107 protein-coding genes and 2 pseudogenes (1 of these 109 running past the window's edge) are annotated in these 104791 nt (G+C 51.9%); 53 read left to right on the forward strand and 56 right to left on the reverse strand.

Features of this window, described 5'->3' with window-relative positions; all coding sequences use genetic code 11:
* Window positions 1–19 carry the final stretch of an RNA polymerase sigma factor gene (locus VH187_RS15650; protein ID WP_329702363.1) on the forward strand. The gene continues 539 nt to the left of window position 1, outside the view, so only the last 19 of its 558 coding nucleotides appear in the window; its start codon lies off the left edge, out of view; the stop codon is at window positions 17–19.
* A gap of 71 nt (window positions 20–90) precedes the next feature.
* On the opposite strand, the gene VH187_RS15655 is transcribed toward VH187_RS15650, so the two are convergent.
* The gene (locus VH187_RS15655; RefSeq protein WP_329702364.1) at window positions 91–1461 is read right to left on the reverse strand and encodes a glycoside hydrolase family 10-like protein; all 1371 of its coding nucleotides are present in this window, start codon (window positions 1459–1461) and stop codon (window positions 91–93) included.
* Between the two features lie 45 nt (window positions 1462–1506).
* The gene (locus tag VH187_RS15660; RefSeq protein WP_329702365.1) at window positions 1507–1857 is read right to left on the reverse strand and encodes a ProQ/FinO family protein; all 351 of its coding nucleotides are present in this window, start codon (window positions 1855–1857) and stop codon (window positions 1507–1509) included.
* A gap of 650 nt (window positions 1858–2507) precedes the next feature.
* On the opposite strand from VH187_RS15660, the gene VH187_RS15665 reads away from it, so the two are divergent.
* Complete coding sequence (locus tag VH187_RS15665) at window positions 2508–2801, forward strand: hypothetical protein (protein WP_329702366.1); 294 nt, start codon at window positions 2508–2510, stop codon at window positions 2799–2801.
* 74 nt (window positions 2802–2875) lie between these two features.
* On the opposite strand, the gene VH187_RS15670 is transcribed toward VH187_RS15665, so the two are convergent.
* On the reverse strand, window positions 2876–3184 hold the full coding sequence (locus VH187_RS15670; RefSeq protein ID WP_329702367.1) for an ArsR/SmtB family transcription factor: 309 nt from the start codon (window positions 3182–3184) through the stop codon (window positions 2876–2878).
* A gap of 210 nt (window positions 3185–3394) precedes the next feature.
* On the opposite strand from VH187_RS15670, the gene fusA reads away from it, so the two are divergent.
* Together fusA and VH187_RS15680 are read left to right on the forward strand one after the other, a co-directional pair.
* Window positions 3395–5497, forward strand: coding sequence for an elongation factor G (gene fusA, locus VH187_RS15675; RefSeq protein ID WP_329702368.1), 2103 nt, complete (start codon window positions 3395–3397; stop codon window positions 5495–5497).
* A 112-nt stretch (window positions 5498–5609) separates the two neighbouring features.
* Complete coding sequence (locus VH187_RS15680; protein WP_329702369.1) at window positions 5610–5903, forward strand: VF530 family protein; 294 nt, start codon at window positions 5610–5612, stop codon at window positions 5901–5903.
* Between the two features lie 448 nt (window positions 5904–6351).
* On the opposite strand, the gene VH187_RS15685 is transcribed toward VH187_RS15680, so the two are convergent.
* Entirely contained in the window at window positions 6352–6834 is a 483-nt protein-coding gene (locus tag VH187_RS15685) for a YciE/YciF ferroxidase family protein (protein ID WP_329702370.1), read from the reverse strand.
* 393 nt (window positions 6835–7227) lie between these two features.
* A pseudogene (locus tag VH187_RS15690) lies at window positions 7228–7416 on the reverse strand (SDR family oxidoreductase); the annotation flags it as partial.
* On the opposite strand from VH187_RS15690, the gene VH187_RS15695 reads away from it, so the two are divergent.
* The 4 genes from VH187_RS15695 to VH187_RS15710 all read left to right on the forward strand — a co-directional run bounded on the left by VH187_RS15695 (window position 7402) and on the right by VH187_RS15710 (window position 10469).
* The gene (locus tag VH187_RS15695; protein ID WP_329702483.1) at window positions 7402–7758 is read left to right on the forward strand and encodes an HXXEE domain-containing protein; all 357 of its coding nucleotides are present in this window, start codon (window positions 7402–7404) and stop codon (window positions 7756–7758) included. The pseudogene VH187_RS15690 and the gene VH187_RS15695 sit on opposite strands and share 15 nt — an antisense overlap.
* A 135-nt stretch (window positions 7759–7893) precedes the next feature.
* A complete protein-coding gene (locus VH187_RS15700) occupies window positions 7894–8472 on the forward strand; it encodes a TetR/AcrR family transcriptional regulator (RefSeq protein WP_329702371.1) in 579 nt (192 codons plus the stop codon).
* A 122-nt stretch (window positions 8473–8594) separates the two neighbouring features.
* On the forward strand, window positions 8595–9395 hold the full coding sequence (locus VH187_RS15705; RefSeq protein WP_329702372.1) for a hypothetical protein: 801 nt from the start codon (window positions 8595–8597) through the stop codon (window positions 9393–9395).
* A 204-nt stretch (window positions 9396–9599) separates the two neighbouring features.
* Window positions 9600–10469: an NmrA family NAD(P)-binding protein gene (locus VH187_RS15710; protein ID WP_329702373.1), complete on the forward strand. Its 870-nt coding sequence runs from the start codon at window positions 9600–9602 to the stop codon at window positions 10467–10469.
* Window positions 10470–10594: 125 nt separating this feature from the next.
* On the opposite strand, the gene VH187_RS15715 is transcribed toward VH187_RS15710, so the two are convergent.
* From VH187_RS15715 to VH187_RS15735, 5 genes are read right to left on the reverse strand one after another with little or no spacing between them, the layout of a single operon-like run.
* Window positions 10595–12091, reverse strand: coding sequence for an efflux transporter outer membrane subunit (locus VH187_RS15715; RefSeq protein ID WP_329702374.1), 1497 nt, complete (start codon window positions 12089–12091; stop codon window positions 10595–10597).
* Window positions 12092–12104: 13 nt separating this feature from the next.
* Window positions 12105–13223: an ABC transporter permease gene (locus tag VH187_RS15720; protein ID WP_329702375.1), complete on the reverse strand. Its 1119-nt coding sequence runs from the start codon at window positions 13221–13223 to the stop codon at window positions 12105–12107.
* A 3-nt stretch (window positions 13224–13226) separates the two neighbouring features.
* A complete protein-coding gene (locus VH187_RS15725) occupies window positions 13227–14354 on the reverse strand; it encodes an ABC transporter permease (RefSeq protein WP_329702376.1) in 1128 nt (375 codons plus the stop codon).
* Window positions 14347–16128 (reverse strand): ATP-binding cassette domain-containing protein, encoded by a 1782-nt coding sequence (locus tag VH187_RS15730; RefSeq protein ID WP_329702377.1) that lies wholly within the window; start codon window positions 16126–16128, stop codon window positions 14347–14349. The genes VH187_RS15725 and VH187_RS15730 overlap by 8 nt, the downstream gene beginning before the upstream one ends.
* Window positions 16115–17137: an HlyD family secretion protein gene (locus VH187_RS15735; RefSeq protein WP_329702378.1), complete on the reverse strand. Its 1023-nt coding sequence runs from the start codon at window positions 17135–17137 to the stop codon at window positions 16115–16117. The genes VH187_RS15730 and VH187_RS15735 overlap by 14 nt, the downstream gene beginning before the upstream one ends.
* 114 nt (window positions 17138–17251) lie before the next feature.
* Here VH187_RS15735 and VH187_RS15740 point away from each other — a divergent pair, with 114 nt between their 5' ends.
* Window positions 17252–17893, forward strand: coding sequence for a TetR/AcrR family transcriptional regulator (locus VH187_RS15740; protein ID WP_329702379.1), 642 nt, complete (start codon window positions 17252–17254; stop codon window positions 17891–17893).
* A gap of 32 nt (window positions 17894–17925) precedes the next feature.
* Here VH187_RS15740 and VH187_RS15745 read toward each other — a convergent pair whose 3' ends face one another.
* The 4 genes from VH187_RS15745 to VH187_RS15760 form a co-directional block, all read right to left on the reverse strand.
* Complete coding sequence (locus VH187_RS15745) at window positions 17926–19437, reverse strand: MltF family protein (protein ID WP_329702380.1); 1512 nt, start codon at window positions 19435–19437, stop codon at window positions 17926–17928.
* A gap of 112 nt (window positions 19438–19549) precedes the next feature.
* Complete coding sequence (gene msrA, locus VH187_RS15750; protein ID WP_329702381.1) at window positions 19550–20233, reverse strand: peptide-methionine (S)-S-oxide reductase MsrA; 684 nt, start codon at window positions 20231–20233, stop codon at window positions 19550–19552.
* A gap of 15 nt (window positions 20234–20248) precedes the next feature.
* Window positions 20249–22003 (reverse strand): cytochrome c biogenesis protein DipZ, encoded by a 1755-nt coding sequence (locus VH187_RS15755; RefSeq protein ID WP_329702382.1) that lies wholly within the window; start codon window positions 22001–22003, stop codon window positions 20249–20251.
* Between the two features lie 134 nt (window positions 22004–22137).
* Entirely contained in the window at window positions 22138–22881 is a 744-nt protein-coding gene (locus tag VH187_RS15760; RefSeq protein WP_329702484.1) for an SDR family oxidoreductase, read from the reverse strand.
* A gap of 121 nt (window positions 22882–23002) precedes the next feature.
* On the opposite strand from VH187_RS15760, the gene VH187_RS15765 reads away from it, so the two are divergent.
* Window positions 23003–23350 carry a winged helix-turn-helix transcriptional regulator gene (locus VH187_RS15765; RefSeq protein WP_329702383.1) on the forward strand — a complete coding sequence of 116 codons (348 nt, stop codon included), beginning with the start codon at window positions 23003–23005 and terminating at the stop codon, window positions 23348–23350.
* 53 nt (window positions 23351–23403) lie between these two features.
* Here the strand turns inward: VH187_RS15765 and VH187_RS15770 are convergent, their stop codons facing one another.
* On the reverse strand, window positions 23404–24588 hold the full coding sequence (locus VH187_RS15770) for an aminotransferase-like domain-containing protein (protein ID WP_329702384.1): 1185 nt from the start codon (window positions 24586–24588) through the stop codon (window positions 23404–23406).
* A gap of 206 nt (window positions 24589–24794) precedes the next feature.
* Between VH187_RS15770 and VH187_RS15775 the strand changes: the two genes are divergently transcribed.
* From VH187_RS15775 to VH187_RS15785, 3 genes are all read left to right on the forward strand, one after another.
* Window positions 24795–25994: a TCR/Tet family MFS transporter gene (locus VH187_RS15775; protein ID WP_329702385.1), complete on the forward strand. Its 1200-nt coding sequence runs from the start codon at window positions 24795–24797 to the stop codon at window positions 25992–25994.
* A gap of 14 nt (window positions 25995–26008) precedes the next feature.
* Window positions 26009–26647 (forward strand): TetR/AcrR family transcriptional regulator, encoded by a 639-nt coding sequence (locus VH187_RS15780; RefSeq protein WP_329702386.1) that lies wholly within the window; start codon window positions 26009–26011, stop codon window positions 26645–26647.
* A gap of 719 nt (window positions 26648–27366) precedes the next feature.
* Window positions 27367–28641, forward strand: coding sequence for a Glu/Leu/Phe/Val family dehydrogenase (locus VH187_RS15785; protein ID WP_329702387.1), 1275 nt, complete (start codon window positions 27367–27369; stop codon window positions 28639–28641).
* Between the two features lie 53 nt (window positions 28642–28694).
* On the opposite strand, the gene VH187_RS15790 is transcribed toward VH187_RS15785, so the two are convergent.
* Entirely contained in the window at window positions 28695–29309 is a 615-nt protein-coding gene (locus VH187_RS15790) for a DapH/DapD/GlmU-related protein (RefSeq protein ID WP_329702388.1), read from the reverse strand.
* 134 nt (window positions 29310–29443) lie between these two features.
* On the opposite strand from VH187_RS15790, the gene tam reads away from it, so the two are divergent.
* Window positions 29444–30205 (forward strand): trans-aconitate 2-methyltransferase, encoded by a 762-nt coding sequence (tam, locus tag VH187_RS15795; RefSeq protein ID WP_329702389.1) that lies wholly within the window; start codon window positions 29444–29446, stop codon window positions 30203–30205.
* A 156-nt stretch (window positions 30206–30361) separates the two neighbouring features.
* On the opposite strand, the gene VH187_RS15800 is transcribed toward tam, so the two are convergent.
* Window positions 30362–30802: a GNAT family N-acetyltransferase gene (locus VH187_RS15800; RefSeq protein WP_329702390.1), complete on the reverse strand. Its 441-nt coding sequence runs from the start codon at window positions 30800–30802 to the stop codon at window positions 30362–30364.
* A gap of 12 nt (window positions 30803–30814) precedes the next feature.
* Window positions 30815–31729 carry a bestrophin family protein gene (locus VH187_RS15805; RefSeq protein ID WP_329702391.1) on the reverse strand — a complete coding sequence of 305 codons (915 nt, stop codon included), beginning with the start codon at window positions 31727–31729 and terminating at the stop codon, window positions 30815–30817.
* A 170-nt stretch (window positions 31730–31899) separates the two neighbouring features.
* Between VH187_RS15805 and VH187_RS15810 the strand changes: the two genes are divergently transcribed.
* Window positions 31900–33021, forward strand: a complete 1122-nt coding sequence (locus VH187_RS15810) for a Fic family protein (protein ID WP_329702392.1) — start codon at window positions 31900–31902, stop codon at window positions 33019–33021.
* A 182-nt stretch (window positions 33022–33203) separates the two neighbouring features.
* Here the strand turns inward: VH187_RS15810 and VH187_RS15815 are convergent, their stop codons facing one another.
* The 8 genes from VH187_RS15815 to sad all read right to left on the reverse strand — a co-directional run bounded on the left by VH187_RS15815 (window position 33204) and on the right by sad (window position 43250).
* Entirely contained in the window at window positions 33204–34655 is a 1452-nt protein-coding gene (locus VH187_RS15815) for a tagaturonate reductase (protein WP_329702393.1), read from the reverse strand.
* Between the two features lie 116 nt (window positions 34656–34771).
* Entirely contained in the window at window positions 34772–35299 is a 528-nt protein-coding gene (locus VH187_RS15820) for a GNAT family N-acetyltransferase (RefSeq protein WP_329702394.1), read from the reverse strand.
* A gap of 80 nt (window positions 35300–35379) precedes the next feature.
* Window positions 35380–36351: a sensor domain-containing diguanylate cyclase gene (locus tag VH187_RS15825; RefSeq protein WP_329702395.1), complete on the reverse strand. Its 972-nt coding sequence runs from the start codon at window positions 36349–36351 to the stop codon at window positions 35380–35382.
* 65 nt (window positions 36352–36416) lie between these two features.
* Complete coding sequence (locus VH187_RS15830) at window positions 36417–37427, reverse strand: sensor domain-containing diguanylate cyclase (protein ID WP_329702396.1); 1011 nt, start codon at window positions 37425–37427, stop codon at window positions 36417–36419.
* A 174-nt stretch (window positions 37428–37601) separates the two neighbouring features.
* Window positions 37602–39038, reverse strand: coding sequence for a GGDEF domain-containing protein (locus VH187_RS15835; RefSeq protein WP_329702397.1), 1437 nt, complete (start codon window positions 39036–39038; stop codon window positions 37602–37604).
* Window positions 39039–39191: 153 nt separating this feature from the next.
* Window positions 39192–40118 carry a glutaminase B gene (gene glsB, locus VH187_RS15840; protein WP_329702398.1) on the reverse strand — a complete coding sequence of 309 codons (927 nt, stop codon included), beginning with the start codon at window positions 40116–40118 and terminating at the stop codon, window positions 39192–39194.
* A 48-nt stretch (window positions 40119–40166) separates the two neighbouring features.
* On the reverse strand, window positions 40167–41756 hold the full coding sequence (locus tag VH187_RS15845) for a methyl-accepting chemotaxis protein (protein ID WP_329702399.1): 1590 nt from the start codon (window positions 41754–41756) through the stop codon (window positions 40167–40169).
* Between the two features lie 108 nt (window positions 41757–41864).
* On the reverse strand, window positions 41865–43250 hold the full coding sequence (gene sad / locus VH187_RS15850) for a succinate-semialdehyde dehydrogenase (RefSeq protein ID WP_329702400.1): 1386 nt from the start codon (window positions 43248–43250) through the stop codon (window positions 41865–41867).
* A gap of 106 nt (window positions 43251–43356) precedes the next feature.
* Here sad and ptrR point away from each other — a divergent pair, with 106 nt between their 5' ends.
* Window positions 43357–44235, forward strand: coding sequence for a putrescine utilization regulator PtrR (ptrR, locus tag VH187_RS15855; protein ID WP_329702401.1), 879 nt, complete (start codon window positions 43357–43359; stop codon window positions 44233–44235).
* Here ptrR and VH187_RS15860 read toward each other — a convergent pair.
* Both VH187_RS15860 and VH187_RS15865 read right to left on the reverse strand, forming a co-directional pair.
* Entirely contained in the window at window positions 44232–45020 is a 789-nt protein-coding gene (locus VH187_RS15860; RefSeq protein ID WP_329702402.1) for a PhzF family phenazine biosynthesis protein, read from the reverse strand. The two genes, ptrR and VH187_RS15860, sit on opposite strands and share 4 nt — an antisense overlap.
* Complete coding sequence (locus tag VH187_RS15865) at window positions 45020–45820, reverse strand: PhzF family phenazine biosynthesis protein (protein ID WP_329702403.1); 801 nt, start codon at window positions 45818–45820, stop codon at window positions 45020–45022. The genes VH187_RS15860 and VH187_RS15865 overlap by 1 nt, the downstream gene beginning before the upstream one ends.
* 316 nt (window positions 45821–46136) lie before the next feature.
* On the opposite strand from VH187_RS15865, the gene VH187_RS15870 reads away from it, so the two are divergent.
* Both VH187_RS15870 and VH187_RS15875 read left to right on the forward strand, forming a co-directional pair.
* The gene (locus VH187_RS15870) at window positions 46137–46565 is read left to right on the forward strand and encodes a type II toxin-antitoxin system HicB family antitoxin (RefSeq protein ID WP_329702404.1); all 429 of its coding nucleotides are present in this window, start codon (window positions 46137–46139) and stop codon (window positions 46563–46565) included.
* 102 nt (window positions 46566–46667) lie between these two features.
* The gene (locus tag VH187_RS15875; RefSeq protein WP_329702405.1) at window positions 46668–47864 is read left to right on the forward strand and encodes a sugar transporter; all 1197 of its coding nucleotides are present in this window, start codon (window positions 46668–46670) and stop codon (window positions 47862–47864) included.
* 24 nt (window positions 47865–47888) lie between these two features.
* Here the strand turns inward: VH187_RS15875 and VH187_RS15880 are convergent, their stop codons facing one another.
* Both VH187_RS15880 and VH187_RS15885 read right to left on the reverse strand, forming a co-directional pair.
* The gene (locus VH187_RS15880; protein WP_329702406.1) at window positions 47889–48269 is read right to left on the reverse strand and encodes a tautomerase family protein; all 381 of its coding nucleotides are present in this window, start codon (window positions 48267–48269) and stop codon (window positions 47889–47891) included.
* Entirely contained in the window at window positions 48260–48577 is a 318-nt protein-coding gene (locus VH187_RS15885; protein ID WP_329702407.1) for a carboxymuconolactone decarboxylase family protein, read from the reverse strand. The genes VH187_RS15880 and VH187_RS15885 overlap by 10 nt, the downstream gene beginning before the upstream one ends.
* A gap of 102 nt (window positions 48578–48679) precedes the next feature.
* Here VH187_RS15885 and VH187_RS15890 point away from each other — a divergent pair, with 102 nt between their 5' ends.
* Window positions 48680–49555: a LysR substrate-binding domain-containing protein gene (locus VH187_RS15890; RefSeq protein ID WP_329702408.1), complete on the forward strand. Its 876-nt coding sequence runs from the start codon at window positions 48680–48682 to the stop codon at window positions 49553–49555.
* Between the two features lie 42 nt (window positions 49556–49597).
* On the opposite strand, the gene VH187_RS15895 is transcribed toward VH187_RS15890, so the two are convergent.
* Window positions 49598–50266, reverse strand: a complete 669-nt coding sequence (locus VH187_RS15895; protein WP_329702409.1) for a MarC family NAAT transporter — start codon at window positions 50264–50266, stop codon at window positions 49598–49600.
* Window positions 50267–50525: 259 nt separating this feature from the next.
* On the opposite strand from VH187_RS15895, the gene marR reads away from it, so the two are divergent.
* From marR to marB, 3 genes are read left to right on the forward strand one after another with little or no spacing between them, the layout of a single operon-like run.
* Window positions 50526–50960 (forward strand): multiple antibiotic resistance transcriptional regulator MarR, encoded by a 435-nt coding sequence (gene marR / locus VH187_RS15900; protein ID WP_110508245.1) that lies wholly within the window; start codon window positions 50526–50528, stop codon window positions 50958–50960.
* A 21-nt stretch (window positions 50961–50981) separates the two neighbouring features.
* Window positions 50982–51365 (forward strand): MDR efflux pump AcrAB transcriptional activator MarA, encoded by a 384-nt coding sequence (marA, locus tag VH187_RS15905; protein ID WP_329702410.1) that lies wholly within the window; start codon window positions 50982–50984, stop codon window positions 51363–51365.
* A gap of 29 nt (window positions 51366–51394) precedes the next feature.
* Window positions 51395–51613: a multiple antibiotic resistance protein MarB gene (gene marB / locus VH187_RS15910; protein ID WP_329702411.1), complete on the forward strand. Its 219-nt coding sequence runs from the start codon at window positions 51395–51397 to the stop codon at window positions 51611–51613.
* 40 nt (window positions 51614–51653) lie between these two features.
* Here the strand turns inward: marB and eamA are convergent, their stop codons facing one another.
* The gene (eamA, locus tag VH187_RS15915; protein WP_329702412.1) at window positions 51654–52553 is read right to left on the reverse strand and encodes an O-acetylserine/cysteine exporter; all 900 of its coding nucleotides are present in this window, start codon (window positions 52551–52553) and stop codon (window positions 51654–51656) included.
* A 191-nt stretch (window positions 52554–52744) separates the two neighbouring features.
* Between eamA and ydeE the strand changes: the two genes are divergently transcribed.
* A complete protein-coding gene (gene ydeE / locus VH187_RS15920) occupies window positions 52745–53938 on the forward strand; it encodes an efflux MFS transporter YdeE (RefSeq protein ID WP_329702413.1) in 1194 nt (397 codons plus the stop codon).
* Between the two features lie 4 nt (window positions 53939–53942).
* Here ydeE and VH187_RS15925 read toward each other — a convergent pair whose 3' ends face one another.
* Window positions 53943–54779: a helix-turn-helix transcriptional regulator gene (locus tag VH187_RS15925; RefSeq protein ID WP_329702414.1), complete on the reverse strand. Its 837-nt coding sequence runs from the start codon at window positions 54777–54779 to the stop codon at window positions 53943–53945.
* 97 nt (window positions 54780–54876) lie between these two features.
* On the opposite strand from VH187_RS15925, the gene VH187_RS15930 reads away from it, so the two are divergent.
* Window positions 54877–55773, forward strand: a complete 897-nt coding sequence (locus VH187_RS15930; protein ID WP_329702415.1) for an SDR family oxidoreductase — start codon at window positions 54877–54879, stop codon at window positions 55771–55773.
* Between the two features lie 42 nt (window positions 55774–55815).
* Here VH187_RS15930 and urtE read toward each other — a convergent pair whose 3' ends face one another.
* The 7 genes from urtE to VH187_RS15965 form a co-directional block, all read right to left on the reverse strand.
* Entirely contained in the window at window positions 55816–56514 is a 699-nt protein-coding gene (urtE, locus tag VH187_RS15935; RefSeq protein ID WP_329702416.1) for an urea ABC transporter ATP-binding subunit UrtE, read from the reverse strand.
* A 9-nt stretch (window positions 56515–56523) separates the two neighbouring features.
* Window positions 56524–57321 carry an urea ABC transporter ATP-binding protein UrtD gene (gene urtD, locus VH187_RS15940; RefSeq protein WP_329702417.1) on the reverse strand — a complete coding sequence of 266 codons (798 nt, stop codon included), beginning with the start codon at window positions 57319–57321 and terminating at the stop codon, window positions 56524–56526.
* Window positions 57321–58394 carry an urea ABC transporter permease subunit UrtC gene (gene urtC, locus VH187_RS15945; RefSeq protein WP_329702418.1) on the reverse strand — a complete coding sequence of 358 codons (1074 nt, stop codon included), beginning with the start codon at window positions 58392–58394 and terminating at the stop codon, window positions 57321–57323. Before urtC ends, urtD begins: the two co-directional genes overlap by 1 nt.
* On the reverse strand, window positions 58394–59965 hold the full coding sequence (gene urtB / locus VH187_RS15950; RefSeq protein WP_329702485.1) for an urea ABC transporter permease subunit UrtB: 1572 nt from the start codon (window positions 59963–59965) through the stop codon (window positions 58394–58396). Before urtB ends, urtC begins: the two co-directional genes overlap by 1 nt.
* Before the next feature lie 33 nt (window positions 59966–59998).
* Entirely contained in the window at window positions 59999–61270 is a 1272-nt protein-coding gene (gene urtA / locus VH187_RS15955) for an urea ABC transporter substrate-binding protein (RefSeq protein ID WP_329702419.1), read from the reverse strand.
* 205 nt (window positions 61271–61475) lie between these two features.
* Entirely contained in the window at window positions 61476–62579 is a 1104-nt protein-coding gene (locus VH187_RS15960) for a cobalamin-independent methionine synthase II family protein (protein ID WP_329702420.1), read from the reverse strand.
* Window positions 62580–62724: 145 nt separating this feature from the next.
* Window positions 62725–63120: a rhodanese-like domain-containing protein gene (locus VH187_RS15965; protein ID WP_329702421.1), complete on the reverse strand. Its 396-nt coding sequence runs from the start codon at window positions 63118–63120 to the stop codon at window positions 62725–62727.
* Window positions 63121–63694: 574 nt separating this feature from the next.
* Here VH187_RS15965 and VH187_RS15970 point away from each other — a divergent pair.
* From VH187_RS15970 to mgtS, 3 genes are all read left to right on the forward strand, one after another.
* Window positions 63695–64261, forward strand: coding sequence for a DUF3828 domain-containing protein (locus VH187_RS15970; protein WP_329702422.1), 567 nt, complete (start codon window positions 63695–63697; stop codon window positions 64259–64261).
* A 150-nt stretch (window positions 64262–64411) separates the two neighbouring features.
* Window positions 64412–65404 (forward strand): transcriptional regulator FtrA, encoded by a 993-nt coding sequence (gene ftrA / locus VH187_RS15975; RefSeq protein ID WP_329702423.1) that lies wholly within the window; start codon window positions 64412–64414, stop codon window positions 65402–65404.
* A 112-nt stretch (window positions 65405–65516) separates the two neighbouring features.
* Window positions 65517–65612, forward strand: coding sequence for a protein MgtS (gene mgtS, locus VH187_RS15980; protein WP_329702424.1), 96 nt, complete (start codon window positions 65517–65519; stop codon window positions 65610–65612).
* A gap of 260 nt (window positions 65613–65872) precedes the next feature.
* Here the strand turns inward: mgtS and VH187_RS15985 are convergent, their stop codons facing one another.
* The gene (locus tag VH187_RS15985) at window positions 65873–66274 is read right to left on the reverse strand and encodes an Exc2 family lipoprotein (RefSeq protein WP_329702425.1); all 402 of its coding nucleotides are present in this window, start codon (window positions 66272–66274) and stop codon (window positions 65873–65875) included.
* A gap of 694 nt (window positions 66275–66968) precedes the next feature.
* Window positions 66969–69014 carry a peptidyl-dipeptidase Dcp gene (gene dcp, locus VH187_RS15990; protein ID WP_329702426.1) on the reverse strand — a complete coding sequence of 682 codons (2046 nt, stop codon included), beginning with the start codon at window positions 69012–69014 and terminating at the stop codon, window positions 66969–66971.
* Window positions 69015–69223: 209 nt separating this feature from the next.
* On the opposite strand from dcp, the gene ydfG reads away from it, so the two are divergent.
* The gene (gene ydfG, locus VH187_RS15995) at window positions 69224–69973 is read left to right on the forward strand and encodes a bifunctional NADP-dependent 3-hydroxy acid dehydrogenase/3-hydroxypropionate dehydrogenase YdfG (protein WP_329702427.1); all 750 of its coding nucleotides are present in this window, start codon (window positions 69224–69226) and stop codon (window positions 69971–69973) included.
* A gap of 93 nt (window positions 69974–70066) precedes the next feature.
* The gene (locus tag VH187_RS16000) at window positions 70067–70753 is read left to right on the forward strand and encodes a GntR family transcriptional regulator (protein ID WP_329702428.1); all 687 of its coding nucleotides are present in this window, start codon (window positions 70067–70069) and stop codon (window positions 70751–70753) included.
* 49 nt (window positions 70754–70802) lie between these two features.
* On the opposite strand, the gene VH187_RS16005 is transcribed toward VH187_RS16000, so the two are convergent.
* The 4 genes from VH187_RS16005 to VH187_RS16020 form a co-directional block, all read right to left on the reverse strand.
* Window positions 70803–72266: a mannitol dehydrogenase family protein gene (locus tag VH187_RS16005; RefSeq protein WP_329702429.1), complete on the reverse strand. Its 1464-nt coding sequence runs from the start codon at window positions 72264–72266 to the stop codon at window positions 70803–70805.
* A 134-nt stretch (window positions 72267–72400) separates the two neighbouring features.
* Window positions 72401–73936, reverse strand: a complete 1536-nt coding sequence (locus VH187_RS16010) for an MFS transporter (protein ID WP_329702430.1) — start codon at window positions 73934–73936, stop codon at window positions 72401–72403.
* A gap of 98 nt (window positions 73937–74034) precedes the next feature.
* Window positions 74035–75249, reverse strand: a complete 1215-nt coding sequence (gene rspA / locus VH187_RS16015) for a starvation-sensing protein RspA (RefSeq protein ID WP_329702431.1) — start codon at window positions 75247–75249, stop codon at window positions 74035–74037.
* 160 nt (window positions 75250–75409) lie between these two features.
* The gene (locus VH187_RS16020) at window positions 75410–76693 is read right to left on the reverse strand and encodes an MFS transporter (protein WP_329702432.1); all 1284 of its coding nucleotides are present in this window, start codon (window positions 76691–76693) and stop codon (window positions 75410–75412) included.
* A 271-nt stretch (window positions 76694–76964) separates the two neighbouring features.
* Between VH187_RS16020 and VH187_RS16025 the strand changes: the two genes are divergently transcribed.
* From VH187_RS16025 to speG, 3 genes are all read left to right on the forward strand, one after another.
* Window positions 76965–77168 (forward strand): hypothetical protein, encoded by a 204-nt coding sequence (locus VH187_RS16025; protein ID WP_329702433.1) that lies wholly within the window; start codon window positions 76965–76967, stop codon window positions 77166–77168.
* A gap of 106 nt (window positions 77169–77274) precedes the next feature.
* Window positions 77275–77616: a DUF1283 family protein gene (locus tag VH187_RS16030; RefSeq protein WP_329702434.1), complete on the forward strand. Its 342-nt coding sequence runs from the start codon at window positions 77275–77277 to the stop codon at window positions 77614–77616.
* 66 nt (window positions 77617–77682) lie between these two features.
* Window positions 77683–78237 (forward strand): spermidine N1-acetyltransferase, encoded by a 555-nt coding sequence (gene speG / locus VH187_RS16035; RefSeq protein ID WP_329702435.1) that lies wholly within the window; start codon window positions 77683–77685, stop codon window positions 78235–78237.
* On the opposite strand, the gene VH187_RS16040 is transcribed toward speG, so the two are convergent.
* The gene (locus VH187_RS16040) at window positions 78231–78941 is read right to left on the reverse strand and encodes a YnfC family lipoprotein (RefSeq protein WP_329702436.1); all 711 of its coding nucleotides are present in this window, start codon (window positions 78939–78941) and stop codon (window positions 78231–78233) included. The genes speG and VH187_RS16040 overlap by 7 nt on opposite strands.
* A gap of 103 nt (window positions 78942–79044) precedes the next feature.
* Here VH187_RS16040 and VH187_RS16045 point away from each other — a divergent pair, with 103 nt between their 5' ends.
* The 8 genes from VH187_RS16045 to clcB all read left to right on the forward strand — a co-directional run bounded on the left by VH187_RS16045 (window position 79045) and on the right by clcB (window position 87804).
* The gene (locus VH187_RS16045; protein WP_329702437.1) at window positions 79045–79302 is read left to right on the forward strand and encodes a DUF1161 domain-containing protein; all 258 of its coding nucleotides are present in this window, start codon (window positions 79045–79047) and stop codon (window positions 79300–79302) included.
* Between the two features lie 135 nt (window positions 79303–79437).
* Window positions 79438–81882: a selenate/tellurate reductase subunit YnfE gene (gene ynfE, locus VH187_RS16050; RefSeq protein ID WP_329702438.1), complete on the forward strand. Its 2445-nt coding sequence runs from the start codon at window positions 79438–79440 to the stop codon at window positions 81880–81882.
* 93 nt (window positions 81883–81975) lie between these two features.
* Entirely contained in the window at window positions 81976–82590 is a 615-nt protein-coding gene (gene dmsD, locus VH187_RS16055) for a Tat proofreading chaperone DmsD (protein WP_329702439.1), read from the forward strand.
* A gap of 291 nt (window positions 82591–82881) precedes the next feature.
* Complete coding sequence (gene osmY, locus VH187_RS16060) at window positions 82882–83595, forward strand: osmoprotectant ABC transporter permease OsmY (RefSeq protein ID WP_329702440.1); 714 nt, start codon at window positions 82882–82884, stop codon at window positions 83593–83595.
* 19 nt (window positions 83596–83614) lie between these two features.
* Window positions 83615–84517 carry a glycine betaine ABC transporter substrate-binding protein gene (locus VH187_RS16065; RefSeq protein WP_329702441.1) on the forward strand — a complete coding sequence of 301 codons (903 nt, stop codon included), beginning with the start codon at window positions 83615–83617 and terminating at the stop codon, window positions 84515–84517.
* Between the two features lie 9 nt (window positions 84518–84526).
* Window positions 84527–85174: an osmoprotectant ABC transporter permease OsmW gene (gene osmW, locus VH187_RS16070; RefSeq protein WP_329702486.1), complete on the forward strand. Its 648-nt coding sequence runs from the start codon at window positions 84527–84529 to the stop codon at window positions 85172–85174.
* Window positions 85174–86322, forward strand: coding sequence for an osmoprotectant ABC transporter ATP-binding protein OsmV (gene osmV, locus VH187_RS16075; RefSeq protein ID WP_329702442.1), 1149 nt, complete (start codon window positions 85174–85176; stop codon window positions 86320–86322). Before osmW ends, osmV begins: the two co-directional genes overlap by 1 nt.
* A 186-nt stretch (window positions 86323–86508) precedes the next feature.
* On the forward strand, window positions 86509–87804 hold the full coding sequence (gene clcB, locus VH187_RS16080) for a voltage-gated ClC-type chloride channel ClcB (RefSeq protein WP_329702443.1): 1296 nt from the start codon (window positions 86509–86511) through the stop codon (window positions 87802–87804).
* Here clcB and bioD read toward each other — a convergent pair.
* The 3 genes from bioD to VH187_RS16095 form a co-directional block, all read right to left on the reverse strand.
* A complete protein-coding gene (gene bioD, locus VH187_RS16085) occupies window positions 87769–88452 on the reverse strand; it encodes a dethiobiotin synthase (protein WP_329702444.1) in 684 nt (227 codons plus the stop codon). The genes clcB and bioD overlap by 36 nt on opposite strands.
* 126 nt (window positions 88453–88578) lie before the next feature.
* Window positions 88579–89799, reverse strand: coding sequence for a sugar metabolism global transcriptional regulator Mlc (mlc, locus tag VH187_RS16090; protein WP_329702445.1), 1221 nt, complete (start codon window positions 89797–89799; stop codon window positions 88579–88581).
* Window positions 89800–89892: 93 nt separating this feature from the next.
* Window positions 89893–90822 (reverse strand): LysR family transcriptional regulator, encoded by a 930-nt coding sequence (locus VH187_RS16095; protein WP_329702446.1) that lies wholly within the window; start codon window positions 90820–90822, stop codon window positions 89893–89895.
* 118 nt (window positions 90823–90940) lie between these two features.
* Between VH187_RS16095 and VH187_RS16100 the strand changes: the two genes are divergently transcribed.
* A complete protein-coding gene (locus VH187_RS16100) occupies window positions 90941–92191 on the forward strand; it encodes an MFS transporter (protein WP_329702447.1) in 1251 nt (416 codons plus the stop codon).
* A gap of 30 nt (window positions 92192–92221) precedes the next feature.
* Here VH187_RS16100 and VH187_RS16105 read toward each other — a convergent pair whose 3' ends face one another.
* Window positions 92222–92326 carry a KPN_01571 family protein gene (locus VH187_RS16105; RefSeq protein ID WP_329702448.1) on the reverse strand — a complete coding sequence of 35 codons (105 nt, stop codon included), beginning with the start codon at window positions 92324–92326 and terminating at the stop codon, window positions 92222–92224.
* A 115-nt stretch (window positions 92327–92441) separates the two neighbouring features.
* Between VH187_RS16105 and VH187_RS16110 the strand changes: the two genes are divergently transcribed.
* The 4 genes from VH187_RS16110 to VH187_RS16120 all read left to right on the forward strand — a co-directional run bounded on the left by VH187_RS16110 (window position 92442) and on the right by VH187_RS16120 (window position 95624).
* Window positions 92442–93926 carry a carboxypeptidase M32 gene (locus VH187_RS16110; protein ID WP_329702449.1) on the forward strand — a complete coding sequence of 495 codons (1485 nt, stop codon included), beginning with the start codon at window positions 92442–92444 and terminating at the stop codon, window positions 93924–93926.
* Window positions 93927–94101: 175 nt separating this feature from the next.
* On the forward strand, window positions 94102–94539 hold the full coding sequence (gene asr, locus VH187_RS16115; RefSeq protein WP_329702450.1) for an acid resistance repetitive basic protein Asr: 438 nt from the start codon (window positions 94102–94104) through the stop codon (window positions 94537–94539).
* Between the two features lie 74 nt (window positions 94540–94613).
* Window positions 94614–94697 (forward strand): small membrane protein YdgU, encoded by an 84-nt coding sequence (gene ydgU / locus VH187_RS23570; RefSeq protein WP_473964792.1) that lies wholly within the window; start codon window positions 94614–94616, stop codon window positions 94695–94697.
* Window positions 94698–94799: 102 nt separating this feature from the next.
* Window positions 94800–95624 carry a trypsin-like serine peptidase gene (locus tag VH187_RS16120; protein WP_329702451.1) on the forward strand — a complete coding sequence of 275 codons (825 nt, stop codon included), beginning with the start codon at window positions 94800–94802 and terminating at the stop codon, window positions 95622–95624.
* On the opposite strand, the gene VH187_RS16125 is transcribed toward VH187_RS16120, so the two are convergent.
* The 4 genes from VH187_RS16125 to VH187_RS23575 form a co-directional block, all read right to left on the reverse strand.
* Window positions 95625–97787 (reverse strand): bifunctional diguanylate cyclase/phosphodiesterase, encoded by a 2163-nt coding sequence (locus VH187_RS16125; protein ID WP_329702452.1) that lies wholly within the window; start codon window positions 97785–97787, stop codon window positions 95625–95627. It abuts the gene before it with no gap.
* A 104-nt stretch (window positions 97788–97891) separates the two neighbouring features.
* On the reverse strand, window positions 97892–98221 hold the full coding sequence (gene mdtI / locus VH187_RS16130) for a multidrug/spermidine efflux SMR transporter subunit MdtI (protein ID WP_329702453.1): 330 nt from the start codon (window positions 98219–98221) through the stop codon (window positions 97892–97894).
* Window positions 98208–98570, reverse strand: a complete 363-nt coding sequence (mdtJ, locus tag VH187_RS16135; RefSeq protein WP_329702454.1) for a multidrug/spermidine efflux SMR transporter subunit MdtJ — start codon at window positions 98568–98570, stop codon at window positions 98208–98210. Before mdtJ ends, mdtI begins: the two co-directional genes overlap by 14 nt.
* A 94-nt stretch (window positions 98571–98664) precedes the next feature.
* A complete protein-coding gene (locus VH187_RS23575; protein WP_473964791.1) occupies window positions 98665–98799 on the reverse strand; it encodes a protein YdgV in 135 nt (44 codons plus the stop codon).
* A 166-nt stretch (window positions 98800–98965) separates the two neighbouring features.
* On the opposite strand from VH187_RS23575, the gene VH187_RS16140 reads away from it, so the two are divergent.
* From VH187_RS16140 to VH187_RS16175, 8 genes are all read left to right on the forward strand, one after another.
* A complete protein-coding gene (locus tag VH187_RS16140; protein WP_329702455.1) occupies window positions 98966–100000 on the forward strand; it encodes an AI-2E family transporter in 1035 nt (344 codons plus the stop codon).
* Window positions 100001–100569: 569 nt separating this feature from the next.
* Window positions 100570–100902 carry a type II toxin-antitoxin system RelE/ParE family toxin gene (locus VH187_RS16145; RefSeq protein WP_329702456.1) on the forward strand — a complete coding sequence of 111 codons (333 nt, stop codon included), beginning with the start codon at window positions 100570–100572 and terminating at the stop codon, window positions 100900–100902.
* 26 nt (window positions 100903–100928) lie between these two features.
* On the forward strand, window positions 100929–101225 hold the full coding sequence (gene nadS / locus VH187_RS16150) for a NadS family protein (protein WP_329702457.1): 297 nt from the start codon (window positions 100929–100931) through the stop codon (window positions 101223–101225).
* A gap of 231 nt (window positions 101226–101456) precedes the next feature.
* A complete protein-coding gene (locus tag VH187_RS16155) occupies window positions 101457–101936 on the forward strand; it encodes a SymE family type I addiction module toxin (RefSeq protein WP_329702458.1) in 480 nt (159 codons plus the stop codon).
* A 104-nt stretch (window positions 101937–102040) separates the two neighbouring features.
* Window positions 102041–102310, forward strand: a complete 270-nt coding sequence (locus VH187_RS16160) for a hypothetical protein (RefSeq protein ID WP_329702459.1) — start codon at window positions 102041–102043, stop codon at window positions 102308–102310.
* Window positions 102311–102758: 448 nt separating this feature from the next.
* Window positions 102759–102950 (forward strand): hypothetical protein, encoded by a 192-nt coding sequence (locus tag VH187_RS16165; protein WP_329702460.1) that lies wholly within the window; start codon window positions 102759–102761, stop codon window positions 102948–102950.
* 94 nt (window positions 102951–103044) lie between these two features.
* Window positions 103045–103623 carry a DUF1353 domain-containing protein gene (locus VH187_RS16170; RefSeq protein ID WP_329702461.1) on the forward strand — a complete coding sequence of 193 codons (579 nt, stop codon included), beginning with the start codon at window positions 103045–103047 and terminating at the stop codon, window positions 103621–103623.
* 106 nt (window positions 103624–103729) lie between these two features.
* Window positions 103730–104599: an RlpA-like double-psi beta-barrel domain-containing protein gene (locus VH187_RS16175; RefSeq protein ID WP_329702462.1), complete on the forward strand. Its 870-nt coding sequence runs from the start codon at window positions 103730–103732 to the stop codon at window positions 104597–104599.
* Here VH187_RS16175 and VH187_RS16180 read toward each other — a convergent pair.
* A pseudogene (locus tag VH187_RS16180) lies at window positions 104579–104791 on the reverse strand (hypothetical protein); the annotation flags it as partial. The gene VH187_RS16175 and the pseudogene VH187_RS16180 sit on opposite strands and share 21 nt — an antisense overlap.

A 104791-nucleotide genomic window follows, 5' to 3' on the forward strand; every position in this document is an offset into this window, starting at 1 on the left:
CGATGATTTGACGGAGTGATGAGAAAATTACCCGGTGGCGCTGCGCTTACCGGGCCTGGAAAACGTTCAAAAAGAGGGCTGAGGCGTCAGTCAGCTTCCCCAACGACTTTGCAGGTAATCCACAGCCTGCCGCGTTTGGGGTTGATTCAGATTATTTTCACGAAACAGAATCGTGCCGCTGATTTGTGGCAGTGAGTCATTTAAGTCGAGCTGTTTTTTCAGCTCCGGCACGCCACCCTGAACGGTCCAGTCAGGCTCATTACGCGACGGTTCACCCACTTTATACAGTGCGATGCCGATATAAAGCCGGGTGTGAGTCGGTTTCACCACGTCTGCCCACCATTTTGCCAACACGTCATAGCGCGCTGCATCACGCGCAAAAGGCCAGTAAACCTGCGGCGCAATGTAATCCAGCCATCCTTTTTGCACCCATAACCGGGTATCAGCATAAGATTCGTCATATGCCGCCGCGCCGCGAGTGTCGGAGCCAGCCGGGTCGTGCGACCGATTACGCCATACGCCTGCCGGGCTTACGCCAAATTGTACATTGGGATTGAGCTGCTTGATGGTGCGCGAAACTTGTTCAATCAGTTGGTCGGTATTATGCCGACGCCAGTCCGCTTTCGACGCGAACCCCTGACCATAAGTGCGGAAGGTCTGGCTATCGTTAAGGGCAGAGCCCGGCGATTCGGTATAAAAGTAGTCATCAAACTGCACGCCATCAACCGGATAGCGAGACACCACTTCGGCCACGATACTGGTGATCCAGTCGCGTGCTTCCGGAATGCCTGGATCGAGAACGTAACGATCGCCAGCAGTGCGGATCCAGTCACGATGCGCAACAAACACGCTTGCAGGACGCAGCGATTGAGTGCGATTCAATGCAGCCAATGTACCGGGTTTAACGTTGGTCGACACACGATAAGGGTTAAACCACGCATGCACTTTCATGCCGCGTTTGTGCGCTTCATCGAGCATAAATTGCAGCGGATCGTAGCCCGGATCTTCACCAATATTCCCGGTCAGCATATCGGACCACGGTAAAATCTGTGACGGCCAAAGGGCTGTGCTATCAGGTTTTACCTGGAAGAATACGGTGTTGATGCCGAGGCGCTGGAGCTTATCGAGTTTATCGGTCAGCGCTTTCTTTTGCATGTTGGCGCGCGTTGTGGGGTCGCTAACGTTAACTGACGGGATCGGCGGCCAGTCAAGGCGGGATACTGTCGTCAGCCAGACACCGCGCACGGGGTCATGATCGGACAAGGATTTATCCGGCAGCGGGTGTTTGGCTATCGGAGGCAGCGGCGTAACCAGCGATTTTGGCGGTTTAGAACCGCAACTGGCGAGCACGAACGCGGTGGCAATCAGAAGCCCTGTGCGAGTGGCGCGTGCAACGAAGGAGAGGCGATGTGTGCTGATGATGGTATCCCTACATTTATCAGGCGTTAGATAAAAAGACATTTTCGTCTTATTCGAATGTCAGAGCAAGCCATCATGGCGCATCATTCAACGCACCTTTTTCTCTCTCTCCAGTTTATCGCTTGTTTGCGGATAGTGAGGATTATTATTTAACCAGTTCACTGCCATTTGACGCTGTTCTTCTGTGACGACGCCATCAGGCTCCCCGTGAATGCCGTAACGCTGCGACTGGTTCGCTAAAGCCAACTGGTAGGGAATGGTTCGCGTGTAACGCTTTAGCGCTTTACCAATCTCGACCCCCGGAAAATCAATCCCGCGCTGGGTCGCATCGGAAATTAAATCCTGCATGATGCCTGTTTTCATGGGCTTCGGCGGCTCCTGGGCAAAGAGTAAAGGCCAGCTTTCACGCAGCAGCAGGGCGCGTTGATTCTTATCCACAATAGTTTCCCATAGGTACATGACGGTTTTTATCAGTATAAAACAAAGATATGCATTCCGTGGTGCGACGCCTTTTACGGCGACTATTAAGCGATCCACCTCTTAGGTATCGGTCATTTCACCGGAAATATTAGCGGCAATTGAGGAATAGGGCGAAAGCGCTGCAGTGCGGACGGGGCGCGAGCACACGAGACGCAGAACAAGCGAGGAGGCTGGTGGTTGAAACAAACGCTGGATCCATCCTCAGTCAGGATGTAACAGGCACGAATGAAAATTAGCGTTGGGGATGAGTGCTTTCAAAATACACGGGAAATTTAAAAATAAATATTCTGATGTGATTAGAAAACGTAATGATTAAAAATCATCTAACCACGCCAGTGATGCCAGATAACATAATATAAAATAAATAAGGATATCGACATCGGCGAAATTCAATTGGCATGAGCAATTCAGTTTTTAGGAGCATTCTTTTGTGATGTATTAGTTACGTTTACTATTGAATTTGAGGCGATATCATTTCTCTTGCATTATTATTTTGTAACATCTATGGTTTTCACTAACTACTCTTTATCAACATAAAAAGCCTTATCCACGGAGATTTGAAGGCTGGAAAAATTGTTACATCGGTAAAATAAGGAAAGGAACAACTTATGACCACAGTAGTGATTGCGCTTTTCGCGCTTGTAATGGCAGTCTGGCAAGAAATCAACCGCTTCCCCGCAGCCGGAAAGCATATCCTTGAGCTTCGCCATCAGACACAAGACTTGCTTCATGAAAATGAAAAGATGACGAAAGAACTCGCTGTTGTGAAACAACAATTGACCGAGCTTGCGCATCAGGTAGAACGCATTAACGATCCGGAATATTTCGTGCTGAAGGATGCAGGAGATGATGCCGGACTTTCGCGCCTCGAACGAGCCCGCCGTCTTGGAAATGTGAATTAATCACGCCGGACGTTCACACCTCATTATGTTTGCAGGTTTTCCATGCAGGAAAATTGAATAATGGGGTGGGGTAGCTACGAACTCCGTTGTATTGCCAGTAATAAAGTATCCAGCAAGCCCGGGAAGCGAGCATCTAAATCTTCCCGGCGCAGCGAAATCATATTCTCTCTTCCCTGTGGACGTTGCCAAATAACCCCGCTGTCGCGCAATACGCGCCAGTGATGGGTCATGGTGGACTTCGCCACATCCTGACGTAATGCCCCGCAGCTCAATTCGCAACCGTCGGCCAGGGTTTTCACTATCTCCAGACGCAGCGCATTCCCCAATGCAAAAAGGACATTTTCAAGGCGAATGTGTTCACGTTCTGGGTGATTGGCGATCATACTGTTCCTGTGTCTTTGCGGGCGTGGGTGAGCGGTAATATACCGAATGCCTTTTCTGAAAGCCACGCGCTAAGCCGTCGTTTCGCCGATAGCTATGATAGATAATATAGTTCGAATATACTCGTACAGTTGTACTATCATCATTGCCGTTAACTGAACAGCGGCTAATTCCGGCCGCTGACTGAAAGTCTAAGGACTTAAGGACGCATCATGCCTCGACCCATCCCCCTCGAACGTTATCGCAACATCGGTATCTCCGCGCATATCGATGCCGGTAAAACAACCACCACCGAGCGCATCCTGTTTTATACCGGGTTGAGCCACAAAATGGGTGAAGTACACGATGGCGCGGCAACCACCGACTGGATGGCTCAGGAGCAGGAGCGCGGGATAACGATTACCTCTGCTGCGGTCAGCACGTTCTGGTCCGGAATGGACAGAAATGTAGAACCGCACCGGATAAACATCATCGACACCCCGGGCCACGTGGATTTCACCATTGAGGTGGAGCGTTCGATGCGAGTGCTCGATGGTGCGGTCATGGTCTATGACTCTGTCGGTGGCGTGCAGCCACAGTCGGAAACCGTATGGCGTCAGGCTAATAAATACCACGTTCCACGGCTGGCCTTCGTCAACAAAATGGACCGACCCGGTGCGGATTTCTTCCGCGTAGTACAGATGATGAAAGACCGCCTGAAAGCCAACCCGGTGCCAATCGTGATCCCGGTGGGTGCAGAAGATCATTTCTCCGGCGTGGTTGACCTCATCAAAATGCGCGCAATCCATTGGGACGACGAAACGCAGGGCATGACGTTTAGCTACGGCCCTGTGCCAGCGGATTTACTGGAAACCGCGCAACAGTGGCGCGAGAAGATGGTGTCTGCCGCTGCGGAAGCCAGTGAAGCGCTAATGGATAAATATCTGGAAACGGGCGATCTCGACGAGAGCGATATTATCGCCGGGCTGCGCATCCGAACCGTGGCCGGTGAAATTCAGCCGATGCTATGCGGCAGCGCCTTTAAGAATAAAGGTGTGCAGCGGATGCTTGATGCGGTCGTGGATTTTATGCCGTCTCCACTGGATGTTCCGGCCATTGACGGTGTGGATGAAAAGGGTCAACCGGCGGAACGTCACCCAAGTGATGATGAACCGTTCTCGGCGCTGGCCTTTAAATTGATGACCGATCCGTATGTCGGCCAGCTGACGTTTATCCGCGTGTATTCGGGCGTATTAAGGAAAGGTGATGCTGTTTATAACCCGGTAAAAGGGAAAAAAGAACGGATCGGGCGGATCGTGCTGATGCATGCTAACGACAGGCATGAAGTCGACGAGTTGCGCGCCGGAGACATAGCGGCCTGTGTCGGGCTGAAAGATGTCACGACGGGCGATACGCTCAGTGACCCGAATCATGTGATTACCCTGGAACGCATGGAGTTTCCAGAACCGGTCATTTCGCTCGCTATCGAGCCGAAAACCAAGGCCGATCAGGAAAAAATGGGTATCGCGCTCCAGCGCCTGGCATCGGAAGATCCGTCTTTCCGTTTGCATACCGATGAAGAATCGGGCCAGACCATTATTTCGGGTATGGGCGAACTGCATCTGGACATCATTGTTGACCGCATGAAACGCGAGTTTGGTGTGGAGGCCAATATTGGTCGTCCTCAGGTGACGTATCGGGAAACGATCCGTAAAGCCGTTAAGGAAATTGAAGGCAAATTTGTACGCCAGTCGGGCGGGAAAGGGCAGTACGGCCATGTCGTGCTATCGCTCGATCCACTTGAGCCGGGTAGCGGCTTTAAATTTGAAGACGCAACCAAAGGTGGTGTGGTGCCACGTGAGTTCATTCCGTCAGTGGAAAAGGGTTTGCGTGAAGCCATGAACAGCGGTGTGCTGGCGGGATATCCGGTGGTCGATGTGAAAGCAACGCTGACGTTCGGTTCTTACCATGACGTCGACTCGTCGGAAATGGCGTTCCGCATGGCGGCTATCCTTGGTTTCAAAGAGGGCGCTCGCAGGGCTGATCCGGTGATCCTTGAACCTGTAATGCATGTTGAAGTGGAAACGCCGGAAGATTACGCCGGAAACATCATGGGCGATTTGTCTTCTCGTCGTGGAATGGTGCAGGGCATGGAAGAGCGGTTTGGTAGCCAGATAATTCGTGCTGATGTGCCTTTGGCCGAGATGTTCGGTTACTCCACCACGCTGCGATCGATGTCGCAGGGCCGCGCGACATACAGCATGGAGTTTCATCATTATGCCGAAGCGCCGCGTAACGTTGCGGATGAGATTATCGCCAAACGCGCCAAAGCGTAAAATGTAGTCACTCAGCGGCAGCTTTCTCAAGGGAAGTTGCCGCTATTTTATTGCGCATGGCTTTTTGAATCAGTATGGTGTGCGCAATATCTACTGTATCGCAGGAAAAAACATGACTCATCAGCCCTCTAAAGATCCGTTACACGGCGTAACCCTCGAAGCGTTATTGAACACGCTGGTGGGCAAATATGGCTGGGCCGAGCTTGCGAAACGCATCAATATCAACTGTTTTAAAAGTGACCCGAGCATCAAATCGAGCCTCAAGTTCCTGCGCCGTACACCGTGGGCGCGTAAAGAAGTCGAAGATCTGTATATCGATACTTTGCATGAGCAAGATGACATTATCGATGAAGCAAGTGCTGAAAATCCGTGGGCAAACTGGCAGGGTAAGAAACCGTTGGAATAAGTATTGTCTTTGTGTTCCGTTGACGCTCAATGACCAATAGGCCCCGATTCGGGGCGTAACATCAACAATGAAAATTACTGGCATATCTTAAAGGGTTTGCCAGTAACAGACTAAAAGGGAAGGGTCTGACGTTAATGGGATAAGGGGCTACAGTAGGCTGAGTGCGTTTTGAAGTGATAAATGCCATTTAACATAATATACATTATGCGCACTGATGTTGTGGGAGCTCAATAATCATGTCTATGCGTGCATCATTTGCCCGGAATGGTATTGAACATCATCCGGTAACACTTTCCCCAATCGTAACTCATTGCCCCTTTGATACTCTTTTCAGCAGTCATAGGTATATGACGCCAAGTGCCGTACAGAAACTGGCGACTTGGCGCATCTGTTTTCCGCGAGATAATCGCGCGGCATCTTATCAGCAGCACTTTGCGTTAATCGGCTCTTACTCTCCCGATTGCTGCTCAGCGATGATAGTCAGCTTTTCATCGGTCGCTTTTTCTTCCTTCAGCGTTTCGCCCAGTAACCTGGCTGCTTCTTTGTAACCCAGCTTAAGAGCTAATGCCTGTAAGGTCCCGTACGTGGCTATTTCATAGTGCTCCACTTTTTGGGCTGCACCTATCAGCCCCGCATCCCGAACCGGCCCGGCTTCGATAGAATCAATGATTTCTTGCGCCTCTTCCGCCAGGCCTTCCAGAGCATGGCATTTCATCCTTTTGATCCGCACACCGTCGGTGACATCGACAATCTGATCAAGGCGCTCTATCTGGCCATGGGTTTCTTCGAGGTGTGCTTTGAATGCATTTATCAGTTTTTCGTCACTCGCGGCTCTCGCCATTTTTGGTAAGGCGCGAGTAATCTGCTTTTCGGCACTGTATATATCTGATAAATCGTGGATAAAAAGGTCTGCCAAGGTTTTAATTGTCATATCAAAATATCCTGTTTGTTCATGGAGGATTATTAACATGTAAATTCTGCTGAATGTTAATATTAGCCTACCCGGTCACTTTGGGGATGAGAAAGATTAGGGGATTAGCCAGTAATGGTCTTAATATCAGACTGGTCGCGGTAGCGTGATATTATGGCGCATCGGTATGCGATGTTGGTAAAGCCATCTCGGCCAATTCAGCGTTTAGCGTACATGGGAATGATTCAGGTAACGTAAATATTAAAATATTCGTAACAAATTATTTGATTGGACAATAATCAGAAGGTTGTACGTCATTTATATAAAATATATTTTGTCTTTCAACGGCAAGGTTATTTGTTTCACTTCCCTGCGAAGTTAATATCGTCCACGAAACCTCTTAATCTGCCGTGATCACAGTGTTCCTGTACCTCCATCCGAACACCAGACCTGACCTGAACAATAGCTGCTCTCATCAGCGGCCAGGGTGACATACAACGGGGCTATTTCCGCCGGTTGCCCCGGCCTTCCAAGCGGTGACGAGGCACCGAATTGTTCAAGTTTATCCTGCGGCTGACCGCCACAGGCTTGAAGGACCGTCCAGTCTCCTTCCCCAGTTTCATCTGGCTCGGTCTTGCACAGGTTGGATTAGGCTTATTCCAGGTGCTAGCCCACGGTGTTGCCGTACCTCTACGGATTAAGCGTCTTTACAATCCAGGTCTTGCTACAACCCTGTTTTTGTTCTTGCCCGTTGGTATTTATTACATCCAGTACATAATGAACAACAATCTTGCAAGCACCGAAGATTTCGTGCTTGGTTTCTTCGTGACTCTTGGCGCCGTGGCTGTCCTATTTTTGCTGCCAATTATTTTTCTCAGAAACAAACAGTCGAAATACCCTTTTTCAGAAGCCGAAATGAGCCGGTTCGGTGGAAGTAGGTTTTGAGTCTGATCAACCGCAGACTTTATCCTTCGCCAACCGTCATATCCCGTCAATAAATAAGACGATTCAGGATAATTATCATTTGGTTAGCAAACATACCAAAGTATGATTGAGTAATCACTCACTTAAGGTATGGTCATGGCTAAACCCATTGATGAAGCAAAGCATGCGGCGATCCTCTCCTCTGCCATTCACTGTATTAATTTGCATGGACTTCATGCCACCACTTCAGCCATTGCTAAAGGCGCAGGTGTTTCAGCCGGGACACTGTTTGTTTATTTTCCAGACAAGGTCACGTTGCTGAATAGCCTCTATCTGGCGCTCAAAAGTGAAATTATGACGTCGCTTGCGCATGCCTTTCCTGCTGAAGGCACCATCAAAGTGAAAGCCTTTCATGCATGGAAAACCTACGTCATATGGGCTCGCCAGCATCCTGAGCGCCGCCATGTGCTGCAACAACTGATGTTGTCATGCTTTATCACAGAGGAAGCTCATCAAAAGGCTCAGGCTATGCTGAAAGAAGTGCATGACGTGTTGGCTGAACTTGGTAATTCACGTAACGGAAATAATGTCGCTTTCATCACCTCAGTAATTACATCCCTTGCGGAAACCACGATTGATTTTGTCCTCAAGGCTCCTGCCGATGAGAACAAGATTATTGATATGGGTTTCAGAATGTTCTGGCAAGCCCTTGAAATATCGCCTGATCAGCAATGATCTTATATAGCCACACTATAAGTGCATGTATTTCAATAATTAGTTCCAGTCGTTACCTTGTTGTTATATCAACCCATAACTAGACTCATCTAAACATGCGTATATCTCTTTCGGGAAATTTAATGAAAAATAAAAAAGTACTGGCCGTTACTATTGCCACACTCTGTTCCACCACGCATCTCTTTGCCGCTGAAAATAGTGAAGAACTGGCTAAAAAACTGAACAACCCGATCTCTAATCTCATTAGCGTTCCGTTTCAGTATGACTATGACCAGGATGTCGGCTCCAATAAAGGGGCACGTAATCTCCTTAATATCCAGCCCGTCATGCCCATTGATTTTTCGGATGATGCCATTATTATCAGTCGTACCATTCTTCCCATCATCAGTGAGCGCAATACTTCTCCAGGCAGTGGAATTCAAACCGCCGTCGGTGATATCACGCAAAGTTTCTGGTACTCCCCTAAAAAACGCACCTCGAACGGTTATATCTGGGGTCTGGGCCCTGTTCTGACCATTCCGAGCGGAACCGATCTCTCCAGCAAAAGCTGGGGCGCGGGACCAACAGCCATTCTTCTGAAGCAGGAAGGTCCATGGACGTATGGAGCCCTGGTCAATCACGTATGGGATTATGCGGGCAGAAGCAATCGCTCTCACACCAGCCAGACACTGCTTCAGCCCTTCATCAGCCACACCTGGCCGACTGCGACTTCTGTGGCACTAAACACGGAATCAACCTATGACTGGCGAGATAATCAGTGGAGCGTGCCGGTTAACCTGATGGTGAATCAGGTGTTGAAAGTGGGTGATCAGATTATTCAGGTGGGTACTGGCGTGCGCTACTGGGCGGTAACTGACGATACCCGAGGCCCGGAAGGCTGGGGTCTTCGAATGAACCTGACGTTCCTCTTCCCGGAAAAATAACATACTGGGTTTAACTGTCTATTTACGGGCTGCTTCTGCAGCCCGTTTTGATGCTGATGGCCTGCCAATATTAGATGTCCGTTGATGTTGCTGAGCATAAAAGACCAGAATTACCTTACGGTCTTCAGGTAAATTTTTTGATTATAGAAAGACATTTAAGGTCACATTCGGGCATGTCCGTTAATTATCTTCAAGAGGCTATTTATGTATTTGATCATGGGAATAACCGGAAATGTTGGCGGTGCCGCTGCTCGTCATTTACTGCAGCAAGGTAAGCAAGTACGCGCATTGGTACGCGATAAAGGTAAAGCGGCAAGCTGGGCGCATGCCGGTGTTGAGTTAATTGAAGGTGCCTGGGAAGATGTTGAAGCAATGAGTATCGCTTTACAGGATGTGGAAGGCGTCTATCTGATGATGCCACCTGTCCTCGCGCCCTCCCGAGACTTTCGTGAAGCGAAAGCGGTCATTACGAGTATGGCCGAGGCATTACATGCCAAACTACCCGCAAAAGTTGTCGCCCTTTCGTCCATCGGTGCGGAACAGGAGTCTGGGCTTGGAGCCGCATATGCGGTTCGTCTTCTTGAGCAATCTCTGAATGATATGCCCTTCCCTGTAGCTTTTGTCCGCGCAGGCGCTTTTTTCGAGAATCTACTTTACGGTCTCCAGACCGGGAAAAATGGTGAACTACCCGTTTTTTATTCCCCTACCAGCCGTCAGATCCCCATGGTCGCGTCCGAAGATATGGGCACCGAAGTGGCAGAATTGCTCATGAGTGAATGGCAAGACAGAGTCTGTATTGAACTGGGTTCAATGCTAAGTCCTGATGATGCTGCACAACAGATTGGAGAAGTACTGGGCCATGAAGTTAAAGCAAAAGCGATACCTCGAGATTCATGGGCTGAAGCACTTACCCAGACGGGGATCCCCGCCGAGAGTCTTTGGGCCTATGAAGACATGCTTGATAGCATGAACTCTGGTGTGATTGGATTTGGAACCGGGCAAGTGCAGCGCAAGGCTGGTAAGACCCCGCTGAAACAGTTTTTCCTGGCTGCGCGCACTGAGAATAAGGATTAACTTCTTTTTGATTTACTAAAACAAATACGCCTCTGGCAAGGCGCATTTGTCATTCCCCTCTTAGGAGAATGGCAACCATGCGCCTTGCCAGTTTCTTCATAGAAACCTTCATTAATTATCATTATTTAACGCGGGTAATTCCCCACTGCACGGTTCACTGATGCCCAGGCCGTCATCACATCACGTTGGCCCATTGCCAGAGCTTGTCTTGCCTGAATGTTGCTGCGTTGCGCATCCAGCACATCAATGAAATTGCTTAGCCCGCCATCATAACGTGCCTGAATCAGGGCTAATGCCTGCCCTGCACTGTCTGCGCGGGTTTGCTGTTCGAGGAGCTTTTGCTGCGCCGCCGCATACCGGCTTAAGGCGTCATCGATTTCCTGCCAGGCTTTCAACACGGTTTTATGATAATCAACCGCTGCCTGCTGCTGATCGGTTTCCCGCAGCACAACCGTTGCTTTACGACGGCCGCGGTCAAACAGGGGAAGGTTCAAACTTGGCCCCACTGACCAGCTACGACTGCCCCACTCTGTGAAGTTATCCGCGCTGTAGGTATCCATCCCGAATCGTGCGCCCAGCGTGATGCTCGGATAAAGTTCTGCCTCTGCAACGCCGATTCGCGCCGTGGCTGAATGCAGCTTATATTCTGCCGCACGAATATCAGGCCGGTTAAGCGCCACTTCGGACGGGATCCCCATTTGCAGCGCCGGCAATTTTTCTGATTTCAGGCTGTCCGGGTGATATTGCAGCTGTTGTTGCAGCGCACCAGGGTGTTCGTCCAACAGCAGCAATAACTGGTTCATCGCCACGCCTTCCTGGGCCTGCAGGTCAATTAGGTTCGCGCGGGTCGCCGCCAGTTCGCTGCGTTGTCTTTCCTGAGTGGTCTCATCCAGTGCCCCGCCTTCGGTTCGCGCCTCAATCAGTGACAGACGTTCATTCAGCGCTTTCTCATCCTGTTTAGCGAGGACGATTTGTTGCTGAATGCCGCGCAGGTTGTAGTAGTTATTCACCACATCGCCGACGATACTCAACCGGGCCAGTTCCAGCATCGCTTGCTGCGACTGGACATCGACATTGGAGGCTTCCACTGCACGACGGACGTGTCCCCACAGGTCAATCTCCCATGAGAAATCAAGCCCGCCCTGATACCAGTTCGAGGGCGCCGCCATTAGATCAATCAGTTCATCCGGGTTCGGCAGCGCCTCTTTCAGCGCCCGTGTTGAGGGCGCGTTTTCACTTTGCTGAGTTCGGGTGACGCTACCGGTGGCGCTCACCGTCGGCGTTTGCTGTGAAGCGGTTATCTGTTGCTGTGCACGGGCACTGGCGAAACGCAGTGTCGCGCTACGGATATCTGGGCTCGCAGTTAATGCTTTATCGACCAACGCGTTGAGCACCGGATCGTTGTAACGCTTCCACCATTGGTTATCCGTGACAACATTGCCTCCCGGTAACGTGTGTAATGCGGCATCGCCACTGCGCCAGGTTGTCCAGTCAGTCGGTGCATCGGCGGCTGGTTTTTTGAAGTCCGGGCCAACAGTACAACCACTGATGAGGGTTATCGCCAGTACCGCCGCCACAGCGGATAAAGGGTGGCGAGTGAGAGTAGAAAAACAGTTATTCATCTTAATTCCTGCATCAGTACAGTCGGTTACGGAACAACCACGCGGCCAGCGGCATCGTGATGACAGTCAAGGCAATCAAAGGGATAAAATCAAAAGCGACGTCGCTCAGTCCTGCTCCTTCCATATAAACCCGGCGCACCAGGTCAATGGCAAAACGCAAAGGATTGGCATAGGTCAACGTATCAAGGATCGCAGGCATGGTTTGTACCGGTGTCAGCAGCCCGGAAAGCAGCATCAGCGGCATGATAAGTAAGAAGGTGTACAACATCGCTTGCTGCATGTTGATGGAAACGGCAGAAATCGACAGCCCCAGTCCAACGGCGGCGATGTTAAAGCTGAGCAGCCCGAAATAAAGCACAAACAGTGAACCGTTCATCGGGATCTGGAACCACAACAGAATCACCAGCAGAATGATGGTGGATTGCACCAACCCTACCAGCACTGGCGGGATGGCTTTGCCAATCAACAGTTGCATCGGCGTAAATGGCGTGACAAGTAGCTGGTCAAAGGTTCCCTGTTCACGTTCTCGAGCGACTGAAAGCGCTGACAATAGCAGCGTCTGTAGCATACTGATGGCCGCGATCAGCGTAGGCATGATCCCCCATCGCGATTCCAGGTTCGGGTTATACCAGGCCCTGACTTCCACATTTAATCCCGGCCCGCTCCCTGCTCTGCGCTGATTAAAATCACTCACTACCGCACTGATATACCCGGCCGCTGCACCTGCGGTAGAAGAATTTCGCCCGTCAAGGATCACCTGCATCGGCGATGTTTGCCCTTGATTGAGTTTGCTCTCAAAATCAGGCGGGAATGTCAGCACCATCAGGGCTTTTCCGTCCATGACGACCTGCTGAATCTGCGATGCAGACGTTAGCGTAGCGGTACGGTTGAATACGCCGGTTCCGTCCAGATGCGTGATAATTTGTGTTGAGGCTTGCCCACGGCTTTGATCCAGCACGGCATAGTCAACGTTATTAACATCGTAGGTGGCTGCGTAGCCAAACAGTAAGGCTTGCATCAGCACAGGAGCAATCAGGATCACCCGGTTGGCGGGTTCTTTAACAATGGTCAAAATTTCTTTTCTGACCAGAAAGCCGATGTGCCGCAGCCATTGTTGGATTTCGGATAACATGCGCTACCTCAGCCGTTTGCGAAGGGAAAGCCGTGAGGCGTTAATCAGGATCACTGCGTAAAACAGCAGAATGCCGCACTGGCTGAAAAAGAGCGGCCAGTCATCTCCCCCCAGGAACAATGTCTTGATAAGCGACATAAAATGGGTGGCGGGTAAAATCTGACTCACTACCTGCACCACTATCGGTAAGTTGCGAATATCAAACACAAATCCTGAAAGCATCATCGCAGGCATAAAGCTCGCGATCAGCGCTATCTGACTCGCCAAAAACTGACTTGGGGCGAAGCCCGAAATGGTCAGCCCCATCCCCAGCGAGACCAACAGGTACAGCAGCGAGGAAGTGATAATGGCAAAGAGAGAGCCTCTGATCGGGATTGCAAACAGATAATGCGATGCGAGCAGACAGATAACGAGGTCAACAGCGCCAATCACCATATACGGCGCAAGTTTCGCCAGCACCAGTTCCAGTGGACGCACAGGGGTGACAAACAAGGCTTCCAGCGTTCCCCTTTCGCGTTCACGGGCAATCAACAATCCGGTCAGGAACGCCCCAATTAGCGTCAGGATAAGCACAAGGATCCCCGGCACAATAAACCAGGTACTGATCCCGGCCTCGTTGAACCACATACGCTGTTCAATGGAGACAGTACCTGTTGTTGACGCAAGATTTTGCCGGTCAGAATCAATGGCTGCCTGCACGCCCAATGCGCCAGTAATATAGCCTTGCGCCGAAGACGCAACACTGGTCACGGCACCGTTGAGCAACACCTGTATTTTGCCTTTCCCTGATGCCGCGTTTTCGGCATAGTCGGAAGGTATGCGAACGATGGCATCTGTTTCATCTTTCTGAAGCGCAGTCTGCGCTGCCGCGAAACTCGGGTACTCCTGCACGGCAAGATAAGGACTACTTTGCAATGCAGTCATCACCTGATGGCTTTGGGTTGTGTGCTGTTCTTGTACCACCGCAACACGTGCGGAATTCAGATCGAACGACACACCGTAACCAAACAGCAGGATCAGTACCACAGGCAGCAGAAAGCCGACCGCGAGGTTACTTTTGTCGCGCACCAATTGGCGGGTTTCTTTGCGGGTCAGCGAGATGAGACGGCCAAGGAACGTTGAGTCATTCATGGCTATGCTCCTTTTTTGCGACCTCAGCACGGGAGTTTTCAACGATGGAAATGAACGCAGTATTCATATCAGCAGTATGATCCAGCCCTGCCTGTTGGCGGACTTCTTTCGGTGTGCCTAGCGCCAGAAGTTTTCCCGCATCCTGAATCGCGATCCTGTCGCAATATTCGGCTTCTTCCATAAAATGCGTGGTGACGATAATGGTGATGCCTTTGTTCGCCAGTTCACCAATGGTGTACCAGAACAAACGGCGGGCCAGCGGATCGATCCCACTGGTGGGTTCATCGAGGAAAACGATTTCCGGTTCGTGCAACAGAGCGACGGCCATCGATAAGCGCTGTTTGAATCCGCCCGGCAGCTCGCCGCTAATGGCGTCCGGACTGAGTTCAAATTGCTTCAATGAAGCCTCAATCTGGCTTTTCAGCTTTTCGCCCGACAGACCATATGCCCCGCCGAAGAACGTCAGGTTATCCCGCACGCTGAGATTCCCGTAGAGCGCAAACTTCTGCGAAACGTAGCCAATGCGCGCGCGGGCTTTTGCACGCGCGGTGCGCAGGTTCATTCCGGCAACTTCCAGTTGACCACTTGTTGCAGGCAGTAATCCACACAGCATACGGAACGTGGTCGTTTTACCTGCGCCATTTGGCCCCAACAGGCCAAAAATTTCGCCACGTTTTACGTCAAAGGAGGTACTGGCGACGGCGGTGAAATCACCAAATTTTCGCACCAGATCTTTAACAACAATGACCGGTTTATCGCTTTCAGCGTTATTGTCCTGTGCAGAGACCATTTCTGCTTTTACCGGCCCGGAAAGCGCTGTTGAATCCTGCTGCTGTGCCTGATGCAACAGCAACATGAAGCCGTCTTCCAGCTCGGCTTCTCGGGGAGTCGCGTTCACCTCTTGCGGCGTGGCTTTGTCATCAGGAGACAGACAAATAAAACGAACGGCGTCGCCTTTGGGGACCGCATCCGCAATGGCATCGCGCTTTTCGAGCAGATGGGCCTGTAAAATACGTGACTTCGTTCCTTGTGGCGGAACAGCCAGCCATGTCCTTCCCACTGCTTTTTGACGCAATGCTTCCGGTTTGCCCTCGGCAAGAATTTTGCCGTGGTTCATCACGTAGATTTGCGAGCAGCGCTCGGCTTCGTCCATATAGGCGGTGCTGATGATCACACTTAACTGTTCATCCTGAACCAGTTGTTCGATGATCTTCCACAGGTCACGACGAGAAAGTGGATCGACCCCGACGCTCGGCTCATCGAGCAGCAGTAGCTCCGGGGAACGGACCAATGTGCAGGCCAGCCCCAGTTTTTGTTTCATCCCACCGGAGAGTTTCCCCGCCGGACGCGCCGTAAAACGGGTCAAATCGGTTATCGACAGCAGCCGTTCAAAGCGCTCTTTTCGGATTTGTTCAGGAACGCCATGCAAATCCGCGTACAAATCGAGATTTTCCTGCACGCTGAGATCTTCATACAACCCAAAGCGCTGCGGCATGTAACTGATACGATTTTGCACGGACTGCGGGTCGGCGGTCACATCGGTGCCTAATACGGTCAGGCTGCCAGAAGTGGGTTCATACAGTCCGGCAATCAGCCGCTGAAAGGTGGTTTTCCCCGCGCCGTCCGGGCCAACCAATGCCGTTAACTCACCCGCCCGAATATTAAGTGTCAGGCCGTCGAGCGCACGCGTTTCCGGCGCATTTTTGGTGACGCCAGGGAACAGGCGCACCAGGTCACGGGCAATGACGACATCCTGTTTTTCAGTGGTCGGCATTGCGTTGAGTCTCTTGCTGAGTGTTGAGGGTCACGGTGGCGGGCTGACCCATGCGCAGAACATTTTCCTGATCATCGACAACGATACGCACTTCAAACACCAGATTGGTTCGTAGATCTTCTGTCTGAACGGATTTCGGCGTGAATTCCGCGACCGAAGAGATAAAGCCGACTTTGCCCGTCACGGGTTTATCCGGGAATGAATCCGTGGTGATTTGCGCAGACATGCCAGATTTTACGCGGCCTAAATCACTTTCATTCAGCCACACACGGACCCATTTCGGCTGGCTCAGCGCCAGGGTATAGACCGATTTTTGTGGCCCGGTCATGTCACCGGGTTCCTGAAGACGTGCGCGAACAATCGCGTCAACGGGAGCGCGCAACTCAGCCTGTGAAAGGTGATATTGCATCAACGCCAGCTGTGCCTCGGTAGCCCGAACCTGCGCCACGGAGGCTTCACGTTGCTCTGACCGCACCCCTTTCTCCATCAATGTAAGACTGGCCTGACGCTCTTTTACGCTTGCCTGGGCGATGCGAAGATTACTGCGAGCCGTGTCCATTTCCTGCTTACTGATGCCCTTCCCACCTGTGCTGGCAGAAATGCGCTGGATACGGCTGATGTCTTCCGTTGCCTTCTGTAATTGCGCCTGGGCTGAGGCTAATTGCGCCCGGCTCTGAGCGACTTCTTCCGGACGCGCGCCTGCTTGCTGCTCGCGCACCGTTTGTTTTTGCGCATCCAATTGTGCCAGAGCCTGCTGCTCCTGAATTTTCAGCGCCCGCGTGTCCAGCGTGGCAATAACCTGTCCGGCATGCACGCGATCGCCCTCATCCACGGCAAGCGTGCTGATACGACCGTTGTCTTCAAATGCCAGCGAGACCTGGCGAATATCGACATTGCCGTGCAGCGTTAACGTATTGCTGTCATTGCCATTTCGTCCGAACAACCAGATAGCCCCAGCGGTAACAATCAGAGCGGTAACGACGGCTCCGGCGATGATTTTTTTATTCATAGTAAAAGTGCCCTGGTATTCTTCTGATACGTTAGTTTAAATTCAATTTAAACTTTATTTATGCAATAATAAAGCCCTTATTATCTAAATTAGCTTATCTGGAATCTGTTGATCATGGGCCGAGCACGCAGAAGCGACGGGGATGTCACCCGGGAAAGTATCCTTGAAGCAGCGGGAGAATTGATTGCAGAGAAAGGATTTTCGCAAACCACCAACAAAGAGATTGCCAAAAAAGCCGACGTTGACCTGGCTGCAATCAACTATCACTTTGGTGGCCGAGACGGGTTATATCTCGCGGTTCTGACCCTCGCGCATCATCACTATCTCGATGGCAAACAGCTTGCAGAGCTGGCTGCGTCGGCAATACCGGCGGAAGAGAAACTCGAAGTTTTTCTGGAAAAATTTCTGACGAAACTGGCCAATCCCAATCACTGGCATGGACGGGTATTTGCCCGCGAACTGCTTTCCCCGTCGGGTCACCTCCACAATTTCTTAAATGCTGAAGGGGCCGGAAAGATCCAGTCGGTAAGACAAATTGTGGGCGAAGCCGCCGGGCTTTCCGTGGATGACCCACGTATCCACCCTTGCATGTTAAGTGTCGTAGCGCCATGCATGATGTTGATGGTGGCGGGAAGTCAGATGCCTGGCCCTATCAAAGAAATCGTGTCAATGCAGACAAAGGCGCTGACAACCCATTTTAAGTTGTTCTCGCTGGCCGGCCTTAAAGCTATACGTGAAGAGAATCAGAAGAAGTAGATTCCAGTAAAACGCCGGTCCATCCCTCGGCGTTATTTTTCCGCTACTGAGTCAGCTTTCGATTGCTTCACCGCCTTCTCTTTTTGCGCGATTTCCTCCAGCACGAGGCGATAAGCGACATAATATTTATAGATGTTACTGACATAGGTGACGGTTTCAGCCCCTATTTTCTCTGCGGCCAGATTTTCTACATTGCCAAACCAGATATCAGGGTCGAAGCCGCGTTTTTTCGTCTCCGCGCGTAAACGTGCAATCCGTGCCGGGCCTGCGTTATAGGATGCGAACGAAAATAACGCCTTGTCGAGCGGCGTCATGGGTTCATCGCCGTAGTACTGGTCTATCATCCAACGCATATACTTCACGCCTGCGTGGATATTCGGTTCCAGTTTTCGAATATCTCCCACATCCAGTTGCTTGCCGGTGCCTGGCATCACCTGCATCACCCCAATAGCACCAACAGGGCTTCGCACTGCCTGGTTGAGACGTGATTCCTGATAGCCCTGCGCAGCCATCAATAGCCAGTCCACGTTATAGCGTTTACCGTATTTTCTGAATAATTCGACCATCATCAGAAATTTTCGACGCCCTTCTTCCGATGTCGCATCTTTCACATATTTGGCGTTTTTCAGATAACGCAGAAATAACGTATTGCCAAGTGTGCTGCCGACTTTATTGTCCTTCACAAAATTATTCAGTAGCGCCAGAAGTTGCGGGCTGTCTTTGCGAACGGCCCATGCAATGCTGGCATGTTCTCGCAGCACAATTTTTTCGTGGACCTGTATCTTCGGAAAGACCTGTTTCCAGAATGTCGCTTTATGCTGATCGACCACAATAAAGGAAATCAGACCGGCGTTAAGCATCTCGATAAGATCTTCATCCTCAAGCGATTCAGGCGCAGGCTCAAGTGTCACGGGGGGCCGTGATTCTTTGGCAAAGTGTTTGTTGAGCGTCATCAGGCTGTCGTAATAACTCGATGAAAAACGCACAAACACCGTTTTCCCTGAGAGTTGCTCAAGATTGTCGATTTGAGGAGAGGAAGGCCCTGAGAGCAAAAGTTCTTTCGCATTGGGATAAATCGGGTTGGTGAATGCAACCAGCGCCTCACGCGCGGGTGTCACGGTCAGGTTCGCTGCAGCAATATCGCCTTTACCTTCATTAAGCGCGGTGAATAAATGCTCGCGTGTCACGGGTACGAAAAGGATCCGCACTCGAAGATGCCGATGCGTTAGTTTGTCCTCTTTCGCCAGTTTTTTATTCAGGCTGCGCTCGAACTCGATAAAAATGTCATGCGTCAGCCCGCGCTGTTTGCCTTTGTCGATAAAGAAAAATGTTTTGCTGTAGGTGGTTAACACGCGGATCACCCGCTTGTCGTACATGTCCGGCAAATCGCCCACTCGCAATTTCTGAATGTCTTCTCTATCAAGGGTTAACGCGTCTGGCGGAGGTGGCGATAACGGCGCGGCATACGCGGCAACTATCAGAAATACAGGGAGAAAACCGGCAAGAATAACGAACCCGATAAGGCGAAGAAAAGAGCTGTTCATGGCGCGTTACCCCGCACGGTGCATCTCTTTATTTTAGTCAAACACACAGTAGTACGCGGACTATTTACGGGGATATTCTCGCCTTCCTTGGCAAAAATACCGGGGGTACGTTTTACTCTTTTACCAGCACAGGTTCCGTTTGCCACAGCGTCGGGAAATCAGCCTTCAGATGCTGCACTTTGGGCAGATCATTAATGGCGATGTACGGATAGCTCGGGTTATCGTTGAGAAAGTTTTGGTGGTATTTCTCCGCCGGGTAGAACGATGTTTTCTCTTCAATGGTTGTCGCTATCGGCGCGGTAAAATAGTGACCTGCGGTTAACTGTGCAATGTACGCTTTCGCCACTTTTTGCTGGTCTGCATTCTGAACAAACAGCGTGCTGCGATATTGTGTCCCGTAATCCGGCCCTTGTTTATTCAACTCTGTCGGGTCGTGTGCCACGGAGAAGAAAATCTGGAGAAGCTGGCCGTAGGTGATTTTTTGCGGATCGAACGTCACGCTGACCGATTCTGCATGGCCTGTCAGCCCGGTGCTCACGGTAGGATAATTAGCCGTTCTGGCGTTGCCGCCTGCATAACCCGAAACCGCGCTGGTAACGCCCTTCACGTGCTGAAACACGCCCTGCACGCCCCAGAAACAGCCGCCCGCAAATACCGCGGTTTCAAGCCCCGCGTGGGATTGGGTTTCATCCTGTGCAGGTGCCGGAATGTTCAGCGTTTTTGACCAGCCAACACTCTGAAATACCAGAGCAGATGTAAGCGCCATTGCGGTAATAATGCGATTAAATTTCATCATGATGCATATCCCCTATTAACCGAATGTGAAGGCGTAAGCCGTAGCACCAGGCTTCTCAAACTCGATACTGAACGTATGCTCGCCAGAGCCATCTTTCTGGCGGATCAGCTGATACAAGCGTTGTTCTGTGACAGTTCCCCTGCCGTCCTGTGCGATATCGCTGCCGTGCATCGCGCCGGGCGCTTTACCATCCAGCAAAACCGTGAAGTTGACTGGCTGACCGCTGGCATCCGGACCAAGCACAAGATGCAGATCGCGGGCACGAAACTGGTAAATAATTCGTCCTTTATCGCCAGCGAGCGTGATGTGTTCCCCTCCGACATTCCAGCGCCCTTCCAGCCCCCAGGCATTTAGAGGCAGTGCCACGGGTTTGTGGTAATCGAATGCTTCATCGTTATTGACGTTGCCAGAAGCGAAGTTTTCGGCACGTTGGTAGCCCAGATAGGTTTCTGGTGAAATGTCATTCATACCGCTGGCAGATTGTTCGACGCCTTTACCCGCAACGCTGGCAATATTGTCATTCACGTTTTGCGCGCCAGCCTGACGCAGCAGTTCCTGGATCACGCGCTCAGATTCGGCATAGTTCCCTTCACCGAAATGCGTATAGCGAATGTGGCCTTTGGCATCGATAAAATAGTGCGCAGGCCAGTATTGATTGTTGAACGCCTGCCAGATGGTGAAGTTGTTATCGATAGCAATCGGGTACGTCACACCCAGTTTTTTCGCTTCTTTGGTGACGTTATTGATATCCCGTTCGAAAGCGAATTCCGGGGCGTGTACGCCGATGACCACCAGACCCTGATCACGATATTTCTCGGCCCAGGCTTTCACATACGGCAGCGTACGAAGACAGTTGATGCAGGAATAAGTCCAGAAATCGACAAGCACGACTTTACCGCGCAGCGATTCGGCGGTGAGCGGCGGCGAATTCAGCCACTGCACAGCGCCGGTCAGCGGTGGCATCACGCCGCCATCAATCAACGCAGGCACCGCATTGTTCGTTACCGCTGCCAGCGACACGGATGGCGTAGTAGGCGTCATGCCGCTTTCAGGTTTGAGTTTTTGCACTAATGCCTGCTCAATGCCGCCGGTTGAAACGGTCGACAGGCGGGTCAGAATGCCGGTATCAAGGCCCAATGAAATCGCGGCGACGCCAAGCAACATCGCTGCGCCAAGACCGCGCCGGATCCATTCCCCCACGCCCAGTGAGCGTTTCATTGCACTGAATACTTTCCCGCCAATCAGCAGCGCCAGCGCTAAAGAGGTCACCGCGCCTGCGGCATAGGCCAGCAACAACAAGGTGGAACCCACGTTCGCGCCTTGTAAGGCAGCGCCGGTCAACACCAGGCCGAGGATCGGTCCGGCACACGGTGCCCACAACAGGCCGGTCGCCACGCCTAACAGTAAAGAGCTGCCCGGCCCCGCAGAGCGACCAGAGGCGATTTTTTCCGATAACGTATTCCCGGCATTGACCAGCGGATGCATCAGGCGCTCGGCTAACTGCGGAAATAACAGTGTGATCCCAAATATCGCCATCAATACCAACGCCGCAATACGGCCGTATTGATTCGCGGCCACTACCCACCCGCCACCTACGGCGGCAAGCGTGGCAAACAGCGTAAAGGTCAACGCCATACCGACCAGTAATGGCAGCCCCGAACGGGTAAAAGGCTGGTCTGAGCGTGCGAAAACAAATGGCAGCACCGGTAGAATGCAGGGACTGGCAATGGTCAGCAGACCGCCCAGATAAGCAAGAATAATGACCAACATAATAGAGGCCTCAGAAGGAACAACGCATCGTTGCTAACCTGACTTTAGCCGGGGATCGGTCACGAGATCTTCGCGGAAACTTCACTTTTTCGTGACAAATGAGATGCTCTCCATACCTGGAGAGCCAGTAGAAATTACAAACTACCTACGCCACCATCGACCAGTAAATCGGTACCTACCACATAGGCAGATTCGTCTGAAGCGAGGAACACAGCGGCCTTCGCCAGTTCCAGTGCGGTGCCTAAACGTCCGATTGGTACCAGTCGGCGAATTTCATCACGCAGTTGCTCATCCCCGAGACCGTTACCGAGTTTCCCTAATGCGGGCGTGTCCGTTGGGCCAGGACTCAATCCGTTCACACGAATCCCACGTGGATGCAGTTCAGCAGAAAGTGTGCGGGCCAGTGAAAGTATTGCCGCTTTACTGGCTGCGTAAGCACTACTTTGCGGTAAACCAATGCGGGCGCTGACAGAGCCACACACAATTACCGATGACGGGCTCGCCATTAATGGCAGCAGTGCCTGGATGAGAAAGAATGGCCCCTTAATATTCGTGCTCATCAGTTGATCGTAGGTTTTTTCATCCCATTCCTGGAGCGAACGGTGCGTTACATCTCCGGCATTAGCGAAAAGAATGTCGAGCCGAGGCCAGTGCTGTTGCAGTGCTATAGCCAGCTCTCGTTGTTGGTTGATATCGCCCGCATCACTTTTAAAGACCAACACGTCGCCAAGCTTTTCTTTGACTGCCTGCAATCCTCTTTCGCTACGCCCGGTTATCGCCACTTTAGCCCCTTCTGCCAGAAACTGCCTCGCCGTTTCCAGTCCTATCCCGCTGGTACCACCGGTAATTAAGGCATATTTATCATTAAGTCTGCTCATCATGTGACCTCACATTTAACTGGTGAAGGTATTATTTCGTCTATAGTATCTTTTGGATAGTAGGCACCTTTTGGATACTAAGGCACGCTGTGGAATCCATTGCCAAATGACGGGAGTCGAGATGACAAAAAATATTTATCTTCTGCCTGATGCGGGCTCAGATTGCCCCATGGTGAGTTTTGTGAATCTTATCGCCGGTAAATGGGCGATCCCGATTCTCTACCGCTTAATTCTTATTGATGAGCCGGTCCGGTTCAGTGAATTGCAGCGCGCAGTCAATCCCATCACCCAAAAAGAGCTCACAAGACAGCTACGGCAATTTGAAGCTCGTGGTTTGGTGGACAGAGAGGTGTATGCCGAAGTGCCACCACGGGTGGAATATCAGATAACGGCACTGGGAAAATCAATACGCCCTACGCTCGATTCATTGGCGGACTGGATGCGATTGAATAGACACAAAATGAATTAAACAACGAATCCATGGGGCCTACCGGGGAATGTAGGCCCAGAATACTTACGTGATTAAAGCGCCGACTTCAAACGCTGCACGGCTTCATAAAGCTGTTCCTCGGTGGCGGTAGCATACGAGAAACGCAGGGTTTTCTTATCCGCCTGGTCGCTAAAGAAAAACTCACCAGGTACATAAACCACGCCTTTCTCCAGCGTCTGTTTCAGCCACTTTGTAGTGTCAAAATCGTAACGGAATTGCGCCCACAAGAACATGCCGCCCTGCGGCTGATTAAACGTGATGTGCTCATCGAGTTCTTCTTTCAGGAAACGCGACAACGCCTGGCATTTCTGCTTATAGGCATCGCGGATGAGCGCGATTTGCGGCTCGAGTCTGCCCATGGTCAGATACGTCGCGACCAGTGACTGCGCGAAGGAGTTGGCGTGAAGATCGGTGGCCTGCTTCACAATCGCCACTTTCTGTTTCATCCATTCCGGCAAAATAATCCAGCCAACGCGCAGACCGGGTGCCAAGATTTTGGAGAACGTCGAGGTGTAAACCACGCTTTCGTGATCGCCCATTTCGGCGGCTGTCTGGAACAATGTTTTCTGGCGTTCTTCGGTGAAACTGATCGCGCCGTACGGATCATCTTCGATAATCACGAAATCGTGTTTAATTGCCAGTTTGACCAGTTTTTCACGGCGCTCAGCGCTCAATGTTGTGCCGCTCGGGTTACCGAATGTCGGCACAATATAGACGGCTTTGATACGTGTGGTGGCAAGTAGCGCTTCAAGTTCATCAACGATCATGCCGTCAGCATCGCTGCCAACCGACTGCACGGTGGCGTCGGTGAGACTCAGAATTTGCAGTGTCGCCAGATACGTTGGGCGCTCCACAACGAAGACATCACCCGGGTTTGCCAGCGCGCGGATTAGCAAGTCCAGCGCCTGCTGTGAGCCAGACGTGATCAGCAGTTGATCTGCCGTCGTGCTTATCCCGCGTGCTTTGCACAGCCCTTCGAGCTGCTGGCGCAATTCGACGTTACCTTCCGTTAGACCGTACTGAAACGCTTCGCCGAAGTTTTCTTCAACGATACGCTGAGTGGCGATGGCAAGCCCTTCTTTGTCAAACAATTCCCCGGATGGAATGCCACCGGCAAGCGAAATAACGCCAGGCATTTTGCTGTGTTTTAACAATTCACGAATGGCGGAGGGTTGCAGCTGTTGGATGCGATTTGCGAGGTGGTTGCTCTTGCTCATGTTTTTTTCTCTGGTTTTTATTCCCCTAAAATATACATAGCCAACAAATGAATAAGCAATGCCTTTGACTGACAAAAGCAAAAAACCCACTCTCGATTGTCTCCACACTGCTGGCGTTGACAAGTCTTTGGGGATCGCCCACACTAAATGTGTACTTAGTACATTTTAATGCTAAGTACATTTTTCCTTTTTAGTTGAGAATCACTATGAATAAATCACTGATTGTTATCTTCACAACAATCTGTCTCGATGCGGTTGGCATTGGTTTGATCTTCCCTATTCTTCCACGCCTGCTGGAAGAGGTGGTGCACACCAATCATATCGCGCCCTACATCGGCATCATGACTGCGCTATACGCGGCCATGCAGTTTATTTTCGCACCAATGCTTGGCGCGTTAAGCGATAACCTCGGTCGTCGCCCTGTGTTGCTTGTTTCGCTCGCAGGTGCGGCGATTAACTACGTCATAATGGCATTTGCCCCGCAGTTGTGGATGCTGTTTGTTGGTCGTGCAATTGCCGGGCTGACCAGCGCCAATATTTCCGTGGCAACAGCCTATATCACTGACATTTCACGGCCCGATCAACGTGCGCGGCGTTTTGGTCTGTTTAACGCGATGTTTGGTATCGGCTTTATTATCGGCCCGGTTTTAGGTGGCGTGTTAGGCGATACCTGGATCCGTCTGCCATTTCTGGTCGCCGCCGTTCTCAATGGCTGCAACCTGCTGATGGCACTCTTTTTACTCCCTGAATCGCGAGTGGCTGCGTACCGCAAACTGCAGCTTTCGACGCTCAATCCGCTAAAACCGCTGCGTTGGGTGTTTTCAATGAATAAGCTGATGCCTATCGTACTGGTGTTTTTCATCCTTAGCGCGACGGGTGAAGTGTATGGCACCTGCTGGGCGCTGTGGGGGTTTGATACCTTTGCATGGAACGGCATGTGGATTGGTCTTTCGCTAGGAGCATTTGGTGTTTGCCAGACGCTGGTCCAGGCGTTTTTACCTGGCCCGGCGACACGCCTGTTTGGTGAACGCGGCGCGGTTTTGGTCGGCGTTGCCTGCTCTTGTGTTGCTTTGATTGTGCTGGCTTTCACGCAGCAAAGCTGGGTGGTGTTTGCGATCATGCCGCTGTTCGCCTTGGGCGGTATCGGCTCGCCCGCTTTGCAGGCGCTGGCGACTCGTCAGGTCGATGCCGACAGGCAAGGACAGTTTCAGGGCGTATTAGGATCGGCAATAAGCCTGGCGTCCATTATCGCCCCACTCGGTTTTTCCTCTTTCTATTTCGTTGTTCAACAAAGCTGGCCAGGGGCTATCTGGCTGTCAGTGGTCGTCGTATATGTGATTGCGGTGCCATTGATTGTGTTGGGCACACGCAAAACTGCCACCGCTGAATCTACTCACGCTGCTTAAAATAAGGATAAATAATGTCAGAAGCCATCGATCGTCGCTCAAGAAAAAGGTTAGAAACGCGCCGGAATATTTCTTACGCCGCAACTGGTTTGTTCGCCGAAAAAGGGTTTGATAACGTCACGATTGATGAAATCGCCTCTGCTGCGGACGTGGGAAGAATGACGGTGTTTAACCATTTTCCTCGCAAAGAAGACATGTTTTTCGACCGTGATGAAGAAATTCGCGAAACGCTGGCTGAGGCACTGCGTCAGCGTAAAGAGGTTGATTCGCCGATTGAATCCCTGCGCTTATTAGCGCATCGGCTGATCGCCGAGCAGCGCCCTTTTCTGCAATTTTCAGAAGGAAGCCTGGGTTTTATCGCCACGATAAAAGGCAGCGAAACGCTGAAAGCTCGTGCCAGAGCGATTCGTGATGAGATTGCAAATGGGATAGCCGCAGAGCTGGCCCGCAGTGCGGGGCGCGAGGAAACCGATATCGACGCCAATCTGGCGGCGGCGCTGCTGCTGGCTAGCTGGAGCGTCGCGCTGGTTAGCGCCCACGAGGAATATGAACACACGCGTGACGCTGGACGCGCTGCCGTCACGTTTCTGGCTATTGTCGATAAAGGCGCCGTCGGACAAAAAGCCGCATTAGCAGGTACGCCTTATGCATGAATGGCTGAGGTAGCGATTTGCTTTGAGCTATGCCGCTGGCCATGCACGCGGAAATGACATCGGAAAAATAGCCCTTTCGAACAGCACGATCTCTCGCCCATTTTATCTGTGGGAGAATATGATCTGGTCACCGCGTCGATTATAGGATTGACCATCGAGTTTGGTCGCCAACAAGTCCTGAACCAGGCTGAAAGCCTCGTTATCAGCGGTTAATCATCTCTTATGGCCCTGCTTATCTCGCTCTCTACACCAGAGCAGGCGCTGCGTGAGCTGCACTTAAACGTTGCTAGGTGACTGTCTTTTTTTGTCGGAAATATTGAACACTTGTGTACGGAATCATGCGTGAAACAGGTGCCTATCTGGATACCCTACTCGCACTTCTGTGACGCTCTGTACCCACAGCTTCTGAGAAACAAAGTCAACACAGTTGATTATCATTATATTTACTTTTAGAGGCGCGTCATACTTCTGGCAAATAGATAATTTTGTTTATTATGCACTTAAACTGCATGAAGTTAGGCTTAAAAACCTGCAATGACGCCTTTATCTAATGGATAGTTATTCATTTCTGCTGTTAAAAATACCTTCCACTACCTCTCATTTTGGCGCTTCGCCTGATGCGATATTTTAAAAAAGTGTTAAATTTATACGCAGATAGTGAGTAACACTATGCTCCACGGCTAATTAAGAACATATTACTTACAATACTAAGGTTCATCATGGATAAGTTATCTTACGCTTCAGATAGCAACACATCTGCCTGGAATACCTACCTGCAACAAATCGAGCGCGTTGCTCCTTACCTTGGCGAATTGTCCCGTTGGGTCGACACCCTTCGTCATCCTAAACGTGCGTTGATTGTGGATATTCCGGTTCAGATGGACGATGGCACCATCCGTCACTTTGAAGGTTACCGCGTACAGCACAACGTCTCCCGCGGCCCGGGCAAAGGCGGTGTTCGCTACCACCCGGATGTGGATCTGAACGAAGTGATGGCGCTGTCTGCCTGGATGACCATCAAATGTGCGGCGCTGAATCTGCCGTACGGTGGCGCCAAAGGCGGAGTCCGCGTCGATCCTTTCAAGCTGTCTGAAGGTGAGCTTGAGCGCCTGACCCGTCGCTATACCAGCGAAATCGGCATTATTATCGGACCACAAAAAGACATTCCGGCACCAGATGTGGGCACCAACGGCAAAGTGATGGCGTGGATGATGGATACCTATTCCATGAATCACGGCACCACGATCACAGGTGTTGTCACCGGCAAACCGATTCACCTCGGCGGTTCTCTCGGTCGTGAAAAAGCGACTGGTCGTGGCGTGTGGATCAGCGGTCGTGAAGTGGCGCGTCGCGCCAATATCGCGGTCGAAGGTGCTCGTGTTGCGGTACAAGGTTTTGGTAACGTGGGGAGCGAAGCTGCTCGCCTGTTCTCTGCGTCCGGTGCTCGCGTTGTGGCGATTCAGGACCATACTGCCACCCTGTTCAACGCCACAGGCATCGACATGGATGCCCTGACAACCTGGCAGATTGAGCACAAACAAATCGCCGGCTTCCCAGGGGCTGACACCATCGCCAGCGAAGCGTTTTGGGACGTCGACATGGACATTCTGATCCCGGCGGCGCTGGAAGGTCAGATTACCCGTGAGCGCGCGGAAATTCTGAAATGTAAACTGATCCTCGAAGGCGCAAACGGTCCAACATACCCGGATGCCGATGATATGCTCGCCAGCCGCGGAATCATCGTGGTGCCAGATGTCATTTGTAACGCAGGTGGCGTAACCGTCAGTTACTTCGAATGGGTTCAGGACATGGCGAGTTTCTTCTGGAGCGAAGAAGAAATTAATGCGCGCATGGACAAAATCATGACCGATGCGATGGTTCACGTCTGGGAAAAAGCGGCAGAAAAATCCTGCTCCCTGCGTACCGCTGCGTACATCGTTGCCTGCGAACGTATTCTGCTGGCACGTAAAGATCGTGGTATCTATCCGGGCTAAAGCCTGAAAACGGTGAGTCGTTTTTCGGCTCACCGTCATTTCTCACGTCAACATTAGCGATATTTTTCGCAAAATACGTCGATATCTTCCTGCTGAAAATCCTGCAAACGTTCGATAATCGTTTCCAGCGACCAGTCCCACCAGGCAATACGCTGCAACTCCTTCGCTACCGTCTCTGTAAAGCGCGGTCGCAATAATTTCGCCGGAACACCGCCAACAATCGTATACGGCGCAACGTCTTTGGTGACAACCGCTCCTGCCGCCAACACCGCACCGTCACCGATGGTAACGCCAGGCAGCACAATTACACCGTGTCCAATCCACACATCATTGCCGATCACGACTTGCTCATCCCGCCGATGGGAAAAGAAATCATGATCGCGGGTGGCGTTCGGCGAATAATATTCCGGGCAATAGGTAATGCGATGCTGTGAGGCGCGTTCCATTGGATGATTAGGCGCACCGATGCGGACCTGATTGGCAATCGCTACGAAACGCCCAATCTTAGCGTCAGCCAATGTGCAGTATTCGCCCACATAGGAGAAATCGCCCAGCGACGAATACTCCAGCGCACTGTGCGCCAGAATTTCACACTGCTGGCCAATCCGGCATTCACGCAGGTGCACACTACTTTCGATAAAGGTTTCGGCAAGTTTTACGGTTTTCATCAACAAACGGCTCCACGAAGAATTATCGACACTCTATTGCCTGTTTGTTAACGAAAAATGACGATCGCTTTCAGTCGAAATTTCTGGTCTGCGCTATGCTGTAAGCCGTTGTAACTGATCTCAGGAGTCAGGCGATGGCCGACTGGAACCCTTCGTTGTATTTGCAGTTTGCATCCGAACGCACTCGCCCGGCTGCGGAACTGCTGGCCCGGATTGCTAAACCTCTGGCGAATTATGTCGCCGATTTAGGCTGTGGTCCTGGAAACAGCACCGAATTACTGCGTGCGGCGTGGCCGGATGCCGTCATTACTGGCGTGGATAACTCCCCGGCAATGCTTGAAAAGGCACAAGCGGCGTTACCTGACTGCCAGTTTGTGAATGCTGATATCCGCCAATGGCGGCCAGAACAGCCGCTAGATGTGTTGTATGCCAACGCTTCACTACAATGGGTCGCGGAACATCAAACGTTATTCCCGCATTTGGCCTCACTTCTGGCGGATGAAGGCGTGCTGGCAGTGCAGATGCCGGACAACTGGCAGGAGCCGTCTCATGCATTAATGCGCCAGGTGGCGAGTGAACTCGGGCATCCACCACGTGGACGTACACCGCTGGCAGGCGTGCAGGCGTATTACGATTTATTGAGTGGCAGTGGATGTGAAGTGGATATCTGGCGCACGACTTATTTTCATCCGATGGCATCGCATCAGGCGATCGTTGAGTGGCTTAGAGCCACCGGGCTGCGCCCGTATTTGCAGGATTTAGACAGTGTGAGTCAGAAAGCGTTTCTGAACCGCTATGTGCAACTGCTGGAGGAACATTATCCGCGCCAGCAAAATGGGCAGATCCTGTTGGCGTTCCCGCGCTTGTTTATCATCGCGCGTCGCGTTACCAGCTAAAATCGCGCACTAAAGAGAGATCCCACGCCGTCGCAAACAAGGACACAAAAAGAATGATGTTTACGGCGGTCTCTATTTTCTTTTCCATGATGATTCTCCTGATGGTCTGTTGACCATTCCACAGGGAAAATCTTACTGATTTCTTAAACGCCACGATTACAGATTCATCCGATAAAGCACGAAATCTTCCACGTCTGCAAACTGGTCATAGAGTTTACGCGCTGGGTTGTTCTCGCGTGTATGCCAGTAAAGGCGTGACCAGCCTTGTGTTTTGCCTTCATCAATCAGCGATTGAATCAGTTGACGCGCAATGCCGTGCCCACGCATTTCAGGAGCGACGAACAGATCTTCCAGATAACAGAGTGTCGATAACTCCCACGTGCCTTCATGCAAAACGATGTGCGCAAACCCCACCACTTCGTCATTAACCACTGCTACGCGCCCATTGATAGACGACTGCACATTCAACATCCGCAACCAGGTTTTATCAGTGACACTGTCACTTACTTTTGACTCATAAAACTGGTTATACCCGTTCCACAGTATGCGCCACTGAGGTTTGTCCTGGGCCTGAATTTCGCGAATCACAACGTCCATTGCAGCTTTACCTTAGGTGAGTTGGTAGCATTTATCGGGGAGTATTTTCGCCGGAACCTCAGTTTCGTCATTCATCTGCAGTAAATCAATCTCGATAGCGTTACTGATTGCGTCCAACGGCAGATCATTATTTTCCACTCCGAATGGCTCTTCAAGTTCTTCTGCCAACACATCGAGCGAAATAAAGGTGTAGGAAATCAACATGGAGATGAACGGCGTCATGTAATGCAGGTCACTCACCAACGCAAACGGCAGCATGATGCAGAACATATATACCGTCCGGTGCAGAATAAGCGAATACGCAAAAGGCACTGGCGTACCGGCAATACGTTCGCAACCCGCGAGCACGGCCGACATATCGTTGAGCCGATTATTCAGGCTGTGGAATAAAATGTCCGATAGCGCGCCCTGTTGGCGGTGCTCTGCCAGCCAGTTCCCCATCAACAGCAAAATACGGTTCGCCGGAGATTGCACCGCTAACACCTGTGCGAGCTGATCAGGCGATAGATATTTCTCCAGCGTTTGTTCCTGAGGTAAGCGCCTGAGTTGCATGCGCAGTGAATGGGCGAACGCAATTTGTAGTTTAACGAAGGCCGTAACATCCGCATCGGACGGCAACGTATTCTTCACTTCGCGTAACAACGACCGCGAAGCAATCATCAACTGGCCCCACAACTGGCGGGCTTCAACATAGCGCGAGTAACAGGCGTTATTGCGAAAACCGAGGAAAATCGCGATAGCCACACCGAGAATACTGAACGGTGCCACGGTGAGCTTCACGCCCAGCGACGTGTACCACGGCAGCATGATGATGACGGCCACCGACAGCAGGAAGTTAAGGAACAGTCGCGAGAAAATCTTGGATAACACCGAGCCGTGCCAAACGAAAATTCGCGCAAGCCAGTGTTCATGGGGTCTGAGGATCATGAGTCACTATCAGTAGAAAGAGAACGCCGTTATTTAACGTGATCCAAATCACTCTTTCAAGTTTATTACGCTTTTACTTCACATCTTCATAACAATAGCGCGTTTTACTTTCTCTCATATTCGGCTCATAATATGAGCCGAATATGGCAACAATCGGCTCAGGGGGGAACATGACGCAATGGATCTGGCAACAACCGAACTGGCCTGCCTTTGAATGGCAGGAAGAGACTGTTTTGCCTTTGCTGCGCCAACTCCAGCGAAAATCCGGCGTACTGATTGGTCGCAGCGAAATGCAGGGCGAAGAGCGGCAAACCCTTGATGCGTTGTTATCCAACATTCTTGCTTCTTCTGCCATTGAAGATGAACGGTTGAATGCGCAATCGGTGCGCTCATCACTCGCTCGCCGACTTGGCGTTGACGAAGAAACCCCCTTCCCGGTTTCCGAGCGCTCAGAAGGTGTGGCCTCGATCATGCTCGATGCCATTGATAACCGCCATGATCCCCTGTCTCTGGCGCGTTTGCACCAATGGCATCATTGGCTTTTCCCTCACGATCCGTGGTCAATGCATGCGGTTCATGCCGGGGAATTGCGCGGCGGCGAACCCATGCAGGTTGTTTCCGGGCGAATTGATAAGCCGGTGGTTCATTTCGAAGCGCCGCCGCGCGACGGCCTTGATGTGCAACTCAACGCCTTTATCGACTGGTTCAATCTGAGTAAAGATGATCCCCTTACCGACCCCATTTTACGGGCCGCCGTGGCGCATTTGTGGTTTGTTACGTTGCATCCTTACGATGATGGCAATGGGCGTTTAACCCGCGCGCTCACGGATTTGGCGCTGGCTCAGGCCGATAACCAGAGTATCCGGTTGTATGCGATGTCGGTGTCGATTCTTGAACGGCGTAATCAGTATTACCAGATCCTTGAACGCACGCAAAAAAGCAGACTGGATATCACCGACTGGCTGCTGTGGTTTCTGCAAACACTTGATGTGACGCTGGATAATGCGCTCGCGAGAGTCGACAGCACGCTGGCAAAAAGCCGTTACTGGAAACATAATGACGCCGCTCGTCAGTCACTTAGCCCGGAACAGCTCAAAGTGATTAATCGCCTGCTCGACGGCGGCGAAAGCGGCTTTGCGGACGGGATCAACGCCAGTCAGTATCAAAAGGTCGCCAAAGTGAGTAAAGCTACTGCAACCCGTCATCTGGTTCATTTGCTCGAACAAGGTTTGCTGGAAAAACTCCCCGGCGGCGGACGTAACACCCGCTATCAGATCTTGCATCCTGCGTGAGCCGAAACTAATGCCTTATTCGGCTCATAATATGAGCCGAATATCACAAGTATTTGGCTCAATTATTCCCTGTTAAGCTTTCAATCGCAGAGGAGTTAAGAGAGTATTATTAAGAAAGCTTAACTGTATGTTGTAACTAATGAGCTATTATTAAAAACCCGGCTCGTTGGCCGGGTCAGAAATCAGCAAAGTGGTTTTACTGCTTCTCGCATACCTTTGGTCAGAATAGCGTCCAGGTCGTGAGCCACCTGCTCTGCCAGCCCTTTAACCTGCATCAAATCTTGCTCCCAGTGAGCTTTCACCGACAGCACCGATTCAACCAGTGATGTAGTGCTGATTTGTTTGTCGTGATGCAAAGACCAAAGCTGCTGAAAACGTTCGATCCAGTACGCATCATCCTGAACCGGGTAGCTCTCACCGTTCCGTTCACCACGATAAAATGCAATCAATGCCGCCAAAGCAAACGTCAGGCGCTGAGGCAATTTCCCTGTTGTCGCCTGCCCTGCCAGCAACTGCGGCAGAATTCGTGTGCGGAATTTGGTCATCCCGTTGAGGGAGATCGACAGCAATTGGTGCTTGATGTACGGGTTACGGAATCGCCCGGTCACTGCGCTGGCGAAAGATTCCAGCTCATCACGCGGTAAATCCAGTACCGGAATGATTTCCTCATAGATAGCTTTCTCAACGAATGCACATATTTCTGCGTCATTCATCGCTTCACCGACGGTATCAATCCCTGCCTGATAAGCGACCGGCACCAGCGCGGTGTGAGCGCCGTTAAGGATCGCCACTTTGCGTTCTTTGTACGGCTTGATGTCGTCAACAATCAGCACGTTAAGCGGCAATTTATCGAGGCGTAGTTCGTGGGCCAACGTTTTCGGCCCCTGAATAACGAACAAATAAAAGTGTTCGGCGGTATCGAGGAAGCCGTCTTTGTAGCCCAATTCGGCTTCAAGATTTGCTGCTTCATCGCGTGGATAACCGGTCACGATGCGGTCAACCAGCGTGGAACAGAATGCGTTAGCGGTGTTCAACCAGGCGACAAACGCCGCCGGTAATGCCCATTCCTGCGCGTAGCGAAGCACTAATTCGCGCAGCGCTTCGCCATTATAATCAATCAATTCGCACGGAATGATGACCCAGCCTTTGTCCGCAGCACCGTTGAAATGCGTGTAACGTTCGAACAACAAGCGTGTGAGTTTTGCGGGATAGCTGACCGCAGGTGCATCATCAAATTTATCACCCGCGTGGTAGCTGATACCCGCCTCGGTGGTGTTCGAAAACACGAAACGCATGCCAGGATTATGCGCCAATTTGAGGAATTCCTGATAGTCACTGTATGCGCTGATTTCGCGATTAACGGAACGAATCAGGCGCGCGTCACTCACTGCTTCGCCCTGTTCATTCAGTCCGCGGATAATCGTGGTGTAGAGTCCATCTTGCGTACTGAGCGACGGCGGGAAATCGCTGTCGATGGGACGCACGATAACCACTCCAGCATTGAGATCGGTATGTTGGTTCAAAAGGTCAATTTGCCAGTCGACAAAAGCGCGAAGAAAGTTACCTTCTCCGAACTGAATAATGCGTTCAGGGTACTGAGCACCGGGAAAATCGCGGCGGTTTAAGGTTTTCACAATGGGTTTCCCTTTTTAATTGGTCATACAGCCTGCGTTATTGGTCTAATAACTTATCAGACTTTAGAACCCGGAAACCCTGTTTTGATCAAACCGTGCGCTGCTTTTTACGAGGATTAAACGAATTTGTAAAAGACGGAGGTCGCCGTCATCGCTCCATCAGGCATGAGCGCAAAACGCGGGATCTCTCCGGCCTTTTGCCAGCCACACCGCTGATAGAAACTCTCCGCCCCACTCCCAGTTGCGGTATCCAGCACCAGAACGGATTTACTCAAACGCATTGCTTCCTGCTCCAGTGCATCCATTAACAGGCGAGCAATGCCCTGACGACGACCGCGCGAGTGGACTAACAACTTTGCCACTTCCGCCCGATGCGGCTGGTTCTCCGGTAAATCTGTGATTAACTGAACCGTACCAACCAGTTGACCATCAGCCAACTCTGCCGCCAGCACAACACGTTCGTTTGACGCCACGCTTTGTGCGACTTTTTGCCAAAAGGCGATGGCTTTGTCGGGATGAAACGGCTGCATAAAACTGACGGATGCTCCGCCGTTCACACAGTCGACGAGAATGTCAGCCAGTTCCGGCAGGCGTTGTAGGATATCGTGATGGGAAAGGGAAATCAGACGAACGGGCGAAGTCATGAGGGCCTCCTTAACAAGACCCCTTTACTATCTAATTAACATGCTGATAACACAAGAAAGCGGCCATAGGCTTTACTTATTCACGCACGATGATTTTGGTGCTGCTGTTTCATCGCGTACATCCGCTTATCTGCCGCTCGCAGCCAGCCCGGTAAGTCAGTAATATCGCCGTGATTAAACTCAATAACGCCCCAGGAAAATGCCAGTTTCCACGGTTTTCCTGACGACAAATTAAAGGCGTTGGCTTCTTCCTGTAGATGCTGCATGGCAATCCACGCCCCGCTCTCATCGGTATCGGAAAACAGAATGCCGAACTCATCACCTCCGTGGCGCACCAACAAATCCGTATCGCGGAAAGTTTTGACCAGCAGTCGCGCCATTTCCCGTAACGCGATATCGCCTTCCGAATGTCCATAGCGGTCGTTAATCTGTTTGAATTTGTCGAGATCGATCCAGCCCAGTGTCAGCGGTTCCGCACGACGATGGGCAGACGCTATGGCAAAATTCGCCAGGTGTTCAAAGCCGCGACGATTAAACAAGCCGGTTAATGAATCGGTGGTCGCTTCGCTAATCGATTGAAATTCGTCTTCCACAATCGAAGCTAAATCCCGCAGCAATAACTCGTCTTCCGCACTGAAAGTACGCGTCTCCCTGTCGAGTAGACAGAACGAACCCACCATTGCGCCATCGGGTAAACGTAATGGATACCCCGCATAAAAGCGGATGTGGGGTTCGCCCACGACCAGCGGATTGTCGGCAAACCGATCGTCCTCTAAAGCGTTATTCACGATGAGCGGCGTTTCGCTGAGGATAACGTGCCCACAAAAGGAAATATCTCGCGGCATCGAGGCGTAACGCAGGCCGTCGCAGGATTTAAACACCAGCGATTCATCGTCAACCAGGCTCACCATCGCGATTGGCACTGTAAACAGACGACGAGCTAAACGAGTGAGTCTTTCAAATCGCGCGGGTTCTCCCGCATCCAAAATGCCGGACTCCCGAAGCGAAGTCATCCGCTGAGATTCATTTTCCGGATTAGCGGGACTCTTCATCGCGTCTCCTCATGCAGAATAATTAACAGCGTAGCCTGGATTTTGCAGATGTAGCGGAGTAAACGTTAGTGAGCGAAGATTTGGTTTTTACCGCGTCTTTTGGCTTCATACAGCGCGTCATCCGCGGATTTTAGCCAGGCTGCAACATCTTCCATTTCCGGGCGCGCGCAGGCGACACCGATGCTAAGCGTTAACGCAAGTTCGCTATCAGGCAGCGTGGTGATCACCGCCGTGGCTTCCATGATCCGGTGGGCAATCAACACCGCCTCCTCCTGCGAGGTATCGGGCAGCAAAATCACAAATTCGTCACCGCCCAGCCTCGCCGGAGTATCGGTGCTGCGGGTAGCGACGTGCAGGATTTGCGACACTGTTTCCAGCATCGCATCGCCGATTTTATGGCCGTAGCGATCATTAACGTCTTTAAAGTTGTCGAGATCGATAAATACCAGCGCCGAATCACCGCAGGCATTTTGCAAACGGGTGAGCTCCCAGGCAATGCGCTTTTCCAGAAGACGCCGGTTGGCGATGTCCAGCAGCGGATCTTTCATCGCGATCCGCTCCAGCTCATGGCTTTTTCGTCGCAGTTTCACCGCCAGAATATCGGTCAACACACACAGTGCCAGCAGATAAATGGCAATCAGTGGCAGTGTTGCCAGCATCGTGCGCTGCGATACGCCGGAATGAAATTCCATGCCTATACACAACCAGGCGACGGCAAAAACGCAAACCATCATCACTGCGGCTTTACGCATTAGCACAACGCCGCCAGCTGCTAGTCGGTCCGCAAGTAACAGGGTGGCAATCGCCACTGACGGCAAAGGGTTCAGCGCCATTAACGCTATCCATAACCCGCCCGCTCCGGCGTCAATCACCAGATTTTGATGTTCAGCCACCAGCGGCGCACGGGCGCTGCGGGCGCGTAAATACGCAACGGTCGGCCACACAAAAGCATTCACGGCCAGCAGGCCGCGCAGCCAAAAGGAGCGGTCGAGTTCGTCGAGTACTGACAGAATGGGGAAGAAACAGAGAAAGGTGCCGAGGATACGCATCAGATACATACGGCGAATAAACCGCATTCCCGGGACCTTATCATTCGTTTTATGTTGGTCAAAACCGTTCATTCAATGCGATTTTCCGATGCCTTAGCGACGGTATCGTATTTTCTTTAGCAAAACCCCGCAAGCTATCAAATAAGATAGTTGAATGTTTTTGCATAATAAACGCTCATATAGGTGACAGTGTCACAGAGATTATGATGCTACGATTTCCCGTGAGCCCTCTTCGGCAAGCGATTTGGCGCAGGTTTTATTGCGTCCGGCCTTTTTCGCACGGTAAAGATATTCATCGGCTTCCACCAGCAATTCATTGAAAGCATCAATCATTGCTTTCTTGCCGACCATGCCGTTCCCAATCCCCACACTCACCGTGACGCGCAGCGGCTGTTGTCGCCACTGGAACACGTTCGACTCAATACGCTTGCGAATTTTCTCCGCTAACTGATAACCGTCGAGTGGATCTTGCGTTCGCGCCGCGACGACAAATTCTTCGCCCCCCATGCGCGCCACCAGCCCCTGATCGCCAACGACGTCATGCACCTGACGGGCAAAAGCCGCCAGCACATAATCACCGCACTCATGCCCGTAGTTATCATTCACGCTTTTGAAGAAATCAATATCCAGAAGCATCACCGTCAGGTGCTGATCCGCCGTCGATGGCTGGTTTTTTAATGCTTCATACAGGCCGGAACGGGAATACACGCGGGTGAGAAAATCAAAATCTGCGCGCAAAGAGACCTGACGCATTAGATTATTGATGGCAGCCACACTGGTCGACACAATCACCGGGCTAATCGCGAGCGTGGCAATCCCCAACCGGGTTGAAAATAACTGTGAGGTTTGAAGTGGACCGGTGACCGCTAAATTAATCACCGAATTTGCCACCAGAATAATTTCGCTGGCGCCAGTCACCATCGTGAGCGCACAGGTAACAGGCAAAGGGTAGCGAATAGCACACCAGATAAGCGCAGGCAGCGGAAACGCCAGGCTGCCCGCCCCGCCAACGGCAATCGCCGCCAGCACAGAAATCACTAACGTCAGTGCTGGAAGTAATTGTTTCCAGTGAATTCGCGTAATTTCATGTGGCATCGTCATGGTCATGACACAGGGTAAAATCAGCACCCCGGTAGAAAATTGTTCGCTAAACCAGTCGGCTAACAACGGCATAAAGGATTGCCTGTCGATCCCGACCGATCCTAATGCGCCCAACAACGTACAAAACACAGCAGCAACAAGGCAATAATAGAACAGCCGCAGCGCGTTGATCGGTTCCGGTTCACTGCCCGCCCGGCGTTTATCCCGCATTACCAGCTGCGCCACTATCACGATAAACACCATATTCGAGGCGTTAATCACTAAGGATGCCAGTCCCCATTGCGTGGTCATCACGTCATACAGGAGCATCGCCCCGTAGCAAATACCATAATAGTGCAGACGGTTAAGCCAGATATAACGGGCAAATATCGCCGCCATCACCGCATTCAGCGGCCAGAACAGCGACAGCTCCTGCACCAGACGCAGCATCGCCCCGAACGCATAAAACAACGTGGTGATGACAAACAGGAAAAAGGCATTACGAAGAACGTGCGCTTCGCTAAACACGGTGAACCGGGGAACAGAAATAGAACGCATTAATTATCTTTCCATATAATCGCTAAAGGCAATTATTTCGGGAATCGCAGGTCGATGATCGTTAATAGTGAATACTATTGATCACAATGCGCGTATTAACAATTCTATGTGTTACTTATTTGTTGTCTATTTGCAAAGCTGAGGGTTAACCCGTCAGTACACCGAACGACCCAGCCGCTGAGTCAGTTTTTCGAGCACCGCTGTACCCGCCAACGAGTTACCTGCGTCATCAAGCTGTGGACTCCAGACGGCAATCGCCATTTCGTGCGGCACGATCGCCACAATCCCGCCACCGACGCCTGATTTCGCCGGAAGCCCGACACGCCAGGCAAACTCTCCGGCATTCTGATACATACCGCTGGTCGCCATCAGGGCGTTCACCTGTCGCGCCTGTAACGGCGTAATGATGGTCTGATTTCGTTGCGGAAAATGCCCTTGATTTGCGAGAAACAGGAAGGTTTGCGCCAGCTCGACACAGCTCATCTTTAACGCGCAGTAATGGAAATAGTTTTGCAGAACGGTAGTCACATCATTATGGAAATTACCGAAAGATTTCATCAGCCAGGCAATAGCTGCATTACGCGCGGCGTGATCGAACTCTGAACGTGCCACAACGGTGTCATAGGCAATATCGTCCACGCCCGAGAGTTTACGCACGATTTCCAGCATACGCTGGCGCGGCGCACTGAGTCGGCTTTGCAGCATATCGCACACCACCAGCGCTCCGGCGTTGATAAACGGATTACGCGGAATGCCCTGTTCCATTTCAAGCTGCAACAGTGAATTAAACGGCTGACCAGACGGATCCTTACCCACTCGCTGCCAGATCTCCTGCTCCTCGTAATGGTTCATCGCCACCACCAGGCTCAGCACTTTGGAAATCGACTGAATAGAGAAGCGCTCCTGCGCATCGCCTGCAAAGAAATGATGGCCATCAACGGTGCTGATCGAAATCCCTAGCTTTGCGCCATCCACACAGGCCAGCGCGGGAATATAGTCCGCGACTTTGCCTTGCCCAATCAGCGGTTTTACCTCTGCCAGAACCGATTCCAGCATGCTGTTATTGATGACCGTTGCCACTCTTGCTCCTTGCCCGCAGGCTAATTCCGGCCTGCGAGTATATCAGCGTCAGGCCGGCAGACGAAAGCGCATTACCGCCTGTGTCAACTGTTGTGCGCTGGCTTCAAGGTGGCGCGATGAAGAAGCTGTCGAGTTGACCAGCTCTCCCGTTTTCCCCGCAACCTGATTCAGCGAATGGAGCTGGCGGGTCATCTGATGAATGTTTTCGCCCTGACTCAGGGTCGCATTGGAGATATCAGTCAATAATGCGCTCAAGTTACCCACCAACTGCGTCACCTGTTGGAGATTATCTTCCAGTAAACTGACCGCCTGTGATCCCTCTTCAATCCCTTGTAGAGAATTGTTTATCAGCCCCTGAATAGTTTGCGTTGATTCGCTACTTTGTCGCGCCAGCAACCCAACCTCTCTGGCAACCACCGCAAAACCGCGCCCTTGATTACCCGCATGTGCTGCTTCAATCGCCGCATTCAACGCCAAAATATTCGTTTGAAACGCTACGCTGTCGATCATAGCGACGATCCCGCGCATTTCCGCCGAACGATCGACAATTGCCTGCATCGACGCATTTACCGTGACCATCATCCTGTCGCCTCCGGCCGCCACCAGGCTCGCTTCTTGTGCTCGTTCACGCGCCAGCCCCGCATAACTGGAATTGCCTTCCACATGCGATTCTAAAGAGGCGATATGCCGTGTGACATCATCCAGCTCCTCTGTCTGCTTTTGCGCTTGTTGCGATAGTTCTTTGTTACTCTGCGCCAGCCGCGTGATGTTGCCAGTAATCGATCCGGTCGCCTCACTGACCTGCGTCACCAGCAACTGCAGCCCTCTTTGCATTCCACTCAAACTGGTACTTATCTGTGCCACCTCACGATTGAAACGTGATACATCCGGCAACGGCTGCGAAAGGTCACCCTCAGCCAGCATTTTGATATGCGCAATTAAACGACGCAGCGGCACAATCACCCACTTCGCCATTCCACGCCAGACCAGCAGCGCAACGATTAACAGCACCGCAGGTGCCAGCATAAACAGATGTTGCAGCCCGGACAAATTGGTCATTAACGACTGACGCCCTTGTTCGGCACGTTGCTCACTGGCGGCCTGAAAACGCGCATAGTTATCGTTGAAATCACTCTGAAATACCTGCACTGGCACCGCAAAAAAGGCATCAATGGATTGCGTCTTTTGCAGGCCATTGAGTTGCTCTTCAATCGCACCGTAAAACTGCTGGTAGCTGTTGATCAGCGCGTCATCTTTCTGTGGGGCCATCGCCAGCCACGCCTTCCAGGCTTTTTGCGATTGTGTCAGCGTGGCGCGTGCGTCCTGTAACAAACCGTCTGAACTGCCGACAGAACCCGTTTCTTTATCCTGCATAAAATAAACGCCCGCGCGGTTGAGCAGATCGCTTGCCGCCAATAATGACACCCGCGCCTGATCGACCTTGAGTTGTTGGAGATGCGTACGCTGATTATGTTGCTCACTGAGACGAGCGTTGTGCAAAGACCAGGAAAGTAAAAATGAGGACGCAATTTGTACTGCGCAGAACAGTCCGATGATGAAGAAAATACCGGCCAGTAACCCAAACTGCTGAGGGAAAAAGCGACGTGTAAAACGGCGGGAAATTTGCATTAAGTTCATAATAGTCATCTGTAACAACACGTTAGCCGCGAGTGTACGGAATGAAAATGACAAACCCATGACAAAACATTGCCCGGCAAACATTCGCCGCCGGGCATGCGTTAAAACTTAATGACGATCCTTCCATACGGTCTGCACATTACAAAACTCATGCAAGCCGAAATGGGACAGTTCACGACCGAAGCCGCTTTTCTTCACGCCACCAAAGGCTACACGAGCATCGGAGGCGCTGTAGCCATTAATGAACACGCCGCCGCACTCCAATTCGTCGGCAAAGCGCTGCGCCTGTTTTTCGTCTGCGGTATAGACCGTTGCAGACAAACCGAAATCGCTGTCGTTCGCCAGGGCAAGGGCATGATCCGCATCACGAGCAACGGTAATCGCCGCCACCGGGCCAAACATCTCCTGACGAAACGCGGTCATTTTCGGTGTCACGTTACTGAGTACGGTTGCAGCGTAATAGTTACCTTTGCCGGAAATTTTCTCGCCGCCGAGCAACAGGGTCGCGCCCTCTTCCAGCGTCGCGGTCACCTGGTCGTGCAATTCATCACGCAGATCGTAACGCGCCATTGGGCCTAAATAGTTTTGCTCATCTTGCGGATTACCCATTTTCAGTTTGGCGGTCGCCGCCACAAACTTCTCGGTAAACGCATCAGCAATGCCCGCTTCCACGATGAAACGTTTTGCTGCCGCACACACCTGCCCGGTATTCTGATAACGCCCGATCACCGCCGCTTTTACCGCTTCATCAATATCGCCATCATTGAGGACGATAAACGGATCAGAACCGCCAAGCTCTAGTACGCATTTTTTTAGCGCCGCACCGGCCTGTGCGCCAATCGCTTTCCCGGCGCGCATACTGCCCGTCAGCGTCACTGCGGCAATACGCGGGTCATTGATCATCTGTGAAACCCCGTCATTGGTGGCATTTACCCAGCCAAACACGCCAGCAGGGATCCCCGCTTCGGTAAAGATGTCGCCAATCAGTTTCGCGCTGCCCATCACGTTCGGGGCATGTTTCAGTAGATAGCTATTACCCGCCAGCAAAATGGGCACCGCGCCGCGCATCACCTGCCACAGGGGGAAATTCCATGGCATTACGGCCATGATTGGCCCCAAAGGACGATACTCGATAACCGCTTTATTGTTTTCAACCTGAGTCGCTTCGGGGCCGAGCATCGCCGGGCCGTGTTCTGCATACCAGTCACACAGGTTCGCTGACTTGGCGACTTCACCACGAGCCTGCGCAATCGGTTTACCAATTTCGCGACTGATCATCAACGCCATCTCTTCGCCGTGCTGGCGCAATACTGCGCCCACTTTACGCAGCGCATCAGCGCGCTTGGCAACTGTTGTGCGCTTCCACAGGCGATATCCTTCATCTGCCAGGGCAACGGCCTGATTCACTTCTTCGCTTGTGGCCCAGGCCAGCGTCGAGAGGGTTTCGCCCGTTGCCGGGTCAAGGGAAATGGCGTGAGTTGTAGGTGATGTCATGATTTTTGTCTCTCTGTTTACTGAGGCTGTTGCCTAATACTGGACCACTCTGCTATTTATGGATAATGAATAATATTGACCACTCTATTCACGATACGAGAACGTTATGGACCTGACTCAACTTGAGATGTTCAACGCCGTCGCCCTGACCGGCAGCATTACCCAGGCCGCGCAAAAAGTGCATCGTGTGCCGTCTAACCTCACCACTCGCATTCGCCAACTGGAAGCGGATTTGGGCGTCGAGTTGTTCATTCGCGAAAATCAGCGCCTGCGGTTATCCCCGGCCGGACACAGTTTCCTGCGCTACAGCCAGCAGATCTTAGCCCTCGTCGATGAAGCGAGAATGGTGGTCGCAGGCGATGAGCCGCAGGGCTTGTTCTCGTTAGGGTCACTCGAAAGCACCGCTGCGGTGCGCATTCCCCCGACACTGGCACTCTATAACCAGCGGTATCCGAAGATTCAGTTCGATCTGGCGACCGGGCCGTCAGGCACCATGATTGATGGCGTGACCGAAGGCCGACTCAGCGCGGCGTTCGTCGATGGGCCAGTCATGCATCCGGGCCTGGAAGGCGTGCCGGTGTATCAGGAAGAGATGATGATTGTGACGCCGAAGGGGCATGCGCCCGTTAAACGAGCCAGTGACGTAAACGGCACCAGTATTTATGCGTTTCGCGCCAACTGTTCCTACCGCAGACATTTCGAAAGCTGGTTCCACGCTGACCGCGCCACGCCGGGCCGCATTCACGAAATGGAGTCTTACCACGGAATGCTGGCGTGTGTGATTGCCGGGGCGGGCCTGGCGATGATCCCGCGCAGCATGTTAGAAAGTATGCCCGGTCATCACCAGGTGGATGCCTGGCCGTTGGCTGAGAAATGGCGCTGGCTGACGACTTGGCTGGTGTGGCGGCGCGGTGGGATGACCCGCCAACTCGAAGCGTTCATCTCTTTACTCGATGAAAGCCCGCAGCCGACCGCCGTTTCTTAACGCAGCAAGATTTTCCCCTGCATCCAGGTCACCGCTGTGCCACTCATCAGCACACGGTTTCCCTTACGTTCGCAGCGCATATCCCCGCCGCGCGCCGATACCTGGCGCGCCAGCATCTGCGTTTTGCCGAGTTTTTCACTCCAGTAAGGAATAAGCATGGTGTGCGCCGAACCGGTCACCGGATCTTCCCACACCGCTTCGCCTGGCGAGAAAAAGCGACTGATAAAGTCGTACTCACCCGTTCCTTTCGCGGTAATGGTCACCTTGTGTTCTATCGGTGTCATCGCGGCGATATTCGGTTTGATGGCTTCAACCGCTTCGCGGCTTTCCAGCTCAATCAGCCACGCACGACCTTTGCGGGCGGCAACATAGGTTTTGATACCGAGCGCCGCCAACATTTCTGCAGGCGGTGTCTGTTCGGTGGTTGGCCCGGCAGGGAAATCCAGCGTGAGCCATTCACCTTCACGGCTCACCGTCAGCCTGCCAGACGCCGTATCAAAATGAATACGCGCGTCCGGATAATCGAGATGGTTGAAAATGACATGCGCAGTGGCAAGCGTCGCGTGACCACAAAGATTGACCTCGTTACGCGTGGTAAACCAGCGCAGTTCAAAGCCCCCTTTCGCCGGAATAAAGAACGCCGTTTCAGATTGATTATGCTGCTGCGCCATTTGCAGCAACTGCTCGTCAGGCAACCATTGTTCAAGCGCGCAGACCGCCGCAGGATTCCCGGCAAAATTCCGGTCGCTAAAGGCATCTACCAACCAGACAGGCACGGTTTGCATTAAAAATCTCCTTCGCGCAGATAAACGTTACCGATGATATACGTCGTCGCCTGACCGCTGATTAACACGCGATCGCCCTGCCATTCACAGCGTAAATCACCGCCGCGGGTGGAAACCTGACGCGCCTGCATCTGCGTTTTATTCAATTTTTCACCCCAATAAGGGATAAGCATGCTGTGGGCCGATCCGGTAACCGGGTCTTCTGCGACGGATTCGCCAGGGCAGAAAAAACGGCTGACAAAATCATGTTTATCGCCAGGTGCCGTGACGCAAACCATCTTGCCGAGTGGTAACAGCGCGTGGATGTCAGGCGTGAGCGCTTCTAGCTGTTGCTGACTTTTCAGCACCACCAGGTAATCACGTGCGACGCGCACCTCTTCATATTCCGTTATGCCAAGGCTTTCCAGTAAAAGCGCCGGAGGCTGTGTCGGTTCAGATTTCCACGCCGGGAAGTTTAGCGTCAGCCAGTCACCGTTGCGGGTCACCGTCAGTTCACCGACGAAACGCGTCGAAAAGCGAATTTCTGTATGCGGATAATCGAGGAATTCAAAAATGACATGAGCGCTGGCAAGAGTGGCATGACCACAGAGATTGATTTCGCCCTGTGTCGTAAACCAACGCAGCTCAAAGCCGCCGTCAGTACGCACGAAAAACGCGGTTTCTGACTGGTTGTGTTCCTGCGCCATTTTCAGCAGCGTGGCATCCGGTAACCATTCGATCAGCGGACAAACTGCCGCCGCATTGCCGCCGAACGTGCGGTCGCTGAAGGCATCGACCATGTAAAACGGAATTTCCTGCATCGCGGTATCCTTTAGTTTTTATAACGACTTAGCAACAGTAATACCGTTTCTAAGGGAAAATTACGAGCACCCTTCCAGTTTATGACACCGCTTTTTTCTTTCTCCGTTCAGCAGAGTAGGATTGGACGTAAACAGATAAACATATATGTTGCTTTTTATTCCATAGGTGTTAGCATTTCTGCCAGGGAAATGCGGTGAAGTATTCAGAGTTTAAACGCTGGTTGTTACGTCATGGCGCAAAAGAAATGCCCGAGCCGCTCCGCCGCGTGATCCTCAAAGATCTGGAATTGAACTGACACAGCAGGAGTCACGACTTATGTACATCTACCCTGTATCACTGACTCACGATGAGGTCACCAACAGCTGGATGGCTGCTTGTCGTGACCTGCCGTTAATGCATTCCGTCGGCGACAGCATTGAAAACGCGCTGTATGAAGCCGCTTTTGGGCTGGTGACTGCTATTGCGATTGAAGTGGACGAACGCCGCCCGATCCCAACTGGAAGCGCCGCACAGAAAGGCGAATACACCGTTAGCGTGCCGGTGCTGGTCGCGATGAAAGCTGCACTGCATAACGCGATGATAGAAACTGGCACTCGTAAGGCCGAACTTGCCAGAAAGCTGGAGCAAAAGCCGCCGCAGATCGACAGACTGTTAGACGTCGAGCACTCCTCGCGCATCGAAACCGTCGAGCTGGCGTTGCACAAACTGAACCGCAGCGTTCGCCTCACCATCACCGCGTCATAACATTCTGAGATGCGATCTTGATCACAAAACGGTTGTGTTTTGCACAACGATGGTTTTAAGATCGCCCTCTCTTCATTCCCGTCATCCATCCAGAAAACTGCCATGACAACAAACACGGTTTCACGCAAGGTCGCGTGGCTGCGAGTGGTCACCCTTGCCATTGCTGCCTTTATCTTTAACACCACGGAATTTGTGCCGGTGGGGTTATTGTCTGACATCGCCCACAGCTTCTCGATGGAGACCGCGCAGGTCGGGATTATGCTGACGATCTACGCCTGGGTGGTGGCATTGATGTCGCTGCCGTTTATGTTGCTGACCAGCCAAATGGAACGCCGCAAGCTTTTGATTGGCCTGTTTGTGTTGTTCATCGTCAGCCACGTGCTGTCGTTTTTGGCCTGGAATTTCAACGTATTGGTTATAAGCCGTATCGGTATCGCGTTTGCCCACGCAGTGTTCTGGTCGATAACCGCGTCGCTGGCCATACGTCTCGCGCCTGCCGGGAAGCGTGCGCAAGCACTGAGTCTGATCGCGACCGGCACCGCGCTGGCGATGGTGCTCGGTTTGCCGATTGGTCGCGTTGTCGGTCAGTACTTCGGCTGGCGCACCACCTTCTTTATCATCGGTCTCGGGGCGCTTATCACCTTAGTGGCGCTGATTAAACTGCTGCCAAAAATACCGAGCGAACATTCCGGCTCGTTGAAAAGCCTGCCGATATTGTTCCGCCGTCCGGCGCTGATGAGCCTCTATTTGCTCACCGTCGTAGTCGTGACCGCTCATTACACCGCCTACAGTTACATCGAACCGTTCGTGGTAAACGTCGCCGGTTTCGATGCCAACTTTGCCACCTTCTTGCTGCTGGCACTGGGTGGCGCGGGGATCATCGGTTCAGTCGTGTTCGGGAAACTCGGCAATCGCCATGCGTCGACACTGGTCAGTGGCGCGATTGCCCTGCTGACAATTTGCCTCGGCGTTCTGCTGCTGGCGGCTGAAAGTGAAATTAATCTGACCATCCTGAGCGTTATCTGGGGTGTGGCGATCATGGTGATTGGCCTGGGAATGCAGGTCAAAGTGCTGGCGATTGCGCCAGATGCTACCGATGTCGCGATGGCGCTGTTTTCCGGCATCTTTAATTTGGGTATCGGCGCAGGCGCGTTGGTGGGCAATCAGGTCAGTTTGCATTTCTCGATGGCGGATATTGGCTACGTAGGTGCCGTACCCGCTCTCGCGGCGTTGGTCTGGTCGGTGATTATTTTCCGCCGCTGGCCGGTGGCGCTGGAAGAACCGGTTCAGCAGAGCTAAACCGGCTTTTCTTTTTTTGCCTACTCACAGGCCAAATTTTTCTCCCTTGCTGAAGCTCCAGTCTTCAGCCTGGTTGAACTGCAAAGTCACCATCACATCTTCCGGACTGATACCAGCCTTTGCCTTTAGCCCATCACTCAGCGCACGGTAAAATCGTTGTTTCTGTTCTGAGCTACGCGGCTTTCCGGCTGTGACCTGAAACAGAATAAAACCGGCGCTACGCCCTTTACTTAGATAATGAGGATTCGCAATACGTCGGTGGTCAGAAAGTTGTTCGAAAATCTGAAATTTATCGTCCGGTGGTACGGCGAATTCCGTGACCAGACAGTCGTGCAGCAATTCAGATATTATCTCTCGTTCTGCATCTGTGAGATGTTCACCACAAATAACACGTGTTATGGGCATGCTTGTTTCCCCTCTTGCTGACAACCTAATGCGCTGACCGCGGCCGGCCAGCCCGCGTAAAAAGCCAGATGCGTGAAGGCTTCGGTAATTTCATCATCGCGCAGACCGTTCTGTCGGGCGAAATTAAGATGCCAGGGGAGTTGCTGTAAACGTCCAAGGGCTGCGAGTGTCGCAAGTGTAATCAGACTACGATCGCGCGGCGTAAGCTCTGGTCGTTTCCAGACATCATCAAACAATACTTGCTGGCTTAACTGCGCCAGCTTAGGTGCACAGAGAGCCAGACTTTCGCGATCGAGGGATGGATTCATAGGTGTTCTCCTGGTTGACAGTCACGCCATCCTCACGCAATAGTTGAATCCTGAAAATCAAATTATTCGATGGCAATCATCCCGAAATTCAGGAGTATTCCCGTGAAAATCCCGCCAACGTTGGATCTCGATGCCCTGCGCAGCTTTGTTACAGGGATTGAATCTGGCAGTTTTGCCGCCGCCGCAGAGCGCCTGGCGCGTTCAACCTCCGCAGTGAGCGCACAGCTCAAAAAACTTGAGTTACAGTGTCACGCAGAACTGGTTTTTAAACAGGGTCGACATCTGCGACTGACGGGCCAGGGCGAAATACTGCTGAGCTATGCGCGCCGCTTGCTGGCCCTGAACGATGAGGCTCAGCGCGCTATCCGTGGCGAGTTGCTCAAAGGAGAAATCCATATTGGCATGCAGGAAGATTTTGCCGAGTCACTGATGCCAGGCATCATGGGCAAATTCAGCCGATCGCACCCGGATTTACGGATGAGTGTTCGCGTCGACCGTAATTTGCCGCTCCTCAATGCGCTGGCAGACAATGGCCTCGATATGGCGTTGCTGTGGCAGTCAAACGACCCCTTAGAGAAGGGAGAGTTGCTGACCACTACGCCGTTACAATGGATTTATCATCAAGATTTCGCGCTGGAAGCCCTGCTGAAAGCAGGGAAACCTTTGCCATTAATATTATTTGAAAATCCGTGTCTGATGCGCTCCCGCGCAATTGAATGTCTGGATAATGCAGGTATCCCCTGGCAGATAAACATTGTCAGCCACAGTCTGAGTGGGGTGTGGGCAGCGGTTCAGGCGGGATTGGGATTAACGCTAAGAACACACTTCGGCAAGCCAGAAAGCTTGCTAAGTGCAGGAAATATTTTGCCTGCTCCTGGCCATATGGGGATCACGTTAGTCCAACATACCCCGGGAACAGAAAGGAGGAAGACACAGGAAATGTTTGCGGCGTTGATCAAAGAGGCAGTCTGTATATAGGGTACAGAAGTGAATTCGGGCGACAGAATGCCGCCCGAGTGATTACGCGTGATAAGTACTAATAATTTCAAGCACGCCGTTAATGATGAACTGCACGCCCATACAGACCAGCAAAAAGCCCATCAGACGGGAAATTGCTTCGATACCGCCCTTTCCAACCAGACGCATAATCGCCCCGGAACTGCGCAAACAGCCCCACAGGATTATAGCCACCAGCAGGAAAATCAGTGGTGGTGCGACCCACACTACCCAATCCGGAAAATCCACGCCGTGTTTCACCGTCGATGCCGAACTGATAATCATCGCGATAGTTCCCGGCCCAGCGGTGCTCGGCATCGCCAACGGTACAAACGCGATATTGGCGGTCGGCTCGTCTTCAAGTTCTTCGGCTTTATGCCGCGCTTCCAGTGAGTCGTGCGCTTTCTGCTGTGGGAACAGCATTTTGAAGCCGATAAAGCCAACAATCAGCCCCCCGGCCATACGCAAACCAGGGATTGAAATCCCAAAGGTGTTCATCACCACCTGGCCGGCGTAATACGCCACCATCATAATGACGAAAACATACACCGACGCCATCAACGACTGGCGGTTACGCTCAGCGTTATTCATGTTCCCGGCAAGCCCAAGGAACAACGCGACGGTGGTCAGCGGGTTCGCCAACGGTAAAATCACCACCAACCCGAGGCCAACGGCTTTAAACAATTCCAGCATGACATAACACTCCAGTGATAGCAGTCGCCTGCTGGCTGAGTATAAGAGCATTATCGCCACGCTGACTATGCCTAATTGTTAGCGATTTTTAATCGCTGTCAGACCATAACAGTCGGTTATCCATCAAGCGTTTAACGGGCAAAAAGTGTGCCGTGAAGCGTTTTAGCAATTCGTGGCATAAGCTTATCCATTCAGTTGACTTATGGTTGCCTGGGCAATAATATCCCCCGCAACTAAACTACTTGCCAGGGCAACCTTTGTGAAAAGCACCAGTGATCTGTTTAACGAAATCATTCCACTTGGTCGCTTGATCCATATGGTCAACCAGAAAAAAGATCGTCTTCTGAACGACTATCTGTCGCCAATGGATATCACCGCCTCACAGTTCAAAACGTTGTGTTCGATTCGCTGTGAAGTGTGCATTACCCCCGTCGAACTGAAAAAAGCGCTTTCAGTCGATCTCGGTGCTCTGACTCGTATGCTTGACCGCCTGACGTGTAAAGGCTGGATTGAACGTCTACCCAACCCGAATGATAAGCGCGGCGTACTGGTGCAATTGACACCGGACGGCGCAGCAATATGTGAACAATGCCACCAACTGGTGGGCCAGAACCTGCATCAGGAACTAACAAAAAACTTAACGGTGGATGAGGTCGCAGCCCTTGAGCTTCTGCTCAAGAAAATCCTGCCGTAAACAGAATAAAGAGGTAAGACGATGTCCAGACGTAATACTGACGCTATCACTATTCATAGCATTTTGGACTGGATCGAGAGCAATCTGGAATCGCCACTGTCACTGGAAAAAGTGTCAGAACGCTCCGGTTACTCCAAATGGCACCTGCAAAGAATGTTCAAGAAAGAAACAGGGCATTCATTGGGCCAATATATTCGCAGCCGTAAGCTGACTGAAATCGCGCAGCAGCTGAAGCAAAGTAACGAGCCGATCCTGTATCTGGCTGAACGTTACGGCTTTGAATCCCAGCAGACATTAACGCGCACGTTTAAGAACTATTTCGATGTGCCGCCGCATAAGTATCGCATGACCAACATGCCCGGCGAGTCGCGTTATCTGATGCCGCTCAACCACTGTAATTGTTAATCGCCTGCACAAGACGTATCGAGGAAAAAATGAAACTGTTCGCCTCCGCCGCCCTCACCCTTTTGGTGCTGGTCTCCGGCCAGAGTTTTGCGGAGCAATCCATCAATCCGGCAAATCATGCGACACGAGATACCATGATGATGCCTTCAGCCCAGGACCGGTCGCCGTTTGACTTTAACCATATGGGCACTGGCAGTGACAAATCCGACGAACTGGGCGTGCCTTACTATAACCGAAACTCCCAGTAACTCTTTTGCCCCGCAGATGCGGGGCTTTTTTCTTCCCGCCTTACCCCTGCACCGCCTTCGCCCGACGCACCCGCAAACCAAACACGTTAATATACAGCCCCAACATGATGAGCAGCGCGCCCATTAGCTGCAACATTGAGAGCGTTTCGCCAAGTAGCAGCACAGCGCTTGCCATTCCCACCACCGGCACCAGCAGCGAAAGCGGCGCTACGCGCCAGGTTTCATACCGTCCAAGCAGTGAACCCCAAATTCCATAACCGATGATCGTTGCCACAAACGCCAGATACACCAACGACAAAATTGTCGTCAGGTCGATGTTTATCAGGCTTTGCGCCATCGCCGTCGGCCCATCCAGAAGATAAGAAGCCAGCATAAACGGCAGAATTGGGATCAGCGCACTCCATACCACCAGCGACATCACCGCTGGACGCGCGGCATGCTGCATAATTTTCTTGTTGAAGATATTGCCGCAGGCCCAGCTAAACGACGCTGCCAGCGTGAGGAAGAAACCGATCATCGCAACATGTTGTCCGTTCAGACTCGCTTCAATCAGCACCAGCACGCCGAATACCGCGAGCGCAATCCCCGCCAACTGTTTACCCTGCAACCGTTCGCCAAAAACAAATGCGCCCAGAATAATGGTGAAGAAAGCCTGCGCCTGCAGCACCAGCGACGCCAGGCCTGCGGGCATGCCGAATTTGATCGCACAGAACAGAAACGCAAACTGGCCAAAGCTGATGGTGAGACCATAACCGAGTAAAAGCGTGAGCGGAATTTTCGGGCGCGCGACAAAGAAAATGGCCGGAAACGCCACCAGCATAAAGCGCAGCCCGGCGAGCATCAGCGGCGGCATATTGTGCAGCCCAAGCTTAATCACCACAAAATTGAGTCCCCAGACGATCACCACCAACAGCGCCAACAGCCCATCTTTCCGCGTCATACCCGCCTCTGAATGATTAAATTTTTGTAAACAGATTCAAGGTAGCGAAAAACGCAGTCGAGGAACAGATCATTATTTTTGGCAGGGAGACAAGGCACTTGCAGATAAATTGGGATCTATACAACGTCCGAAGGTCATGATAATTGTGATAACTCACAAAAAAATAACACGCGTCATTATCGGGCAGGAAAATGAATCCCTCTGTTAAACGTTCAACCTCAGCATTGCTGGCGTCGTCGTTGCTGTTAACTATTGGTCGCGGTGCCACGCTGCCATTTATGACCATTTACCTTACGCGCCAGTATGGCATGAGCGTCGAGGCTATAGGCTATGCACTCACCATTGCGCTCACTGTCGGCGTTGTTTTCAGCCTGGGCTTTGGCATTCTGGCTGATAAATTCGATAAAAAGCGTTACATGATCGTGTCGATCCTGGCGTTTATTGCCGGGTTTGCTGCGATCCCACTGGTGCATAGCGTCACCCTGGTGGTGTTTTTCTTTTCGCTTATCAACTGTGCGTACTCCGTCTTTTCAACGGTGCTAAAAGCCTGGTTTGCCGATGTGCTGAGCGTCGGTGAAAAGGCGCGCATTTTCTCGCTTAACTACAGTTTTTTGAATATAGGCTGGACGGTCGGACCACCGATTGGCACCTGGCTTGTCATGTACAGCCTGCAGTTGCCGTTCTGGCTGGCAGCCGTATGTGCCGCATTCCCGCTGGTGTTTATTCAGTTTTACGTGCAACGCGCGGTGGAAAGCGGTGAAGAAAAAGTGGCCACCGTCTGGCAGCCGTCAGTTTTATTGAAAGATAAAGCGCTATTCTGGTTTACCCTTTCCGGTCTGCTGGCCTCATACGTTGGTGGCTCGTTCGCCACCTGCATCTCTCAGTATGTGCTGACGGTGGCCGATGACGCCGATTTCGCGCAGAAAGTGGTGTCTGTGGTATTACCGGTAAATGCCATCGTGGTGGTGAGTTTACAATATTTTGTCGGACGTAAGATTACCGCCAGTAATATTCGCCCGCTGATGGCGATCGGCACGCTTTGCTTCCTGCTGGGACTCGGCGGTTTTATCTTCTCGGGTGAAAACCTGATCTATTGGGGCGTTGCCGCAGCCGTGTTTACCATTGGCGAAATTATCTATGCGCCCGGGGAATACATGCTGATCGACAATATTGCTCCGCCGGGTATGAAGGCCAGCTATTTCTCAGCACAGGCATTAGGCTGGCTCGGCGCCGCAGCTAACCCAATGATAACTGGTATTATTCTCAGCACCTGGCCCGCCTGGACGCTGTTCGCCGTCATGATGCTGGCAATAGTCCTGGTCTGGCTGATGATCCTGCGCGGTATGAGCGTTAAAGCGTGGGATGGCGCGCTAAAAACCGCCTGAACCGTTAGTTCGCGCGAGTAGCGCTGGCCGCCACCCAGCGCTGAACTTTATTCAGGCTTTCCTCCGTCGCCGGGTTGAACACCATCATGGTGAGATCGGGCCGCCCTTCGACTGAGAACGTCGAAAACTCCAGTTCAATCGCGCCCATCTGCGGATGGTGCAACCTTTTTACCCCTTCGCCATGCCCCGCGACATCGTTATTACGCCAGTATTTCGCAAAATCAGCGCTCTGTTCTGACAACTCCGCCACCAGTCTGTCAATTTCCTGAGAAGCCCCCGCTCGCGCGGCATCAGCGCGAAATGCATTCACAATTAATCGTGCCACACCTTCCCAATCCTCCTGCACGTGCCGGGCTTCCGGGTCGGTAAACAACAATCGCAAAATATTACGCCGCTCTCGCGGAAGCTGAGCGTAATCTTTTATCACGATTGCTGCCGGACGATTCCACGCCACCACATCCCAGGTCGAGGTTTTGATAATGGCTGGAATGGTGAAGCTGTCGAGCACCCGTTGCAGGCGTGGCGTAATATTATCGGAAGCATTGAAACGTGTTTCGGGCGGATGCCCGAAGGCCAGAATAAACAAGTGATCCCGTTCGGGTGACGTCAGTCGTAATCCACTGGCGATACGGTCCAGCACCTCACGTGACGGTGCGCCCCCACGGCCTTGCTCGAGCCAGGTGTACCAGGTCGGACTAATGCTGGCGAGCTGCGCCACTTCTTCACGACGTAAACCCGGCGTACGGCGACGCCCCGACGTAAAACCAAACGAAGTCGGATCCAGCCCCAAACGACGAGCGCGTAAAAAATCTCCCAGCGGGTTTTCGGAAAGTAGCGTCATAAATAACCTGTTAGTGTTTATACCCTGATAATGTCACTACTTTAATAGTAATAGGTTCGGGCGTACGCTGTCGTTAAATTCTTTCAGGAGGTTAGCTATGCGTATTTTTGTGACTGGAGCGACGGGTTTTATTGGCTCAAGAGTGGTATCGAATCTTCTGGCAGGCGGTCATCAGGTGACAGGTCTGGTGCGCTCTGATAAAGCCGCAAGTAAATTGACGGACGCAGGCGCAACGGCACAGTTTGGTTCGCTGGAGGATCCGCAAAGCTGGCTGCGCGCAATTGAAAACTGCGATGCGGTTATCCACACCGCGTTTGACCATGACTTCAACCATTTTGTCGCCAACTGCGAAAAAGATCGTCGCGTTATTGCCGCTATTGGATCGGTGTTAAAAGGCAGTCAACGCCCATTTATCATCACCTCAGGCACTGCGATGGGCGATGACGACAGCGGTCAACCCGCTCGTGAGCAGAATTTTAATCCAGCTCATCCTAACCCACGCGTAGCGTCGGAGCTGGAAGGACAGATTCTGTTGGAGCAAGGCATTGACGTGCGCGTTGTACGCTTGCCGCAGGTGCATAATACCGAGCGTCAAGGTTTGATCAGTTACTACATCCCGCAGGCAAAGGAAAAAGGCGTGGCGGCGTATATCAATGAGGGGCGAAACGCGTGGTGTGCGGCCAATGTTGACGACGTTGCCAACCTGTATGTGAAAGTGCTGGAACACGGCGAGTCAGGTAAGCGTTATCACGCGGTAGCCGAAGAAAGTATCTCATCGCGTCAGATCGCCGACGTGGTGGCGAAGGGCCTCGGTGTGCCGACAGCGTCATTGAAACAAGAGCAGGCCGCAGAACACTTTGGCTGGTTTGCCGCCTTCGCCAGCATGGATTTACGCGCCAGCGGCGAATGGACGCGTCAGCAGTTGAACTGGCAACCGAACGGGGCAGGTTTGCTCGATGATTTGCGTAATATGGATTATTCCGCTTTGGCGTAATCACCCCGCCCGGTGATGCAATTCAGCGCCACCGGGCAAGTCCTAAATCGTCACCATCCCGCGCACACCGTCGATCTCCATATTCTCTCCTCGCCCTTGTTGCACAATCGTTCCGCGCGACATCACCAGATACTGATCCGCCAGCTCTGCCGCGAAATCATAAAATTGTTCAACCAGCAGGATCGCCATATCACCGCGACGAGCAAGCTGGCGAATCACTTCGCCAATTTCTTTGATCACCGACGGCTGAATGCCTTCTGTCGGTTCATCCAGAATTAATAGTTGAGGACGACTTGCCAGCGCGCGGCCTATCGCCAGTTGTTGTTGCTGACCGCCAGAGAGATCGCCGCCCCGCCGCTGTTTCATTGCCCGCAATACCGGGAACAATTGGTAAATTTCTTCCGGCACAATACGCGCCTCATGTGCCGAAAAGCGCGACATCCCCAGCAGCAGATTTTCCTCCACCGTTAGACGCGGGAAAATCTCGCGCCCCTGCGGCACATAAGCGATACCCGCCTGCACACGCTGGTGCGGCTTACGGTGAGTAATGACATTTTCTTGCCAACTTACACTGCCGCTTTTGGCCGGGATCAGCCCCATCAGGCATTTGAGCAACGTGGTTTTGCCTGCGCCGTTGCGGCCCAACAGACAGGTGATTTCGCCCGGTTGTGCATTAAAGCTCACGCCACGCAGAATGTGGCTGCCGCTGTAATATTGATGCAGTTCCTGAACCTGTAACATCGTTACTCCTTAGCGTCCGAGATAAACTTCAATCACCTGCTCGTTGGCCTGCACTTCACGCAGCGATCCCTCTGCCAGCACCTGGCCCTGATGCAGCACCGTCACGCGATCGGCAATGGTTTCGACAAAACCCATATCATGTTCGACCACCATCAGTGAATGCCGCCCGGATAGCGTGCGAAACAACTCTGCGGTGTATTCGGTTTCGGCGTCAGTCATGCCTGCCGCCGGTTCGTCGAGTAACAACAAATGCGGTTCCTGTACCAGTAACATGCCGATTTCCAGAAACTGTTTTTGCCCGTGGGAAAGCAATCCCGCACGCCTGGCCCGTTCACCTTCAAGACGTAAAAGTTGCAGCACATCATCGATACGATCTTGTTGTTCTCCGGAGATTTTTGCCCGCAAACTCGCCCACACCGATTTATCGCCACGCATCGCCAGTTCGAGGTTTTCCGCCACCGTAAGTGCCTCAAACACCGTCGGTTTCTGGAATTTTCGCCCGATGCCCTGACGCGCAATGGCAATGGGATCAAGCGCGGTCAGATCGACAGACTGATCGTAAATCGCCCTGCCGCTTTGCGGCCGTGTTTTGCCGGTGATCACGTCCATTAGCGTAGTTTTTCCCGCACCGTTTGGCCCAATCACGCAACGCAGTTCGCCCACGCCGATATTCAGCGACAGATCGGTTAACGCCTGAAAGCCGTCGAAATTAACGTTAATATTTTCCAGTTGCAGCACCGGATCGGTTTGCTCGCGGTAACGATCCCCGGGCAACTGACGGGTAAAGAGTCCTTCATCGGGTTGCATTATTTGTCTCCTTTACGCAGCAAGCCGATCACACCGCGCGGCAGGAACAGCGTCACCACAATGAAAATCAGGCCGAGGAATAACTGCCAGTATTCAGGCATCGCAACGGTGAAGAAGCTTTTGGCGCCATTCACCAATGCCGCGCCTAAAATCGGACCAACCAGTGTGCCGCGCCCACCGAGCGCCACCCAGATAGCGGCTTCAATTGAGTTAGTCGGCGACATTTCACCGGGGTTGATAATCCCGACTTGCGGCACATACAGTGCACCTGCCAAGCCACACAACACCGCGGAAAGCGTCCATACCAGCAGTTTAAAACCACGCGGATCGTAGCCGCAGAACATCAGCCTGTTTTCCGCATCGCGTACCGCTGTCAGAATGCGGCCGAATTTACTGCGCGCCAGTGCAAAACCGATCGCAAGCGTCGCCAGTAACAACAGCACCGTTGCCAAAAACAATGCTGCACGCGTGCTCGTTGCGGTGACAGAGAAACCGAGAATGGTGGTAAATCCGGTGAAGCCGTTGTTGCCGCCAAAGCCGGTTTCATTACGGAAAAACAGCAGCATGCCAGCGTACGTCAGCGCCTGCGTCATGATCGAGAAATAGACACCTTTGATTTTCGAGCGGAAAGCAAACCAGCCAAAAATCAGCGCCAGCAAACCCGGGACCAGCATCACCAGTAACATCGCCCAGGCAAAATGCTGCGTTCCCCACCAGAACCACGGCAACTCATTCCACGACAAAAATGACATAAACGCCGGGAGACCATCGCCCGATGCCTGACGCATCAGGTACATGCCCATGGCGTAGCCGCCTAATGCGAAGAACAATCCGTGTCCGAGCGACAACATACCCGCGTATCCCCACACCAGATCGAGCGCCACCGCGACGACCGCATAGCAGAGGATTTTGCCGACCAGCGTCAGCGTCCAGGTGGAAACCGCCAGCGGATGTGTGGCGGGTAAAAGCGCAAGAAACGGGATAATCAGCAGCGCCAGTACCAGCACACCGCCCACCCAGCGCAGTGGTCGCGGTGCCCGACGTGCAAGCGTTAACGTTAATGGCTGGCTCATCAGTCAATGACCCTCCCTTTCAGCGCAAACAGCCCCTGCGGACGCTTCTGAATAAACAGAATGATCAGCACCAGAATCAAAATCTTGCCCAGCACCGCGCCCATTTGTGGTTCCAGAATTTTGTTGAAGATCCCCAGACCAAATGCCGCCGCCACGCTGCCAGCCAGCTGACCGACACCGCCGAGCACAACCACCAGGAAAGAGTCGATAATATAGCCCTGACCTAGTTCCGGCCCGACATTGCCCAATTGCGACAGCGCCACGCCACCCAGCCCGGCAATACCGGAGCCTAAACCAAACGCCAGCATATCGACGCGCCCGGTCGGCACACCACAGCAGGCTGCCATTGCGCGGTTCTGTGTCACGGCTCGTACACGCAGTCCGAGACGCGTTTTGTTGAGTAAAAACCAGGTGAAGAAAAGAACCAACAACACAAAGCCAATCACCACGATGCGGTTCCACGGCAAGATGAGATTCGGCAGCACCTGAATCCCGCCGGACAGCCAGCCCGGGTTCGCCACTTCAACGTTCTGCGCGCCAAACAGCATTCGCACGAGTTGGATCAGCATCAGGCTGATACCCCACGTCGCCAGTAGCGTTTCCAGTGGACGCCCGTACAAATGGCGAATGATGGTGCGCTCAAGCAACATGCCAATCCCGCCGGTCACACAGAATGCCACCGGCAGCGCCAGCAGCGGATAAAACGCCAGCCACTGCGGGGCAAATTGGCTCATCGCCTGTTGCACCAGCCAGGTGCTGTACGCGCCCAGCATCAGCATTTCGCCGTGCGCCATATTAATCACACCGAGCAGACCGTAGGTGATCGCCAGCCCAAGAGCCGCCAATAGCAATACTGATCCGAGCGAAATGCCCATAAACGCCTGGCCGAGAATATCCCCCCAGAACAGGCGGTGTTGAATGTGTTTCAGGCTTTCTGCCGCTGCCGCACGTACGCTCGCATCCGGTTCATGCTGTGGATCGGTAAAAGGGATTAAGCGCGACTGCGTTTCTGGGTCAGACGAGTGCCCGAGCAGCGTCATCGCCTGCTTACGCACCGCCGCATCAGGGCTGGTGAGTTGTAAATTCGCCAGCGCGATTTCCAGTTGCTGTTTAACACCCTCATCGGTTTCGACTTTCAGGCGTTTTTCGAGCATCGGGACTACATCTGCCGATGCATCACGCTGCAATGTTTTCGCCGCAGCCAATCTTTGCGTGACACTGACACTCACCAGTTGATGGGTTGCCAGCGCGCCCGCCACCAGATTGCGCAGACGGTTAGTCAGGCGCACGGGTTTCAGCTCGCCGTCCGGCTGCGCGGTTGCGCCTAACGCTTGCGGCTGTCCGTCAACCACATTAAACGCATGATGCGCGCTATCACTGCGCAGCGTCTCCGCCGCCAGCGCCTGCAACAAAGGCAAGCGCTGCGGTTGAGGATCGGCGGCCCATTGCGCCAGCAACGTCGATTGCTGACTACGGCTGGCCGCCACGAAATCATCCGCGTCCGACGCCTGCGCCATCCATGGCAGCAGGGTTATCAGCAGGAACAGACCTGTCAGGCGTAGAACGTTGATCATCGCGTCTCCCTGGAATTTTCCGTTTGAGAATTAGTTGCTGGCCGTTTTCATCGGCTGATCGGGCTTTTTGTCATTGCCCGCAATGTACGGACTCCACGGCTGCGCGCGCACCGGCTTGTCGGTCTGCCACACAACGTTGAACTGCCCGTTGCTTTCGATTTCACCGATCATCACCGGTTTATGCAGATGGTGGTTGGTGGCATCCATCGTCAGGGTGAAGCCCGACGGCGCTTTAAAGGATTGTCCGGCCATCGCCGCACGCACTTTGTCGACGTCGGTGGTGCCGGCTTTTTCCACCGCCTGCGCCCACATATGAATGCCGACATAGGTCGCTTCCATCGGATCGTTGGTCACAACGGTATCGGCGTTCGGCAGTTTGTGGGCTTTAGCGTAGGCACGGTAATCAGCGACAAAACTCTGGTTGGTTGGGTTATCGACCGACTCAAAGTAGTTCCACGCCGCAAGATTGCCGACCAGCGGTTTGGTATCAATCCCGCGCAGTTCCTCTTCGCCGACCGAGAACGCCACCACCGGTACATCAGTGGCTTTCACGCCCTGGTTTGCCAGCTCTTTGTAGAACGGGACGTTAGAATCGCCGTTGATGGTCGACACCACCGCCGTTTTTCCGCCTGCGGAGAATTTCTTAATGTTCGAGACGATGGTTTGGTAATCGCTGTAGCCAAACGGCGTGTAGACCTCTTCGATGTCTTTATCTTGCACGCCTTTGGAATGCAGATAAGCGCGCAGAATTTTGTTGGTGGTGCGCGGATAAACGTAGTCGGTGCCGAGCAGGAAGAAGCGTTTCGCGCTGCCGCCGTCTTCGCTCATCAGATATTGCACCGCAGGGATCGCCTGCTGATTCGGGGCGGCCCCGGTGTAGAACACGTTCGGCGACATCTCTTCGCCTTCATACTGCACCGGATAGAACAGCAGCCCGTTCAGTTCCTCAAACACTGGCAGCACCGATTTACGTGATACCGATGTCCAGCAGCCAAACACCGCCGCGACTTTATCCTGCGTCAGCAGTTGGCGCGCTTTTTCGGCAAACAGCGGCCAGTTTGATGCCGGATCAACCACCACCGGCTCCAGTTTTTTTCCGAGTACACCGCCTTTGGCGTTGATCTCGTCGATAGTCATCAGCGCCACATCTTTCAGCGGCGTTTCGGAAATCGCCATCGTGCCGGACAGCGAATGCATAATCCCCACTTTGATGGTGTCAGCGGCATAGACGCTGACGCTGAAACCCAGGGCAATCGTAGAAGCTGAGAGAGCAAAAGCTTTAAGTAAAGTTCGACGGCGCATGATTCACTCCTGAAAAAGACAGCAACAAGGATTAAGAACATCGGTGTAGTCGTCAGGAGTAAGGCAAGAATGATGCCAGAGTGGAAAAAGAGTGTGAAAACAGGCGGCTGAACGGGTGGGATAAGACTTTTGTTGCAGAGTGAAGCTGTGCAGTCAGGACAGCGTTGCTTTAAAAGAGTGCAACGCTGCCCTGCTTTTAGCGCATTTACCAAACCTGGGCGGCGACCTCCGTCACCAGGCGGACTTTCTGCCACTGCTGAGATTCAGTCAGACTGTTGCCCTCTTCGGTTGAGGCAAAACCGCACTGCGGGCTGAGACAGATTTGTTCTTTGGCGACAAACTGCGCCGCTTCGGCCAGACGCGCCTTCACGCCTTCCGGGTTTTCCAGCTCACCTTCTTTCGTAGTGATAAGCCCTAACACAACTTGCTGATGGCCCGGACGCACAAAGCGTAATGGCTTGAAATCACCGGAACGGTCGTTGTCATATTCCAGGAAGAACGCATCCACATTCACGCTACCGAAAAGCACCTCCGCAACCGGCTCGTATCCGCCAGAAGAAATCCACGTTGAGCGGAAATTACCGCGACACACGTGCAACCCAATAGTGAGATCGTCCGGCTTCCCTTCCAGCGCTTTGTTCAGCACGCGAGCATAGGTTTTTGCCAGTTCATCGGGATTGTCACCGCGTTCACGCACCTGCTGACGCTGTTCATCAGAACAAAGGTACGCCCAAACGGTGTCATCCAGTTGCAGGTAGCGACAACCCGCGTCGTAAAACGCGCGGATCGCATCACGCCAGGTGGTTGCCAGATCGTCAAAATAATCAGCCAGATCCGGGTAAACCGTCGCATCAATGTCTTTACGCCCGCCACGGAAATGCAGCACGCTCGGGCTTGGAATGGTCATTTTCGGCTGCGCATCGCCGCTGATACTTTTCAGATAGCGGAAATCTTCCAGCATTGGGTGGTCGCCAAAACCGAGTTTCCCGGTGACGCGCACGCCGTGAGCTTTAGTTTGCACGCCGTTAAACTGAATGCCCTGGTCCGAATCGTAACGCTCAACGCCCTGCAACCCATCAAAGAAGTCAAAATGCCACCAGGCGCGACGAAACTCGCCGTCGGTCACCACATGCAGGCCGCAGTCGCACTGATGCTGAACGACTTTCAGGATCGCCTCATCCTCTACGGCGCGTAGCGTCTGCGCATCAATATCCCCTGCGGCAAACTGCTGACGGGCATGTTTAATGCTGTCCGGACGTAAAAAACTGCCGACGATATCGGCGCGATAAGGGGCGGAATGCTGTGACATGGACTCTCCTTGCCGTCAGGCAACTGATTGCCTGACGTGATAATTGCGAAATCAAATTTAGACTTCTGGATGGCTATATGTACTCAAAGTGCCATGCGGGAGAGACGCAGGCAAACGAGATAAATTCATCACCGATGAAAAATATTCATGATGAAGCAAAGGCCAGGCCTTCATCTTCCCATCCCATTAAGCCGCCAATCATCAGTTTTACCGGTTTACCGAGCTGCGCCAGCTTGAGCGCAGCCCTGTCTGCCCCGTTACAGTGCGGGCCTGCACAATAAACGACGAAAAGTGTGCTCTCTGGCCATTCATTCATACGCTCAGCGGTCATTAAACGATGCGGTAAATGCACTGCGCCTGGCAGATGCCGACGCGCAAAAGCCTCAGGTGTGCCGACCACATGAAGAAGAACAAAATCTGTTTCATTGCTTTTGATTGCCGAATGCACATCATCGCAATCCGTTTCAACGCTGAGACGGCGCTGAAAATGGGCAATCGCATCCTGTGGCGCAGCAGTGGGAATGTCTGAAACAACGCTCATAGTATTTTCCTTTTCGATTGATTTAGGTGTCGTGTCAGGTCCTATCACACCAAAAATTCAGTACCCGCGCCGTCCGTGGTTATGACAGAAAACGCCAGGATCCTGCCAATTTTTCTCTCACACAGTTAATGAGGAGGCCATGCCATGTCCTGAGAATACTCACTATTATCTTTATGCCTGCATAAAAATAATTCAGCGCAGAGATTTATTTAATGAAACCCATAATTGTTATTTATATTGGTTAATTTCACGTCACACTTAAGAAAATATTTTCAACTATAAAACGTGTATTTTTGTCGTGGGTATTTACTTTTACTCAGGGACTAAAGCATGACCTGGAATGCCCACTCCGCAGTTCATTATGCCCGCATGCATGCTGGCCCTGTCACAACCCATTATTGCGCACGTGCTGTTGCAAAGGCTATTGTGGCAGGAGGAATACTTGTTACCTCAAACAACGCTAATCACTTTGAATCCTCACTAAGGCTTTCTGGATTTAGACAAGTCTACGGGCAGCCAATTGAAGGTGATATTGCAATAATTGACGCATTATCCGGCCCTCATGAATATGGACATGTTTGTATCTACGATGGTCATGGAGTCTGGTACTCTGACTTTGTACAAAAGAGCATGTATCCTGGACCACGTTACCGAAAAATACGCCCTGCTTTTAAACTATTCAGACACAGCTAATATGAAACGAATCCTCTTTTTACTTTTAATATCTACCACCGCAGTCGCTGCATCTGACGATGAAACAGCATTTACACGCGCAAAACAATTTAATGTCTGGTATCTGGAACAGATTAATGCAGATAAATACCCAATAACTGACGGCCATAAAATTGATAACTATGTTACCGTATCCACTCTAAAAAAATTACGCCATGCCCAGGATCCTAAATACTCGGACTCAGAGTTTTATGACGCTGATTTTTTCACTAAATCACAGTACATCGCTGATGACTGGGCTACCAGCGTAAAAGTCATCACCTCGGATTCCGACCCAGTGTGTTTGAATGTTTATGTTGCCTATGGTGTAAAATATGAACATGTGGTCATTGATTGCATGGTGAAAGAAAATGGCCTCTGGAAGATCCAAAGTGTGGCTGGTATACCGGACGCTGTTGGGAACAAATAATGTATTCGATTGGCCCCTTGGCATCGAGGGGTTGGTTTTAGACTGCTTAGTGGCCTGGCTACGAATTTATCTGCGTCCTCTCTTGTCGCGGTGGCCGCTGTCGTGTTACCTCTACTCTCATTCATTCTATTTTCCCCGTAGCACATCATCATGACTGACATCGCCCGTAATCAATCACTCGCAACCCGCCCTTTGGTCGTCGCACTCGCCTATGACGGGCTGTGTACTTTTGAGTTTGGTGTCGCCGTGGAAATTTTCGGATTACCGCGCCCGGAACTGGGTGAAAACTGGTATCGCTTTGCGGTGGCTGCAGTCGATGACGGCGAGCTGCGCGCTACCGGGGGCATTCGTATTGTGGCTGATGGCGGGTATGAGCTGTTTGAACAAGCGGATACGATTGTGGTGCCCGGCTGGCGAGGTGTGCAAACAGCCGTGCCCGACGCACTTTGTGGCGCCTTACGCCAGGCACACCTGCGCGGATGCCGGATAATCTCGATCTGTTCCGGTGTCTTTGTCCTTGCCGCAAGCGGTTTGCTGGACGGGCGTCAGGCCACCACGCACTGGCGCTACACGGATGAACTTCAACAGCGGTTTCCCGCCATTCATGTTGTCGATGATGTGCTGTATATCGGCGACGATCGGCTAATGACCTCGGCGGGTAGCGCGGCGGGGATTGATTTATGCCTGCACGTGGTACGTAACGATTATGGGCTTGAAGTGGCGAACAGCGTTGCACGCCGCCTGGTTGTGCAGCCGCATCGCGATGGCGGTCAAACCCAGCATCTGGCGCGCCCTGTCGCGCGAAGCCGCGAAAGTGAAAGACTTGGGCAACTGTTCGACTGGCTGCACGGTCATCTTGCCGAAACGCACACTCTGGAGTCCCTCGCTCTGCGCGTTGGCATGAGCCCTCGCACGCTGCTGCGCCGTTTTCAGGAAGCTACTGGCATGACGCCAGCTCGCTGGATTTTGAATGAACGTCTGCAACGCGTTCAACAGGCTTTAACCGAAAGCCGTTTGAGTATTGAACATATCGCCGAAGTGAATGGATTTGGCACAGCCAGCGCCTTACGCCATCATTTCCAGCAACAATTCGCAATCAACCCGTTGGCGTTTCGCAAAAAATTTACGCAACTCACGAAGTAGTTCACTTAATTAATGATTTGTTTAGATTCACTTCTGTATTCTGTTTCTATCGCGGCTAATGAAGGTAAGTGAGGATTATATCGTAGGCTTTTAATTTTAACGGAGGTTAATCATGCTGGGAAATATGCATGTCTTTATTGCAGTGTTAGGAACCATTGTTTTCACCGGTTTCCTTGCTGCGTATTTCAGCCATAAATGGGATGACTGATGAACACTGATAATCCCGATCCTTAACAGCCCCTTGTCGCTTATAGCACAAGGGGCTTTTTGTTGTGCCTATGAAAAAAACAAAAAAAACCGCCAACGATGTGGCGGCAAATGCTTGCATGGATAGATTTGTGTTTTAGTTAGTCAGCAAATCAGGCGATTCCTTGCCCTATTTGCATCATCAGATAAGATTAACAGCTTTAACTTCAATGAAGACTAAACGAGACGATCTTCGTAGTCAAAAATGCGCACCACGCCGCGTTACTTAATGCCGTTGTATCCATCAAGATACGCTGTTGCCAGCTCGCCAAACCACAGCGTTGCATCCTTTTGTTCTGCAGTATCCTGCCATTGATCACCTGCATTGTTTTTAAAGGTGTTTTGTACCTGATGTTGTGTATCTGCCTCTTTGCGTATTAACGCCGCATACGCATTTGCATACTCACGATTTTTACCGTTGCTGCGATCCACATTACCCTGCTGATAGACTTTTTCAAACTCAGGTAAATTGATGCGATACACTTCACTGCGTTGCGTCTGGAAATTACCATTCAGCGTACCAGAGGTATGCTGACTAAAATACCAGGCATGTTTTTGCGGTGCTGTTTTGGCCACACAACCAACTGCGCTGATGACAGCAATAACCAATAATAATTTTTTCATTGTCGTCAGTTCTTTATACGAGATTAATTAGACCTATTTGGTCAGAGGGGTTTTACGTGTCGGACCGCTGGTGGCCCTTGAATCTGCATCACCTTTGAACCTGGCCTGAGGGTGCTTGTTCTGTTGGCGACTATGCTTTGGGTTACACGTTCCGTTAGCTTCACTAACCTGTGTACAGCCCGATTTTTCAAGCTGGGCGCGATAGGCCTCACTGATAGCGAATGCGGACACAGAAAACAGACTCCCCGCCATTACAACCGTTGCTAACATCATTACTTTTTTATTCATCATTCAATCCTGACATTTATTAGAGTAACGCCGTTGTCAATCCAGTAATATTTATCAATCCTTTTGCATTCAGCGTTTTTAGAGGGCATTGATATGCCCGCCCGCATCATATTAATTTCTTTATAAAATAAACAGCGCAAAAAAGCAGTTAATAATTGTTTTTTATCGCATTGATTTTTAAGGGGAAATAAATGCCAGTTTGTGTTATGTTATCTGGGTGTAGAAAAACCGTATCGAAGATGACGTGCTTATTTTTATAAAGTGTGTCGATAAAGGAGGCGTTATTTTTCTCTGGTAACAAATCGCCAGTCATTACTTTCATATGAAATAAAAATTAGCAGGCTTATTATGCATAAAAAAAGACCCCGAAAGGTCTTTTTAGATATTCAATGTTATCTATTGGGAATTATTCACTTAAGCCACGGTTTCTCAGCATCGGTTCCGGGAACGGATCGTGCCCACGCCAGTCACGATACAATGTTTCCAAATCGCTGCTGTTACCGCGTGATAAAATCGCGTCCCGGAAGCGTTGTCCATTTTCGCGGGTCAGCCCGCCCTGCTCTGCGAACCACTGATAACCGTCATCTGCCAGCATTTGGGTCCAGATATAGGCGTAATACCCTGCCGCATAGCCGCCGCCAAAGATGTGCGCGAAATAGCTGCTGCGATAACGCGGAGGTACGGCGGCAATATCTAAATTTTCGGCGCGAATGGCTTTATTTTCGAAAGCATCAACATCTGTTGGCAGCGTTTCTGTGGTTAACGTGTGCCAGTTCATATCCAGTAACGCCGAACTGAGCAATTCGGTCATGTCATAGCCTTTGTTGAAGGTCGCGGCACGCATCATGCTGTCGCGCAAAGTCTCAGGCATCGGCTCGCCGGTTTGATAATGGCGGGCAAAACGGGTGAAGACCTGCGGGTGACGCGCCCAGTGTTCGTTGATCTGTGACGGAAACTCAACAAAGTCACGCGGCGTTCGCGTGCCCGAAAGCCCAGGATAGCGCTGTGTAGCGAACAATCCATGCAACGTATGGCCGAATTCGTGGAACAATGTGACGACATCATCCCAACTCAACAGCGCCGGGTGACTGGCTGTCGGTTTTTGATAGTTGCAGACGTTGTAAATGACGGGCCGTTGCTCAAGCAGCGTCGACTGCTGAACAAAGTTATCCATCCACGCGCCGCCGCCTTTTGAATCACGGGCGAAGAAATCACCGTAAAACAACGCCAAACCTTCGCCATTCGTGTCGAATATTTCCCAAACGCGCACATCAGGGTGATAAACCGGGATATCGAAGCGCTCGACAAAACGGATGCCAAACAGCTGTGAAGCCGCCCAGAACACACCTTCTGTCAGAACATTGTTCAGTTCGAGATAGGGTTTAATTGTTGATTCATCAAGGGAATAACGAGCCAGCCGCACTTGTTCGGCGTAATAAGCCCAGTCCCATGCTTGCGCCCTGAAACCGCCCTGTTGATCGTCTATCACATGCTGAATATCCGCCAATTCACGTTCGGCACGCGCTCGCGCCGCTGGTGCGATTTTGCGCATAAACGTAAAGGCAGCTTCGGGCGTTTTTGCCATCTGATCGGCCATGCTCCAGCTCGCATAATCGCGATAACCCAAAAGTTTCGCCTGGTTGGCCCGAACGCTGACCAATCTCAGGATAAGCTCGCGGGTGTCGCTTTGATCGCCTTTCTCATTACGCAGCCAGCCTGCGGTAAACAGGTTTTCACGCGTCTGCCGATCGCGTAACTGTGCGAGTGCGGGATGCTGCGTAAAATTCAACAATGTAAGAAGCCAGCGATCATTCAGCCCTTTTTCCTGTGCCGCGCTGGCGGCTGCGGTAATCTCTTCGTCGCTAAGTCCATCGAGTTGATGACGGTAATCCAGCACCAGTCCACCGGATTTGACACCCGCCATCAAACGTTGATGAAACTGAGTGCTAAGCGTCGCCGCCTCGGTATTCAGTTCGCGTAGTTCAGCTTTTTGCGCGACGCCCAATTTAGCCCCCGCCAGAATAAAGCGTTGATATACCACTTCAACCAAACGCAACGATTCTGAATCCAGACTTAGCGTTTCCCGTTGTTGCCAAATATGCTCGACACGTTCAAACAATGCATCATTCAGGTAAATATCATTGGCGAGCCCTGCAAGCTCGGCGGAAAACTGTTCATCGAGTTGCTGGAGCGTGTCATTGGTATGCGCATTGGTCATCGCGAAAAATACAGACGTCACGCGCTCAAGCAGTTCGCCGCTTTTCTCCAGCGCCACAAAGATGTTGTCGAATGTTGCGGGCTGTGGATTTTCGGCAATAGCGGTGATTTCTTCGCGTTTACGCCGCACACCCTCATCAAATGCCGGACGATAATGCTCGTCCTGAATAACATCAAAGCGCGGAGCCTGATATGGCAACAGGCTAACAGTTAAAAACGGATTATCGTGATTCATCACTCACTCCTGAAACTGGGACATTCCTTAGAGTAGGCAACCCATTGATAAACCGCAATGATTTTACGGGGCAGCACCGTAGCGCGGCTTCGCAGGCAACCTTATTTTTAACGCATCAACGGCAACACCTGGCAGCAAAGTTCCACTCCCGAAGGCTGACCGCACATGCTATGGTATGAAGACAGTTAAAGCATTGAGGAACAGGAAGAATGATTGTACTTGTTACCGGAGCCACCGCCGGATTTGGCGAAAGCATTACCCGCCGTTTTATCGCTAATGGCCACAAAGTTATCGCCACAGGCCGTCGTCAGGAACGTTTGCAGGAGCTGAAAGAAGAGTTGGGCGACAACATTCTGACCGCGCAACTGGACGTGCGTAACCGCGCGGCGATTGAAGAGATGATTGCCAACCTTCCCGCCGAGTGGCGCAATATCGATATTCTGGTCAACAACGCGGGTCTGGCGCTCGGCATGGAGCCTGCGCAAAAAGCCAACGTTGACGATTGGGAAACGATGATCGACACCAACAACAAAGGCCTGGTGTATATGACCCGCGCAGTGCTGCCGGGCATGGTCGAACGCAACCGTGGTCATATCATCAATATCGGTTCAACGGCTGGCAGTTGGCCGTATGCAGGCGGCAACGTTTACGGCGCGACCAAAGCGTTTGTACGCCAGTTCAGCCTTAATCTGCGCACCGATTTGCACGGCACCGCGATACGCGTGACCGATGTTGAACCAGGCCTCGTGGGTGGCACGGAGTTTTCTAATGTGCGCTTTAAAGGCGACGATGCGAAAGCTGAGAAAACCTACGAAAACACCAGCGCGTTGTCGGCAGAAGATGTCACCGAAGCCGTGTGGTGGGTTGCAACACTGCCAAAACACGTCAACATCAACACCCTTGAAATGATGCCTGTCAGTCAGACTTACGCCGGACTGAGCATTCATCGTCAGAGTTAACGGCCGTTAACCCGTCCGGCCTGCGGGCCGGGCTGGGCGTGGCAGCAAAATCAGCGTAAAATAACGCACTTATCCCGCAATGAAGAAAGAGCCATGGCCGCAGAATCGCAACTCAATCCGACCCAGCCCGTCAATCAGCAAATCTATCGCATTCTGCGCCGGGATATCGTGCACTGTCTGATAGCACCTGGCACGCCGTTGTCCGAGAAAGAAGTGTCGGTTCGTTTTGACGTCTCGCGCCAACCGGTCCGTGAAGCCTTTATCAAACTCGCCGAAAACGGATTGATTCAAATTCGTCCCCAGCGCGGCAGCTACGTGAATAAGATTTCCCTGTCACAGGTGCGCAACGGTTGTTTCGTGCGTCAGGCGATTGAATGTGCCGTGGTGCGCCGTGCCGCCGCGATGATAACCGATGCCCAGCTTTATCAACTGGAGCAAAATCTGCACCAGCAACGTATCGCCATTGACCGCGAACAGCTCAATGATTTCTTCCTTCTCGACGACGAATTTCACCAGTTGCTGTCGCAAATTGCCGACTGCCAACTGGCGTGGGAAACCATCGAAAACATTAAAGCCGCCATCGACCGCGTGCGCTATATGAGCCTTGATCACGTCACTTCCCCGGAAATGCTGTTACGTCAGCATCAGGATATTTTCAGCGCGCTGGAAAAGCGTGACGTGGAAGGCGTTGATAAAGCGATGACCGAACATCTGCAAGAAATTAGCGAGTCTGTATTGTTGATTCGTCAGGAAAATCGCGACTGGTTTAGCGAAGAATGATACCGGTGTGATGAAGATGCCGCCCCGAATGGAGCGGCAGTGAAACGATTTACAGCTTCGCCGCAAAGGCCGCCACGGTGACTTTAGCCCCTTTCTCCAGCAGCGACAGATACGCGTTTGTCACCTGCGCGACAAATTTGCTCTCTAACGGCAATTCCTTGCCAAAAATAGCTTCAATACCCAGCAACGCTTTCACACGATTTTCGCCCTGCGCACTGGCTTTTACTGCGTTTTGGATCGTATCCAGTAGCGGATCGCAGACTTCAATCGCTTCGCCCTGCTCGTCCGTGCCGTCGACATAACGCATCCAGCCCGAAACGCCCAGCGCCAGCAATGAGAAATCGCTGTTTTTCGCCAGATGCCAGCGCACGGAATCGAGCATACGCTGGGGCAGTTTCTGACTGCCGTCCATTGCGATTTGCCAGGTGCGGTGACGCAGCGCCGGGTTGCTGTAACGGTCGATCAGCAAATCCGCATAACGCGCTAAATCGACACCCTTCACTTTCAGCGTGGGCGCCTGCTCTTTGAGCATTAATGCGTGAGCAGCCCGACGATAATTCGCGTCTTCCATGCACTCGTTGATATGCTGATACCCCGCCAGATAACCGAGATACGCGAGGAACGAATGGCTGCCGTTGAGCATGCGCAGTTTCATTTCTTCAAATGGGATAACATCAGACACCAGTTCTGCCCCGGCCTTTTCCCACTGTGGGCGGCCAGCAACAAAATTGTCTTCAATGACCCACTGACGGAACGGTTCACAGGCCACACCTGCCGGGTCACGCACACCGGTTATGGCTTCAATTTTATCCAGCGTTTCCGGAGTGACAGCGGGTACAATGCGGTCAACCATCGTCGATGGGAACGTCACGTTGCGTTCGATCCATTCAGCTAATTCGCTATTCAGCGCACGAGCATAAGCACGCACCACTTTACCCAGCACATGACCGTTTTCCGGCATGTTGTCGCAGGACATGACGCTGAACGGCGGTAACCCTGCGGCTTTGCGGCGCGCCAGTGCTTCAACCACTACGCCTGGTGCTGACGTTGGCTGATGCGGGTTTTTCAGATCTGCAGCGATCATCGGGTGATCAAGGTTCAGTTCGCCGGTCGCTGGTGAATGGCAGTACCCTTTTTCGGTGATGGTCAATGACACAATCGCCACCTGCGGCTCACACATTTTTGCCAGCACGGTTTCGAGACCATCAACCTGAGCATGCAGCGCTTCTTTGACTACGCCAACAACACGGGCAGTCCATGCGTCAGCTGACATTTCTGCCACGGTATACAAATTATCCTGATGCTTTAGGTCAGCGATTTGCTGCTCGCCGCCAATCAAGTTGACTTCGGTATAACCCCAGTCACTGTTATGTTCTGACGCGAGAATGTCGGTATAAACGGCCTGATGCGCGCGGTGAAAAGCACCAAAACCCAGATGAACGATACGTGGCACCAGTTTGGTGCGATCATAGGCGGGTACGGTCGCCTTAGCGGTTAAAAGCGTATTTTGCATTTTTTTGACTCACAGGTAGAGGACGCTCATTGCCATACTAGAATACCCCCATGAACGTCCTGTACTTTGATTTATGTTAATTTCCCTGCAAGTGGTATGACATGAATTGAAAGTTGTGTGACAGCCTTATCACCCTATCGCACACTGAGCGTTTTCGTCACTGTTACGTTTTCAGGCAAATCATTGAGCTGTGCCCAGGAATAGCCCGTCAAATCCTCGACTATGGCTTTTGCCTGCGGCGTAATGGCTTTGGCATCGCCGGTAGCTTTCATGCGTTCCACTTCTGCCACAAAAATGCCGTGGGTTTGCTTGTTCAAATGGAACGTCCAGGCCTGCCAGAAAGCAAACAGCAGCAGGATGGCGGTTCCGGCAAACAACAGCAGCGCGATAGTGTTGATCGCTTCTTGCGGCTGCACCTGGCTGCCTTTCACAAAACCACCGGTCTGGAGCAACAGACCGACGACAAAGGTCGCGATCGCTACCGTGGTTTTACGGGAAAACGTCATCACAGCGGCAAATAGCCCTTCGCGGCGTTTGTGGCTGATCATTTCGTCAATATCCGGAATAAACGGGAAAACGTTCCACGGGGTAAATTCCAGTACGCAACGCCCAACCTGATAAGCCGCCGCAAGGATCAGCAACAGCATCACTTTATTGTCGGTCGGGAACTGGTAAATAAGGAACAACCCACCAAGACAAATCAACATCAGTGAATAAGCAAAAATATAGAGCCGCGATGGCCCAAATTTGATGATTGCCAGCCCTGCCACGAGCGTGACCGGTAAGCCAACAATACTCATCGACAGCAGCGTGCCGGCCAACGCCGACGACACGCTCAGACAATAAACGCAGAAGAACACAAACACCGTGTTATAGACGTCTTTTGCCGTGAACGAGAACAGATAAATCGCCAGATGTTTACGAAAAGCGCGGACTTTCAGCGTTGAGGCGTACTCTTTGAACAGCAGGCCAACTTTATTCAGTTTTTCAAGTAGCGAGGTTTTAACCTGGTCTTTTTCGAGTTCAGCCATCATTTCTGGCGTTAATTCGCGCTCCCACGTCACTTTCCATGAAATAAATACGCAAGCCATAAACGCAACAGCAAATACGATCCCGTTAATGAGATAGGCATTTGCATTATGCTCACCGAAATAGCTAATCAGCAGACCCGGAATAAACGTCGCTAAAAACGTGCCGGATGCGGATAAAAACATCCGGCAGGTTGATAATTTGGTACGTGAATTGAAGTCTTTAGTCATCTCTGAGGGCAAGGTTTCCCACGGGATAAGTACCATCGCGGCAATCACTTCGAACGCCAGATACACCGCAAGGTAGAAGCCGTATGACATACCGTCGAGCCACAGCAGTGCATACACCAGCATCAGCGGCGCGCCAATCAGCAAAAAGAAGCGACGACGGCCGAATTTTTTGCCGAAATAGTTTTTATAAAAGTGATCGGTAAAGCTACCCATAAACAAGCTGACGACAGCATCAACAATACGGGCAATTGCCACAATGGAGGCCGCTTCCATTGGCGACAGGCCAACAAAGGTGGTGTAGAAAAATAATAGCCAGGCGCCAATCACCGTAAATGCGCCCCCGCCCATAATATCTGTCAGGCCATAGCCAATGCTCACCGGGATGGTGATATTTTTATTTTTGCGGGTCATGCTCTTTCCTTAAATAATGAGGAGAAATGGCGATTTCATATTTATGGCGTATGAAATCGCTATTGGCAGGCGACTCCGTTATTTCTTTTTAGGGTTTATTACCAATTCCATAGCGTGCCGTCTTCCAGACGCGCCACCGGGAGATAAGCCGGATCATACGGATATTTCGCAGCCAGCTTTTCGTCAAACTCAATGCCCAGCCCCGGTTTGTTGCCCGGATGCATGTAGCCATTGTCGAAAGTCCAGTTATGCGGGAACACCTCCAGCATTTGATCGGAATAGCCCATATATTCCTGAACGCCAAAGTTTGGCACCCACAAGTCAAAATGCAGCGCCGCCGCCATACATACTGGCGATAAATCGGACGGCCCGTGTGAACCCGTGCGCACTTGATAAAGTGACGCAAAATCCGCGATACGACGCATCCCCGTGATACCACCCGCGTGAGTGATTGTGGTGCGGATATAGTCGATCAGCTGTTCTTCAATCAGCTGTTTGCAATCCCAGATGCTATTGAACACTTCCCCCACCGCAATCGGCGTGACGGTGTGTTGACGGATCAGACGGAAACATTCCTGGTTCTCGGCGGGCGTCGGGTCTTCCATCCAGAACAGGCGGTAATCTTCGATACTTTTACCGAAGCGCGCAGCTTCAATCGGCGTCAGACGGTGATGCATGTCGTGCAAAAGATGTTCGTCAAAGCCGAATTTTTGACGCACCGCGTCGAACAGTTTCGGCGTGAAATCGAGGTATTTTTCGGTAGACCACAGCTGTTCTTCCGGCCACTGGCCTTTGGTGGCCGGTTCATACGCCTGCCCTTTGCCCTTCGCCATTCCATAGGTGGTTTTCATCCCCGGCACGCCGCACTGCACACGAATCGCTTTGAAACCCATTTCTTTGTGGCGTGCATAGTCGTCCAATACTTCATCAATCGTGTGGCCGGTGGTGTGGCAATAGACCATGACGCCTTCGCGCGATGCGCCGCCGAGCAGTTGATAGAGCGGCATGTTGGCGGCTTTGGCTTTGATATCCCACAGCGCCATATCGACAGCGGAAATCGCTGACATGGTCACCGGACCGCGACGCCAGTACGCGCCTTTATAAAAGAACTGCCAGATATCTTCGATGCGATGCGCATCACGACCAATCAGCTGCGGACAAAGATGATCTTTCAAATACGAAGCCACCGACAACTCACGTCCGTTCAGCGTCGCGTCGCCCAGCCCGGTGATCCCGTCTTCGGTGGTGATTTTCAATGTGACAAAATTACGTCCCGGACAAGTAACAAATACGTCTGCTGCAACAATTTTCATGTTCATTCCTTACGGCTTATCGTTGATGAGCAAATAGTGTGCCCACAACAACTACCATACAAGTATATAAAACAGAAAAAGCTCAGCGGATCACAAAAATAGAGGCATTAATGAGAGGGTTGCCCGGCAGCAAATGGCTGCGCCGGGCCAGAAGAAAGGATTATTCGATGCGGTCTTTCACGATGAAGAAGTAACACAGTGCGCCAAAGAAAGTGACGCAGGCGGCAATCACCAGAGCCAGATTAAAGGAATGCGTGGTGTCGACCACCCAGCCGGTAACAATCGGCGCGAATGAAGCAAACACGAAGCTGCCGAAGTTTTGAATGGCCGCCACAGACGCCACTTTGGTTTCTGCCACCATGACCTGCACCAAACCCCAGGCAGAGGTTCCGGCAAAGTGGACGCAGAATAGAGCCATCGAAATAAAGGCTACCGCCTGTGTCGGAGTGGAAGATTGCACCACCAGCAGCGTACCAAGCGCAGAAAGAATCAGACCGAGCACAATTGCCGTTTTACGGGTTTTCGCCAAATCATAGCCGCGACGCGCCAGTGCATCGACCACAAATCCGTTGGTCCACATTCCGACTGCCGCCGCCAGGAACGGGATCGCCGCTACCCAACCGGTTTTCGCCAGGCTAAGCCCCTGCTCTGCCTGTAAATATCCCGGCAACCACGCGATGTACAACCAGCCGGTATAGTTCACGCCGGAGAAGCCGAGGATCATGCCCCAGGTGGTGCGGCGTTTGAACAAGGCCAGCCATTCGCTGAACGCTAATTTAGGTTTCGCCGTGGCTGGCGCAGAAAGGTATTCGCGTTCGGTTTCATTGAGGCTGAATTGCGCGCGGTTGCGATACCACGCATACCAGCAAACGCCGACGATAATACCCGCCAGACCAATCACCACGAACATCGTGCGCCAGCCCCAGGCAAGCTGCATCACCACCAGCGCGGGCGGCGCAATGGCCTGACCGATCACCGTTGAAGAGTTAAAAATGCCCAGCGCCGTGCCGCGCTCTTTCTGCACATACCAGTCGCTGATCGATTTAACGCCCGCAGGCATAAACGGGGCTTCACCGATCCCAAGCCCGATGCGCAGCAGAATAAAGTGACTGAACGAGTTCACAACGCCAGTCAGCGCCTGCATCGCCGACCAGAAAATCAAGCCAGCGCCCAGCACCAGTCGTGGGCCAAAGCGATCCAGCAGGATCCCCGCAGGCAGTTGCGATAAACCATAAGAAAGGGAGAACGCCGACAGCAGCACGCCAAACTCGGTGGCGGATAAACCCAACTCACCACGAATGGCTTCACCCGCGACGCTCAGCGATGAGCGGTCAAGGAAGTTAACTATCCCGGCAATAAACAGCAGCGCCAGGGTCACGGTTTGGATCGTTTTTATTCTTGCGGGCTTTGCCAGCGCCGCCTGTTCCACCACGGTAGTTGCCATAAAATACTCCAGGTCAGGATTGATCTCATACGCCGTTATCCGCAGCGCTGGTCAACACTCTATACCTGAACTACTACCATACAAGTGAAGATAACAAGAAAGCTCTTAACGATCACAAATTAGAAACATTCAGGATTTTCCCCGGTCTTATTTTCAACATGAACGATTCTTTCTGGCGGTTGTCAGCAAAGTTGTTAAGGATAAATTAATCTTAGGCAAGGGAGAATCGCTTTTCTCTGCAACAATCCTGAGGCCATTGAGGTGCAGTAATATGAGTATCGACAGAATGGCGAAGATGGTGCTTCGGCGCCAGGGTATCGGGGTGAAAGATAAGGTCATTCGCTTTCGCGGCAATACCATTGTGTTTCGCTACAACGAGGACGGTTACGATATCTATATCAATGGACTGAAAATTAACTTCATCAAAACCAAAGATGTGAATGAAGCGGTGCGCATTTATAAAACAGCCTGCTAATCGCCCTTTACCGGACCTTACCATTAGGGCGGGTATTCCCTGTACTGGAGTTGGTGTAAACTCTGCGTGTGGGTTTACCGTTTTTATCACCCTAAAGGAAACAGCAATGAAAGTGACCCTTAGCAAACGCCTGTGCCTGACGGCAATGCTGACGCTGGGTGCCATCGTGTATACCGCGAGCGCATCTGCGGACACCAGCAAGCTCATCATCGAATCGGGTGATGGCGCGCAGAGCAAACAGAATGCGGCGATGGACAAGGAGCAGTGGAACGACACCCGTTCCCTTCGTCAGAAGGTGAACACCCGCGCTGAAAAAGAGTGGGACAAAACCGACGTGGCCTTTGATTCTCGTGACAAATGCGAGCAAAGCACCAACCTGAACGCGTACTGGGAACCCAACACCCTGCGCTGTCTCGACAGAACTACCGGTCGAAAGCTCGTTCCGTAATACCGATGGGCGCAGATCTGCGCCCTTCTTCCCCGTTTGCCCTGCTCATCTTAATAAGGACATCACATGGCTGACGCTTATACCGTTAAGCTGCGCCCGCTGGAACGCGAAGACCTGCGTTTTGTTCATCAACTGGATAATAACGCCAGCGTGATGCGCTATTGGTTCGAAGAACCCTATGAAGCCTTCGTGGAGCTCTCAGATCTCTACGACAAACACATTCACGACCAAAGCGAACGCCGCTTTGTCATTGAATGCGACGGCGAAAAAGCCGGTCTGGTTGAATTAGTGGAAATTAACCACGTTCACCGCCGTGCCGAGTTTCAGATTATTATTTCCCCGGATTTTCAGGGCAAAGGCCTTGCCACCAAAGCGGCGCTGCTGGCGATGGATTACGGCTTTATGGTGCTGAACCTGTACAAGCTGTATTTGATTGTCGACACGGAAAACGAAAAAGCGATTCATATCTATCGCAAACTCGGTTTTCAGGTGGAAGGCGAACTCATCCATGAGTTTTTCATTAACGGCGAATACCGCAATACCATTCGGATGTGCTTGTTCCAGCATCAATACTTACCGAAACACAAAACGCACACCCTGCTCAAGCCAACGGCTCAGTAGTATTCAATGGTATTTTTGATGGTGTAATGCTGTGTCACCGCAGGTTTTACACTGTCATCCACAATCTGCAAATCGCAGCTCAACGGATTATCGTGCCTGTCGTAATCGCAGGTTTGCGCCACATTGCCAATGGTTTTGTCATTCAGCAGGCTGACCGCCGTGTAATCCAGTTTTTTGCGGGTATCCTTCGGTGGGCTGGCAATAATCTTCAGCGTTTCTTTTCCGCTGGTAGAGGTTTTCCCCAGCGGGTAACCCTCTTTGTCATACTGATAATCCACCGTGAATTCTTTGCCATGTGCGGCGACGACAAAACCATTATCGTCCGTATCCCACGTGAGTCCGGCTGCTGGCAGTCCCGCAAGTTGGCATTTGCCTTGTAGCAAAATGCGTTTTTGCTGCGTCGTGCCGTCGACATAGTAATTCGCATCTAACACCAGCGTGACACCCGTGTTGTTCTCCAGATCGTGCATTTCAATCAAATCAAAACAGCCTTCCTGCGACAGTTTCGCGCTCACGCGTTTGGTCACTTCGCCCTTTTCGTTCATCAGCGTCTGGCTGAAATCTTTCACCGGGCCGCGCAGCGGATCAAAATCAAATTCGTTGGAAAAGCTCGCCATCTCCGGCGTAAACGCGACCGGAACCGAGGCGTTATCACAGGCGGTGAGCGCGCTTACCAGCGGCATCAACAACAGCAGTTTCTTCACAGACTGTCCTTCACGGTAGAATTTTCTCAATCATATTAGCAAATACAGCGATTTACACTATCAGTGCTATGCTTTTATCTCACCGTAGCGAAAGGAGATGCGTATGAAAAAGACTCACTGGCTATTGGCACTGTTACTGGCCGGCGCGATGCCTGCGTTCGCGGCAGCGCCGGAATCTTGCGAGCGTGTGAAAGAGGACATTCAGCAGAAAATTGTCAACAACGGTGTGGAGGAATCGGCCTTTACGCTGGACATCGTGCCAAATGACCAGGCCGACCGCCCCGATGCGCAAGTCGTGGGGCACTGCGCCAATGACACCTTTAAAATTCTCTACACCCGTAACGGCAACGAACAGCAGTAGTTTCTGCCTTCAAACGAAAGATATTATCCCTTGATTGACCGGGGATAATATCTTCCTACCTCTAAGTAAGTAACATTCTTCCATCAAAAGTCGGGTTTTACGTCCGATGGTATAACTAAAAAGATGGAGTGAGTGATGTCGGAAAATGAACACCATGAACACCTCGGCGGGATCAGCCGTCGTTCTTTGATCAAATCATCTGCAATTGGTTCTTTCGCGCTTGCCGCAAGCGGTGTGTCTCTGCCCTTTGGCCTTAAAAGCGCGGCCGCGGCCGTTCAGCAAGCGACTCTTCCGGCTGATAAAGTGGTCTGGGGCGCCTGCTCGGTCAACTGCGGCAGTCGATGCGCCCTGCGTCTTCACGTGCGTGATGACGAAGTGTATTGGGTAGAAACCGACAATACCGGCGAAGATATTTACGGCGATCACCAGGTGCGCGCCTGTCTGCGCGGGCGTTCGATTCGTCGTCGCATAAACCATCCGGAACGACTGAATTACCCGATGAAACGCGTCGGCAAACGCGGTGAAGGTAAATTCGAACGCATCAGTTGGGACGAAGCGCTCGATATGCTGACCGATAGCCTCAAACATGTGGTGAAAGAATACGGCAACGAAGCGGTGTACATTAACTACACCTCCGGCATTGTCGGCGGCAACATCACCCGCTCCTCTCCGTATGCGTCACTGGTACTGCGTCTGATGAACTGCTACGGCGGCGCACTTAACCAGTACGGCACCTACAGCACTGCGCAAATCGCCTGCGCCATGCCTTACACCTACGGCTCCAACGACGGTAACAGCACCTCCGACATCGAAAATAGCCAACTGGTAGTGATGTTCGGCAACAATCCGGCTGAAACCCGCATGAGCGGCGGCGGCATTACCTATTATCTGGAACAGGCGCGCGAGCGGTCCAATGCCAGAATGATCGTCATTGACCCACGCTATACCGACACTGCTGCCGGGCGCGAAGATGAATGGGTGCCGATTCGTCCGGGAACCGACGCCGCGCTGGTCGCAGGCATGGCATGGGTATTGATTGACGAAAACCTCGTTGACCAGCCATTCCTCGATAAATACTGCGTCGGCTACGACGAAAAGACACTGCCGGAAGGCGCGCCTGCTAACAGCCACTACAAGGCCTATATTCTCGGTCAGGGCGACGATGCCACGGCGAAAACGCCGGAATGGGCCTCGCGTATCACCGGGATCCCGGCGGACAAAATCATCAAACTGGCACGTGAAATCGGCACGGCCAAACCGGCGTATATTTGTCAGGGCTGGGGTCCACAACGCCAGGCCAACGGTGAACTCACCGCTCGCGCCATCGCCATGTTGCCGATTCTGACGGGTAATGTTGGCATTAACGGCGGCAATAGCGGCGCACGTGAATCGACCTATAACATCACCATCGAGCGTATGCCGGTGCTGGAAAACCCGGTGAAAACGGCGATTTCCTGTTTCACCTGGACAGACGCCATAGAACGCGGCGCAGAAATGACCGCCACGCGCGACGGTGTACGTGGCAAAGACAAACTGGATGTACCGATTAAGTTCATCTGGAACTATGCGGGCAACACCATCATCAATCAGCATTCGCAGATCAACCGCACCCACGACATCCTCCAGGATGACAAAAAATGCGAAATGATTGTGGTCATCGAAAACTTTATGACCGCCTCGGCGAAATACGCTGATTTGTTGCTGCCGGATCTGATGACCATCGAACAAGAAGACATCATCCCGAACGATTACGCAGGCAATATGGGCTATTTGATTTTCATCCAGCCTGCCACCAGCGCGAAATTTGAGCGTAAACCGATTTACTGGATCCTCAGCGAAGTCGCAAAACGCCTTGGCCCAGACGTGTTCCAGAAGTTCACCGAAGGTCGCACTCAGGCCGAATGGCTGCAATATCTGTACGCGAAAATGGTCGCCAAAGATCCCCTACTGCCGTCGTATGAAGCGTTGAAAGCGATGGGTATTTACAAGCGTAAAGATCCTAACGGTCATTTCGTGGCTTATAAAGATTTCCGTGACGATCCGGCGGCGAATCCGTTGAAAACGCCGTCGGGGAAAATTGAAATTTACTCTGCGCAGTTAGCACAAATCGCTGAAAGTTGGGAAATCGAGAAAGACGACACCATCAGCCCACTGCCGGTCTACGCTTCCACTTTCGATGGCTGGGATGCGCCGCAGCGCGAACAGTTCCCGCTGCAACTCTTTGGCTTCCATTACAAAGCGCGTACCCATTCCAGTTACGGCAATATTGATGTGCTGCAAGCCGCCTGCCGCCAGGAAGTTTGGTTAAATCCGGTGGATGCTGCGAAGCGTGGCATTCATAATGGTGACATGGTGCGCGTGTTTAATGACCGTGGCGAGTTACGCATTGAGGCCAAAGTCACGCCGCGAATTATGCCGGGCGTTAGCGCGATGGGCCAGGGTGCATGGCATAATGCCAGCATGAACGGCGACCGTATCGATCATGGTTCATGCATCAATACGCTGACGACCCAGCGCCCATCGCCACTGGCGAAAGGCAACCCGCAGCATACCAATTTGGTGCAAATCGAGAAGGTCTGAATCTTCTGCGTAGCAACGTGATAACTGTCGTTATCCGTAATTTTATCAAGACTATCGGCGTGGGAAGTCCCACGCCACAGCAAGGAAACTGTTATGAATGAACCGCGATTCGTAGAAGCCATCGCCATTACAGGCCGTGTACTCGGCGCGCTGTTTTATTTAGATCCACAAAGCGAGAACGTCACCCCGCTGGTGGACTCTTTCCGCGACGGCTCCTGGGCGCAGCAATGGCCTGAATCTATCCCGTTCAAAGAAGAGCTGATTGAAAACTTTAAAGCGGAGTCAGAAGAACCATTAAGCGAGGCGTTTCAGCGTCTTTTCGTCGGGCCGTATGCGTTGCCCGCTCCGCCGTGGGGCTCGGTGTGGTTAGACCGCGAAAACGTGCTGTTCGGTGATTCGACTCTCGCTCTGCGTCAATGGATGCGCGAAAACGGCATCTCTTTCGAAGCGGAACAAAATGAACCGGAAGATCATTTCGGCACCATGCTGATGCTGGGCGCCTGGCTGAAAGAAAATAACCGTGATGAAGAGTGGCAGCAGCTGCTTGGCTGGCACCTTCTGCCCTGGTCGGGTCGTTTTCTTGAAGAGTTTATCGCCCACGCAGAACATCCGTTCTACCGTTCACTCGGGGAACTGGCACAGCAGACGCTGGCATTCTGGAAAACCCAACTGCTGTTCCCGGTTGCAGAGAAAAAGCTGTACCGCTAAAACACCTCGCTCGTCCGTCACCCGACGGACGACTTAACTTAAATTTCAGTCACCTATAAAAATCCAGTTTGTTACGGTGTCACCTTTGTGATTTAGTTTTAAGATAATTCTGGCAATCTACTCTCCAGCCGTTACGTTATAAGGCGTAACACCTTGTTTACAATTCCTGACACCCGAACTTAATTCCCTCCCTTTCTGGAATCCTTCCCCACCACTTGCTATAGGTCTTGGACCCTGCCGGAACATGGCATAACAACACCTATAAGCATGCAAACAGGGAGATACACTGCAATGCAATCATCGTTATTGACCCGCGCGCTACTTTTTATCGGCGCGATTATCGTGGTCCTGGCACTCGTCACGTGGGGAATTGGTCTCGATACCCTTCGCGCGCGCCAGGTCGATTTACTCTATCTCGGACAACAGCACCTGATCCTGGTGTTTTCCTCGATGTTCTTCGCCTTACTGGTCGGTATTCCGAGCGGGATTCTGCTGAGCCGCCCTGCCGCTCGCGGGATCGCCGAATACGTGATGCAGATATTCAATATTGGTAACACGTTGCCGCCACTGGCCGTTCTGGCACTGGCGATGGTGGTTGTCGGTATTGGCGATAAACCGGCGATTGTGGCGCTGTTTCTTGCGTCGCTGCTGCCGATTGTGCGCAACACCTATTCCGGGCTACGTTCCGTGCCGGGTTCTCTGCTGGAAGCGGCGAACGGGATCGGAATGACCAAATGGCAACGTTTGACACAGGTGGAAATCCCTAATGCCTGGCCGGTAATGATGTCCGGCATTCGTATTGCCACCGCCATTAACGTTGGTACTGCGCCGCTGGCCTTTTTGATTGGCGCGAGCAGCTACGGTGAGCTGATTTTCCCCGGTATTTACCTTAACGACTTCCCGACGCTGATCCTCGGTGCTGTCGCAACCGCCCTGTTCGCCCTGATCCTCGACACACTGTTGGCAGGCCTTGGACGCATCCTTAGCCCGCATACTGCCGAATAACTATAATCAGGAGCATGAGATGAGACGATTAACCCGTCTGTTTGTCGCCGCCGCTGCGCTGGCGTTTGTTGCCGGACAGGCACAGGCCGCCCCGCTGATTCTGGCGACCAAAAGTTTTACCGAGCAGCATATTTTATCCGCCATTACCGTGCAGTATCTGCGTAAAAAAGGATTCGAAGTCCAACCGAAAACCAATATTGCGACGGTGATTTCGCATAACGCGATGATTAACAAGCAAATTGATATGACCTGGGAGTACACCGGAACTGCGCTCATCATCTTCTACCACATCGACAAGCGCATGTCACCGGAAGCGTCTTACGAAACGGTGAAGCGTCTCGAAGCGAAGCACGGGCTGGTGTGGCTGAAACCCGCCGAAATGAACAATACCTATGCTTTCGCTATGCAACGTAAACGTGCCGAGGCCGAAAACATCAACACCATGTCGGAGATGGTGGCGAAGATTGAGCAGATCCGTAAAACCGACCCGAAACACAACTGGTTGTTGGGGCTGGATCTCGAGTTTGCCGGGCGCAGCGACGGCATGAAACCCTTGCAGCAGGCCTACCAAATGACGCTCGACAGACCCCAAATCCGCCAGATGGACCCGGGCCTGGTCTACAACGCCGTGCGTGACGGTTTTGTTGATGCTGGGCTGATTTACACCACCGACGGCCGTGTGAAAGGTTTCGACCTGAAAGTGCTGAAAGACGACAAAGGGTTCTTCCCGAGCTACGCCGTCACGCCAGTTGTGCGCAAAGACACGCTGGAAGCCAATCCAGGGCTGGAAGAAGCACTTAACACGATCTCTGGCCTGTTGAATAACGAGGTGATTACCGAGCTGAATAAGCGCGTGGATATCGATCACCAGACGCCACAAAAAGTTGCGCAGGATTTTCTGCACAGCAAAGGCCTGGTTTAAGGAGGAATGATGGAAACTGTCCATTACATGATCGATAACTGGAACTATCTGGCAACGCTGACCTGGCAACACCTGTGGCTGGTGTTGCTCGCCGTGGGACTGGCGATAATTACCGGTGTTCCACTGGGCATTTTAATTGTTCGTTACAAATGGCTGGCCACACCGATCCTCGGCCTGACCACTATTTTGCTGACCATTCCGTCGATTGCGTTATTCGGCCTGATGATCCCGCTGTTCTCAATGATTGGCGAAGGTATTGGCGCCCTGCCAGCCATTACCGCAGTGTTCCTCTATTCATTACTGCCGATTGTGCGTAATACCCACATCGCACTCGACAGCCTGCCACCGGGCCTGCGTGAAGCCGGACGCGGGATCGGCATGACGTTCTGGCAGCGTCTGCGTTGGGTTGAAATTCCGATTGCGCTGCCAGTGATTTTCGGTGGTATCCGTACCGCCGTGGTGATGAACATTGGCGTAATGGCAATTGCCGCCGTGATTGGTGCGGGTGGCCTTGGGCTGCTACTGCTCAACGGCATTGGCGGCAGTGATATTCGTATGTTAATTGCCGGGGCGCTGATGATTTGCCTGCTGGCTATTGTGCTCGACTGGTTGCTGCATCGACTGCAGATTGTCCTGACACCAAAAGGGATCCGATAATGATAAAATTAGAAAATCTGACCAAACAATTTACGCAAAAAAACGGCCAGAGTTTTAATGCCGTAGACAACGTTAATCTCAACGTGCCGGAAGGCGAAATGTGTGTGCTGCTGGGGCCATCAGGCTGCGGCAAAACCACCACGCTTAAAATGATTAACCGCCTGATCCCCGCAAGCAGCGGTAAAATCCTGATCAACGGCCAGGACACCAGCGACATGGACACCGTGACGCTGCGCCGCAATATTGGCTATGTGATCCAGCAAATTGGCCTGTTCCCGAACATGACCATTGAGGAAAACATCACTGTCGTGCCAAGAATGCTCGGCTGGGACAAAGCCCGTTATAAGGCGCGTGCCGAAGAGTTGATGGACATGGTAGCGATGGATCCGAAGAAATTCCTTAACCGCTATCCGAAAGAAATGTCCGGCGGTCAGCAACAGCGTATCGGCGTGATTCGCGCCCTGGCGGCTGATCCTCCGGTCCTGCTGATGGATGAACCGTTCGGCGCGGTCGACCCCATCAACCGTGAAGTGATCCAGAATCAGTTCCTGGATATGCAGCGTCAGCTTAAAAAAACGGTGATGCTGGTCAGCCACGACATTGATGAGGCGCTGAAATTGGGTGATCGTATCGCCGTATTCCGTCAGGGGCGAATCGTCCAGTGTGCCAGCCCGGACGAATTGCTCGCCAAACCGGCGAATGAATTTGTTGGCTCATTTGTCGGTCAGGACCGAACGCTGAAACGCCTGCTGTTAGTCTCAGCCGGTGACGTCACCGACCAACAGCCAACTATTACTGTGAAACGCGATACCGCTGCGCCTGAGGCATTTGCCACGATGGATGACAACGATATTCGAGCCATTACCGTCGTGGATAATGACGGCAAACCACTGGGCTTTGTGAAGCGCCGTGAAGCCCGTAACGCCACGGGGAACTGCGCAGATCTGCTGCACCCGTTCCGCGTCACAGGTAAAGCCGAAGACAACTTGCGCGTGGTGCTGTCCAAACTATACGAAAGCAACACCAGCTGGATGCCGATTGTCGATGAAGAAGGCCGCTACAACGGTGAAATTTCTCAGGATTACATCGCCGACTACCTCAGCTCAGGTCGTACACGACGTGCGTTGAATATTTATTCGGCGGATTAACCTGTAAGGCCTGATGGCGTGTACGCTTCTCAGGCCAACAAGAACATTGTAGGCCCGTGCAAGCGTAAGCGCCGCCGGGCTATACCGCAGAAATCCATTCGCAACCTTCCTCACCGTGACATTTATCAATCAACCTCAGCAGGTTGTGTATAGTATTCACTATCCCTTTTTCACAATGTAGAACTGATGCACCGTCTTCATACTTATCCGGATATTCAGGCTATGTTTCGCCGCCTGTTGATTGCGACGATTGTCGGTATTCTCGCCGCCCTTGCCGTGGCGCTGTTTCGGCACGCCATGTATTGGCTCGAATGGCTTTTGCTTAGCGACAGCAGTGGCAGTCTGGTGTATGCAGCAAGCGGTTTGCCTTGGTGGCGACGGCTGCTGACGCCCGCGCTCGGCGGGCTGGCTGCGGGTCTGCTGTTATGGGGCTGGCAGCGTTACACGCGTCAGCGACCGCATGCGCCGACCGACTATATGGAAGCGTTAGAAACCGGCGACGGGCAGTTTGATTATGGTTCGAGCCTCATCAAATCTCTGGCCTCTTTGTTAGTGGTGGTCAGCGGCAGCGCCATCGGGCGTGAAGGCGCGATGATCCTGCTTGCCGCCCTCGCCGCCTCTTTCTTTGCAAAACGTTTTACGCCAAAAGACGAATGGAAGCTGTGGATTGCTTGTGGGGCCGCCGCCGGGATGGCGAGCGCCTATCACGCACCGCTGGCCGGAAGTTTGTTTATCGCAGAAATTCTGTTCGGCACTTTGATGCTGGCTTCACTCGGGCCGGTGGTGGTCGCAGCCGTTATCGCCCTTTTAATTACGAACTTATTGAGCGGCGGCCCGGCGTTGTTGTATATCGTCCAGGTTGACGCGCCGCACAGCGCGGGAACCTACGGTTTAATGCTGGCGACAGGTTTACTCGCCGGGCTTTGCGGCCCGCTGTTTGTCTGGCTGATGGGTGTCACCCATTCCCTCTTCTTACGCCTGAAACTCTCCCCGCCGTGGCAACTCGCACTCGGTGGTTTTATTGTCGGCCTGCTGTCACTAATCACACCCGCCGTCTGGGGAAATGGTTACAGCGTGGTGCAAGGCTATTTGCTGACACCACCGCTGTTTGCCGCGATCGGGGGCGTGTTTATCTGCAAACTGCTGGCGGTTCTGTCGAGCAGCGGTTCTGGTGCGCCGGGCGGGGTGTTTACGCCAACACTGTTTGTCGGCATGGCAATCGGAATGCTGTTTGCCCGCGTCTGGGGGCTATGGCTGCCGGATGGCAATGAAATGGCGGTATTACTGGGGTTAACGGGAATGGCAACGCTACTGGCGGCGACCACCCATGCGCCGATTATGTCGACGCTGATGATTTGTGAAATGACCGGGCAATATGCGTTACTGCCCGGCTTGCTGATTTCCTGCGTGGTGGCTTCGGTGCTTTCGCGAACGTTGCGTCAGGATTCAATTTACCGTCAACACGTCGCCGAACAGGGATAAATCAACATATTGGCTCAAATCGCGCTGTTCTGCGCGTGGCAAATACGGCAGCTCTCCGACCAACGGCGCGGGGAGTTTTTTGCTCAGCACATCAATAATTTCAGCGTAATGCGCGAGACAGGGGTTGATACGGTTCGCAACCCAACCGATAAACGGCAAACCGTCGTTGGCAATCGCCTGGGCGGTCAGCAAAGCGTGATTAATGCAGCCTTCCTGGATCCCGACCACCATCACCACCGGCAATTGTTCCTGAACCACCCATTCGGAAAGTGGGCGCAGATCGTTCATCAGGCTGCGCCAGCCGCCAGTGCCTTCAACCACCACATGCTCGACCGCCGCACTCAGCTCGCCAAGCCCTTTCGACAACAGCGTGTAATCGATTTGGCAGTTGTGCGCCACGCTGCTTTCCTCTTCGCTCAGGGCGATAGGATTGATGGCACTGTAGGGAAGCTCTACGGTCGTCACGCTTTGCAGGATCAGTGCGTCTTTGTTCCGCAGCCCATCAGGGGTTTCCTTACTGCCTTTGGCGACAGGCTTGTAGCCCGCGACATGGCTACCTTGAGCGGCCAGCGCTTGCAGCAATGCGCGTGATACGACCGTTTTACCAACAGACGTATCCGTACCTGTAATAAAGAAACGCTTAAGCATGTTCCACTCCACAGCTTTGACGGAAATATATAAATCAGGGTGATAGTTCAGAGCGGAGGGAGTGTACGTGAACGCCCGAAAAGGCGGCTTGCGTTAGCGCAATTTTAGTTAAACAAATTTAAATTGTTATCCTTGCAGCAGTCTGATCAACAGTGAGCCGTTATACAGCGCATCTTTGACCAGCGCAGCGCCGGTCATCGTGCCACGGTTCAGAAACTGGGTGCTTTCAACACTGATATGTTTGCTGTATGCGGGCAGTGATTGCTGATGAATACAGGCGCTGATAGCCGGAAAAAGGATGCTGGAAGCCTGATTAAACGGCGAACCAATAAGAATTTTTTGCGGATTAAATAAATTCACCATAATCGCGAGAATGCGCCCAACATGGGTGCCCACGCCGCTTATGATATCACTGGCTAAGAGATCGCCCTGCACCGCCGCCTGGCAAAGCCATTCGACTGTCAGAGGCTGCTGATGCAGCATCGAGCTCATCGACTGTTTCATCCGCACTTGTGTCAGTTCCAGAACGCTCTCAACGCTGGCAATAGTTTCCAGACAACCGTGATTACCACAGTAACAGCGATTCCCGTAAGGATCGACCTGCGTATGGCCGATTTCCACCAGGCTGCTGCTTCCTGCATGCAGTAATCGCCCGTCGGTTACCACACCTGCGCCCACGTTATGATCGATAACCACCTGAATCACATCCCGCGCGCCGCGTGATGCGCCGAACAGCGCCTCTGCCATGGTCCATGCGCTGATATCATGTTGCAGGTAAACCGGTACGCCAGTGCGCGATTCCAGCGCCTCGCCGAGCGCCACTTCTTTGACGTCATCATAAAACGGCATCCGGTGAATAATGCCATTTTCAGTGTCAATAATTCCGGGAAGGGTTATTGCAATAGAGGTTAAACGCTCCAGTTTTTGCTGGTGGCGAATAAAGAAATGATCGATGTGTTCGATGACCCGGTCGAGGAAAGGTTTGTCATCCACCAGGGGCAGCGTTTGTTCTTCTTCCACCACCAGTTTGCTGCTCAAATCACGCAGGGCGAGATTGATTTCCCCGCGACTGATGCGCAGCGAAAGATAATGCCAGGCTTCGGTTTCCACCATCAGCCCGACCGCAGGACGCCCACGGCTGCCCGGATCCTGAATTTCAGTTTCCTGCACCAGGTGTGCTTCGAGCATTTCACGAACGATTTTGGTAATACTGGCGGGAGCTAATTGCGCAAGGCGAGAAAGGTCGATACGCGACACCGGGCCGAGTTGATCAATCAGGCGGTACACCGCCCCTGCGTTGGTTTGCTTGATCTGATCGATATGGCCTGGCTGACTTTCTGCTACCACCGCAAACTCCCTTATTTTCGCGCTTCGAAATAAACTTTTGCTATGGTGAAGCACTTCTACGTAACGCGTCAAATTTTTGCTTAGGCTTGTGATTTACCGCACATTTTTTCGCGTATTTTCAGAAAAAAAGTCAACCAACGCCGCCGCCAGCAGTTGTTCGCGAAACCGCAGCGCGGACTGCGACTGTTCATGATGTTTTGACCACACCAGCCACATCTCGGACACCGCGTCCTCATCACTTATCGGCAGCCAGCGCATCTCATTGAGTTGCACCCTTTTAAAAGAGGCCGGAAGGATAGAAATGCCCAATCCTGCGGACACCAGGCCAATAATCGTCATCGCCTCGCCCACTTCCTGCGTAATGACCGGCGTACCGAAACGGCGCAATAAGCCAAGAATATCGTCATACAGCCCGGTGCCGACATGTGGGTCAAAAAACACCAATGGCTCCTCAACCAGCTCCGCCAGCGCGACCGATTCTCTTTGCGCGAGCGGATGATCGCGATGCACCATCGCCAGTAGCGGTTCGCGCAGAATGACCTGCCAGTCGAGCGTTTCCGGTAGCTGTGTTTTGCGCATCAGGCCCAAATCCAGCGCCCCTTCACTCAGCGGTGCAATCTGTTCACGCGTATTGCTCTCACGCGTCTGAATATGCACATCCGGATATTGCAGACGAAAACGCGACAGCGTGTCGGACACCGCCTTTATAAAGGGAGCCGACGAGGTGAAACCAATCCGCAGTTCACCGGTTTCCCCCTGATGCAGACGGGCGGCACGAGCGGCGGCATCTTCTACCTGCATCAAAATTTGTCGGCTGTCGGCCAGAAACAGTTTTCCCGCAGGCGTCAGGCTGACGCTGCGGTTTGTGCGAGCGAATAGACGCGCGCCTATCTGCTGTTCAAGGATCTGAATTTGCTGGCTTAACGGCGGCTGAGAGATGTTCAGCCTGGCAGCGGCCCGGCCAAAATGCAGCTCTTCAGCTACCGCCACAAAGTAACGCAGGTGTCGCAGTTCGATATTCATACTTTAAACATATCATTTGAGATTATTAATATATTAGACAGAATATTAACATTTTCCTACTCTGGGAAGGTGAACTGAATGTTTCTCTTATTCGCTGTTTTTACGCAAGGATCTTCCCGTGAGCCGTACTACCACCGCTGACACCGCTTCGCCTGGCGACGTCACCGATACCCGCCTTCCCGCGCCGGGGCAGTTTATTCAACGCGGCACCCCGCAGTTTATTCGCGTGACTCTGGCGCTGTTTTCCGCCGGTCTCGCGACCTTCGCCCTGCTCTATTGCGTTCAGCCCATTCTGCCGGTGTTGTCACAAGAGTTTGGCGTTTCCCCTGCCAGCGCGAGTATTTCGCTCTCTGTTTCGACCGGGTTACTGGCGTTCGGCTTGCTGTTTACCGGGCCGTTGTCGGACGCCATCGGACGCAAACAGGTCATGGTCACCGCGCTGCTGCTGGCCTCCTGCTGTACGTTATTGTCGACGACGATGACCAGTTGGCACGGTATTCTGATCATGCGTGCGCTGATTGGCCTGTCATTAAGCGGTGTGGCGGCGGTCGGTATGACCTATCTCAGCGAGGAAATTCACCCAAGCTTTGTCGCTTTTTCCATGGGGCTTTACATCAGCGGCAACTCAATTGGTGGCATGAGCGGTCGTCTGCTCACCGGGGTCATGACCGATTTCTTCGGCTGGCGGGTGGCTATCGCGATGATTGGCTGTTTCGCGCTGGCGGCGGCGCTGATGTTCTGGCGAATTCTGCCGGACTCTCGCCACTTTAAGGCGGCATCATTGCGCCCGAAATCACTGTTTATCAACTTCCGCATTCACTGGCGCGATAAAGGTTTGCCGCTGCTGTTCGCCGAAGGCTTCTTGTTGATGGGCGCGTTTGTGACGCTGTTTAACTACATCGGCTATCGCCTGATGATGCCGCCCTGGTCGTTAAGCCAGGCGGTGGTTGGCCTGTTATCTGTCGCTTATCTCACTGGTACGTGGAGCTCGCCGAAAGCAGGCGCGATGACGCAGCGTTACGGTCGCGGCCCGGTAATGGTGGGTTTTACCGCAGTGATGCTGTGCGGTCTGCTGCTAACGCTGTTCTCTTCGCTGTGGCTGATTTTCTTCGGCATGCTGCTGTTTTCCGCAGGCTTCTTCGCTGCGCATTCTGTTGCCAGCAGTTGGATTGGGCCACGGGCGCGACGCGCTCGCGGTCAGGCGTCGTCGCTGTATCTGTTCAGCTATTATCTCGGTTCCAGTATTGCGGGGACGCTGGGCGGTGTGTTCTGGCATAACTGGGGCTGGAACGGCGTCGGGGGTTTTATCGCGGCAATGCTTGTCCTGGCGTTAATTACCGGCAGTTGCCTGCACAAACGCCTGCATTAATGTCTGCTGCCCGTCGGCTGACGGGCGTCCTTACCACTGACCGAGGAAAGTGGTAAGCCCTGCCATGTCGCGTACTGCGTCAATCGACAGTAGCGTAATAAAGATCCAGATGAACGGATTCATAGTTTGCCGCACACTTTGACCTGTGATAGTCATTAGTCTGGTGTGAATTTTCCATTCCGCCTCATACTTTTGTCGTATTTTTGACCGCCCGCACAAACAAAAGTCATTCAACAGGATTAAGGCAAACATGGCAGACAACAACTACTCGCAGCTCACCCGCACTTTCCAGCGTTTATCGCGTTTCTCACACCTTTCCGCCATCGCTGGCTGGGACATGGCCGCCATGATGCCACCGGGCGGAAGCCAGGCGCGCGGCGAAGCGCTGGCCGAACTGGGCGTGCTTCAACACCAAATTCTGACCGATAAAAAAGTCGGCGAGTGGCTGGCTGCCGCCCAACAGGAAAATCTGACCGACGACGAACGCGCCAACCTGCGTGAGATGGCCCGCGCGTATGACCAGGCCGCGTTGCTGCCGGAAAGCCTGGTCGAAGCAAAATCGCTGGCGGGCAATCGTTGCGAACACGCCTGGCGTACCCAGCGCAAAAACAATGACTGGCAAGGTTTCGCACCGAACCTGAAAGAAGTGGTTCGCCTAAGCCGCGAAGAAGCCAAAATTCGCGCCGAAGCCAGCGGCGGTTCGCGCTATGACGCCCTGCTCGATATCTACGAACCGGGGATGACAAGCGCGCGTCTGGACGTGCTATTTGCTGACCTGAAAAGCTGGTTGCCAGACCTACTACAAACTGTGGTTGATAAGCTGGCCAGCCGTAAATTGATCAACCCGCAAGGCCCGTTCGCGACTGAATCTCAGCGAGAACTGGGGCTGGAAGCGATGAACATGCTCGGCTTTGATTTCAACGGCGGCCGTCTTGATGTCAGCACGCATCCGTTCTGTGGCGGCGTGCCGGAAGATGTGCGCATCACCACCCGCTACGATGAGAACGATCTGCTGAGCGCCTTGTTTGGCGTGATTCATGAAACCGGTCATGCGCGTTATGAGCAAAATCTGCCACGCCAGTGGGCCGGACAACCTATTGCCCACGCGCGTTCCATGGGCGTTCACGAATCACAGAGTCTGTTCTTTGAAATGCAGCTTGGTCGCAGCGCGGCGTTCCTCAAGCATATTCTGCCGCACATCCAGCAGCGTTTCGGCAATCAGCCTGCGTTCACGCTGGACAACTTTATTGCCTGGAGCCAAACCGTCGAGCGCGGTTACATTCGCGTGGATGCTGATGAAGTCAGCTACCCGGCGCACGTCATTTTGCGCTATGAAATCGAACGTGCGCTGATTGACGGCGAGATTGAAGTCGATGACATTCCGGCGCTGTGGGATGAAAAAATGCAGCAATATCTGGGACTGTCGACCGAAGGCAACTACCGCAACGGCTGTATGCAGGACATTCACTGGACCGATGGCGGATTCGGCTATTTCCCGTCATACACGCTCGGGGCGATGTATGCCGCGCAGTTGTTCCAGGCCGCCCGCAAAGCGCTGCCCGATCTCGACCAAAATCTGAATCAAGGCAACTTCAGCCCATTGTTCGGCTGGTTACAACAGAACGTCTGGCAGCACGGCAGCCGTTTCAGCACGTCCGAACTGATAATGAACGCCACTGGCGAAGATCTCAACAGCCGCTATTTCCGCGATCACCTCACCGCCCGCTACTTGTAATCCTCTGCGCCAGGCCCAGCGTCTGGCGCGTCTTTCCACGTTATACCTCTCGATGTACAAACGGTTACACGCCGATACCAATCACTCACTGAACGCTTTGATCCACAAGTCTATAGTTCATCTCAACGGCCCCGCAGTGGGGTTGAACATAGAAACCAAATTCGAGGATTTCAGAATGAAAAAAGTATTAGCTCTGGTTGTTGCCGCTGCTATGGGTCTGTCTTCTGCTGCTTTCGCTGCTGATACCGCTGCTACCGCACCGGCTGCTGCGCCTGCTGCCACTCACGCGGCTCCTGCTAAAACCACTCACCATAAAAAACACAAGAAAACCGCAGCTAAACCTGCTGCAGAGCAGAAAGCTCAGGCTGCCAAAAAGCACCACAAAAAAGCAGCAGCTAAACCAGCTGTAGAGCAGAAAGCTCAGGCTGCTAAAAAGCACCACAAAAAAGCAGCAACCAAGCCAGCTGTAGAGCAGAAAGCTCAGGCTGCTAAAAAGCACCACAAAAAAGCAGCAACCAAACCTGCTGTAGCTCAGAAAGCTCAGGCTGCTAAAAAACACAAAAAACACACTACCCACGCTGCTGCTAAACCAGCTGCACAGCCAGCTGCATAAGTTCGCACCCGGCAGTACGGTCTTGTATACTAAATCGGCGCTGTTTCAGCGCCGTTTTTTTCTGGAGAGCAATGATGTTGCGCCGCTATCGCTTTGAGCTCATCCTTTTATTGCTGATTATCTGTGCGCTGGTAGCCACTCGGTTCTTCTTGTCCTGAGTGTAGTTCGCTGATTTTACTCCCACTTTTTATTCATCCCGTCTATAGTAATCTCATTGGGTTTACCTTTTAATAATCATAATTGCCCCTTCAGAGAGTGTTATGCGCAGATCCATAGTGGTTTTACTGGGAGCCGTTTGCCTTTTTTCTCCCCTGACCCACGCTGACGACGACAGCGATGATACCGGCATCAGTGCCAGCGATCTTAAGACGCTATTTTTCGGTCATGACGACCGCGTCAAGGTCACGAATCCAACGCAATCTCCGTGGGACGCTATCGGCCAGCTTGAAACAGCCAGCGGTAATCTTTGTACCGCCACCTTAATTTCCCCGCATTTGGCGTTAACCGCCGGACACTGCCTGCTAACGCCGCCGCGCGGAAAACTCGATAAGCCTGTCGCACTGCGTTTTGTATCGCAAAAAGGTGTCTGGCGTTATGAAATTCACGGTATTGAAGGCCGCGTTGAGCCGTCGCTCGGTAAACGCCTCAAGCCTGACGGCGAAGGCTGGATTGTGCCGTCTTCTGCCGCGCCATGGGATTTTGGTCTGATCGTGTTGCGCTACCCGCCGTCCGGCATTACGCCGCTGCCGTTGTTCGCCGGGGATAAAGACGCGCTGACCGCCGCGCTGAAAACCGCCAACCGTCAGGTGACACAGTCCGGTTATCCGCTCGATCATCTTGATTCGTTGTACACGCACAATAATTGTGTGGTGACGGGCTGGGCGCAGAGCACCGTGCTATCGCACCAGTGCGATACCCTGCCAGGTGACAGCGGCTCCCCCCTGATGCTGAAAACTGCTGACGGTTGGCAATTGATTGGCGTGCAAAGTTCGGCCCCGGCGGCGAAAGACCGTTATCGTGCCGATAACCGAGCCATCTCTGTCACCGGTTTTCGCGACAAACTTGAAACACTGGCTGGCGAGTAATTAGCCGTGTCGCTGCTGACGCAATTGCAGCAGCGACGCCATCGGCATCGGTTCGCTGAACCAAAATCCCTGTAACTGATCGCACCCGGCTAACCGTAACAGCTTCATCTGTTTTTCATTCTCGACCCCTTCGGCAACCACCGTCATCCCTAACGCGCTGGCAATGCGGATCGTGCCGCCAACCAGCGCCGCCGCCTGCTCGTCGCTGTCCACCAGTCCGGCGAGAGATTTGTCGATTTTGATGGTGTCGAAATTAAAACGCCGCAGATAACCGATACTGGAATAGCCCGTCCCGAAATCATCCAGCGCAATCGCCGTCCCCAACAATTTAAGGTTCGCAATCGCCACCCGCGCCCGTTCGGGATTTTCCAGCACATAGGTTTCCGTCACTTCAAGCTGTAAGCGGTACGGCGGGAAATGGCTGGATTCCAGCACCCGAGCCACTTTGTTTTCAAATTCAGGGTCACGAAACTGTGCCGGGGAAATATTTACCGACAGTTTTAAGTCATCCAGCGCTTGTAAATCCGCACACGCACGACGCAGTACAAATTGACCGAGTGAATAAATCAGTCCGCTGGTTTCCGCAATCGCGATAAACGCATCCGGTTTCAGTTCACCTTTTGGTCTGCGCGGCCAGCGAACCAGCGCCTCGACACCAGTCATTACCTGGGAACGCGCATCCACAATCGGCTGATACCACACGTCAAATTCGTTATTTTCCAGCCCCTCGCGAATGTCATTCTCAATGCTCAACTGGTATTCGCGCGCGCTGTTCAGCTCTGCGTCGTAATGCGTTATCCGCCCTTTTCCGGTAATTTTTGAATGGTACATCGCGATATCTGCGCGGCGGAACAGCTCTGAACTGGTGCTGCTTTCCAGCGATCCGCTGGCAATGCCGATACTGGCGCTGATATGGATCGTGCGCTCGCCAAGGCGAATAGGGTTATTGAGATAATCCAGTACGCTGCCCGCAAACGCCGCCGCTTTTTGCCCGGATCCCACCCCGCTCACGGTCATCGCGAACTCGTCGCCGCCGAGGCGAGCCAGCATCCCGCCCACTGGCACCTGTGCTTGCAACGTGTGCGCGATATGCACAATCAGCGTATCGCCGACATCATGCCCGTAAATATCATTCACATCCTTGAAACCATCCAGATCGATAAACACCACGGTTTTGAGTGCTTCATCGCTGCGCGGGCTGACCTGTTCCAGATGCTCAATCAACGCCCGGCGATTCGGCAGACGGCTTAGCCAGTCGGTCAACGCGATTTCCCGCGCCTGTTTCTCGCCGCGCGCCAGTTTGTACAAACCCAGGCTGCTGAGCATGATAAACAGCAAAATCAGCCCTGCCGCCAGCGCCACAATTTTGCGGATTTCCGGCGAAGCCGCCATCACTGCTTCAGCGCCCGGCAAACGCGGCTGCCAGTTGAGATAGCCCACCACTTTGCCGCCCGAACTTTTTAGCGGCACGCTGTAAACACTGGTGTGTGTTTTGGTCAAATTAAGGTCAGCTATCTGGAAGGTATTTCCTAAATCTTTCAGAATGCCGGGGTTAAGATGGCGAGTAATCACCAGATAACGCCGGGTGGCGTCATAAATTGGCAGACGACTGGTCATCGGGCGAATCAAACCAATGCCCACAAACGCAACCCCCTCACGGGTTTGGGTGATCCCGGCGAAGATATTTTTACCGCTGGCGAGATCCGCCGCATGCTGGTTAATCAGCGCGGTTAGCCCTTCGCCAAAAAAATCCAGATTGCGTTCAGTAAATGACTGACTGTGGAACGATCCCCACAGCACCTTGTAATGTTCGTCGAGCACAAAAGTGCCATCGTAGAGGTTATTGATTTTAAACCCGGCGCCCCAGGTGTCGTACAGCCAACGAGTATCCAGCTCTGGCGAATACACTTTATGCACCGCGTCGTCCCAAATGGCGTTGTCCACCACCAGCGACAGCACGCGATTCACCGAGGTCTGGATAGCGCCATCCACCGACAGCGCCGAACGGTGCGCGTCGATGGCGTTAGTTTTGCTGCTGATCAGATGCTGAGAAAGGTACAAAAGGGAAACAATAGAAATGATCAGACCGATACCCGCCAGAAACAGCATCACAAAAAGCGTTCTGGCGGTGGCGATATTGCGCCAGCAAGATGGATTAAACATTCGCAACCCTCATGCAAGTAGCCAGCCAGCGGGAAATGCACCCTGTTTAATTAGCGTAATACAGCCAGCATTTTTCGCTGCCCACAAACGCGGGCAGCGTCACATCATGCAAGTTTAATCATCACCATACCGGCAATTAATAAGGCTAAACCGATCCATCCTTTGTAATTAAGTCGCTGACCGAACAAGATCCAGCCCGCAGCAAGAGTAGCAACCACGCCGAAACCGCCCCAAATGGCGTAGGCCACAGAGAGATCGATCCCTTTTACCGCCTGCGAAAGCGCGCTAAATGCCGCTAACACCGCCGCCAGTGACAACAGGCCATAAACCTTGCGGCGAAAGCCATCTGAAAATTTCAGGAAAATATTGGCCGCGATTTCCAGCACAATCGCACCCGCCAGCCATGCGCCGTGAACCCACTCAAACTGCGCCATGGCTCACCTCCGCGCGGTTGCTTTTGGCTTTGCGAGTGCCGGATTTAATCAACACAATTCCCGCTACCAGCGTTGCCAGCCCTGCGCCTTTCGTCAGCGTCAGGCTTTCATCAAACAACAGTACGCTAAACAGTGTGATCAGTAAAATACCCACGCCTTCCCACAACGCATAAGCCACGCCAAGCGCGATTTTTTTTACAGCGAATGAAAGAAATATATAAGAAAGTGCAATCATCCCGAGCATTAAAATATAACCAAGCTGCCCATCGCTGGTGCTGGCCCATTTCATAGAGAGCGTGCCGGTAATTTCAGTGGCAATAGCCAGGGCTAATAATATCCAGTAAAACATGGTTCTTCTCCTTCCTGAGAATATAATCTTCTGCAACTTGTAATAAATCACAAGCCGTGAATTGATGTGGATTTAACTCAATTGAAGGAAAAAACTACAGCGCAGAGCGCCAGTGCTGCTCACCGGATAGCAAGGTAAAGGAAGGGAATTCAAGAGATTGACAGACGTTTTTGGCATTGAACAGGATGTTCATAATATTACAATTATCCGCGGTATTGCTTCTCGTCATTGCGGATGAAAATTGTCCTCAGTAGTTAAACACGGCATAATTCTGGCATAGCGCCACAATAAACTCAAAACCTTTTCAATTCTTTACTGATGCGGTTTAACCTGAATAAGTTTATTCTTACCCAATACCGTTTATGATGTTGTTAAAACTTTTATCAGGGAATGTTATGGCAAAGTCGGGTATTACCCTTAATGGATTAAAAATAGTCATCATGCTGGGCATGTTGGTGATTATCCTCGCCGGTATTCGTTTTGCCGTAGATATCGTGGTGCCGTTTATTCTGGCGCTGTTTATCGCCGTGGTGCTGAACCCCGTTGTAAACCTGCTGGTGCGCTGGCGCGTGCCACGGGGGCTGGCGATCACGCTGCTCATCAGCTTTATCATCATGCTTGCGGTGCTGTTACTGGCATCATTAGGCACCTCGCTGAACGAACTCGCCCGCACGCTGCCGCAATATCGTTCGTCGCTGGTTGTGCCACTGGAGAATCTCGAGCCCTGGTTACAACGTTTTGGTATTGAGGTGTCGGTGAATGAACTGGTGAAGTACATCGACCCGAACGCCGCGATGACGCTGGTCACCGCCCTTTTAACTCAGCTCACCAACGCCATGTCGTCGATTTTCCTGTTACTGCTGACGGTGGTGTTTATGCTGTTTGAAGTGCCGCAGCTTCCAGCCAAACTCCAGCAAATGATGATGCGTCCACTGGAAGGGATGGCGGCGATCCAGAAAGCCATCGACAGCGTCAGCCATTATCTGGTGTTGAAAACGGCAATCAGCTTTGTAACCGGATTGGTTGCCTGGGGCATGCTCGCCGCGCTCGACGTGCGTTTTGCGTTTATCTGGGGGCTGCTGGCATTTGCACTCAACTACATTCCGAATATCGGCTCGGTGCTGGCCGCCATTCCGCCGATTTTGCAGGTGCTGGTGTTCGGTAGTTTCTACGACGCGCTGGTGGTGCTGGCGGGTTATCTGGCGATCAACATGGTATTCGGCAATATTCTGGAACCCCGGATCATGGGCCGTGGGCTGGGCCTGTCGACGCTGGTGGTGTTCCTGTCATTGATTTTCTGGGGCTGGCTGCTCGGCCCGGTCGGGATGCTGCTGTCGGTGCCGCTGACCATCATCGTCAAAATCGGCCTGGAGCACACCGAAGGCGGGCAAAGTATTGCGGTGTTGCTGAGTGACTTGAGTAAAAAATAAAGATTTATCAGCGGGCTGGTCACAGCCCGTTGTCACATAATCAGCCGGTCAATCCAGCCAGCCAGAATCGCCTCGTGCGCCAAAAACGCGAGTATTCCCCATAAAAGTAACATCCTTATCACGCCTACACCCCGTTCATCTGACATCGCTATAACTCACCATCAGCCTGTATTTCGACAGAGTAAAACGCCGTTTCTATCTCTAACATAAACAGATTGGATTAAAACGTTTCAGACCTGGAGAGATGATGAATATGTGAAGTCAGAGGGGTTTGTTGGGGCTATTTGGTCATTGTTGCGTCATTGCGAGCTGGGCCGAATATCACCGCTCCAGCGTTGCAAAGTTGCCATTTTTTCCTGAAGCGTCCATGCATTTCTGAAACGTAGGCCGATATTTTTAAAGCTCTCTCCTTATCCGGCAAAATATAATTCCCGGCAAAGCGCCCTCATCCGCAAAAGGCTCATGGCAAAGAGAGGGCCAATTTACACGTACGAAGTACGTTTTTAATGTTGCAAAACGTACATGGTACGCCTAAAATGTTTTCAAGCCGACAAGGATAGTTGAAGGAAATGAATTTCCTCTTTATCGAAACCAGCGTGTTCAATCGGTCCAGACATGATCTTATGCGAGATGATGAATTGCATGAATTTCAGGTCTGGCTGCTTCAGAATTACGAGTTGGGGGATACGATTGCGGGCACCAGCGGATGCAAAAAAGTACGCTGGTCCCGACCTGGCACAGGTAAATCCGGGGGTGTGAGGGTGATTTATTATGTTCAGACCCAACGTGATCGGATCTACCTGCTTATCATGTATCCCAAAAGTCGGCAGGACAACTTAAGTGACGGCCAAAAATCGCAGCTTAAGGGCGTCATTCAGCAAATTAATCAGTGCAGCCTGTGAACAGGTTCGGATAACGAGGAACATTTATGGACGACAATTTGTTTGACGATCTTCTGGCAAGCGCCCAGGAAATGGTGGCCATTGAAAAAGGTGAAGTTCAGCCGCATCCGGACAACGTGCACTGCCATGTTATCCCTGACGTTAAAATGATGAGGGCTAACTTTGGCATGAAGCAAAACGAGTTTGCCGAGGCCATTGGCACCAGCCCAGCACTCATTCAGTCATGGGAACTTAAACGCCGAATTCCCACCGGAGTAGCCTTAAAAATGCTGCGACTGCTGGAGCAAGATCCGCAGTTAATGAATAAGCTGAAACGCACCTGACACCAAAGAATGTAAACCTGCAACAAAAAGCATTTTCTTTCCGAGCGCCCACGCATTTTTCAACTTTCCCAGTCTGTTTATTTATCCAGCCCTGTACAATAAGTCAGTGCTTATTAAGCAAGCAGTAAAATAGAGATGTGATGAAACGAGATGTGATGAAAAGAGACGCGGCGTAAAGGTGCTACAACACCCCTACACCGCTAACCACAAACAACTGAAAAGGAGTTATTTATGGCTGAGCAGAATTTTATGCCAGATCCGGCTATCGCCCAAACAGATCTTGATGATTCAGGGGACAATAATCATTTCCCCGAGGTCACTCGCAAAAACAGCGCCAATCGTCTGCACGGAAAAAAGACAGACGCGGCAACCCGGCATCCGCGAGCGGAAACAGAGCAAAACAGTGACGCCTGCTGTGAACTCTATTCCCGCGTCAATTCGCGCTATCTACCGCTGAGCGGTGATTGGTTGCCGAAAGCCGGTTTTATCAACGGCATGCCAGTAAAAATAAGAGTGATGAAAGATTGCATCGTCATCACCCCGCAGCACACCCGCGAACTGTGGGGCTGTCTGGAAGGCATGAGCGTGGTGAATATCAATAAACAAAAAGTCGCGACGTGGCTAAAAACCTTCCCCGGCGCACTGAATAATACCGGCGATATCCCAGTCATTCGCCGTAATCCGCGCGATTGTTTGATTCGCAGTAGTTGAGGGTGTTCCCGGCTTTCGGGCCGGGAGCTTTGTTTGTGAGGGCGTGGTAGTCCACTTTGAGCGAAAAATAGACATAACCATCAGAGATGTAGGGGATACGTTAAATGCCAGATTACTGCTTTTTCCAAAAAGGTCAGAAAGTTATTGTGCTGGAACGCTCTGCCACTGACAAAGCTTCTCAATTGACAGCAGAGGGTTATGAAAGACAGTTTGAAGAGGTTTACGCCGCAAATGAAGAAAACGCACTTTCTCGTTTCGTGGATATTCGCAGAAATAACAAGATAGACCGCAATAACTTTCTTGCTGGTGCAGGCACTATGCCCCTGATCGGATTTTTAGCAGCAGCGTTGGCTTCTTTATTTCGAAAGAAGTAAGCCTAACGACGATTACACATGAACTCTGAACTGTCCCTTAAAGCGAGCTGGTCTGCTGTGAGCGAGGTGCGGAAGTTCGCAGTTTTGTTACAACCAGGTGAAGGTATCACTAACTCCGCCGTTTATTAAAAAATGGGGGCAGATCATAAGGGTTTTTTGACGGAATTCAGGTGTGTGCTGATTGCGGTTTTTTTGGAATTGATGCTGGTTTTGTCATGAGTCACCTCTGGTAGAAAGTTTACTCACTTAGTCGCGTGTCCACTATTCACGGGTAAGATTGTACTGCTATTTTTCAGATTCTCGCCCCACGAAATAAGAATGGTAACCCCTGAAGATAATCATACATTATTACTATTTCCAGAATACTAAGGGATCATATTCTAAGTAAATGCACAATGTCACTCAATAGCGTTCAATAATTTCCTTAACTGCCTACGAGGTTCAAATCATGAAAAATAAGAAACTAACTCCACAAGATGATTCTGTTCAGATTGAAATGACAAGCGTTTCAGATGTATTTCAAGAATTAAACTTAAGTTTAAATAAAGTACCTACACCTGAGTGGTTTTGCCAGAATTACGATGAAATCATGGCTAAACTGGATAAGGTTATTGCCCGAACAGGAAGAGTTTATTTTTAGATAAAATAACCACAACACTCCAACTCATTAAGGAATTGCTTAAAATACTTAAACCAGTGGTATGTAAAACAGAATAAATTTAAAGGGGTTTAACATGTCAAATTTTGGAAAATTCCCAAACCCGGTTTCTACTTTATGGATGAACGAAACCGGACCAAACAGGAATATGAAACTAAATGAAGATGTCTCCTATACTGATCCTTCGGGAAGAGAATGGAAAGCCAGTAAAGGAGATATCATTAATGGAGCCAGTATCCCGCAGGCACTCTGGTCAACTATAGGATCTCCATATATTGGTGATTACAGAGATGCATCGGTCCTCCATGATGTCGCATGCAATACACCGGGGGTCAACAGAAAAGAGGCCGACAATATGTTCTACTATGCATGCTTATGCAAAGGATGTAGTTATTTCAGAGCTCGTGTTTTTTACTTGGGAGTCCGTATCGGTGCCTGGGCATCACTAAGCCTCACGTCAGATGAAGATACTTTCAGGGGCGAATTTTTTTCGTATGATGATCCCAAAATCCTTTCAACTAATGACCAAATTATATTAATGAAACTCAAGGAAATAGGAACAAACCTTTGGGCAATGAGTGATGATACAACACCAGAAGATATGGATACAGTTATCGAAAAACATTTAATTCTTACAGAAGTAAAATATCTCTAGCAAAATGCATTAAGCTCCCGGTCTACTTGCAATCCTTGTAGCTAATGCCGCTCCTCCGCCTGTACCGCAATGCGAAAGAACCGCTGAGAACGAGGGCAATAAAAAAATGAAAGCTATCAATAAGTTCATCCGAAAAAAACCTAAGGTAGCAGTATTAACTGCCCGCATATTTCTGCTACTGGGGTTGCTTTCGCTCGTCAGTTCCTGCATGCAATCTGCACATATTGCTAATCAGGAGGATCGTATACTTACGCCGGATTTTCAGGACACCTTTGATATCCCACCTCCCACGGACGGTTCGACCGGGAGAACTATACAGCTGTGGTCGACTTCGTATCATACAACACAGCCCATCACGGATAAAAACGGCGTTCCATTCCGGGATATTAATGGTGTCCCGATATCAGATAATGTCAGCAAGAAAGACTGGTGCCTGGGTGCTCAGGAAGGATCAATCAAAATAACCTTTAATGGAAAGGACATAAGAATCACAGATGGGGGAGTCTTTAATTCAAAACGATCATATTCCATCGATTGTGCCTCAGAGTTAGGAAGTAAAGATTATGATTCTTATAGCCGCAGTTATCATTTAAAAACTAACGCTCCGTTTGGATTGGGAATTTATGATTACTTTCTGGTTCCGTACCGGAGCATTGCTGTCCATGTTAATAACAATGATGCTTTAAAATTAAAAAGAGGAGATGTGCTTTATATTAAGGAAGTTACTAACAATATAGTCACAGATCCCTATACGGGTAAGAAATTCAAGCATGATGGATATTTTTTTGTCGCAGATGTTGGTGGCAAAGTTAAGGATAACCATGCGGATACCTTTTGTGGCTTCAAAGACGACTGCCTTCCACCGTTTACAGGCGGAAGTAATAAAACTCATGTACTGTCTACAGCTCTGATTATCACTGACCCGGCAATTATAGAAAAACTAAAAAAAATGCACTTAAAATCCAGTTACAGATAGTGGCGGGTACAACATGGGCTCCGTTTGGGAAACGGAATTTATGGTCACTCCCGAGACTGTAATTAAAATTGTGTAATTGCCTGTTTTTGATATGTTCACTCCACTCACGGAGACAGGCAAATTATGGACGAAAAGAAACTTAAAGCTCTTGCGGCTGAACTGGCTAAAGGCATTAAAACCGAAGCCGATCTC

This window comes from Scandinavium sp. (assembly GCF_036271055.1).
GTDB lineage: Bacteria > Pseudomonadota > Gammaproteobacteria > Enterobacterales > Enterobacteriaceae > Scandinavium.

Excerpts from the sequence above, each read along its gene's own strand:
- VH187_RS15655 (WP_329702364.1), bottom strand. The coding sequence starts at position 1,461 with ATGTCTTTTTATCTAACGCCTGATAAATGTAGGGATACCATCATCAGC.
- VH187_RS15665 (WP_329702366.1), top strand. The coding sequence starts at position 2,508 with ATGACCACAGTAGTGATTGCGCTTTTCGCGCTTGTAATGGCAGTCTGG.
- VH187_RS15670 (WP_329702367.1), bottom strand. The coding sequence starts at position 3,184 with ATGATCGCCAATCACCCAGAACGTGAACACATTCGCCTTGAAAATGTC.
- fusA (WP_329702368.1), top strand. The coding sequence starts at position 3,395 with ATGCCTCGACCCATCCCCCTCGAACGTTATCGCAACATCGGTATCTCC.
- VH187_RS15680 (WP_329702369.1), top strand. The coding sequence starts at position 5,610 with ATGACTCATCAGCCCTCTAAAGATCCGTTACACGGCGTAACCCTCGAA.
- VH187_RS15685 (WP_329702370.1), bottom strand. The coding sequence starts at position 6,834 with ATGACAATTAAAACCTTGGCAGACCTTTTTATCCACGATTTATCAGAT.
- VH187_RS15700 (WP_329702371.1), top strand. The coding sequence starts at position 7,894 with ATGGCTAAACCCATTGATGAAGCAAAGCATGCGGCGATCCTCTCCTCT.
- VH187_RS15705 (WP_329702372.1), top strand. The coding sequence starts at position 8,595 with ATGAAAAATAAAAAAGTACTGGCCGTTACTATTGCCACACTCTGTTCC.
- VH187_RS15710 (WP_329702373.1), top strand. The coding sequence starts at position 9,600 with ATGTATTTGATCATGGGAATAACCGGAAATGTTGGCGGTGCCGCTGCT.
- VH187_RS15715 (WP_329702374.1), bottom strand. The coding sequence starts at position 12,091 with ATGAATAACTGTTTTTCTACTCTCACTCGCCACCCTTTATCCGCTGTG.
- VH187_RS15720 (WP_329702375.1), bottom strand. The coding sequence starts at position 13,223 with ATGTTATCCGAAATCCAACAATGGCTGCGGCACATCGGCTTTCTGGTC.
- VH187_RS15725 (WP_329702376.1), bottom strand. The coding sequence starts at position 14,354 with ATGAATGACTCAACGTTCCTTGGCCGTCTCATCTCGCTGACCCGCAAA.
- VH187_RS15730 (WP_329702377.1), bottom strand. The coding sequence starts at position 16,128 with ATGCCGACCACTGAAAAACAGGATGTCGTCATTGCCCGTGACCTGGTG.
- VH187_RS15735 (WP_329702378.1), bottom strand. The coding sequence starts at position 17,137 with ATGAATAAAAAAATCATCGCCGGAGCCGTCGTTACCGCTCTGATTGTT.
- VH187_RS15740 (WP_329702379.1), top strand. The coding sequence starts at position 17,252 with ATGGGCCGAGCACGCAGAAGCGACGGGGATGTCACCCGGGAAAGTATC.
- VH187_RS15745 (WP_329702380.1), bottom strand. The coding sequence starts at position 19,437 with ATGAACAGCTCTTTTCTTCGCCTTATCGGGTTCGTTATTCTTGCCGGT.
- msrA (WP_329702381.1), bottom strand. The coding sequence starts at position 20,233 with ATGATGAAATTTAATCGCATTATTACCGCAATGGCGCTTACATCTGCT.
- VH187_RS15755 (WP_329702382.1), bottom strand. The coding sequence starts at position 22,003 with ATGTTGGTCATTATTCTTGCTTATCTGGGCGGTCTGCTGACCATTGCC.
- VH187_RS15760 (WP_329702484.1), bottom strand. The coding sequence starts at position 22,881 with ATGAGCAGACTTAATGATAAATATGCCTTAATTACCGGTGGTACCAGC.
- VH187_RS15765 (WP_329702383.1), top strand. The coding sequence starts at position 23,003 with ATGACAAAAAATATTTATCTTCTGCCTGATGCGGGCTCAGATTGCCCC.
- VH187_RS15770 (WP_329702384.1), bottom strand. The coding sequence starts at position 24,588 with ATGAGCAAGAGCAACCACCTCGCAAATCGCATCCAACAGCTGCAACCC.
- VH187_RS15775 (WP_329702385.1), top strand. The coding sequence starts at position 24,795 with ATGAATAAATCACTGATTGTTATCTTCACAACAATCTGTCTCGATGCG.
- VH187_RS15780 (WP_329702386.1), top strand. The coding sequence starts at position 26,009 with ATGTCAGAAGCCATCGATCGTCGCTCAAGAAAAAGGTTAGAAACGCGC.
- VH187_RS15785 (WP_329702387.1), top strand. The coding sequence starts at position 27,367 with ATGGATAAGTTATCTTACGCTTCAGATAGCAACACATCTGCCTGGAAT.
- VH187_RS15790 (WP_329702388.1), bottom strand. The coding sequence starts at position 29,309 with ATGAAAACCGTAAAACTTGCCGAAACCTTTATCGAAAGTAGTGTGCAC.
- tam (WP_329702389.1), top strand. The coding sequence starts at position 29,444 with ATGGCCGACTGGAACCCTTCGTTGTATTTGCAGTTTGCATCCGAACGC.
- VH187_RS15800 (WP_329702390.1), bottom strand. The coding sequence starts at position 30,802 with ATGGACGTTGTGATTCGCGAAATTCAGGCCCAGGACAAACCTCAGTGG.
- VH187_RS15805 (WP_329702391.1), bottom strand. The coding sequence starts at position 31,729 with ATGATCCTCAGACCCCATGAACACTGGCTTGCGCGAATTTTCGTTTGG.
- VH187_RS15810 (WP_329702392.1), top strand. The coding sequence starts at position 31,900 with ATGACGCAATGGATCTGGCAACAACCGAACTGGCCTGCCTTTGAATGG.
- VH187_RS15820 (WP_329702394.1), bottom strand. The coding sequence starts at position 35,299 with ATGACTTCGCCCGTTCGTCTGATTTCCCTTTCCCATCACGATATCCTA.
- VH187_RS15825 (WP_329702395.1), bottom strand. The coding sequence starts at position 36,351 with ATGAAGAGTCCCGCTAATCCGGAAAATGAATCTCAGCGGATGACTTCG.
- VH187_RS15830 (WP_329702396.1), bottom strand. The coding sequence starts at position 37,427 with ATGCGGTTTATTCGCCGTATGTATCTGATGCGTATCCTCGGCACCTTT.
- VH187_RS15835 (WP_329702397.1), bottom strand. The coding sequence starts at position 39,038 with ATGCGTTCTATTTCTGTTCCCCGGTTCACCGTGTTTAGCGAAGCGCAC.
- VH187_RS15845 (WP_329702399.1), bottom strand. The coding sequence starts at position 41,756 with ATGAACTTAATGCAAATTTCCCGCCGTTTTACACGTCGCTTTTTCCCT.
- sad (WP_329702400.1), bottom strand. The coding sequence starts at position 43,250 with ATGACATCACCTACAACTCACGCCATTTCCCTTGACCCGGCAACGGGC.
- ptrR (WP_329702401.1), top strand. The coding sequence starts at position 43,357 with ATGGACCTGACTCAACTTGAGATGTTCAACGCCGTCGCCCTGACCGGC.
- VH187_RS15860 (WP_329702402.1), bottom strand. The coding sequence starts at position 45,020 with ATGCAAACCGTGCCTGTCTGGTTGGTAGATGCCTTTAGCGACCGGAAT.
- VH187_RS15865 (WP_329702403.1), bottom strand. The coding sequence starts at position 45,820 with ATGCAGGAAATTCCGTTTTACATGGTCGATGCCTTCAGCGACCGCACG.
- VH187_RS15870 (WP_329702404.1), top strand. The coding sequence starts at position 46,137 with ATGTACATCTACCCTGTATCACTGACTCACGATGAGGTCACCAACAGC.
- VH187_RS15875 (WP_329702405.1), top strand. The coding sequence starts at position 46,668 with ATGACAACAAACACGGTTTCACGCAAGGTCGCGTGGCTGCGAGTGGTC.
- VH187_RS15880 (WP_329702406.1), bottom strand. The coding sequence starts at position 48,269 with ATGCCCATAACACGTGTTATTTGTGGTGAACATCTCACAGATGCAGAA.
- VH187_RS15885 (WP_329702407.1), bottom strand. The coding sequence starts at position 48,577 with ATGAATCCATCCCTCGATCGCGAAAGTCTGGCTCTCTGTGCACCTAAG.
- VH187_RS15895 (WP_329702409.1), bottom strand. The coding sequence starts at position 50,266 with ATGCTGGAATTGTTTAAAGCCGTTGGCCTCGGGTTGGTGGTGATTTTA.
- marA (WP_329702410.1), top strand. The coding sequence starts at position 50,982 with ATGTCCAGACGTAATACTGACGCTATCACTATTCATAGCATTTTGGAC.
- marB (WP_329702411.1), top strand. The coding sequence starts at position 51,395 with ATGAAACTGTTCGCCTCCGCCGCCCTCACCCTTTTGGTGCTGGTCTCC.
- eamA (WP_329702412.1), bottom strand. The coding sequence starts at position 52,553 with ATGACGCGGAAAGATGGGCTGTTGGCGCTGTTGGTGGTGATCGTCTGG.
- ydeE (WP_329702413.1), top strand. The coding sequence starts at position 52,745 with ATGAATCCCTCTGTTAAACGTTCAACCTCAGCATTGCTGGCGTCGTCG.
- VH187_RS15925 (WP_329702414.1), bottom strand. The coding sequence starts at position 54,779 with ATGACGCTACTTTCCGAAAACCCGCTGGGAGATTTTTTACGCGCTCGT.
- VH187_RS15930 (WP_329702415.1), top strand. The coding sequence starts at position 54,877 with ATGCGTATTTTTGTGACTGGAGCGACGGGTTTTATTGGCTCAAGAGTG.
- urtE (WP_329702416.1), bottom strand. The coding sequence starts at position 56,514 with ATGTTACAGGTTCAGGAACTGCATCAATATTACAGCGGCAGCCACATT.
- urtD (WP_329702417.1), bottom strand. The coding sequence starts at position 57,321 with ATGCAACCCGATGAAGGACTCTTTACCCGTCAGTTGCCCGGGGATCGT.
- urtC (WP_329702418.1), bottom strand. The coding sequence starts at position 58,394 with ATGAGCCAGCCATTAACGTTAACGCTTGCACGTCGGGCACCGCGACCA.
- urtA (WP_329702419.1), bottom strand. The coding sequence starts at position 61,270 with ATGCGCCGTCGAACTTTACTTAAAGCTTTTGCTCTCTCAGCTTCTACG.
- VH187_RS15960 (WP_329702420.1), bottom strand. The coding sequence starts at position 62,579 with ATGTCACAGCATTCCGCCCCTTATCGCGCCGATATCGTCGGCAGTTTT.
- VH187_RS15965 (WP_329702421.1), bottom strand. The coding sequence starts at position 63,120 with ATGAGCGTTGTTTCAGACATTCCCACTGCTGCGCCACAGGATGCGATT.
- VH187_RS15970 (WP_329702422.1), top strand. The coding sequence starts at position 63,695 with ATGTTTGTATCTACGATGGTCATGGAGTCTGGTACTCTGACTTTGTAC.
- ftrA (WP_329702423.1), top strand. The coding sequence starts at position 64,412 with ATGACTGACATCGCCCGTAATCAATCACTCGCAACCCGCCCTTTGGTC.
- mgtS (WP_329702424.1), top strand. The coding sequence starts at position 65,517 with ATGCTGGGAAATATGCATGTCTTTATTGCAGTGTTAGGAACCATTGTT.
- VH187_RS15985 (WP_329702425.1), bottom strand. The coding sequence starts at position 66,274 with ATGAAAAAATTATTATTGGTTATTGCTGTCATCAGCGCAGTTGGTTGT.
- dcp (WP_329702426.1), bottom strand. The coding sequence starts at position 69,014 with ATGAATCACGATAATCCGTTTTTAACTGTTAGCCTGTTGCCATATCAG.
- ydfG (WP_329702427.1), top strand. The coding sequence starts at position 69,224 with ATGATTGTACTTGTTACCGGAGCCACCGCCGGATTTGGCGAAAGCATT.
- VH187_RS16000 (WP_329702428.1), top strand. The coding sequence starts at position 70,067 with ATGGCCGCAGAATCGCAACTCAATCCGACCCAGCCCGTCAATCAGCAA.
- VH187_RS16005 (WP_329702429.1), bottom strand. The coding sequence starts at position 72,266 with ATGCAAAATACGCTTTTAACCGCTAAGGCGACCGTACCCGCCTATGAT.
- VH187_RS16010 (WP_329702430.1), bottom strand. The coding sequence starts at position 73,936 with ATGACCCGCAAAAATAAAAATATCACCATCCCGGTGAGCATTGGCTAT.
- rspA (WP_329702431.1), bottom strand. The coding sequence starts at position 75,249 with ATGAAAATTGTTGCAGCAGACGTATTTGTTACTTGTCCGGGACGTAAT.
- VH187_RS16020 (WP_329702432.1), bottom strand. The coding sequence starts at position 76,693 with ATGGCAACTACCGTGGTGGAACAGGCGGCGCTGGCAAAGCCCGCAAGA.
- VH187_RS16025 (WP_329702433.1), top strand. The coding sequence starts at position 76,965 with ATGAGTATCGACAGAATGGCGAAGATGGTGCTTCGGCGCCAGGGTATC.
- VH187_RS16030 (WP_329702434.1), top strand. The coding sequence starts at position 77,275 with ATGAAAGTGACCCTTAGCAAACGCCTGTGCCTGACGGCAATGCTGACG.
- speG (WP_329702435.1), top strand. The coding sequence starts at position 77,683 with ATGGCTGACGCTTATACCGTTAAGCTGCGCCCGCTGGAACGCGAAGAC.
- VH187_RS16045 (WP_329702437.1), top strand. The coding sequence starts at position 79,045 with ATGAAAAAGACTCACTGGCTATTGGCACTGTTACTGGCCGGCGCGATG.
- ynfE (WP_329702438.1), top strand. The coding sequence starts at position 79,438 with ATGTCGGAAAATGAACACCATGAACACCTCGGCGGGATCAGCCGTCGT.
- dmsD (WP_329702439.1), top strand. The coding sequence starts at position 81,976 with ATGAATGAACCGCGATTCGTAGAAGCCATCGCCATTACAGGCCGTGTA.
- osmY (WP_329702440.1), top strand. The coding sequence starts at position 82,882 with ATGCAATCATCGTTATTGACCCGCGCGCTACTTTTTATCGGCGCGATT.
- VH187_RS16065 (WP_329702441.1), top strand. The coding sequence starts at position 83,615 with ATGAGACGATTAACCCGTCTGTTTGTCGCCGCCGCTGCGCTGGCGTTT.
- osmW (WP_329702486.1), top strand. The coding sequence starts at position 84,527 with ATGGAAACTGTCCATTACATGATCGATAACTGGAACTATCTGGCAACG.
- osmV (WP_329702442.1), top strand. The coding sequence starts at position 85,174 with ATGATAAAATTAGAAAATCTGACCAAACAATTTACGCAAAAAAACGGC.
- clcB (WP_329702443.1), top strand. The coding sequence starts at position 86,509 with ATGCACCGTCTTCATACTTATCCGGATATTCAGGCTATGTTTCGCCGC.
- bioD (WP_329702444.1), bottom strand. The coding sequence starts at position 88,452 with ATGCTTAAGCGTTTCTTTATTACAGGTACGGATACGTCTGTTGGTAAA.
- VH187_RS16095 (WP_329702446.1), bottom strand. The coding sequence starts at position 90,822 with ATGAATATCGAACTGCGACACCTGCGTTACTTTGTGGCGGTAGCTGAA.
- VH187_RS16110 (WP_329702449.1), top strand. The coding sequence starts at position 92,442 with ATGGCAGACAACAACTACTCGCAGCTCACCCGCACTTTCCAGCGTTTA.
- asr (WP_329702450.1), top strand. The coding sequence starts at position 94,102 with ATGAAAAAAGTATTAGCTCTGGTTGTTGCCGCTGCTATGGGTCTGTCT.
- ydgU (WP_473964792.1), top strand. The coding sequence starts at position 94,614 with ATGTTGCGCCGCTATCGCTTTGAGCTCATCCTTTTATTGCTGATTATC.
- VH187_RS16120 (WP_329702451.1), top strand. The coding sequence starts at position 94,800 with ATGCGCAGATCCATAGTGGTTTTACTGGGAGCCGTTTGCCTTTTTTCT.
- VH187_RS16125 (WP_329702452.1), bottom strand. The coding sequence starts at position 97,787 with ATGTTTAATCCATCTTGCTGGCGCAATATCGCCACCGCCAGAACGCTT.
- mdtI (WP_329702453.1), bottom strand. The coding sequence starts at position 98,221 with ATGGCGCAGTTTGAGTGGGTTCACGGCGCATGGCTGGCGGGTGCGATT.
- mdtJ (WP_329702454.1), bottom strand. The coding sequence starts at position 98,570 with ATGTTTTACTGGATATTATTAGCCCTGGCTATTGCCACTGAAATTACC.
- VH187_RS23575 (WP_473964791.1), bottom strand. The coding sequence starts at position 98,799 with ATGACGAGAAGCAATACCGCGGATAATTGTAATATTATGAACATCCTG.
- VH187_RS16140 (WP_329702455.1), top strand. The coding sequence starts at position 98,966 with ATGGCAAAGTCGGGTATTACCCTTAATGGATTAAAAATAGTCATCATG.
- VH187_RS16145 (WP_329702456.1), top strand. The coding sequence starts at position 100,570 with ATGAATTTCCTCTTTATCGAAACCAGCGTGTTCAATCGGTCCAGACAT.
- nadS (WP_329702457.1), top strand. The coding sequence starts at position 100,929 with ATGGACGACAATTTGTTTGACGATCTTCTGGCAAGCGCCCAGGAAATG.
- VH187_RS16155 (WP_329702458.1), top strand. The coding sequence starts at position 101,457 with ATGGCTGAGCAGAATTTTATGCCAGATCCGGCTATCGCCCAAACAGAT.
- VH187_RS16160 (WP_329702459.1), top strand. The coding sequence starts at position 102,041 with ATGCCAGATTACTGCTTTTTCCAAAAAGGTCAGAAAGTTATTGTGCTG.
- VH187_RS16165 (WP_329702460.1), top strand. The coding sequence starts at position 102,759 with ATGAAAAATAAGAAACTAACTCCACAAGATGATTCTGTTCAGATTGAA.
- VH187_RS16170 (WP_329702461.1), top strand. The coding sequence starts at position 103,045 with ATGTCAAATTTTGGAAAATTCCCAAACCCGGTTTCTACTTTATGGATG.
- VH187_RS16175 (WP_329702462.1), top strand. The coding sequence starts at position 103,730 with ATGAAAGCTATCAATAAGTTCATCCGAAAAAAACCTAAGGTAGCAGTA.